At 63.4% G+C, this 114,838-nt stretch carries 101 protein-coding genes, 1 tRNA gene and 1 riboswitch (2 of these 103 only partly in view); of the genes, 60 read left to right on the top strand and 42 right to left on the bottom strand.

All coding sequences use genetic code 11. The features are described from left to right. A protein-coding gene (locus FQP90_RS01800) for an ABC-F family ATP-binding cassette domain-containing protein (RefSeq protein ID WP_144648025.1) crosses the window boundary here: on the top strand, positions 1 to 1,545 show its 3' portion. Its footprint begins 117 nt before the window's first position; 1,545 of the gene's 1,662 nt are visible here — the last part of the coding sequence; its start codon lies off the left edge, out of view; it ends in the stop codon at positions 1,543 to 1,545. A 3-nt stretch (positions 1,546 to 1,548) separates the two neighbouring features. Continuing rightward, complete coding sequence (locus FQP90_RS01795; RefSeq protein ID WP_144648024.1) at positions 1,549 to 3,462, top strand: ABC transporter ATP-binding protein; 1,914 nt, start codon at positions 1,549 to 1,551, stop codon at positions 3,460 to 3,462. A 2-nt stretch (positions 3,463 to 3,464) separates the two neighbouring features. On the opposite strand, the gene FQP90_RS01790 is transcribed toward FQP90_RS01795, so the two are convergent. The 3 genes from FQP90_RS01790 to FQP90_RS01780 form a co-directional block, all read right to left on the bottom strand. Next, positions 3,465 to 3,863 (bottom strand): NUDIX hydrolase, encoded by a 399-nt coding sequence (locus FQP90_RS01790; protein WP_144648023.1) that lies wholly within the window; start codon positions 3,861 to 3,863, stop codon positions 3,465 to 3,467. Beyond that, entirely contained in the window at positions 3,860 to 4,318 is a 459-nt protein-coding gene (locus FQP90_RS01785) for a DUF6314 family protein (protein ID WP_144648022.1), read from the bottom strand. Before FQP90_RS01785 ends, FQP90_RS01790 begins: the two co-directional genes overlap by 4 nt. A gap of 1 nt (position 4,319) precedes the next feature. After that, positions 4,320 to 4,392: transfer RNA gene (locus FQP90_RS01780), tRNA-Arg, on the bottom strand. A 108-nt stretch (positions 4,393 to 4,500) separates the two neighbouring features. Between FQP90_RS01780 and FQP90_RS01775 the strand changes: the two genes are divergently transcribed. Then, positions 4,501 to 5,286 (top strand): DUF998 domain-containing protein, encoded by a 786-nt coding sequence (locus tag FQP90_RS01775; protein WP_144648021.1) that lies wholly within the window; start codon positions 4,501 to 4,503, stop codon positions 5,284 to 5,286. On the opposite strand, the gene FQP90_RS01770 is transcribed toward FQP90_RS01775, so the two are convergent. The 4 genes from FQP90_RS01770 to FQP90_RS01755 form a co-directional block, all read right to left on the bottom strand. Continuing rightward, positions 5,273 to 5,563 carry a hypothetical protein gene (locus FQP90_RS01770; RefSeq protein ID WP_244296432.1) on the bottom strand — a complete coding sequence of 97 codons (291 nt, stop codon included), beginning with the start codon at positions 5,561 to 5,563 and terminating at the stop codon, positions 5,273 to 5,275. The genes FQP90_RS01775 and FQP90_RS01770 overlap by 14 nt on opposite strands. A 131-nt stretch (positions 5,564 to 5,694) precedes the next feature. Continuing rightward, complete coding sequence (locus tag FQP90_RS01765) at positions 5,695 to 7,161, bottom strand: PGAP1-like alpha/beta domain-containing protein (RefSeq protein WP_144648019.1); 1,467 nt, start codon at positions 7,159 to 7,161, stop codon at positions 5,695 to 5,697. After that, positions 7,158 to 7,937 (bottom strand): hypothetical protein, encoded by a 780-nt coding sequence (locus tag FQP90_RS01760; protein WP_144648018.1) that lies wholly within the window; start codon positions 7,935 to 7,937, stop codon positions 7,158 to 7,160. Before FQP90_RS01760 ends, FQP90_RS01765 begins: the two co-directional genes overlap by 4 nt. Positions 7,938 to 8,059: 122 nt before the next feature. Further along, positions 8,060 to 8,680 (bottom strand): hypothetical protein, encoded by a 621-nt coding sequence (locus tag FQP90_RS01755; RefSeq protein WP_144648017.1) that lies wholly within the window; start codon positions 8,678 to 8,680, stop codon positions 8,060 to 8,062. Between the two features lie 33 nt (positions 8,681 to 8,713). Here FQP90_RS01755 and FQP90_RS01750 point away from each other — a divergent pair, with 33 nt between their 5' ends. From FQP90_RS01750 to FQP90_RS01680, 15 genes are all read left to right on the top strand, one after another. Next, positions 8,714 to 9,559 carry an inositol monophosphatase family protein gene (locus FQP90_RS01750; protein WP_144648016.1) on the top strand — a complete coding sequence of 282 codons (846 nt, stop codon included), beginning with the start codon at positions 8,714 to 8,716 and terminating at the stop codon, positions 9,557 to 9,559. Positions 9,560 to 9,662: 103 nt separating this feature from the next. Then, the gene (pcrA, locus tag FQP90_RS01745; RefSeq protein WP_144648015.1) at positions 9,663 to 12,206 is read left to right on the top strand and encodes a DNA helicase PcrA; all 2,544 of its coding nucleotides are present in this window, start codon (positions 9,663 to 9,665) and stop codon (positions 12,204 to 12,206) included. Between the two features lie 203 nt (positions 12,207 to 12,409). Then, complete coding sequence (locus FQP90_RS01740) at positions 12,410 to 13,759, top strand: putative Ig domain-containing protein (protein WP_167510393.1); 1,350 nt, start codon at positions 12,410 to 12,412, stop codon at positions 13,757 to 13,759. Between the two features lie 22 nt (positions 13,760 to 13,781). Further along, a complete protein-coding gene (locus tag FQP90_RS01735; RefSeq protein WP_144648013.1) occupies positions 13,782 to 14,471 on the top strand; it encodes a hypothetical protein in 690 nt (229 codons plus the stop codon). A 265-nt stretch (positions 14,472 to 14,736) separates the two neighbouring features. Next, the gene (sucC, locus tag FQP90_RS01730; RefSeq protein WP_089593935.1) at positions 14,737 to 15,906 is read left to right on the top strand and encodes an ADP-forming succinate--CoA ligase subunit beta; all 1,170 of its coding nucleotides are present in this window, start codon (positions 14,737 to 14,739) and stop codon (positions 15,904 to 15,906) included. A gap of 12 nt (positions 15,907 to 15,918) precedes the next feature. Then, complete coding sequence (sucD, locus tag FQP90_RS01725) at positions 15,919 to 16,821, top strand: succinate--CoA ligase subunit alpha (protein ID WP_144648012.1); 903 nt, start codon at positions 15,919 to 15,921, stop codon at positions 16,819 to 16,821. Between the two features lie 631 nt (positions 16,822 to 17,452). Next, positions 17,453 to 17,857, top strand: a complete 405-nt coding sequence (locus tag FQP90_RS01720; protein ID WP_144648011.1) for a tautomerase family protein — start codon at positions 17,453 to 17,455, stop codon at positions 17,855 to 17,857. A 162-nt stretch (positions 17,858 to 18,019) separates the two neighbouring features. After that, positions 18,020 to 19,060 (top strand): 5-dehydro-2-deoxygluconokinase, encoded by a 1,041-nt coding sequence (gene iolC / locus FQP90_RS01715; RefSeq protein ID WP_144648010.1) that lies wholly within the window; start codon positions 18,020 to 18,022, stop codon positions 19,058 to 19,060. Then, the gene (locus FQP90_RS01710; RefSeq protein ID WP_144648009.1) at positions 19,057 to 20,031 is read left to right on the top strand and encodes a Cgl0159 family (beta/alpha)8-fold protein; all 975 of its coding nucleotides are present in this window, start codon (positions 19,057 to 19,059) and stop codon (positions 20,029 to 20,031) included. The genes iolC and FQP90_RS01710 overlap by 4 nt, the downstream gene beginning before the upstream one ends. An 8-nt stretch (positions 20,032 to 20,039) precedes the next feature. Then, on the top strand, positions 20,040 to 21,986 hold the full coding sequence (iolD, locus tag FQP90_RS01705) for a 3D-(3,5/4)-trihydroxycyclohexane-1,2-dione acylhydrolase (decyclizing) (RefSeq protein ID WP_208759907.1): 1,947 nt from the start codon (positions 20,040 to 20,042) through the stop codon (positions 21,984 to 21,986). A gap of 46 nt (positions 21,987 to 22,032) precedes the next feature. Next, the gene (locus FQP90_RS01700) at positions 22,033 to 23,544 is read left to right on the top strand and encodes a CoA-acylating methylmalonate-semialdehyde dehydrogenase (RefSeq protein WP_144648008.1); all 1,512 of its coding nucleotides are present in this window, start codon (positions 22,033 to 22,035) and stop codon (positions 23,542 to 23,544) included. 38 nt (positions 23,545 to 23,582) lie between these two features. Then, positions 23,583 to 24,500, top strand: coding sequence for a sugar phosphate isomerase/epimerase family protein (locus FQP90_RS01695; protein WP_144648007.1), 918 nt, complete (start codon positions 23,583 to 23,585; stop codon positions 24,498 to 24,500). 49 nt (positions 24,501 to 24,549) lie between these two features. Beyond that, positions 24,550 to 25,563 carry a Gfo/Idh/MocA family protein gene (locus FQP90_RS01690; protein ID WP_144648006.1) on the top strand — a complete coding sequence of 338 codons (1,014 nt, stop codon included), beginning with the start codon at positions 24,550 to 24,552 and terminating at the stop codon, positions 25,561 to 25,563. Between the two features lie 9 nt (positions 25,564 to 25,572). Continuing rightward, positions 25,573 to 26,445, top strand: a complete 873-nt coding sequence (locus tag FQP90_RS01685) for a sugar phosphate isomerase/epimerase family protein (RefSeq protein WP_144648005.1) — start codon at positions 25,573 to 25,575, stop codon at positions 26,443 to 26,445. 25 nt (positions 26,446 to 26,470) lie between these two features. After that, positions 26,471 to 27,919, top strand: coding sequence for a sugar porter family MFS transporter (locus tag FQP90_RS01680; protein ID WP_144648004.1), 1,449 nt, complete (start codon positions 26,471 to 26,473; stop codon positions 27,917 to 27,919). An 84-nt stretch (positions 27,920 to 28,003) separates the two neighbouring features. Here FQP90_RS01680 and iolB read toward each other — a convergent pair whose 3' ends face one another. After that, positions 28,004 to 28,897, bottom strand: coding sequence for a 5-deoxy-glucuronate isomerase (gene iolB, locus FQP90_RS01675; RefSeq protein WP_144648003.1), 894 nt, complete (start codon positions 28,895 to 28,897; stop codon positions 28,004 to 28,006). Positions 28,898 to 28,914: 17 nt separating this feature from the next. Further along, the gene (locus FQP90_RS01670) at positions 28,915 to 29,655 is read right to left on the bottom strand and encodes a GntR family transcriptional regulator (protein WP_144648002.1); all 741 of its coding nucleotides are present in this window, start codon (positions 29,653 to 29,655) and stop codon (positions 28,915 to 28,917) included. 318 nt (positions 29,656 to 29,973) lie between these two features. On the opposite strand from FQP90_RS01670, the gene FQP90_RS01665 reads away from it, so the two are divergent. The 3 genes from FQP90_RS01665 to FQP90_RS01655 are packed head-to-tail and all read left to right on the top strand — an operon-like array spanning position 29,974 to position 33,011. Further along, a complete protein-coding gene (locus FQP90_RS01665; protein WP_144648001.1) occupies positions 29,974 to 30,969 on the top strand; it encodes a substrate-binding domain-containing protein in 996 nt (331 codons plus the stop codon). 53 nt (positions 30,970 to 31,022) lie between these two features. Continuing rightward, positions 31,023 to 32,072 carry an ABC transporter permease gene (locus FQP90_RS01660; protein ID WP_144648000.1) on the top strand — a complete coding sequence of 350 codons (1,050 nt, stop codon included), beginning with the start codon at positions 31,023 to 31,025 and terminating at the stop codon, positions 32,070 to 32,072. 12 nt (positions 32,073 to 32,084) lie between these two features. Beyond that, the gene (locus FQP90_RS01655; protein WP_144647999.1) at positions 32,085 to 33,011 is read left to right on the top strand and encodes an ATP-binding cassette domain-containing protein; all 927 of its coding nucleotides are present in this window, start codon (positions 32,085 to 32,087) and stop codon (positions 33,009 to 33,011) included. A 55-nt stretch (positions 33,012 to 33,066) separates the two neighbouring features. Here FQP90_RS01655 and FQP90_RS01650 read toward each other — a convergent pair whose 3' ends face one another. Further along, the gene (locus tag FQP90_RS01650; RefSeq protein WP_244296430.1) at positions 33,067 to 34,086 is read right to left on the bottom strand and encodes a LacI family DNA-binding transcriptional regulator; all 1,020 of its coding nucleotides are present in this window, start codon (positions 34,084 to 34,086) and stop codon (positions 33,067 to 33,069) included. 160 nt (positions 34,087 to 34,246) lie between these two features. Here FQP90_RS01650 and FQP90_RS01645 point away from each other — a divergent pair, with 160 nt between their 5' ends. The 3 genes from FQP90_RS01645 to FQP90_RS01635 all read left to right on the top strand — a co-directional run bounded on the left by FQP90_RS01645 (position 34,247) and on the right by FQP90_RS01635 (position 37,681). Further along, complete coding sequence (locus tag FQP90_RS01645) at positions 34,247 to 35,434, top strand: Gfo/Idh/MocA family protein (protein WP_144647997.1); 1,188 nt, start codon at positions 34,247 to 34,249, stop codon at positions 35,432 to 35,434. Continuing rightward, entirely contained in the window at positions 35,431 to 36,453 is a 1,023-nt protein-coding gene (locus tag FQP90_RS01640; protein ID WP_144647996.1) for a sugar phosphate isomerase/epimerase family protein, read from the top strand. Before FQP90_RS01645 ends, FQP90_RS01640 begins: the two co-directional genes overlap by 4 nt. 202 nt (positions 36,454 to 36,655) lie before the next feature. After that, positions 36,656 to 37,681 (top strand): Gfo/Idh/MocA family protein, encoded by a 1,026-nt coding sequence (locus tag FQP90_RS01635; RefSeq protein ID WP_144647995.1) that lies wholly within the window; start codon positions 36,656 to 36,658, stop codon positions 37,679 to 37,681. A 76-nt stretch (positions 37,682 to 37,757) separates the two neighbouring features. On the opposite strand, the gene FQP90_RS01630 is transcribed toward FQP90_RS01635, so the two are convergent. Both FQP90_RS01630 and FQP90_RS01625 read right to left on the bottom strand, forming a co-directional pair. Next, complete coding sequence (locus FQP90_RS01630; protein ID WP_144647994.1) at positions 37,758 to 40,697, bottom strand: chitobiase/beta-hexosaminidase C-terminal domain-containing protein; 2,940 nt, start codon at positions 40,695 to 40,697, stop codon at positions 37,758 to 37,760. A gap of 119 nt (positions 40,698 to 40,816) precedes the next feature. Beyond that, the gene (locus FQP90_RS01625; protein ID WP_144647993.1) at positions 40,817 to 41,608 is read right to left on the bottom strand and encodes a gamma-glutamyl-gamma-aminobutyrate hydrolase family protein; all 792 of its coding nucleotides are present in this window, start codon (positions 41,606 to 41,608) and stop codon (positions 40,817 to 40,819) included. A 61-nt stretch (positions 41,609 to 41,669) separates the two neighbouring features. Here FQP90_RS01625 and FQP90_RS01620 point away from each other — a divergent pair, with 61 nt between their 5' ends. Beyond that, on the top strand, positions 41,670 to 42,803 hold the full coding sequence (locus FQP90_RS01620) for an LOG family protein (RefSeq protein ID WP_167510392.1): 1,134 nt from the start codon (positions 41,670 to 41,672) through the stop codon (positions 42,801 to 42,803). 11 nt (positions 42,804 to 42,814) lie between these two features. Here the strand turns inward: FQP90_RS01620 and FQP90_RS01615 are convergent, their stop codons facing one another. The 3 genes from FQP90_RS01615 to FQP90_RS01605 all read right to left on the bottom strand — a co-directional run bounded on the left by FQP90_RS01615 (position 42,815) and on the right by FQP90_RS01605 (position 46,020). Beyond that, positions 42,815 to 43,816, bottom strand: a complete 1,002-nt coding sequence (locus FQP90_RS01615) for a matrixin family metalloprotease (RefSeq protein ID WP_144647991.1) — start codon at positions 43,814 to 43,816, stop codon at positions 42,815 to 42,817. Positions 43,817 to 43,883: 67 nt separating this feature from the next. Further along, a complete protein-coding gene (locus tag FQP90_RS01610) occupies positions 43,884 to 44,777 on the bottom strand; it encodes a matrixin family metalloprotease (protein ID WP_208759906.1) in 894 nt (297 codons plus the stop codon). Between the two features lie 85 nt (positions 44,778 to 44,862). After that, a complete protein-coding gene (locus FQP90_RS01605; protein WP_144648082.1) occupies positions 44,863 to 46,020 on the bottom strand; it encodes a VIT1/CCC1 transporter family protein in 1,158 nt (385 codons plus the stop codon). Positions 46,021 to 46,258: 238 nt separating this feature from the next. On the opposite strand from FQP90_RS01605, the gene FQP90_RS01600 reads away from it, so the two are divergent. Next, positions 46,259 to 46,450, top strand: coding sequence for a hypothetical protein (locus FQP90_RS01600; protein ID WP_144647990.1), 192 nt, complete (start codon positions 46,259 to 46,261; stop codon positions 46,448 to 46,450). Here FQP90_RS01600 and FQP90_RS01595 read toward each other — a convergent pair. Both FQP90_RS01595 and FQP90_RS01590 read right to left on the bottom strand, forming a co-directional pair. Further along, complete coding sequence (locus tag FQP90_RS01595; protein ID WP_144647989.1) at positions 46,447 to 46,776, bottom strand: hypothetical protein; 330 nt, start codon at positions 46,774 to 46,776, stop codon at positions 46,447 to 46,449. The genes FQP90_RS01600 and FQP90_RS01595 overlap by 4 nt on opposite strands. A 16-nt stretch (positions 46,777 to 46,792) precedes the next feature. After that, positions 46,793 to 46,912, bottom strand: a riboswitch (SAM riboswitch). Between the two features lie 143 nt (positions 46,913 to 47,055). Further along, positions 47,056 to 48,573, bottom strand: coding sequence for a sodium:solute symporter (locus FQP90_RS01590; RefSeq protein ID WP_208759905.1), 1,518 nt, complete (start codon positions 48,571 to 48,573; stop codon positions 47,056 to 47,058). Positions 48,574 to 48,839: 266 nt separating this feature from the next. Between FQP90_RS01590 and FQP90_RS01585 the strand changes: the two genes are divergently transcribed. Further along, complete coding sequence (locus tag FQP90_RS01585) at positions 48,840 to 49,415, top strand: helix-turn-helix domain-containing protein (protein ID WP_024819844.1); 576 nt, start codon at positions 48,840 to 48,842, stop codon at positions 49,413 to 49,415. Between the two features lie 76 nt (positions 49,416 to 49,491). Here FQP90_RS01585 and FQP90_RS01580 read toward each other — a convergent pair whose 3' ends face one another. Then, positions 49,492 to 51,465, bottom strand: a complete 1,974-nt coding sequence (locus tag FQP90_RS01580) for an APC family permease (RefSeq protein ID WP_144647987.1) — start codon at positions 51,463 to 51,465, stop codon at positions 49,492 to 49,494. A 229-nt stretch (positions 51,466 to 51,694) separates the two neighbouring features. On the opposite strand from FQP90_RS01580, the gene speB reads away from it, so the two are divergent. Then, positions 51,695 to 52,756 (top strand): agmatinase, encoded by a 1,062-nt coding sequence (gene speB, locus FQP90_RS01575; RefSeq protein ID WP_144647986.1) that lies wholly within the window; start codon positions 51,695 to 51,697, stop codon positions 52,754 to 52,756. Beyond that, positions 52,753 to 54,453: a thiamine pyrophosphate-binding protein gene (locus FQP90_RS01570; protein WP_144647985.1), complete on the top strand. Its 1,701-nt coding sequence runs from the start codon at positions 52,753 to 52,755 to the stop codon at positions 54,451 to 54,453. The genes speB and FQP90_RS01570 overlap by 4 nt, the downstream gene beginning before the upstream one ends. A gap of 59 nt (positions 54,454 to 54,512) precedes the next feature. Here the strand turns inward: FQP90_RS01570 and FQP90_RS01565 are convergent, their stop codons facing one another. Continuing rightward, complete coding sequence (locus FQP90_RS01565) at positions 54,513 to 55,841, bottom strand: MFS transporter (RefSeq protein WP_144647984.1); 1,329 nt, start codon at positions 55,839 to 55,841, stop codon at positions 54,513 to 54,515. A gap of 27 nt (positions 55,842 to 55,868) precedes the next feature. Continuing rightward, positions 55,869 to 56,897 carry an MBL fold metallo-hydrolase gene (locus FQP90_RS01560; RefSeq protein ID WP_144647983.1) on the bottom strand — a complete coding sequence of 343 codons (1,029 nt, stop codon included), beginning with the start codon at positions 56,895 to 56,897 and terminating at the stop codon, positions 55,869 to 55,871. Between the two features lie 95 nt (positions 56,898 to 56,992). Here FQP90_RS01560 and FQP90_RS01555 point away from each other — a divergent pair, with 95 nt between their 5' ends. From FQP90_RS01555 to FQP90_RS01525, 7 genes are all read left to right on the top strand, one after another. Next, on the top strand, positions 56,993 to 57,898 hold the full coding sequence (locus FQP90_RS01555; RefSeq protein ID WP_144647982.1) for a LysR family transcriptional regulator: 906 nt from the start codon (positions 56,993 to 56,995) through the stop codon (positions 57,896 to 57,898). A 74-nt stretch (positions 57,899 to 57,972) separates the two neighbouring features. Continuing rightward, positions 57,973 to 58,455, top strand: coding sequence for a MarR family winged helix-turn-helix transcriptional regulator (locus tag FQP90_RS01550; RefSeq protein WP_144647981.1), 483 nt, complete (start codon positions 57,973 to 57,975; stop codon positions 58,453 to 58,455). 10 nt (positions 58,456 to 58,465) lie between these two features. Next, entirely contained in the window at positions 58,466 to 60,511 is a 2,046-nt protein-coding gene (locus tag FQP90_RS01545) for an MFS transporter (protein WP_144647980.1), read from the top strand. A 236-nt stretch (positions 60,512 to 60,747) separates the two neighbouring features. Continuing rightward, a complete protein-coding gene (locus FQP90_RS01540) occupies positions 60,748 to 62,481 on the top strand; it encodes an ABC transporter ATP-binding protein (RefSeq protein ID WP_144647979.1) in 1,734 nt (577 codons plus the stop codon). Then, positions 62,478 to 64,556, top strand: coding sequence for an ABC transporter ATP-binding protein (locus FQP90_RS01535; protein ID WP_144647978.1), 2,079 nt, complete (start codon positions 62,478 to 62,480; stop codon positions 64,554 to 64,556). The genes FQP90_RS01540 and FQP90_RS01535 overlap by 4 nt, the downstream gene beginning before the upstream one ends. 74 nt (positions 64,557 to 64,630) lie before the next feature. Continuing rightward, entirely contained in the window at positions 64,631 to 65,047 is a 417-nt protein-coding gene (locus tag FQP90_RS01530) for an acyl-CoA thioesterase (RefSeq protein WP_144648081.1), read from the top strand. A gap of 80 nt (positions 65,048 to 65,127) precedes the next feature. After that, positions 65,128 to 65,895: a copper homeostasis protein CutC gene (locus FQP90_RS01525; RefSeq protein ID WP_144647977.1), complete on the top strand. Its 768-nt coding sequence runs from the start codon at positions 65,128 to 65,130 to the stop codon at positions 65,893 to 65,895. Positions 65,896 to 65,979: 84 nt separating this feature from the next. On the opposite strand, the gene FQP90_RS01520 is transcribed toward FQP90_RS01525, so the two are convergent. The 4 genes from FQP90_RS01520 to FQP90_RS01505 form a co-directional block, all read right to left on the bottom strand. Beyond that, positions 65,980 to 66,402: a RidA family protein gene (locus FQP90_RS01520; protein WP_144647976.1), complete on the bottom strand. Its 423-nt coding sequence runs from the start codon at positions 66,400 to 66,402 to the stop codon at positions 65,980 to 65,982. 66 nt (positions 66,403 to 66,468) lie between these two features. Beyond that, the gene (locus tag FQP90_RS01515) at positions 66,469 to 67,860 is read right to left on the bottom strand and encodes an MFS transporter (RefSeq protein WP_208759904.1); all 1,392 of its coding nucleotides are present in this window, start codon (positions 67,858 to 67,860) and stop codon (positions 66,469 to 66,471) included. Positions 67,861 to 68,018: 158 nt separating this feature from the next. Next, on the bottom strand, positions 68,019 to 69,239 hold the full coding sequence (locus FQP90_RS01510) for a MalY/PatB family protein (RefSeq protein ID WP_144647975.1): 1,221 nt from the start codon (positions 69,237 to 69,239) through the stop codon (positions 68,019 to 68,021). Then, on the bottom strand, positions 69,236 to 69,736 hold the full coding sequence (locus FQP90_RS01505) for a DinB family protein (RefSeq protein ID WP_144647974.1): 501 nt from the start codon (positions 69,734 to 69,736) through the stop codon (positions 69,236 to 69,238). The genes FQP90_RS01510 and FQP90_RS01505 overlap by 4 nt, the downstream gene beginning before the upstream one ends. A 91-nt stretch (positions 69,737 to 69,827) precedes the next feature. Here FQP90_RS01505 and FQP90_RS01500 point away from each other — a divergent pair, with 91 nt between their 5' ends. From FQP90_RS01500 to FQP90_RS01470, 7 genes are all read left to right on the top strand, one after another. Beyond that, complete coding sequence (locus tag FQP90_RS01500) at positions 69,828 to 70,391, top strand: CGNR zinc finger domain-containing protein (protein WP_144647973.1); 564 nt, start codon at positions 69,828 to 69,830, stop codon at positions 70,389 to 70,391. A gap of 98 nt (positions 70,392 to 70,489) precedes the next feature. Next, entirely contained in the window at positions 70,490 to 73,633 is a 3,144-nt protein-coding gene (locus tag FQP90_RS01495) for a glycoside hydrolase domain-containing protein (protein WP_244296428.1), read from the top strand. A 1-nt stretch (position 73,634) separates the two neighbouring features. Beyond that, on the top strand, positions 73,635 to 75,572 hold the full coding sequence (locus FQP90_RS01490) for a DUF5107 domain-containing protein (RefSeq protein WP_244296427.1): 1,938 nt from the start codon (positions 73,635 to 73,637) through the stop codon (positions 75,570 to 75,572). An 88-nt stretch (positions 75,573 to 75,660) separates the two neighbouring features. Then, on the top strand, positions 75,661 to 76,263 hold the full coding sequence (locus tag FQP90_RS01485; RefSeq protein WP_144647972.1) for a DUF1349 domain-containing protein: 603 nt from the start codon (positions 75,661 to 75,663) through the stop codon (positions 76,261 to 76,263). Positions 76,264 to 76,338: 75 nt separating this feature from the next. Then, positions 76,339 to 78,573, top strand: a complete 2,235-nt coding sequence (locus FQP90_RS01480) for an McrB family protein (RefSeq protein WP_144647971.1) — start codon at positions 76,339 to 76,341, stop codon at positions 78,571 to 78,573. Between the two features lie 73 nt (positions 78,574 to 78,646). Then, entirely contained in the window at positions 78,647 to 79,855 is a 1,209-nt protein-coding gene (locus FQP90_RS01475; RefSeq protein ID WP_144648077.1) for a 5-methylcytosine restriction system specificity protein McrC, read from the top strand. A gap of 35 nt (positions 79,856 to 79,890) precedes the next feature. After that, complete coding sequence (locus tag FQP90_RS01470) at positions 79,891 to 80,145, top strand: PLD nuclease N-terminal domain-containing protein (protein ID WP_144647970.1); 255 nt, start codon at positions 79,891 to 79,893, stop codon at positions 80,143 to 80,145. 3 nt (positions 80,146 to 80,148) lie between these two features. Here FQP90_RS01470 and FQP90_RS01465 read toward each other — a convergent pair whose 3' ends face one another. After that, positions 80,149 to 81,819 (bottom strand): sensor histidine kinase, encoded by a 1,671-nt coding sequence (locus FQP90_RS01465; RefSeq protein WP_144647969.1) that lies wholly within the window; start codon positions 81,817 to 81,819, stop codon positions 80,149 to 80,151. 99 nt (positions 81,820 to 81,918) lie between these two features. Here FQP90_RS01465 and FQP90_RS01460 point away from each other — a divergent pair, with 99 nt between their 5' ends. After that, entirely contained in the window at positions 81,919 to 82,656 is a 738-nt protein-coding gene (locus tag FQP90_RS01460; RefSeq protein ID WP_144647968.1) for a response regulator transcription factor, read from the top strand. On the opposite strand, the gene fdxA is transcribed toward FQP90_RS01460, so the two are convergent. The 10 genes from fdxA to FQP90_RS01410 all read right to left on the bottom strand — a co-directional run bounded on the left by fdxA (position 82,653) and on the right by FQP90_RS01410 (position 92,249). Then, positions 82,653 to 82,937: a ferredoxin gene (fdxA, locus tag FQP90_RS01455; RefSeq protein WP_144647967.1), complete on the bottom strand. Its 285-nt coding sequence runs from the start codon at positions 82,935 to 82,937 to the stop codon at positions 82,653 to 82,655. The two genes, FQP90_RS01460 and fdxA, sit on opposite strands and share 4 nt — an antisense overlap. A 6-nt stretch (positions 82,938 to 82,943) precedes the next feature. After that, positions 82,944 to 84,428 carry an aldehyde dehydrogenase family protein gene (locus tag FQP90_RS01450; RefSeq protein ID WP_144647966.1) on the bottom strand — a complete coding sequence of 495 codons (1,485 nt, stop codon included), beginning with the start codon at positions 84,426 to 84,428 and terminating at the stop codon, positions 82,944 to 82,946. A 26-nt stretch (positions 84,429 to 84,454) separates the two neighbouring features. Further along, entirely contained in the window at positions 84,455 to 85,258 is an 804-nt protein-coding gene (locus tag FQP90_RS01445; protein ID WP_144647965.1) for an SDR family oxidoreductase, read from the bottom strand. Next, positions 85,258 to 86,226, bottom strand: coding sequence for a dihydrodipicolinate synthase family protein (locus FQP90_RS01440; RefSeq protein ID WP_208759903.1), 969 nt, complete (start codon positions 86,224 to 86,226; stop codon positions 85,258 to 85,260). Before FQP90_RS01440 ends, FQP90_RS01445 begins: the two co-directional genes overlap by 1 nt. Then, entirely contained in the window at positions 86,226 to 87,032 is an 807-nt protein-coding gene (locus tag FQP90_RS01435) for an enoyl-CoA hydratase-related protein (protein ID WP_144647963.1), read from the bottom strand. The genes FQP90_RS01440 and FQP90_RS01435 overlap by 1 nt, the downstream gene beginning before the upstream one ends. Then, positions 87,029 to 88,297 (bottom strand): CaiB/BaiF CoA transferase family protein, encoded by a 1,269-nt coding sequence (locus FQP90_RS01430; RefSeq protein ID WP_144647962.1) that lies wholly within the window; start codon positions 88,295 to 88,297, stop codon positions 87,029 to 87,031. The genes FQP90_RS01435 and FQP90_RS01430 overlap by 4 nt, the downstream gene beginning before the upstream one ends. Beyond that, on the bottom strand, positions 88,294 to 89,676 hold the full coding sequence (locus FQP90_RS01425) for an FAD-dependent oxidoreductase (protein ID WP_144647960.1): 1,383 nt from the start codon (positions 89,674 to 89,676) through the stop codon (positions 88,294 to 88,296). Before FQP90_RS01425 ends, FQP90_RS01430 begins: the two co-directional genes overlap by 4 nt. Before the next feature lie 9 nt (positions 89,677 to 89,685). Beyond that, positions 89,686 to 91,014 (bottom strand): MFS transporter, encoded by a 1,329-nt coding sequence (locus FQP90_RS01420; RefSeq protein ID WP_144647958.1) that lies wholly within the window; start codon positions 91,012 to 91,014, stop codon positions 89,686 to 89,688. A 164-nt stretch (positions 91,015 to 91,178) separates the two neighbouring features. After that, a complete protein-coding gene (locus tag FQP90_RS01415; RefSeq protein ID WP_018777107.1) occupies positions 91,179 to 91,778 on the bottom strand; it encodes a helix-turn-helix domain-containing protein in 600 nt (199 codons plus the stop codon). A gap of 90 nt (positions 91,779 to 91,868) precedes the next feature. Beyond that, positions 91,869 to 92,249 (bottom strand): Hpt domain-containing protein, encoded by a 381-nt coding sequence (locus FQP90_RS01410; protein WP_144647957.1) that lies wholly within the window; start codon positions 92,247 to 92,249, stop codon positions 91,869 to 91,871. Positions 92,250 to 92,454: 205 nt separating this feature from the next. Here FQP90_RS01410 and FQP90_RS23215 point away from each other — a divergent pair, with 205 nt between their 5' ends. Next, entirely contained in the window at positions 92,455 to 92,622 is a 168-nt protein-coding gene (locus FQP90_RS23215) for a hypothetical protein (protein WP_167510391.1), read from the top strand. On the opposite strand, the gene FQP90_RS01405 is transcribed toward FQP90_RS23215, so the two are convergent. The 3 genes from FQP90_RS01405 to bioB are packed head-to-tail and all read right to left on the bottom strand — an operon-like array spanning position 92,586 to position 94,374. Continuing rightward, positions 92,586 to 93,071: a very short patch repair endonuclease gene (locus FQP90_RS01405; RefSeq protein WP_144647955.1), complete on the bottom strand. Its 486-nt coding sequence runs from the start codon at positions 93,069 to 93,071 to the stop codon at positions 92,586 to 92,588. The two genes, FQP90_RS23215 and FQP90_RS01405, sit on opposite strands and share 37 nt — an antisense overlap. A gap of 41 nt (positions 93,072 to 93,112) precedes the next feature. After that, positions 93,113 to 93,337, bottom strand: a complete 225-nt coding sequence (gene bsaP, locus FQP90_RS23965) for a biotin synthase auxiliary protein BsaP (protein WP_144648076.1) — start codon at positions 93,335 to 93,337, stop codon at positions 93,113 to 93,115. 2 nt (positions 93,338 to 93,339) lie between these two features. Next, on the bottom strand, positions 93,340 to 94,374 hold the full coding sequence (gene bioB / locus FQP90_RS01395; RefSeq protein WP_144647953.1) for a biotin synthase BioB: 1,035 nt from the start codon (positions 94,372 to 94,374) through the stop codon (positions 93,340 to 93,342). Between the two features lie 195 nt (positions 94,375 to 94,569). Here bioB and FQP90_RS01390 point away from each other — a divergent pair, with 195 nt between their 5' ends. Further along, complete coding sequence (locus tag FQP90_RS01390) at positions 94,570 to 96,297, top strand: purine-cytosine permease family protein (protein WP_144647951.1); 1,728 nt, start codon at positions 94,570 to 94,572, stop codon at positions 96,295 to 96,297. Between the two features lie 82 nt (positions 96,298 to 96,379). Here FQP90_RS01390 and FQP90_RS01385 read toward each other — a convergent pair whose 3' ends face one another. Beyond that, entirely contained in the window at positions 96,380 to 96,565 is a 186-nt protein-coding gene (locus tag FQP90_RS01385) for a CsbD family protein (protein WP_018777112.1), read from the bottom strand. Between the two features lie 122 nt (positions 96,566 to 96,687). Here FQP90_RS01385 and FQP90_RS01380 point away from each other — a divergent pair, with 122 nt between their 5' ends. Continuing rightward, positions 96,688 to 97,632 carry an SDR family oxidoreductase gene (locus FQP90_RS01380; protein ID WP_144647949.1) on the top strand — a complete coding sequence of 315 codons (945 nt, stop codon included), beginning with the start codon at positions 96,688 to 96,690 and terminating at the stop codon, positions 97,630 to 97,632. Between the two features lie 15 nt (positions 97,633 to 97,647). On the opposite strand, the gene FQP90_RS01375 is transcribed toward FQP90_RS01380, so the two are convergent. Beyond that, the gene (locus tag FQP90_RS01375) at positions 97,648 to 98,823 is read right to left on the bottom strand and encodes a zinc-dependent alcohol dehydrogenase (protein WP_144647947.1); all 1,176 of its coding nucleotides are present in this window, start codon (positions 98,821 to 98,823) and stop codon (positions 97,648 to 97,650) included. A 347-nt stretch (positions 98,824 to 99,170) separates the two neighbouring features. On the opposite strand from FQP90_RS01375, the gene FQP90_RS01370 reads away from it, so the two are divergent. The 12 genes from FQP90_RS01370 to FQP90_RS01315 all read left to right on the top strand — a co-directional run bounded on the left by FQP90_RS01370 (position 99,171) and on the right by FQP90_RS01315 (position 110,377). After that, positions 99,171 to 99,503 carry a hypothetical protein gene (locus FQP90_RS01370; RefSeq protein WP_244296423.1) on the top strand — a complete coding sequence of 111 codons (333 nt, stop codon included), beginning with the start codon at positions 99,171 to 99,173 and terminating at the stop codon, positions 99,501 to 99,503. Between the two features lie 110 nt (positions 99,504 to 99,613). Continuing rightward, complete coding sequence (locus tag FQP90_RS01365; protein WP_144647943.1) at positions 99,614 to 100,120, top strand: hypothetical protein; 507 nt, start codon at positions 99,614 to 99,616, stop codon at positions 100,118 to 100,120. Between the two features lie 18 nt (positions 100,121 to 100,138). Continuing rightward, complete coding sequence (locus FQP90_RS01360) at positions 100,139 to 100,762, top strand: SIS domain-containing protein (protein ID WP_244296421.1); 624 nt, start codon at positions 100,139 to 100,141, stop codon at positions 100,760 to 100,762. A 176-nt stretch (positions 100,763 to 100,938) separates the two neighbouring features. Beyond that, positions 100,939 to 102,009, top strand: a complete 1,071-nt coding sequence (locus FQP90_RS01355; RefSeq protein WP_144647941.1) for an alkene reductase — start codon at positions 100,939 to 100,941, stop codon at positions 102,007 to 102,009. Positions 102,010 to 102,205: 196 nt separating this feature from the next. Further along, the gene (locus FQP90_RS01350) at positions 102,206 to 102,904 is read left to right on the top strand and encodes a GntR family transcriptional regulator (protein ID WP_144647940.1); all 699 of its coding nucleotides are present in this window, start codon (positions 102,206 to 102,208) and stop codon (positions 102,902 to 102,904) included. A gap of 180 nt (positions 102,905 to 103,084) precedes the next feature. Beyond that, positions 103,085 to 104,086 carry a sugar phosphate isomerase/epimerase family protein gene (locus tag FQP90_RS01345; RefSeq protein ID WP_144647937.1) on the top strand — a complete coding sequence of 334 codons (1,002 nt, stop codon included), beginning with the start codon at positions 103,085 to 103,087 and terminating at the stop codon, positions 104,084 to 104,086. Positions 104,087 to 104,089: 3 nt separating this feature from the next. Continuing rightward, positions 104,090 to 105,838, top strand: coding sequence for a dihydroxyacetone kinase subunit DhaL (gene dhaL / locus FQP90_RS01340; RefSeq protein ID WP_144647935.1), 1,749 nt, complete (start codon positions 104,090 to 104,092; stop codon positions 105,836 to 105,838). 2 nt (positions 105,839 to 105,840) lie between these two features. After that, a complete protein-coding gene (locus FQP90_RS01335; protein WP_144647933.1) occupies positions 105,841 to 106,323 on the top strand; it encodes a ribose-5-phosphate isomerase in 483 nt (160 codons plus the stop codon). Between the two features lie 2 nt (positions 106,324 to 106,325). Continuing rightward, positions 106,326 to 107,315, top strand: a complete 990-nt coding sequence (locus tag FQP90_RS01330; protein ID WP_144647931.1) for a 3-hydroxyacyl-CoA dehydrogenase family protein — start codon at positions 106,326 to 106,328, stop codon at positions 107,313 to 107,315. 20 nt (positions 107,316 to 107,335) lie between these two features. Further along, positions 107,336 to 108,100 carry an SDR family NAD(P)-dependent oxidoreductase gene (locus tag FQP90_RS01325; protein WP_144647929.1) on the top strand — a complete coding sequence of 255 codons (765 nt, stop codon included), beginning with the start codon at positions 107,336 to 107,338 and terminating at the stop codon, positions 108,098 to 108,100. A gap of 144 nt (positions 108,101 to 108,244) precedes the next feature. Next, positions 108,245 to 109,594 carry an MFS transporter gene (locus FQP90_RS01320; RefSeq protein WP_144647927.1) on the top strand — a complete coding sequence of 450 codons (1,350 nt, stop codon included), beginning with the start codon at positions 108,245 to 108,247 and terminating at the stop codon, positions 109,592 to 109,594. A gap of 6 nt (positions 109,595 to 109,600) precedes the next feature. Further along, positions 109,601 to 110,377, top strand: coding sequence for a triose-phosphate isomerase family protein (locus tag FQP90_RS01315; RefSeq protein ID WP_144647925.1), 777 nt, complete (start codon positions 109,601 to 109,603; stop codon positions 110,375 to 110,377). Here the strand turns inward: FQP90_RS01315 and FQP90_RS01310 are convergent. Beyond that, positions 110,374 to 113,949 carry a bifunctional RecB family nuclease/DEAD/DEAH box helicase gene (locus FQP90_RS01310; RefSeq protein WP_144648074.1) on the bottom strand — a complete coding sequence of 1,192 codons (3,576 nt, stop codon included), beginning with the start codon at positions 113,947 to 113,949 and terminating at the stop codon, positions 110,374 to 110,376. The genes FQP90_RS01315 and FQP90_RS01310 overlap by 4 nt on opposite strands. Before the next feature lie 114 nt (positions 113,950 to 114,063). Between FQP90_RS01310 and FQP90_RS01305 the strand changes: the two genes are divergently transcribed. Next, positions 114,064 to 114,516, top strand: coding sequence for a nucleoside deaminase (locus FQP90_RS01305; RefSeq protein WP_144647923.1), 453 nt, complete (start codon positions 114,064 to 114,066; stop codon positions 114,514 to 114,516). Between the two features lie 76 nt (positions 114,517 to 114,592). On the opposite strand, the gene FQP90_RS01300 is transcribed toward FQP90_RS01305, so the two are convergent. After that, positions 114,593 to 114,838 carry the final stretch of a hypothetical protein gene (locus FQP90_RS01300; protein WP_144647921.1) on the bottom strand. Its footprint extends 2,043 nt past the window's final position, so only the last 246 of its 2,289 coding nucleotides appear in the window; the start codon falls outside the window, past its right edge; its stop codon occupies positions 114,593 to 114,595.

Raw genomic sequence — 114,838 nt, 5'->3', positions numbered from 1 at the left:
GGCGCGGGCAAATCAACGCTGCTCCGCATCCTGGCCGGCGTCGACCAGCCGCAGGAGGGAACCGTCAGCCTGGCTCCATCGGATGCTTTTGTGGGCTGGTTGCCGCAGGAACACGAGCGCACGCCGGGCGAGACCATCGCAGCCTACATCGCACGCCGCACCGGCTGTGCTCAGGCAACATCGGAGATGGAGTCCACCGCCGAAGCCCTCGGCTCCGGGGCCCCGGGAGCGGATGACGCCTACTCCCTGGCTTTCGACCGCTGGATGGCGTCCGGCGCGGCGGACCTTGAGGACCGTGTTCCCGCTGTCCTGGCCGATCTCGGGTTGGACCTGGGCGCTGATGCGTTGATGACGGGACTCTCCGGCGGGCAGGCCGCGCGGGTGGCTTTGGCCGCGCTGCTGCTCAGCCGTTTCGACGTGGTTCTCCTTGACGAACCCACCAACGACCTTGACCTCGAGGGGCTGGCGCGCCTTGAGGCGTTTGTCCTGGGCCTGCGCGGCGGGGTGGTCCTGGTGTCCCACGACCGCGAGTTCCTGGCCCGCTGCGTCACCACAGTGGTGGAGTTGGACCTCGCCCAGAACTCCGTGGCCGTTTACGACGGCGGTTACGAGGCCTTCCTGGAAGAACGCGCCGTGGCCAAGCGGCATGCCCGGGAACGCTACGAAGAATTCGCCAACACCAAGGCCGACCTGGTGTCCCGTGCGCGCACCCAGCGGGAGTGGAGCTCCCAGGGTGTCCGGAACGCAATGAAGAAGAACCCGGACAACGACAAGATCCGTCGCGCTGCCAGCACCGAATCGTCCGAGAAACAGGCACAGAAAGTCCGCCAGATGGAGTCCCGCATTGCCCGGCTCACGGAGGTGGAGGAGCCCCGCAAGGAATGGCAGCTGCAGTTCAGCATCGGCCAGGCGCCGCGCTCAAGTGCCGTCGTCGCGACCTTGCGTGACGTCGTCGCGCGCCAGGGCGACTTCACACTGGGACCGGTCAACCTCCAACTCAACGGGGGCGAGCGCATCGGCATCACCGGACCCAACGGCGCCGGCAAGTCGACGCTCCTGCGTCTGTTGTTGGGGACGCAGGAACCGGACGACGGCGAGGCTTCCATGGGTGCCTCCGTTGCCATTGGCGAAATAGACCAGGCGCGCGGACTGCTCGACGGCGGGCGGCAGCTTGGTGACGCAGTGGAAGCTGTGCTGGTGGACTGGAACAGCGCGGATGTCCGCACCCTCTTGGCCAAGTTCGGACTCAAGGCAGACCACACGTCGCGCACCGTGGATTCCTTGTCCCCGGGGGAGCGGACCCGGGCCGCGCTCGCACTGCTGCAGGCCCGGGGCGTCAACCTGCTGGTGCTGGACGAGCCCACCAACCACTTGGACCTCCCGGCTATTGAACAACTGGAAGAAGCCCTGGAGAGCTACGAGGGCGCACTGTTGCTGGTCACCCACGACCGCCGGCTGCTTGAAAACGTTCGTCTCGATTCGCGCTGGCACCTGGAAAACGGCCAGGTCCAGGAACTGCATCACACCCCAAGCCAGGAGAAGTAACGCATGAGCATGGACCGCGTGGCCTGGAGCTCGCTGTACAACATCACCACCGCCAAGAGCGGGTCGAAGCCGTTCTCCAAGGAGACGCTGAAGCGCGTCATGGCCTTCGCGGCCCCGCACAAGGGCAAGTTGATTGCCTTCGTCATTGCTTCCATCGCGGGTGCATTCCTGGCTGTTGCCACGCCCGTGCTCGCAGGCCAGGTGGTTGACGCCATCATTGCCAACGCAGGTGTGGGCACGGTCATTTGGTTGGCCGTCCTGATCGCCATCGTGGCCGTAGGTGAAGCAGGCGTGGGCCTCGTGACGCGTTGGCTGTCCTCCATCATTGGTGAAGGCGTCATTGTGGACCTGCGGACCCGCGTGTTCGATCACGTGCAGCGCATGCCCATCGCCTTCTTCACCAGGACCCGGACGGGTGCCTTGGTCAGCCGCTTGAACAACGACGTCATCGGGGCACAGTCCGCGTTCGCCGGCACCTTGTCCGGTGTCGTCAGCAACGTGGTGGCCTTGGCCCTCACGCTGGTCGTCATGCTTAATACGTCCTGGCTGGTGACCGTCCTGGCCATGGTGCTGCTGCCGATCTTCCTGATACCAGCGAGGCGGATGGGCTCCAAGCTGGCGGACCTCCGCCGTGAAGCCGCGGCCCACAACGCCGCCATGGGCACGCAGATGACAGAGCGGTTCTCCGCTCCGGGTGCCACGCTGGTGAAGCTGTTCGGCCGCCCGGATGAGGAATCGCGTGAATTCGCGGCCCGCGCGGGCCGTGTCCGGGATATCGGAATCCGGACCGCCATGCTGCAGTTCACGTTCGTCACTGCCCTGACGCTGGTGTCGGCCCTGGCCCTCGCCTTGGTGTATGGATTGGGTGGTTGGCTGGCCATTGGCGGTCAACTTGCTCCGGGCGATGTGGTGGTACTGGCGCTCCTGCTGACCCGCCTCTACGCGCCATTGACTGCGTTGTCCAACGCCCGCGTGGAGATCATGAGCGCGCTGGTCAGCTTCGAGCGCGTGTTTGAGATCCTGGACCTCAAGCCCCTCATCACGGAGAAGCCTGATGCGGCAGTTGTTCCTTCCGGTCCCGTGGCCGTTGAGTTCGACGACGTCCGTTTCTCCTACCCCTCGGCGGAAAAGGTATCGCTGGCTTCCTTGGAGGACGTAGCCACCCTGGACACCCGCGGTGGGGAGGAAGTCCTCCACGGGGTCAGTTTCCGGGTGGAACCCGGACAGACGGTTGCCCTGGTGGGCTCTTCCGGTGCGGGCAAGTCCACCGTGGCACAGCTGCTTTCCCGTTTGTACGATGTTGATTCCGGAGCGGTGCGCCTTGGCGGCGACGGCCCTGGTACAGGTACTGATGTACGTGATGTCAGCTTCGACTCACTGCGGGAGACGTTGGGCATGGTGACCCAGGACGGCCACCTGTTCCACGAAACCATCGCCTCCAACCTGCGGCTTGCCCGGCCCGAAGCCACCGAAGAGGACATGTGGGATGTTCTCCGGCGGGCTCGCTTGGAGCCGATGATCCGGTCCTTGCCCGACGGCCTGGAAACTGTGGTGGGCGAGCGCGGTTACCGGCTTTCGGGTGGTGAACGCCAGCGGCTCACCATTGCCCGTTTGTTGATCAAGCAGCCGAAGGTGGTGATCCTCGACGAGGCGACGGCCGCGCTTGACTCCACCAACGAGGCCGCCGTCCAGGCGGCCTTGGGGGAGGCGCTCGAGGGGCGAACCGCCGTCGTGATTGCGCACCGGCTGTCAACCATCCGTGCCGCTGACGCCATTTTGGTGGTGGAGGACGGGCGGATCGTGGAGCGAGGCACGCATACCGAGCTGCTGGCCGCGGAGGGCCGCTACGCCGAGTTGTACCAAACCCAGTTCGCTGAAGCCACGGCTGTGGCGCAGGAAGCTGTCCCGGAGCTGTAGCGCTACTTGAGCGCTGGAAGGACGTGGTCCGTCAGTAGCGGCGCCAGGTCTGTGGGCAACGGCGCTTCAAGGTCCAGCCAGCGGATTTCCGCGATCTCGGCCGAAGGGTGCGCTTCCCAGGTTCCGGGCGCGGTGAAGACAGTTGCTTCGATGGTGGTGGCCGCTTCGTTGGCGGCCACGGCGAGCCAGACACCCAGTGGCTCCAGATGCTCCGGCGATACCTCGATGCCGACTTCCTCGGACAGCTCCCGTGCAGCAGCTTGGGCCGCGGTTTCGCCGGGTTCGGGTTTGCCGCCGGGGTGCATGAATTTGTCTGTGCCGCGCTTGCGGACGGTCAGGAGGTGCCCGTCGTTGTTGTAGACGCAGACGGCGCTGACCACAATAAGGTGCGTGGCTGTCACTCTTGCCTCCCGGCGTTGATTCGGACAAGGTGCGATTCAAGCAACAGATCCTTGGCGGGTCCACGGACATCCCAGGTGAAGCTGAATGAATCCGGGCCGTTGTACGTGTAGGTGACCCGGTAGTCGTCGGGATCGCACCAGTGCTTGTCCTCGTGGCCCTTTTCGGAGAAGGCCATGACGTGGAAAGGCCGGCCGTCGGGGAAAAACACCTCCAGGGAATCCGGCGCAGCACCCGGCGCGAGCACGTACTCGCGGAACGCCGGGCCTGTATGAGTAGGCCAATGCATGGTGCCGTCTTCGCGGTAGTCCAGGCCGCCGTCGGGGTTTTCGGTGTACAGCACGACGCCGGAAAAGCTTCCGCGGGTGCCTGAGGCCCGATCCAGGAGGGTTCGCTCCACAGCCCAGCTGCCGGCCAGATAGGCCCGCAAGTCCTGGATGGGCTGCTGGTGGTTCAAGTGCCCTCGATTGGAATCGAACCAACGACACCGGCTTTAGGAGAGCCGTGCTCTATCCACTGAGCTACGAGGGCCTGTGTGTCCATGGCTCAGAATCCCACTGCTGGAGCTCAAGGGCCCGGACACGACTACAAGCATACAAGCTGCCGGGGCGCTGCCCGAACACGGCTAGGCTGGCGATCATGAAAGGGCATTCAGCGGCGGCGGTTCAGGCCGGATCCTTCTTTCCCGATGTCCGCAGCGTCCGGGCAAACATTGGCGGCTGGGCGCAACTGAGCGTGGTCCAGTACTTCGTGGCGGAGGCCGCCGTCATCGAGGCATGGGCTGGGCCGGAACCCTATAGCAGGGCTACCGGATACATCAGCGACCTCGGAGCGGTGTCCTGCGGTGTGTACGAGGACAGGGCCGTTTGTTCGCCTTTGCATTGGCTGATGAACGCCTCGTTTGTGGTCCAGGGTCTGGGCATCCTCCTGGGCGCCGTATTCCTGACCGCGGGTCTCCTGTGCGTCGCGGCACGGCCGGGCGTGGCGGCCAGGCGTTTCCGCGCTGTAGCCCATGATTCGTTGCCCACCCGAGTGCTGACAGCGCCTTGGATGGTAGCGGTTGCCATCCGCATCCTTACCGCAGTGGCCGGCATTGGGACGGTCATTGTGGGGTTGGTGCCTGAAGACCTGGACTCACCCTGGCATTTTGCAGGAGCGCTGATGTTCTTCATCGGCGGAGGGTTTGCCCTGCTCCTGTTGGGCATCCTGTGGTTCCGTCAGACGCCCGTTAGCTGGTTCCTTTTTGCCTGCGGACTGAGCTGCCTCGTGGCGCTGGTGATCGGTGGCGCTACCGGAATGGACGTGCCCCAGCCGGGCACCTTGGAGCGGTTCATGGGATACCCGGTGACAATTGGGCTGGCAGCTGCGGGACTGGTGATTGCCCAGAGGCTCTACACAGAACGGAAGGGACTCAGGAACCGCTGAGGAAGTAATCGCGGAAGTTGCTCAGCGATTTTCCGCCGGTATAGCCAAGCGCGGATGCCCCTGCCGAGACTGAATCGTCCGGGGAGAAGATGCTGATGGCGAAGGACCCCGATTCCACGTCCTTGGTTTTCTCCAACATAGGTGGCAGGGCATTGCCCAGTACGTCCGCAAGGGCGGTTTGATCTGTGCTGTTCCCCACCAATTTGACGCTGATGAAGTTCCCGGACGTGTTCATATTGACGTTCACGCTGGCCGACTCCACACCAGGGACTGACATCGCTGCGTCCTTTATGTCCTTACCAAGACGTTCAGCTTTGGAAGCGCCTCCGGGTCCGCAAGCGCAAAGGCCAACAAGGAGCAGCCCCGCGAAAGCGGCAGACAGGACCGCCGTGAAGAGTGTGCGCACGTTTACTGCTTTCGGGAGATATTGGACACCGTGGAGGTGACCTGGCTGGCATTGCTGGTCAGAAATTGTTGTGTGGATTCTTGTTGACTGTACTGGGCAATCGGACCCCCGGCCTCCTGCTCCGCCACGGAGGCAACGTAACGATAGGAGTCGTGGTAGCTGATCCCGGCGATTCCCGGTTGGATGTCCGGATTAGGCAACGTCACGACCGTGGCGTTGTTGTCCCGGCTGGCAGTGACGCCTACGCCCGGCACCACGGTGGCATCTTCCAAATCCACCCGCGGAACAGGATCCCCACTGTGCTGGAGGGCCAGGACGTCGATGGACGGCGGAATCGGTGTGGAGTCAACGGGGGAGCCGAACGTGACCACGTTGGTGACATTAAACTGATCGGTGAACCCACTGTCCGCCGCCAGGGCTGTGGCGATCATGCCACCTTGGGAGTGCCCGGACAACATGACGGGAGCGTCCTGGGGGATGCCGGCTTTCTCCATGGCAAGTTGAACGGCCTCGGCGGCGGTGGATAAGTTGCCGCCCGCAAGTTCGAGGTTCCCGGTGAGGTCGGTGGGATTTGCCGCACCGTCCGGCAACCATCGAGTGGTCCCGGGAATGCTGACGATGTAGGCGGGTGGCTCGCCTGGTTTCTCGACGGTGGTGATCCGGATGCCGGTATCCGGCGTCCCCGCCATTCCGGGGTCGCTGTAGGCGGCGTCGGTGGCGGCAAGGATGGCGCTGATGCTGGAAGGGGCGGGTGTGACTGTTCGCCCGTTCTGGTCTGTTTCGTCCTGGTTTCCTACACCCACGGGGATTGGCTCCCCGGCGACCGGCCTGCCGTCATCGAACAGGTGGGGGTTGAGGAAACCGAAACTGCCGGCAGTGGCGGCGGTGTTCCAGGTAGCAGCCAGGAACAGGACGCCGTTGGAAAAGAGTTCGGTGACGGACGGCGGTTCGCCCGTTGCGAGCCAACCCCACCCCATATTCACAAAATCACCGAACCGGGAGGCATGGTTCTCTCCGGCATCCATCAGGTTCCCCAACGGACCGGGCATCGCATCCTGGACCACGTGCCACGCGTTCAGCGCTGGATCCTCGAGCACTGACGTGACCACTCCGGCGGAGTCCCACAGGTCCTCCGCCGCGTCCGCTGCGGAGTCGAAGAGCCGATCAAGCAGTGATGTGCCGCTGGACCGGCCGGCGCCAGCAGTCGTGCTGCTGCTGACAGTTGCCTGCTCCTCAACGTTCCGTTTCACAGCCTCGGACGCCGCAGCGAGGGCATGGGCCGCGGCGACCAGCTGGCGGCGGTACCCCATCCAGTCATTCGTGAAACGCTGACCGTCCTCGCCCCGCCATTCGACATTGCTGATGATGGGTGTCAGGTTGCCGCTCAGATCCAGGAGCCGATTGCTGCTGCGGGCAAACTCGTCGCTGAGGCGACGCCCACTTTCCACATCCATACCGTAGAGGCTCATGCGCGGGCCTTCCCGTCCGCAGCGCTGGCCAAGTACTCGCGGGCGCCCAGCAGGCGCCAAGCAAACTCGCGGCCGATGTCAGTGCCGGGAACGGCAGTCAAGGTGGGCGTGTTTCCGTCTGCTGGATCGGTTCCCACAGAATAGAGTCGGTCCGTCATTGACCACATGTGCCGGCTGGCAAAGGGGTGCCCGTTCCACCCTGGCCCTGCCTGGCTGGCCGAAACCTCAAGATGGATGGTGGTGCCGGTGGCAACGGCGTCGTGCGGCACCGTGCGATGTTCCGAGAGGTCGGGGAAATGGCGGCTGAGGGCCGCCCAGGCGTCTTCCTCCTGGAAGAAGGAAACCTCCACGGCGTTGCGGACTTCCGTCACCGCTGAACCGTCCGGCTGGTGCCGGATCCGGCGCCGATAGGTGACGCCGACACCCCGCCCTCCCGCCAGTCCTGTTTCCGTATGGATGGACTGGTCCGGCCACTGCACCACGGTGGCGGCCTTCACGGGAGCCGTGGCGGCGATGCCCACGGCCAGAATCCACTGGGGTACGAGGACCCCTTGGGAGTCTACGATTCCAGCCCGGCGCAGTTCGGCCCTGACGTCCCGGTGATCCACGCCATCCAGTTCCCGGCCGATCCGGACCTGCGCCGACGCCCAGAGCCTGGACACGTCGGCATCCGGTTCAAACGGCATCGACTCCATGGCTCGGCGGACCGTTTCGGCCCAAGCGAGTCCGCTGACCTCAAGGATGTTGAGCGCTGCATCCGCCCGTGGTGCCCCCATGATTTCCCCCAATGTCGATTCGCCGGCACGCGACGCCGACGAGCTTCACCCTACTCAGGGGGTCGACGCGGGAGGAATGGGGAGATGTGCCCTTGGCGGAACCACCCTGGGCAGTCGGCGGTTCAGCTGCGGTTTTTCCTCCCCAGGAACACAGCCACTACTCCGCAGACGAGGCTAAGCAGGAACAGCACCCACGACGCAACGGTGAGGCCGGAAGCCAAGGCCACCGAGCCGGCGTCGGGCGTTTCCGCTGCCAGCATCGAATCGATGGCGACGTTGGACCAGAGGTGGGCCACGGCGAACAGCAGGGGCGCCGCCCACATGGCCCAGCGCCAGGACTTCCGCGCTACGTTAGTGCCGATCAGCAACAGCCAGCTGAACCCGAAGATCAACGGGAACAGCGTGCCGGCGGTCTTATGGACATAGTTCAGTTGGCCGCGCGCCGACTCGTCCATCGCATCGCGAAGCTGGGCCACGTAATCCTGCGAGAATCCGCCGATCAGCGAGTCCGGCATGGCCAAGCCGCCGGAGAGCTGAGTCATCTGATTCAGGGTCAGCAGGTGCAGATACCAAAAAAGGAACAGGCTGGCCACAACGCCGGCGATCACGATGAGCTTGGAGTTGCTCTGCGCCTTCTCAGGTGTGCGCTGCGTGGTGTTGTTGATCACGGGAGGCAGCGAGTGGTCCGGAACCACTGCCTTGGATCCGTGCTTCTTGATGCGCTGGGCTGGTGTCTTGGCCATGTCATTCATTATCCCGCCACCTAAGCTGGAACCATGACCACCGGCAGGCACACCGCAACTGAACTCGATCCTTCCCTCGATGACTACCAATTGGCCAGTGCGCTGGTCCGTGAAGCAGGCCAGCTGGCGCTGCTCATGCGGATGGGCGGCCTCCAGGGCGAACGCAAGACGTCCATTTCCGACGTCGTCACGGCCGCGGACCACGCGGCAGAGGCTTACGTCCTGGACCAGTTGCGGCGCTGCCGCCCGGAAGACGGCATCCTCGGCGAAGAAGGCGCCTCGGTGGCGGGCACCAGCGGACGCACCTGGGTGATCGATCCTGTTGACGGCACCTATAACTTCCTGCACGGCTCCACATACTGGTGCTCGGCCATCGCCCTCAAACGTGACGATTCCGACCACGGCGGCAACCCGGTGGTGGACCCTTCGGTGCTGTTGGGGGCCATCTACCAGCCTGAACTGGACAAGCTTTGGCTGGGTGGTGAGGACCATCCGGCCACTCTCAACGGCGACCCCATTTCCGGCGCGGGCGATGCTGCTGTTGCCGAAATCTGCGCTGCCACCTACATCCACCCCACCTGGCTTGCGGACCCTCGCACTGCCATGCCGTGGCACGCAGCGGCAGTCTCCGCCGCATCCCTGCGGATGTTTGGTTCCGGTTCCTGCGACCTCGGCCGCGTCGCCGACGGCGAACTCGGTTGCTGGTTCCAGCACAGCTGCCCTGAATGGGACTGGCTCCCGGGTAAGGCGATCGTCCGAGCGGCAGGCGGGGACACCGCCGTCGTCAAGGTCAACGGGATGAACTGGTTCGTGGCAGGAGGCCCGACGGCGGTCCGCGAGTTGAGTGCGGCCCTAACCTCCGTGCCCCAATTTGCCTAGGAGCCGCCGCGGCTGACCACCGCGCCCCAATTTGCCTAGGAGCCGCCGCGGCTGACCACCGCGCCCTATAGTGTCGGGGGCACCGCCTAGACTGGTAGGCACCATGGATATGTTGTTTGACCCCTACGCAGACGGACCCTTCAAAGCTGGCACCAAAGCCGCAGTCAAGGCTGCCCCGGAGCTTTCCCACTCCGGCGGTGGCGCGTCCGGCGCCCGCCTCCAGGACGGAAACGGCGCGTCTCCGGACAGTCCGCAGAGCCCGGCGTCGGGAGGGTGGGGCAACCAAGGTGGCTCCGGCCTGCCAACTGCCGACGCCTTGCTTCAGGGGCTGAATCCACAGCAGGAAGAGGCAGTCAAGCACGCAGGCAGCCCCCTGCTGATCGTGGCCGGGGCCGGCTCCGGCAAGACCCGTGTGCTGAGTAACAGGATCGCCTACCTCATTGCTACCAAGCGGGCACACCACGGCGAAATCCTGGCCATTACCTTCACCAACAAGGCAGCGGCAGAAATGCGGGAACGCATCGAAGCCTTGGTGGGGGCCCGGGCCAAGGGTATGTGGATCTCCACCTTCCACTCCTCCTGCGTCCGGATTCTCCGCCGGGAAGCAGCCAACGTTGGACTCAACTCCAACTTCTCCATCTACGACTCCGCGGACTCGCTGCGCCTCATCACCCTGGTGGCCAAGAACCTGGACCTTGATCCCAAGAAGTTCGCGCCCAAGGCCATTCAGCACAAAATTTCGGCCCTCAAGAACGAACTGATCGACGCCGATTCCTACGCTTCTTCCGCCAACTACAACGACCCCTTTGAAACCGCCGTGGCCGAGGTCTTCAAGGGCTACACGCAGCGACTCCGCCAGGCGAACGCCATGGACTTCGACGACCTCATTGCGGAAACCGTGTACATGTTCAGGGCTTTCCCGGCGCTCGCAGAGTCCTACCGCCGGCGTTTCCGGCACGTCCTGGTGGACGAGTACCAGGACACCAACCACGCCCAGTACGCCTTGGTCAGGGAAATCGTGGGCCTGGGGACGGATACGGACGTCCAACCCAGCGAACTGACGGTGGTGGGCGACTCCGACCAGTCCATCTATGCCTTCCGCGGCGCGGACATCCGCAACATCGTGGAGTTCGAGGCCGACTACCCCAACGCCCGCACCATCAAACTGGAGCAGAACTACCGGTCCACGCAGAACATCCTCAGCGCGGCCAACTCGGTGATTTCCCGCAACCCCAACCGCCAGGAAAAGCGATTGTGGACCGCGGAGGGCGACGGCGAGAAGATCGTCGGCTACGTGGGTGAGAACGAGCACGACGAAGCCCAGTTCATTGCCAAGGAGATTGACCGCCTGCAGGACGAGGAAGGCCTGCGTCCCGGCGATGTCGCCATCTTCTACCGGACCAACGCACAATCCCGATCCATCGAAGATGTCCTGGTCCGGGTTGGCCTGCCGTACAAAGTTGTTGGCGGCACCCGCTTCTACGAACGCAAGGAAATCAAGGATGCGCTGGCGTACCTGCGCGTCTTGGTGAACCCGGACGACGACGTCAACCTCCGCCGCGTGTTGAACGAACCCAAGCGGGGGATCGGCGACCGCGCCGAGGGAGCAGTAGCTGCCCTCGCGGAGCGTGAGCGCACATCCTTCATGGCTGCTGCGCGCCGGGCGGACCAGGCGCCTGGCATGGCTACGCGCTCGGTCAACGCTGTTTTGGGCTTCGTGAAGCTGCTCGACGACCTCGCTGAGGTAGCGTCCGGCTCGGGAGCCGCAGCGGCGCTCGAAGCCGTGCTGGAGCAAACCGGGTACCTTGCAGGATTGCGAGCGAGCAATGATCCGCAGGATGAATCCCGTGTGGAGAACCTTGCCGAATTGGTGGCCGTAGTCCGTGAGTATGAGCGCGACAACCCGGACGGATCGTTGGGCGAGTTCCTGGAACAGGTTTCGTTGGTGGCAGACGCCGACCAGATCCCCGACGCTCCCGGCGCGGACATTGATGCCGCGGTGGCAGAAGCCAAGCGCATGGGAGTCGTCACGCTCATGACGCTTCACACCGCAAAGGGCCTGGAGTTCCCTGTGGTCTTCTTGACCGGCATGGAGCACGGAATCTTCCCGCACCAACGCTCGGCCACGGATCCCAAGGAACTCGCAGAGGAACGTCGGCTGGCTTACGTTGGCCTGACGCGTGCACGCAAGCGTCTGTACGTCACCCGCTCGGAGGTCCGCAGCATGTGGGGCCAAAGCCAGTACAACCCTGCCAGCCAGTTCCTCGAAGAAATACCCTCCGAACTGGTGGAGTGGAAGCGCGAAGGCATGAGTCGCCAGGCGGGAGGCTGGGGCAGCGCACCCATAGGTTCCAACCGCTATGGCGGTTCCTTCTGGGGTGCGGGCACCTCCCGCGGAGTTGCCGCCAGCCCCACAGCAGGGTTCGACGCCGACGTTCCTGCCGCCGTCGCACGCAACAGGGTCCAGCCGCAGAAGGAAGTCATTTCCGTGGTGGTGGGGGACAAAGTCAACCACACGAGCTTTGGCAATGGCGTAGTGCTGGGCGTCGAGGGCGCTGGCGACAAGACAGTTGCCAAGGTGAAGTTCGACGTCGGCGAGAAGCGTCTGCTGTTGCGGTATGCGCCCCTGACCAAACTGGATGCTTGATCTTCGCCGGCATCCGTAGCCATTGTCCTGCTTTCCCTCCCGGCTTAGACTGACCGGGCGTTGCACAGGGGACGACGATTGTTTGCTGTCCCACCCTGCAACGCCCAAAGGTTGTATTCCTGTGGGGGAGGACGCGCGTGGGCGCTTTTGTGGGGGAACGTCGATTATTTGGTAAGGCCGCGAGGCTGCTGTTGGTTGGGGTCGTGGCGAGCGCCCTTGCGCTCCAGTTCGCTCCGCCTGGGATCGCCGATGCGGAGCCGTCAGCGTCGTCCAGCGAGCCTGCAGCAACCGCAAGTCCGACGCCAACGGCCGGCGCCATCTCCGGGGCGCCCCAGCCGGCCGTCGTCGAACCAGTGGTGACCGAACCGCCCGCCACGAAACCCCCGACGAATCCGGCCGCCGAGACGCGGCACGAGGCCCGTGCACAAGCCGATGCGGACCTCTCTGATCCCTTGGCTGTGCGGTCTTACGTGGACAGGGGATACCTCACCAAGGCGTACGATGCACCGCTGGTGATCTCCGGCGGAACTGCTCCGTACACTGCTACTGTCAGTGACGTCCCGCCCGGTCTGACGTTTGACCCCGCGAGCTTCAGGTTCACCGGCATGCCCACTCAAGAGGGCTACTTCCGGATGAGCGTCACGGTGTCGGATTCGTCAGACCCCGCGCAAGCACTGGTCCAAGAGGTCACCGTGGACTTCTACGACTACGCACCTCCCCAATTCAGAACCGCGACAGGCACGGAGAAGTTCACTGACGGCGTCGTTGGAGCCTGGTACAGCGAGAGCATCCTGGTCTGGACAGTGGGTGCCCAGCCATACAGCACGGCTGTGGTTGCAGGTGCTCTTCCGCCGGGGATGTCGTGGGGGCAGAACGCCGCTTCCGGCACTCCGACTGCCGCGGGAACATACAAGTTCACCGTGCGGTTCTCCGATCTCCATGAATCCGTCGATGCGGAGTTTACGTTGACTGTTCGGGCCTCGAGGCCACAGCCGATGGGCTTCGCCGTTCCGCCGGCAGTCTTGGGTGAACCGTATTCGGCGAAGATCGCTTCCGTTACCGGGGGCGTGGCACCATATGATTTTTGGTGGGCGACGCCACGCCATATGGCTGGTAGTTTGTCGTGGCACGATCCGGGGCCGGACGGGCTCACCATTGATGACAACGGTGTGTTGCAGGGCATCCCTACCAGGGCTGGGTCTTTCCAGATCTTTGTGTACTTCAGTGACTCCGGTCTGTACAAACAGTGGGTCTTCTCTACAGTCGTGACCGTCCTCGAAAACCGGCCACCCGTCGTTGCACAGCCTCCGGCGGCGAACACAACCGCGGCCCTGGAAGTTCCGGACGCCCCAGCACCTCCAACGACGGTGACTCCGGCAGGAGCAGTGGTCCCGGCGTCGGGCGCTGAACTTACCAGCGCTGAACTTGCGGCGACCGGTTTGGAGTCCGGAAGGCTGCACACCATGCTGTGGGCTGCCGCGGGTCTGCTGACCGCCGGCGCCACACTGATGGTCTTGAACGGCCTCCGGCGCCGCCGAGGCAGTCCGGCGTAAGGGTACCGGCATAATTGGTGGCATGCGACGGACTGTTCTGGGGATTTTTGCTGCCGCGCTCTTGGTCTTGACCACAGGGTGCTCCTTCGCCACCGAGGACCCGGACTATGTTCCGCCGGCCCCCCTGGCGCCCCTGGAGCAGTTGCAACAGGTTCCCGTCACCGAGCAGACCACCTTGTCCGCCGGCGAGGATGTCACCGCCTTCGTCACCACGGACCGGACCATCGTGTGCGCCCTGACATCCTCCAAGGGTGGACACCTGAACCTGCCCTACGAGGCCAACTCCTACTCGGACGCCGCCAACAACAAGTTCGCCGTGGTCCCGGTGGCTCATTGCGAACTGGCGAAGTATGCCAAGCCGGAGTTGGCCGACATTGCCGATGATTGTGCCGGAACGGGCCTGGGCTATCTCGGCGGCACAGTTCTCCTCTCACCGGACAAGGCCGTCTACGGCTCATGTCGTTCCGGCGTAACACAAATGGAGTCGGAGTTTGGGCCCAAAGGCAGCCGCAACGGGCCCATCTCCAAGCTGCGGGAGTTGGCCGAGGGGCAGAATATTGAGCGGAACGGTTTGCGCTGCTCTGCGTATAACGGCGGTGTTGCCTGCGGAAACGTCTCCGGTGGGGTGGCCTTCTTCGTGACTCCCGAGGGGTACCAGCTGATTTCCGACGGCGGCAAAACGGTCCGCGGGAGCCTGAAACAAGCGTCCTGATCGCCTCCGGACAGCCGTCGAAGAGCCCAAAAACCGCGTCATTATGCGGTTTTTCTACATCCGATAGAAGTGTAAGGTTACTCACTTAACAGGTAGTGTGTAGCTGGCGGGACTCCTCAAAGGGCTAAAGTTCCGAGAGGACCTTACGCAATGTGACCGGCTTCAATCCCGGTTGTTTACCGCGTACTTTCCGCAGCTGGCTATCGCGGTCATCGCGGTTCCCGGCTGAACAGAAAACTACTTCGACGTAGAAGGACACTAAACCGTGGACCTGTTTGAATATCAGGCGCGCGATATGTTCGAAGCGCACGGTGTACCCGTGCTCGCCGGCATCGTGGCGCACACTCCTGAAGAAGCGAAGGCAGCTGCCGAGAAGATCGGTGGCGTAACTGTCGTAAAGGCACAGGTTAAGGTTGGTGGCCGCGGCAAGGCTGGCGGCGTCAAGGTTGCCAAGACTGCCGAAGAGGCGCTTGAGCACTCCACCAACATCCTGGGCATGGACATCAAGGGCCACACCGTCAACAAGGTGATGATCGCCCAGGGTGCAGACATCGCCGAGGAATTCTACTTCTCGGTCCTCCTGGACCGTGCAAACCGCAACTACCTGGCCATGTGCTCGGTTGAAGGCGGCATGGAGATCGAGCAGCTTGCCGTTGAGCGTCCCGAGGCCTTGGCCAAGATCGCCATCGATCCCGCTGTGGGCATCGACCAGGCCAAGGCTGACGAGATCGTCGCAGCTGCAGGTTTCGCTGAAGAACTGCGCGGCAAGGTGGCCGACGTCATTCTGAAGCTTTGGGACGTCTTCAAGAAGGAAGACGCAACCCTGGTTGAGGTCAACCCGCTGGTCCGCACCGGCGCAGGCGAGATCGTTGCCCTCGACGGCAAGGTTTCCCTGGACGAGAACGCTGACTTCCGCCACGTGCACCACGCAACGTTGGAAGACAAGGACGCAGCTGACCCGCTCGAGGCCAAGGCCAAGGCGCAGGACCTCAACTACGTCAAGCTGGACGGCGAAGTGGGCATCATCGGCAACGGCGCCGGTCTTGTGATGTCGACGCTCGACGTCGTTGCTTACGCTGGCGAGAACCACGGCAACGTCAAGCCCGCCAACTTCCTGGACATCGGCGGTGGAGCTTCCGCTGAGGTCATGGCCAATGGCCTTGACGTCATCCTGGGCGACTCCCAGGTCAAGAGCGTGTTCGTGAACGTCTTCGGCGGCATCACCGCATGTGACGCCGTTGCCAAGGGCATCGTCGGTGCACTGGCTGAGCTGGGTTCCTCCGCGAACAAGCCGCTGGTGGTTCGCCTCGACGGTAACAACGTTGAGGAAGGCCGCCGCATCCTGACCGAGGCCAACCACCCGCTGGTTACCCTGGCCGCCACCATGGACGAGGGCGCCGACAAGGCCGCCGAGCTCGCCAACGCAGCTAAGTAAAGGGACGCGACAATGTCTATCTACCTCAACAAGGACTCCAAAGTCATCGTTCAGGGCATTACCGGCGGCGAGGGCACCAAGCACACCGCCCTGATGCTCAAGGCAGGCACCAACATTGTTGGTGGCGTCAACGCCCGCAAGGCCGGCACCACGGTCCTTCACGGCGACAAGGAAATCAACGTCTTCGGCACCGTCAAGGAAGCCATCGCTGAAACCGGCGCAGACGTTTCCATCGTCTTCGTTCCGCCGGCATTCACCAAGGACGCCGTGGTTGAAGCCATCGAAGCCGGCATCGGCCTCGTTGTGGTCATCACTGAAGGCGTACCGGTGCAGGACTCCGCCGAATTCTGGGCCCTCGCCCAGTCCAAGGTGGACGCTGACGGCAAGCAGATCACCCGCATCATCGGCCCGAACTGCCCCGGCATCATCACTCCGGGCGAGGCCCTGGTTGGCATCACCCCGGCAAACATCACGGGCAAGGGCCCCATCGGCCTCGTGTCAAAGTCCGGTACCTTGACCTACCAGATGATGTACGAACTCCGCGACCTCGGCTTCTCCACCGCGATCGGCATCGGTGGCGACCCCATCATCGGCACCACGCACATCGACGCCCTGGCTGCGTTCGAAGCTGACCCCGAGACCAAGGCAATCGTCATGATCGGTGAAATCGGTGGCGACGCTGAAGAGCGCGCAGCCGACTTCATCAAGGCCAACGTCACCAAGCCGGTTGTCGGCTACGTTGCCGGCTTCACGGCTCCTGAGGGCAAGACCATGGGCCACGCAGGCGCCATTGTTTCCGGCTCCGCAGGTACGGCCCAGGCCAAGAAGGAAGCCCTCGAAGCCGCAGGCGTGAAGGTCGGCAAGACGCCGTCCGAGACCGCCACGCTGCTGCGCGAAGTTTTCGCAACGCTCTAGGGTTTACAAACAGTACGACGGCGGCCCGGTGCCTTCCCCACGGAAGGCGCCGGGCCGCCGTCGTTCTTTAAGCCAGTCCTCAGTGACGCGCATGTTCGCTGGTGACGCGCATATTCGTTGGTGACGCCCGGATGTGGGTGTCCTGTGTCGGGTTGGGTGTCGCGTACGTGTTTGTGTGTCATTTACGACGGCGGCACGGTGCCTTCCCGCGGAAGGTGCCGGGCCGCCGTCGTACTTTAAGCGTTCGTTGTGGGGCCGGCTGTGCGGGGTATTCGCGTGTTTTGGGGTGCAGCGCGGGGACGAGTGACGCGCAGGTTCGCTGGGGACGCGGATGTTCGCTGGTGACGCCCGGATGTGGGTGTCCTGTGTCGGGTTGGGTGTCGGGTAGGAGTTTGTGTGTCATTCTCGACGGCGGCACGGTGCCTTCCCGCGGAAGGTGCCGGGCCGCCGTCGTGCTTTGAGTGTTCGTTGTGGGGCCCGTTTTACGTGCTACTCGCGTGTTTTGGGGCGCAGAGTGGGCCTCGCAACGCTCGAGCAAAGTCCCGTTGGGTGTTTCCGATGGGACTTTGTTGTTTCGCCGAGCAAGTATATTTGTTAGTATGTCAGGACAAACTATTTCAGGAGGGTGACAATGCCACTTGTTCGAATCGACATCAACCAAGGCCGCTCGTCTGAGGGGCTGGCAGCCCTGAGTCGCGCCATCCACGACGCGATTCTTGCCGAGTACCAGATTCCCGAGCGGGACTACTTCCACATCCTCACCGAACATCCTCAGGGCCAGATTGTGGCGCAGGATGCAGGGCTCGGCTTTGAGCGCACGACCGGCGTTGTGATGATCCAGATCTTCACTCAGGGCGGTCGCAGCCAGATGGCCAAAAGCTCGCTGTTCGAGGCCATTGCGAGCAGCCTGGCAGAACTGGGGATCGCCGGGGAGGACGTCTTCGTGGGATACGTGGAGAACACTCCAGGGGATTGGTCGTTCGGCTTCGGGCGCAGCCAGTATGTCACCGGAGAACTGGCTGTGCCACGCAAGTAATTGCTGTCCGTGTCATGTTGTAAATATGTCAGTACAAACCTTTGACAGGACATGAAATCTGGTGCAAAGTAGTCATGTGGCCCCGCTCACTGAGGGGTGGCAAGGCATTGGGGCCCAGCGCTCAAAGGTTCAGAGTTCACAAGAGAAAGGTCAACGATCACCGTGACCCACGAACTACTCACGATCGGGCGCATCAGCGTTGATATCTACCCGAATGACATCGGAGTGGACCTGGAGGACGTCACGTCCTTCGGCAAATACCTGGGAGGCTCGCCCTCCAACGTGGCTGTTGCGGCAGCCCGCCACGGCCGCCGCACCGGTGTCATCACCCGCACCGGCGATGACGCCTTCGGAAAGTACCTGCACCGCGAACTTCACAAGTTCAACGTTGACGATTCGTTCGTTTCTCCGGTTACGGAATACCCCACGGCAGTGACGTTCTGTGCGATCAAGCCCGCAACGGACGAGTTCCCGCTGTACTTCTACGGCCGCTTCCCCACAGCGCCTGACCTGCAGATCAAAGCCGAAGAGCTTGATCTGGAAGCCGTCCGCGAAGCAGGAATCTTCTGGTCCACCGTCACCGGCCTGTGCCAGGAGCCCAGCCGCAGCGCACACATCGCCGCACACCAGGCCCGTCCCCGGACCGGCTTGAAGCCGGGCCAATTCACCATTTTGGACCTGGATTACCGCCCCATGTTCTGGGCCTCGGAAGCCGAAGCCCGCGCCGAGGTTGCCAAGATCCTCCCGCACGTCACCGTCGCGATCGGCAACGACAAAGAATGCGCTGTGGCCGTCGGTGAGGGAACGCCCGACGAGCAGGCAGACCGCCTACTGGCGGCCGGCGTCGAAATCGCCGTCGTGAAGCTTGGCGCTGAAGGCGTGATGGCTAAGACCCGCACGGAGCGCGTGGTCTCGGCGCCTGTCCCGGTGGAAACCGTCAACGGCCTGGGCGCCGGCGACTCCTTCGGCGGCGCTTTCTGTCACGGACTGCTGTCCGGCTGGCCGCTGTCGGAAGTCCTCGACTACGCCAACGCTTCGGGCGCGATTGTCGCCTCCCGTGTGTCGTGCGCGGATGCGATGCCGACGCCGGACGAGGTCACCTCGCTGCTCGCGGAACGCGGCCGGCCCGTCCCTGGTGCCACTCTCGCAGCCTCCTCGACTCTCGCAGCCTCCTCCACCCTCGCAGAAGGAGCAGTGCGTTGAGCCTCAACGATGACCCACGCCGTTATGAGCACCTGAGCCGGATCAGGCTCGAAGACCCCGAGGCTGTTGCCCGCGCTGCGGCCACCCGCCGCAAGCACCCGGGCTTGAAGCACGACACCCAGAACTTCATCGTCGCTGCCGACCACCCCGCCCGCGGCGCCCTTGCAGTTGGCACGGAGCCGATGGCCATGGCTGATCGCCGGGACCTCCTGGACCGCCTCCAGATTGCGTTGGCCAACCCCGCCGTGGACGGCATCCTTGCCTCGCCGGATATCATGGATGACCTTCTGCTCTTGGGGGCGTTGGACGGCAAACTCATCTTCGGCTCCATGAACCGCGGCGGCCTGGCCGGTTTGGTCAACGAGTTCGACGACCGCTTCACCGGGCACACCGCCGAAGCCCTGGAAGCACTCGGCGCTGATGGCGGCAAGATGCTGACCCGTATCTGCCTTGGCGATCCGGACACGGTGGCCACGCTTGAAGCCACAGCCAAGGCCATCGATTCGCTGGCCGCACGCAAGCTGATCGCCATGGTTGAACCCTTCCTGTCCGTTCGTGATGCGCACGGCAAGGTCCGCAACGACCTCCGCGCAGACGCTGTGATCAAGTCCGTTGGCATCGCCGAGGGCCTCGGCTCCACCAGCGCCTACACGTGGATGAAACTGCCGGTTGTAGCGGAGATGGAACGTGTCATGGCCTCCACCACGCTGCCCACGGTTTTGTTGGGCGGAGACCCCGATGGAACCCAGGACGAGGTGTTCGCCAGCTGGCAAGCGGCGCTGGCGCTTCCCGGTGTTCGCGGCCTGACTGTCGGCCGGACCCTTTTGTACCCGCACGACGGCGACGTTGCAGGCGCCGTTGCGACGGCCGCCTCGCTGCTGAACAACAGCGGGCCCGTCCCGGCAGTCGTCGAACCGGCCGCTGCAGAGCGCTCATCGTCCAACCGCATCCCCGTGAAAGTATCGGAGTAAAGAAAACCATGGGAACAGCAACCCGTCGGATGACCGTGGCGCAGGCCGTGGTCGAGTTCCTTTCCAAGCAGTACACCGTGGATTCCATTAATGGTGCGGAGTACCGTGAGCGCCTGATTCCGGGCACCTTCGGCATCTTCGGACACGGCAATGTTGCTGGTGTGGGACAGGCCTTGAAGCAGTATCAAGCCGCGGACCCCGCCATCATGCCGTACTACCAGGGTCGCAATGAGCAGGCCCAGGTGCACCAGGCTGTGGGCTACGCACGGCACACGCGTCGCCGCCAGACGTTCGCGATCAGCACTTCCATCGGCCCGGGTTCCTCGAACCTGCTGACCGGTGCTGCGTTGGCCACCACCAACCGCCTTCCCGTGCTGCTGCTGCCGAGTGACACCTTCGCCACCCGGGCTGCTGACCCTGTGCTCCAGCAGTTGGAACTCCCGTACGCCTACGACATCACGGTCAACGATGCTTTCCGTCCGTTGTCCAAGTTCTTCGACCGGGTCTCGCGTCCGGAACAGTTGTTCTCCGCGTTCCACCACGGGTTGCGTGTCCTGACGGATCCGGCCGAAACCGGCGCAGTCACCATTTCACTGCCGCAGGATGTCCAGGCAGAGGCCTTCGACGTCCCGGAAGAGTTCCTGGCCGAACGTGAATGGCGGATCCGCCGTCCCGAGGCCGAGGATGACGACATCCGCCGCGCCGTGGAGGCCATCCGCGCGGCCAAGCGCCCGCTGATCATCGCCGGCGGTGGAGTCCTCTACGCCTACGCCAACGAGGAACTCGCCACGTTCGCCGAACTAACCGGCATCCCGGTAGGCAACACTCAGGCTGGCGTCGGCGTCCTGCCGTGGGACCACAAGTTCTCCCTGGGTGCCATCGGTTCAACCGGCACGACGGCGGCCAACGCCATCGCTGCCGAAGCTGACCTCATCATCGGCATCGGGACCCGCTACGAGGACTTCACCACGGCGTCCCGCACGGCGTTCCAGAACCCTGACGTGAAGTTCGTGAACATCAACGTGGCTGCGATCGATGCCTACAAGCACGGCACCACACTGCCGATCGTCGCCGATGCGCGCAAGGCGCTGGTGAAACTCAACCAGGCCCTGGGTGGCTACCGCGTCGGTGCTGACCTCGAGGAGAAGGTCGCGGCGGAGAAGAAGCGCTGGAACGCGATCGTGGACGAGGCTTTCGAGACCCGTTACACACCGCTCCCGGCCCAGAACGAGATCATCGGCGCCACCAACAAGGCCATGGATGACCAGGACGTCGTCATCTGTGCCGCCGGTTCCCTGCCCGGTGACCTGCACAAGATGTGGCGTGTCCGTGACCCCTTCGGTTACCACGTGGAATACGCGTACTCCTGCATGGGCTACGAAATCCCCGGAGGGCTGGGCGTGAAGCGCGCAGCACTGGCCGAAGCCGCAGCAGGCGGCCCGGAACGGGATGTGGTGGTCATGGTGGGGGACGGCTCCTACCTGATGATGCACACCGAACTGGTCACCGCCGTCGCCGAACGCATCAAGCTGATCGTGGTCCTGATCCAGAACCACGGCTACGCCTCCATCGGTTCCCTGTCCGAATCCCTCGGCTCGCAGCGCTTCGGTACGCAGTACCGCGTCCTGGACAAGGAACAGCACAGCTTCGACGCCGGTGAAAACCTTCCCATCGACCTCGCCACCAACGCAGAATCCCTGGGCGCCAAGGTCATCCGGATCGAACCGGGGGAGAACGTCATCGAAGCCCTCGGCGCGGCCATCAAGGAAGCCAAGGCAGCCCCGGAGACCGGACCGATCGTGATTCATGTCGAGTCCGATCCTCTGTTGGACGCACCGAGTTCCGAGTCCTGGTGGGACGTTCCCGTCTCACAGGTCTCCGACCTCGAATCAACCCAGCAGGCCTACAAGACCTATACAGACCACAAGAACCGCCAGCGCAAGCTGCTCGGCTAGTCACAGCCCCGCCCTAAAAGCCACAGACCAAAAAGGAAGTCCGCACATGTCGACGACGACCACACTGACCACCATTCACCACTTCATTGACGGCGCTGAAACCACTGGTGAGGGCGACCGCACCCAGCCGGTGTACAACCCGGCCACCGGGCAGGTTTCGGCGGAGCTGCGCCTGGCAAGCGAAGCCGATTTGAACACCACGGTTGCTGCCGCGAAGAAGGCCGCCGAGTCCTGGGGCGATATTTCCCTGGCCAAGCGCACTGCGGTGTTGTTCAAGTTCCGTGAGCTCGTCGCCGCCCATGTCGATGACCTCGCCGAGCTGATCACCGCCGAGCACGGCAAGGTCCTCTCCGATGCGAAGGGCGAGATCGGCCGTGGCCTGGAGGTCATCGAGTTCGCCTGTGGCATCCCGCAGCTGCTCAAGGGCGACTACTCGGACCAGGTCTCCACCGGCATCGATGTGTTCTCCTTCCGCGAACCCCTGGGCGTCGTTGCCGGGATCACCCCGTTCAACTTCCCGGTCATGGTGCCGCTGTGGATGGCCCCGATGGCCATCGCCACCGGCAACGCGTTCATCCTCAAGCCCTCCGAGCGTGACCCGTCCGCGCCGATGCTGCTGGCCAAGCTCTGGAAGCAGGCCGGCCTGCCCGATGGCGTGTTCCAGGTCCTGCACGGCGGCAAGGAAACCGTGGACGGGCTGCTGACCCACCCGGACGTGGACGGGATCTCCTTCGTCGGCTCCACCCCGATCGCCCAGTACGTCCACGAGACCGCCACCAAGCACGGCAAAAGGGTCCAGGCCCTGGGCGGGGCGAAGAACCACGCCATCGTGATGCCCGACGCCGACCTGGACAACGCCGCCGATCACCTCGCCGCCGCCGCGTTCGGTTCCGCCGGTGAGCGCTGCATGGCCATCTCCGTCGCCGTTGCCGTCAGTGACGCTGCGGACCTGATCGTCAAAAAGGTCCAAGAACGCGCCCTGGCCGTGAAGGTCAAGAACGGCACCGAACCCGACGCCGAGATGGGCCCGGTCATCACCCCGGCGTCCAAGGAACGCATTGTCAAGATCGTCACCGAAGCCGAAACCGCGGGAGCTGCCATGGTGGTGGACGGCCGCGATCTGGTGGTCCCCGGCCACGAAGACGGTTTCTGGGTGGGCCCCACCGTGATCGACCACGTCACAGCCGAAATGACCGCCTACACCGAGGAAATCTTCGGACCCGTCCTGGTGGTAGTCCGCGTGGCCGACCTCGAAGAAGGCATCGCCCTGATCAACTCCAACCCGTACGGCAACGGAACCGCGATCTTCACCTCCTCCGGCGCGAACGCCAGGAAGTTCCAGCGCTCGGTGACCGTGGGCATGGTAGGCATCAACGTGCCCCTGCCCGTCCCGGTGGCCTACCACTCCTTCGGCGGCTGGAAGAACTCCCTCTTCGGCGACAAGCACATCTACGGCCCCGAAGGCGTCTCCTTCTACACCCGGGGCAAGGTCATCACCTCCCGCTGGCCCGAGCCCACCCACGCCTCCGGCGCCTCCTACAACTTCCCCTCCAACTAACCGCCCGCTACACCGTCGCAAAGGAAGACAACGCTGTCATGACTGATGTCGAGAACAAGCTGATCATCGGCACCGCCCCCGACTCCTGGGGCGTGTGGTTTGCCGACGACCCCCAGCAGACCCCGTGGGAACGGTTCCTGGACGAAGTTGCTGAATCCGGCTACAAGTGGATCGAACTGGGTCCGTACGGTTACCTGCCGAACGACCCCACGCGCTTGGCCGAGGAACTAAAGCAGCGCGACCTCAAGGTCACCGCGGGAACGGTGTTCACGGCTTTCCACCGCGGCGCCAAGCAGTACGACGAGGCGTGGGAACCGGCCCGCAAGGTAGCCGAGCTGACCGCAGCCATGGGCGGCGAACACATCGTGGTCATCCCGGCGATGTGGCGTGACGATGTCACTGGAGAAGCCGTCGAAAACGGTGAACTCAGCGACGAGCAGTGGGCCGACCTCTTCGCCGGCCACAATCGCATGGGCAAGGTCCTGCTGGAGGACTTCGGTCTGCACCAGCAGTTCCACTCGCACGCCGACTCGCATGTCGGGGCGCAGCAGGACATTGAAACCCTCCTGGCCGCCACGGATCCGCAGTACTTGAACCTTTGTTTGGACACAGGGCACGCAGAATACTGCGGCGCTTCCAGCTTGGAGCTCATCAAGAACTATCCGGACCGCATCGGCTACCTGCACCTGAAGCAGATCAACCCCGAGGTGCTGGCTGAGGTCAACGAGAAGAACATGACCTGGGCTGCGGCCAACCTGGCCGGCGTCATGACCGAGCCGCCGAACGGCCTCCCGGATCTGCGCGCTGTGATCGAAGCGGTGGAAGCCCTCAACCGACCCATCTTCGGCATCGTGGAACAGGACATGTACCCGGTAGCGTTCGATGTGCCGATGCCTATCGCCAAGCGAACCCGCAACTACTTGCTTTCCTGCGGCTCCCGTACGCGAATCCAGTAGCAGCTCCCCGACACAGCACCCCAGAAGAACCTCACGAAGGACAGATACAGTGACACAGACTCTCCGCGTTGCCGTCATCGGCGCAGGCCGCATGGGTGCGGACCACATCAAACGCCTCAGTACCCGCATTCACGGCGCTGAGGTGGCCGCCGTCGTAGACGTTGACCTGGCCCGCGCGCAAGCCGCCATCGAGGGCATCGACGGCGCCGTGGCGCTGGCCAGTGCTGATGAAGCACTCAACAACGGTGACGTGAACGCCGTCCTGATCGCCACTCCGGGTTTCCTCCACGAGGAAATCCTTTACAAGGCGCTGGAGAAGGACTTCCCGATCCTCTGCGAGAAGCCGCTGACGCCGGACGCCGACAGCGCCTGGAAGGTTGTCCAGGCTGAGCAGTCGCTGGGCCATAAGCGCATCCAGGTGGGCTTCATGCGTCGCTTCGATGCCGAGTACTCGGCGTTGGGGGCAATCATCCGCAACAGCGAATTGGGGGAGCTGTTGATGTTGCACCACCAGCACCGCAACCCGACCACGCCCGAGGGCTTCACCAACGAGATGCTGATCAACGACTCCGTGGTCCATGAGTTCGACGCGATCCGCTACTTCACCGGCGAGGAAATCACCTCCGTGCAGGTCCGCTTGGGCAAGCCCACGCGCAGTGCGCCCAACGGCCAGCACGATCCCCAGCACGTGTTGCTGGAGACCGAATCAGGTGTGCTGGCCGACGTCGAAATCTACGTCAATGCCAAGTTTGGCTATCAGGTGGCCACGCAGGCGTCCTTCGAGGACGGCATCGTGAGCATCGGCGGGGACAACGGCCCGTACGTCCAGTCCGCGGGCAAGTGGGGCGGCAACGTCACCCCCGGCTTTGAGGAGCGTTTCGGAGCGGCGTACGACGTCGAGGTGCAGGCTTGGGTGGACGCCGCCCTTCGCGGCGAAATTGGCGGTCCCACCGCGTGGGACGGTTACGCCACCGCAGCTTGTTGCGAGGCAGGCGTCGAGGCCCAGAAGTCCGGCGAGAAGGTCAAAGTCCAGCTGAACACCAAGCCGGATCTCTACAAGTAGGGGTTGACCATGAAGATCGCACTTGATCCCACACCGTTCCACCACAGCCACAGCCTGCTGGAGTTCCCGCGTGTTGCGGCAGATCTCGGCTACAAGTACCTGCAGATGACCCCGCACGCGGACCTCATTCCGTTCTTCAACCACCCCAAGGCCGACGACGAGCTGGTGGGGAAGTTGAAGGCCGCGTGCAAGGACGCCGGCGTTGAAATCGCGTCGGTCCTGCCGGTCCTTCGCTGGTCAGGTCCGGACGAGGATGCCCGCGAGGCCGCTGTCCGCTACTGGAAGCGTGCCATCCAGATCGCCGTGGACCTGGGTGTCCAGACCATGAACACGGAGTTCAGCGGCCGCCCCGAGAAGGCAGAAGAGTCGGAGCGGGCGTTCTACCGCTCCATGGAAGAACTCCTGCCCATCATCGAACGTGAAGACATGGACGTGCTGATCGACCCGCACCCGGACGATTTCGTGGAGGATGGCCTGGCTGCACTGCGCGTCATCAGGGGCATCAACTCGCCCAACATCGGCATGGTCTATGTCGCTTCGCACACGTTCCACATGGGCAACAAACCCTTGGAGATCATGCGGGCAGCGGGAGACAAGCTCCGGCTGGTGCACGTCTCGGACACCATGAACCACCATGCTTCGCACGGCCTGCGCTACATCACCAATCCGCCCGGCAACGCCGTCCGCGTCCACCAACACCTGAAGATCGGCGACGGCGACGTCAACTGGGACGAGTTCTTCGGCGGACTGAAGGAGATCGGCTTCCTGGACAAGGCGAACACCGTGATGGTGTCGTCCGTGTTCGCCGAAGACGACAACGCGGAAGAAGTCTCCCGGTACCAGCTCAAGACGATGACCGACTACGTCGCCCGGACAAAGTAAGGACAGGTAGCGAGAAAAGGTACCTATGACCAAGTCTCCTTCATTCGAGACCGAAACCGGCCGGCTCCCAGCTCCACCTGCACCTTCCGGGAAACCCAGCAAGCCGGTCAATCCCAAGAAATTCCTCCGCAAAGTCGCGTTGTTCTCCACGTTCGGTGGGCTGCTGTTCGGCTATGACACCGGCGTGATCAACGGTGCCTTGCCGTTCATGCAGAAGGACCTTGGCCTGACGCCATTGACCGAAGGCCTGGTGACCTCCACCCTGCTCTTCGGCGCGGCATTCGGCGCGATCAGCGCAGGGCGGCTGTCCGACCGTTTCGGTCGCCGCAAGACCATCATGGGCCTCGCCCTGATCTTCGCTTTTGCAACCATCGGCTGCTCCTTGGCGCCGACCACTGAGCTTCTGGTCCTTGCCCGCACGGTCCTGGGTCTCGCCGTCGGCGGTGCCTCGGTGATTGTTCCCGTGTACCTGGCGGAAATGTCTCCGGCGGCGCAGCGCGGCAGGATCGTCACGCAGAACGAACTCATGATCGTCACCGGGCAGTTCCTTGCCTTCACGTTCAACGCCGTGTTGGGCAACCTCTTCCCGGAAGAGCTGCACGTGTGGCGCTGGATGCTGGTGATTGCCACGCTTCCGGCCGTAATCCTATGGTTTGGCATGCTGATCCTCCCGGAGAGTCCGCGGTGGCTCGCGTCTTCAGGGCGATTCGGCGAAGTCATGGAGGTCCTGCGGCGCACCCGCGCTGCAGGCGAAGTTTCCGAGGAGTTCGACGACGTCCGGCGCGCCGCCCGCGAGGATTACCAATCCAAGATGGGGACGTTCAAGGACCTGACCGTTCCGTGGATTCGCAGGATCTTCGTGGTGGGACTGGGGCTTGCCGTGATCAACCAGATCAGCGGCGTGAACGCCATCATGTACTACGGCACATCCATCCTGTCTTCGTCCGGCTTCGGCGACCAAGGTGCATTGCTGGCCAATGTAGTCAATGGCGTGACGTCCGTGGTCGCCGTGATCGTGGGTATGTGGATGATGAGCAGGCTTCCCCGTAAGGCCATGCTGATCGGTGGCCTGTGTGGCACGGCCGTGTCCCTTACCGCCATATCGGTGATCTCGTTCGCCGTGCCGGAAGGGACGCTCAGGGCCTACCTTGTGCTGCTGTTCATGGTGACGTTCCTGGCGTCCATGCAGTCGTGCATCGGCACTGTCACCTGGTTGACGTTGTCCGAGATCTTCCCCATGCATGTCCGCGGCGTGGGCATGGGTATCTGCGTGTTCGTGCTGTGGATCTTCAACTTCATGGTGGGCTTCTTCTTCCCGCAGATGGTGGCCTGGATGGGTGTTTCCGCCACGTTCCTGGTGTTTGTCGCGCTGCAGTTGGTGGCCATCGCCTGGGTGAAGCGCTCCATGCCGGAAACCAAGGGCAAGAGCCTGGAGGAACTGGAAGCGTTCTTCAAAGCCCGCACCAAGGCGTAGTCGCCCCCAGTTCAAGAGCAGACAGCGAAGGCCCCCTGGAAACCGCCGAAATCCAGGGGGCCTTCGCTGTTGGGGCTGTTGGGCTTATGCGCCGAACGGGAGCCGCGGATCGATGTCCTGGTCCTCCCACGTCCGGCGGATCCAGCCGTGGTGGGGGTCGTCGCTGATCAGCCACTCGCGGACCCGGCCGGGGCCGGCCATCACGTTGAGGTAGTAGAGGTCGTAGCCGGGGGCTGCCATGGCCGGACCGTGCCAACCGTAGGGGACCAGGACGACGTCGCCCGTACGGACTTCGGCGGAGACGTCGATGGGCCGCTCGTCGGAGGCGTAGACGCGGGCGTAGCCGATGGCGTCGGAGTCTTCGGGGGCCGGGGATTCAGGCGTGACGCGGGTTTCGAAGTAGTAGATCTCCTCGAGACTGGTCTCGCCGTCTTTCTCCTCATCGTGCTTATGGGGAGGGTAGGAGGACCAGTTGCCGCCCGGCGTGATGACTTCGCACACGATAAAGCGGTCCGCTTCCAGCGCTGCAGGGGTGCCGAAGTTGTGCACTTGGCGTGAGCAGTTGCCTGCCCCGCGCAGTTCAACGGGAGTTTCCGCGGCCGTGACCAGCCTGGTGGGGTACCCGGCCTTTGCCGGTGCGGTAGCAACCGCAACCCTTCCGCCGTCGTTGGAGCTAATGGTGACGGCCTTATCGATTCCCGTGTACAGGACGTCGCTTGGCCCGTGGAAAACCGACTGCCGCCCCGCGAGGCTGTACTCGCCGTCGTCGACCGTTACGGTGAACGAGCCGCTCAGCGGCACCACGATCCGCTCTTCCGCAGCGGCGGGAAGCTCGACGGCGGCACCTGCGGCGAGCGTCGCGACCTTCAGGCCCGTATGGGCCCAGCCGTCGATGGCCAGGGTGGAATCGGAGGTCCCCAGCGAGATGTCCCATTTACCGTCATTGGCTGTTCCCAGTGGGTATACCCAGTTGGCCATAAGTGTTTGTCCTTGCGTTAGCGCTGTACGAGTGTCATTTCAAAGCTGTAGGAATCGGCGCGGTAGACGTGGTGGCCGGTTTCCACCATGCGTCCGGTGTCGTCCACCGCCGTGCGTTCCATTGTGACCAGTGCCGACCCCGCCTCGGTTTCCAAGAGGGGAGCCTGGTAGTCGTTGGCGATCATGGCGCCGATACGTTGGGATGCCAGCCTGAAGTTCACGCCACCCCGCCTAAGGATGGCGTAGAGGCCTTCGTTGGCAAGCTGGGCTTCATCCATGCTGGTGATGTCATCGCGGACCCAGTTCTCCATGAGCGCCAGCGGCTTGCCGCCCACTTTGCGCAGGCGCGTGAAGTGGTAGACCTTGGAGCCGGTGGGCAGTTGGAGGGCTGCGAGGGTGAGGGCGTCGGCCTCGACGTGGGAGAAGCTCAGGACCTCGGTGGTGGGCTTTTTGCCGTTGTTGCTGAGGTCGTCGTAGAGGCTGGACAGTTCCAGGGGGCGGCGGACCTGGCTGGAGACCACTTGGGTGCCCACGCCGCGTTTGCGGACCAGGAGTCCGGCACGGACAAGCTCGTCCATCGCCTTGCGCATGGTGGGACGGGACAGATTCAGCTGTGCTGCGAGGTCGATCTCGTTGTCCAAGCGGCTGCCGGGTTCAAGGATGCCGCTGTGAATCGCGGCCTCGATGCCTTGAACCACCTGGTGGTAAAGGGGCACAGGGGACGAACGATCGATGCTGAGGCTGAGTTGGTTCGCCACTGGATTCTCCTAGACGCCTGCTGAAGGCCGGCCGGGGAGCGGGTTGCGGCTCCTCTGCCGGATGGGATGGGTATGTCCGTTCATGTTCTCTTGATAGGACATACTGCCTATTTCCGATAATAGCAGCCGGGTTGCGACGGTCAAGGAAACCTCCTCGGGCCGAGTCGCCAAGCCCTCCACTCGAGGAGATTACGTTAAAACATCCTAATGTCAGGACAAACTATTGACAAAGTGTGAGGCGAGTCACCATGATCTGAGTAGTAGGTCATCCGGATACGAGTCTCCGGAGGCCCGAAGCTGAAATCAAAGGAGATAACGGTGGCAAAATTCTCATGGCGCACAGCGGCGGTCGTCGCAGCAGTGGTTCCCCTCGTGGCACTGAGCGCCTGTTCCAGCCAAGGTGGCAAGCCGGCAGATTCCGGCGGGGGAGCCGCTGCCGGCCAAGTGGCGAGCACCGACCGCATCAAGATCGCGCTGATCACCCACGCCCCTCCCGGTGACACCTTCTGGGACACCGTACGCAAGGGTGCGGAAGAAGCCGCGGCCAAGGACAACGTGGAGCTGCTGTACACCAGCGATGCCGAAGCGGGACGCCAGGCCCAGTTGATCCAGCAAGCGGTGGACCAAAAGGTTGATGGCATCGCGGTCACGCTGGCGACTCCCGACGCACTCAAGGATTCGCTCAAGAAGGCCACCGAAGCCGGAATCCCCATTGTCAGCCTGAATGCAGGCGAGTCCGTCTCCAAGCAGCTTGGCGCTTTCACGCACTTCGGTTCCAACGAGAAGCTTGCCGGCGAAGCTGTGGGTGAGCGGCTGGCCGCGGAAAACTTCAAGCACCCCATCTGCGTCATCCAGGCTCAAGGGCACGTAGGCCTGGAAGCCCGGTGCGCCGGTGTTAAGGCGAAGGTTCCTGGAACGGAAATCCTCTACGTCAACGGCGCGGACATGACCTCCGTGGAATCGACAGCAACCGCGAAGTTGCAGGCTTCCAAGGATGCCGACGTGATCATTGGCTTGGGTGCCCCGATCACCCTCACGCTCATCAAGTCCGTGTCCACCGCCGGAAGCTCCGCCAAGGTGGCCAGCTTCGACCTGAACAAGGAACTGGCGCAAAAGATCGCGGACGGCGGAGTGCTGTTCACCGTGGACCAGCAGCCGTGGCTGCAGGGCTACGGCGCCATCGATGCCATTTGGCAGAACAAGCGCGGTGGTTTCACCATCGGCGGCGGCCAGTCCGTCCTGACGGGCCCGGCCATCATCGACAAGGCCAATGCCACCGACGTCCTGAAGTTCGCTGAGCAGGGTATCCGCTAGCACTGACTCGCCGGGCCCGGTGGAAACCGGGCCCGGCAGCAAGGAACACCATCATGACTATGACCCCCACCGCCGCAAAACCAATCGCAGCTGACGAGCGCGTCGGACAACGCAACCCGCTCCAGAAGCTCCTTGGCCGTCCGGAAGTCGGCGCCCTCGTTGGTGCCGTCGTCCTCTTCATCTTCTTCGCATCCGTTTCGCAGACGTTCATCCAGCCGAACGCTTTCGCCACGGTCCTCTACGGAAGCTCCACCATCGGCATCATGGCTGTTGGCGTGTCCCTGCTGATGATCGGCGGTGAGTTCGACCTTTCCACGGGCGTTGCCGTCATCTCCTCGGCGCTCACGGCCTCGCTCTTCAGCTGGTACTTCACCACCAATGTCTGGGTGGGGGTCATCCTGGCCTTGGCCGTTTCGCTGGGGATCGGCCTGATCAACGGCTGGATCCTGGTCAAGACAAAACTGCCCAGTTTCATCGTCACCCTGGCGTCCTTCCTCATGCTCACCGGCCTCAACCTCGGCCTCACGCGACTCATCGGCGGATCCGTATCGTCGCCGTCGATCTCGAACATGGACGGCTTCGACTCGGCGCAGGCCGTGTTCGCCTCATCGGTGTCCATTGGCGGCGTGGACGTCAAGATCACGGTCTTCATTTGGATCGCCCTGGTGGCGGTAGCCTCTTGGATCCTGCTCCGCACTCGGGTAGGCAACTGGATCTTCGCAGTAGGCGGCGATGCCAACGCGGCCCGCGCAGTAGGCGTCCCGGTCACGAAGACCAAAATCGGCCTCTTCATGGCCGTTGGTTTCTGCGGCTGGATCCTGGGCATGCACAATCTCTTCGCCTTCGATTCGGTGCAGTCCGGTGAAGGCGTCGGCAACGAGTTCCTGTACATCATCGCTGCGGTCATCGGTGGCTGCCTCCTGACCGGCGGCTACGGCTCGGCAGTGGGTGGCGCGATCGGTGCCTTCATCTTCGGCATGGCCAACAAGGGCATCGTGTACGCACAATGGAATCCGGACTGGTTCAAGTTCTTCCTGGGCTTGATGCTCCTGCTGGCCACCATCGTGAACCTGATCGTCAAGCGCCGGGCAGAGCTCAAGTAAAGGACCCGAACCATGAATGCACAACAGATTGACCAACAGACCCTGCTAAAGGATGAGAAGGACCCGTTGACGCACACACCAGTGCACCTGCTCTCCCTGGAGAACGTGGGTAAGCACTACGGCAACATCATCGCCCTGCGCGATGTCACCATGGCTGTGGACAACGGCCGCGTCACCTGCGTCCTGGGCGACAACGGCGCCGGCAAGTCCACCCTGATCAAGATCATCGCCGGGCTCCACCAGCATGACGAAGGCACTTTGCATGTGATGGGCGATGCCAGGAAGTTCTCGTCGCCCAGGGAAGCCCTGGACGCCGGCATCGCCACGGTCTACCAGGACCTGGCCGTCGTCCCCTTGATGCCCATTTGGCGCAACTTCTTCCTTGGCTCTGAGCTGACCAGCGGGTTTGGCCCGTTCAAGAGCATGGATGTCCAGAAGATGAAGGACATCACCAAGAAGGAACTCGCGGACATGGGCATCGACCTCCGGGACGTAGAGCAGCCCATCGGCCAGCTCTCCGGTGGTGAACGCCAGTGTGTGGCGATTGCCCGTGCGGTGTACTTCGGCGCGAAGGTGCTGATCCTGGACGAGCCCACGGCTGCGCTGGGTGTCAAGCAGTCCGGCGTCGTGCTCCGCTACATCCTGCAGGCCCGAGACCGTGGACTCGGAGTCATTTTCATCACCCACAACCCGCACCATGCCTTCCCCGTGGGCGACCGGTTCCTGCTGCTCAAACGCGGCAAGTCAATCGGCTACTACGACAAGAAGGACATCACCCTGGATGAGCTGACGGCCCAGATGGCCGGCGGTGCCGAACTGGCTGAACTGGCCCACGAGCTGGAGCAGCTCGGTGGCCACTCCGACGCTCTTGAGGAAGTGAAGGCCGAAGTGGCGGGTGTGGCTGACGCTGCCCCCGAGAGCCCCAGCAAGAAACACTAGGCTTTCGCTGAAAGTACTCTGCCCGGAGCCCTGGCGGCTTCGGGCAGAGTCGTTTTTACCGGAGGGCGGACGTCGTGCCACGCAGGACCAGCGTCGGCTCAATCAGCTTCCGCTCCGGTTGCAGCGACGGGTCCTCGATCCGTGCCAACAGCCTGTGTGCTGCGTCGATCCCCACGACGTCGCTTCGGTTGTCCACGGACGTGAGGTCCAGGTAGCGAGACTTTGCCAAGGGGGAGTTGTCATAGCCGATCACCGAAACATCATGAGGCACTGAGAGCCCGCGGGCCTTGAGCGCGGCAAAGGCCCCCAGCGCCATGGTGTCGTTGGCCGCAAAGATCGCAGTAGTGTCCGGGTGGTGCTCCAGCAGCCAGCAGGCTGCCGTATAACCGTCTTCTTCCGAGGTTCCGTCGGACTCGCTGATGATGGACTCGACGCCGGCCGTCTCCACAGCGCGGCGGAAACCCGCCCGCCGGTGTGCGGAGGCGCCGTCGGCACCGGAGAGGTGGCCTACGCGGACGTGCCCCAACTCCAGCAAGTGGCTGGCGGCCATGGCGCCCCCGCCGTCGTCGTCGTTGGTGATCAGGTCGGCACCTGCCGGGACCCCCTTGCGCCAGCCGGCAACCACGGTAGGAACCCATGTTGTGGACAGCATGGCTTCGCTGGGCTCGGCTGCGAGTACCAGGGCGTCCACGTGCATGGCGAGCAGGCCGTCCGTGGCTTCCTTGATGCGGTTCTTGCCGGGCCGCGAGTCCGCGAGCATCACTTGGTAGCCGAGGTTTGAAAGGACAGATTCCATGCCGCGGAGGAGATCGACGAACCAGAGGTTCCGGTAGTCGTCGATGACCAGGCCGATGCTTTTGGTTCGGGTGCTGGCCAGTGTAGTGGCGGCGCGGCTGGGCCGGTAGCCCAACTCGGAGATGGCTTTTTGCACGGCTCCCCGCCGCTTTTCGCTGATCCTTTCCGGGTCCTTGAGAAACAGGGAAACCAGCGACGGCGAAACTCCGGCATGGGTGGCGACGTCGTACAGGGTGGGACGTCGGCCGAGGGGACTGTTCTGCGTTTCGGGGCTGTTCAAGGGGATCTTCGGTGCCTTTCGTATCTCTTCTTGAGGATAGTCGGTCTGCCATTGACAGGACATATAGACATAGTTACGATCAAACCCAGCGTAAAAATTGTAGCGCTACAAAATGCCGCACAGCGCCCCACGCGGCGGCGAAATTTCGAAGGAGAAATCAATGGCTGAAAGCCTCGGCGTCGCCGTCATCGGTGCAGGTATGGCCGGCAAGGCCCACGCTGCCGCATACCGCACGGCATCTGCCCTCTACAGCCCCGTGCTGCCCCCAGTCCGCCTGGTCTCCATTGGCGACGTCAATGCCGAATTCGGTTCGCTGGCCGCGCGCCGTTTCGGGTATGAGCGCAACGACACGTCCTGGCAGGCCATTGCCGAAGCTGACGACATTGACGTGGTCAGCGTGGTCATCGCCAACTCGCTGCACCGCGAAGTGGTTGAAGGATTGCTGGCGGCCGGCAAGCATGTCCTGTGCGAAAAGCCGCTCAGCGATACCCTGGACGATGCCCGCGCCATGGCCGACGCCGCCCGTGCGGCGGAGGCCCGGGGAACGCTCGCCCGCATCGGCTTCACGTTCCGCCGCACCCCGGGCATCGCCTACATCCGCGACCTGATCGGCAACGGCACGCTGGGCAACGTACTGCACTTCAGTGGCCGTTACTGGACCGACTATGGCTTCAGCCCCGCCGCACCCATGAGCTGGCGCTACAAGGGCGGGCCCGGCTCCGGTGCGCTGGCCGACGTCGGAAGCCATCTGACGTACGTCTCCGAATTCCTCTGCGGCGACATCAAGTCCATCAGCGGCGGCCGCCTGACCACCGCGATCGACAAGCGGCCCCTGCCGCTCAGCGCTGTCATGGGCCACGACCACGTGGCTGTCAGCGACACCTACGAGGCTGTGGAGAACGACGACTACGCGGCCTTCAACGCAGAATTCGCCAGCGGCGCGGGCAGCTTCGAAGTCTCCCGTGTTGCCGCTGGTCACGCCAACAGCCTCCAGTTCGAGGTCTTCTGCGAGAACGGTGCGGCCAAGTTCGACCAGCGCCGCCCGTCCGAGATCCAGTTGTTCCTGAACGACGGATCCGGGAACGACAACGGCTACCGCCAGGTCATCCTTGGCCCGGGCCACCCCTACATCGCCGGCGGACTCGCCATGGATGCCCCCGAAGTTGGGTTCGGCCAGAATGACGCGTTCGGCTACCAGGCGCGGGCATTCCTCGAAGAGGTCGCAGGCCTCGGCGCGGAGTCTTCCCTGCCTCGATGTGCCACGTTCGACGAAGGCGTCCGCAACATGGAGCTCCTCGGTGCCGTCACCGAGTCCGCCCTCAACAACGGAAAGAAGATCACGCTATGAAGCTCGGCGTCTACAACGCGATCCTGCACGACCGCCCGTTGCCCGAAGCGCTGAAGGTCATTGCCGACCTGGGGCTGACGGGCATTGAGATCAACACGGGCGGCTTCCTCCCGGCCGTGCACGTGCCCACCTTTGACCAGATCCTGGAAAGCGACGCGGCCCGCGATGACTACCTGGGAATCTTCGAGGGCACCGGCGTTTCCATCGCCGGGCTGAACTGCAACGGCAACCCGCTGCACCCCAAGCGTGAAATCGGTGAAAAGCATGCGGAGGACATTCGCCGCTCCATTCGCCTGGCCAGCCGCCTGGGCCAGAACCGTGTGGTCACCATGTCCGGCCTGCCCGGTGGTGAACCGGGCGCCACCACCGTCAACTGGGTGGTCAACGCCTGGAACTCGGCAGCATTGGACGTCCTGGATTACCAGTGGGGAGTGGCCGCGGAATTCTGGAAGGAAACCGACCGCCTCGCTGCTGATCACGGCGTCAAGGTGGCGCTGGAGCTGCACCCGCAGAACATCGTCTTCAACACGGCGGACGTCTACAAACTCATCGAGCTCACCGGCGCCACGCATGTGGGAGTGGAGCTGGACGCCTCCCACCTGTTCTGGCAGCAGATGGACCCGGTAGCCGTGGTCCGCGAACTGGGACCCCTGGTCTTCCAGGCGGCCGCCAAGGACGTGCGCGTCAACACGGAGAATGCCGCGCTCTACGGCGTGCTGGACAACAGTTTCCGCAGGCTCTCGGCCGACGAAAACCGCACCAATCTGGGCGGCGACGAATGGGCCAACGAGTGGCCCAGGAACTCAGCCTGGGACTTCGTTGCGCTCGGCCGAGGGCACGATACCGCCTTTTGGACCGAGTTCCTCCGGGCTCTCCACGAGGTGGATCCGAACATGTTGGTCAACATCGAGCATGAGGACGTGTCCCTGGGGCGCATCGAAGGGCTTGAGGTTGCCGCCCAGGTCCTGCGGGATGCCGACGCAGCATTGGAAGCGTCCCTGAACGTCACTGCTCGATAAAGGCGGCGTGAGGCAAGGCGGCGGCATTGGGCCGCCGCCTTGCTGTGTAGGAAGACCATTTGCGAAGGGGACCGTGGAACCCCCGGGCTGCCGGTATATGGCAAAGTTGACGGTGTTTGACAGGACAAACTAACAAGGTCTAGTCTCGCCTGAGGAATCCCTCCTATGAGACAACCTTCTGCTGCACTGACGGAGACAGAACATGACGAAGCACGTGACCCTCGGCCTGGTGGGTGTTGGCCGGATCGGCGTGATGCACGCGAACAACATCAGCGCGCTCAACAAAGCCTTGGACCAGGACGGTGTGCAGGTCCGGCTAAGGCTCACGGACGTGGCGGAGGAACACGCACGTTCGGTAGCCAGCGATCTCGGAGCTGAGTTCCTGGGCTCCGTGGACGAGCTGATCGCCTCCGGAGTGGACGGATTGGTGATCGCTACGGGCACGGCAACCCACCCGGACCTCATCCGGGCCGGCGTGGATGCGGGCATCCCTGTCTTCTGCGAAAAGCCAGTGGCCGTGAACGTGGCGGAGTCACTCCCTGTCCTTGAGTACATCCGCGAGAAAGCCGGTGTGGTGCAGATCGGCCATCAGCGCCGTTTTGATGCCGGCTACCTGGAGGCCAAGCGCGCCTATGAGGCCGGGGAACTTGGGTGGATTCACTCCTTGCGGGCAGTCACCTGCGACATGGCCCCGCCACCGGTACAGTTCCTCGCGACATCCGGTGGGTTGTTCCGTGACTGCTCCGTCCACGACTTCGATATCCTCCGCTGGCTCACCGGCAAGGAGATCGTGGAAGTCTACGCAAAGGGCTCCAATAACGGCGACCCCGCCATCGGCGAGGTGGGCGACGTCGATACCGCTTTGGCTTTGGTCACGTTCGACGACGGCACGGTGGGAACAGTGTCGGCCAGCCGATACAACGGGGCTGGGCACGATGTCCGGCTGGAACTCCAAGGCTCGGAGCGTTCTGTGCTGGTGGGAATGGACCAGCAGATGGCCTTGCGTTCGGCGGAGCCCGGAGTCGCCTTCCCCACCGGAACCGCGCACGCGACCTTTGCCGAGCGCTTCGTTCAGGCATACCGCTCCGAGATGGCCGCCTTCGTGGAACTCGTGCTGGGCCAGCGCAAGAACCCTTGCACTCCCGAAGACGCCGTGGCGGCATCCAAGGTGGCGGATGCGGCTCAGGAATCTCTGGAGACGGGCGTACCCGTAAGGGTTGCCAAGTAGAAGAGGGTGGACATAGCTGACGCGGGCCGAAGAGTCTGGGGGAAAACTCCGACCCGCGCCAGGTCCTTGGGGCTGGCTAGCCGATGACTTTCATGGCCTGCCAGCCGGTGCCGAGGCTGATCGGCGGCACGTTGGTGAGCGTTCCGCCTCCCGATCCGGGATACAGCCACAAAGTGTCTCCGATGCGGCCCACGACGTCGTTCTTACCGTCGCCGTCAAGGTCCCGTGGTCCGGCGAGCGCAGTCCGGGTTCCCCAGCCCGCCCCAATCTGCGTCCACTGCAGCCAGCCCCCGGTTCCATTGCCCGGATATAGCCATAATGCGCCTGTGTCGGTACGCCGCGCCAGTACATCTCCCTTGCCGTCACCGTTGAAATCGCCGGTGCTGAAGATGGCGTTCATGACGTCCCAACCCCAACCCACCGTGTACGGCGTACGCTGCCCTCCGGTGCCGTTGCCTTCATACAATCGGAGCTCGCCATTGCTTCGGCGGCCGATGAAGTCAGGGATGCCGTCACCGCTGAAGTCGCCCGGGGAGAAGAGCTGTGTCATGGTGCTCCAGCCGGTGCTGACCTGTGTCCGCGCACCGAAGCTGCCGGCACCGTCACCAGGGTAGAACCACAGGATGTCGCCCGCCCGGGCCAACAGATCAGGCTTGCCGTCCCTGTTGAAGTCCCCGGGAGTAACTGTGTCCGTGATGGTTGACCAGGCCGGAGCGGCCAGGGCTACTTGGCGTGGAAGGAGCCCGCCCGTGCCGTTGCCGGGGTACAAGTACAGGTTGCCGGCCGTATCGGCCGCCAAGACATCAGCGCGGCCGTCCCCGTTGAAGTCATGGGCCGACGGCGGTCCGGCTGCGGGCACGGTATAGGTCTGGGTGCCTACGGCCGATGTGTTGCCGGCAGTATCCACGCCGATGTACTTGAGCACCAAGGTGGAGCTGCCCATGGTGATGGGTGCGGCAGCGTTGTACCTGAAGTTGGTGGCCGACTCCGTGGCCGTCGGTGCACTGCCGTTAGTGGTGTAGTAAATGGCGGCAGGTTCGTTGGCGGACAATGCAATGGTGGCGCCGCTGGCCAAGGCACGGCCAGTGGGGTTGGCCGTGACCGTGGGAGCAGCCGTATCCGGCGGGACGGTATAGGTCTGCGTCGCAACCTCGGAAACGTTTCCTGCAGTGTCCCGGGCAAAGTACTTCAACGTCATGGGTCCGGGACCGTTGAACGGTATGGCCGTGCTGTAAAGAAGGCCGGCGGTCAACGGGTCGGTGCCATCCGTGGTGTAGCGGATTTCCGCCGGTTCGTTGGCAGTCAACGTGACAGTGGTGCCGGGTGCATAGGCGCCGCTGACTGGATTGGCTGTGACCACGGGCTTGGTGACGTCCGGACCCGTGGAATAGGTCTGGGTGACCACGGAGGACGAGTTGTTCGCGGCGTCCACGGCGAAGTACTTCAGGGTCAGCGGACCGCTTAGGGTCAGCGGAGCGGTGTACTTGCTGCTGGCCGTGGTTGGAGTGCTGCCGTTGGTGGTGTAGTAGATCGTCGCGGTCTCGTTGGCTGTGAGGGTGACGGTCTGACCCACGGCGTAGGTTCCGCCTGGAGGAGCGGGCGTGACCACCGGTGCCACGTTATCCGTTCCGAGGTAGGCCTCGAACTCGGCCAAGCCCGCATTGGTGGTCCCGGAACTCACCGACGTGATGTTGAGCCTGACGGAGCTGACTGTCTTGGCAGGGAAGTTGATAGTGAGGCCGGAGCCGTTGTTGGGCAGGGCGGGCACGGGCACCGTGCTGCCATCGGAGAACTGCAGGTTGCCACCGGTGATCTGATCGGTGAGGAGCGGGCGATCGGACAGCGTGACGGCGTTGATGGTCCGTGTGGGGGAGAAGGTGTACTGGATCCAGCTTCCTGCTTTCTCGCCGGCTGAAACCCACTCACGGGTGGCGTCCATGGGAGCGCCCCAGTGGTAACCGTCCCGGACCTTCTCCGGACTCTGGGCTGTTGCCTTCTGCGATGATGCCGTGACGGTAGTGCCTGCCGATTTGGCGGCATTTCCCACCCATTCGATGGCTGTGATGTATTGCCGTTTCAGCCATTCGTCGTAGGGCGAATCAGGGCACCCTTCGCCCGGGCTGCTGCAAACGTACATGTCGAAATCGGCGAACCGGACAAACGTGTCCACTTTGGCCGTGAGTTCGGCCCCGGTCACGTTCTGGGCATACTCGTCAATGACGTAGGCGTCGTAGGCCAGGGACGTGTGGGGACCGGTGTAGCTGCGCGTCGCAAGCTGGGCGAACTTGGCGGTGGCCCAGTGGTCGCTGTGGTCGTAGGGGGTGTTGAAGTTGCCGGTCCAATCCTGGGTGCGGAACGTCGTTGGCTGGAAGTTGGCCACCAGACGGTTGAGCGCGGACTGGAACTGGGATTTGGTGAACGTTGCTGCGTTATCCACCGGGCGGATGGAGGACAGGCGTCCGTCCCACAGCTTGAGGATGCTCTGGCTGTTGTAGGCGGCGCTGCCCAAGCCGTTGGGGAAGCCGTCCGGCAGGCGCATGTACACCACCGAAACGTTGGGGGCGCCCGTCAGTGTGCGCATGGTCAAGGGACGGCCCGGGACCCCGGCATCGGACGTCGTCCACGTATTGGCGACACCGGCCATTTTGGCGTAGCTGGCCTGGATTCCGGATTCAAGGCTCCGCCAGTAGGTGGCTCCCTCACCGGCCTCGCCCGCCGTAGCGAACACCGTTTGGACGCAGCGCTTGGCTTGGATGTCCCTCATGAAGTCCGGACTGAGGAAGAGCAGGTCATCATCCGTGTGGGCCACGATCTGCATGGCCCCGCCGGTTCCGGCGCAGGGCGGAACTGCGGCCGCTGCAGGGATTGCCGTAGAAGTGATGAGTCCGCCGGAAACCAAAGCTGTCCCAAGGAGAATGCCAAGGACGCGTTTGGAGAAGGATCGGATGCTGAAGAGCGGGGATCGGGTCTTATGACGAGGATGACGACGAACGTATTTTGGACGGTCCACAACCATGCTCCTTGAGCAGATGTTGGGCCCCCCAGCCGGCAAACTTACGACGCCCCCCGGACGTCATTTTGGAAAGAGTGATGCCCTGCAGTACTCCCAGACGGCTGAAAGCGATGCAGTGAGCGCTACTGTACTCCTCGGCCCACATCCTGGGTAGGGGGCTGGCACGCCTTCACGAAATTCTTGAACGGCATCAACCGCTCGAAATCAGGAAGCTGGGCCGCCTCCGGATGCCACTGCACGGACACCACCCACCGCGAGGGGTCTTCCAGCGCCTCCACGGTCCCATCATCGGCAAGTGCAGTGACCCTGAGTCCTTCGCCCACCCTGGCCACTGCCTGATGGTGTCCCGAAGCGATCTTGATGGTGGTCCCGGCCGGCGAGTCGTACAGCGCGGCGGTCTTGGAACCGGCAGAGAGGAGCACGTCATGCCAGGCCCATTCGCTGGCGTTGGGGCGGTGCGGATCCAAGCCGTTGTGGTTCACCACGGACGGTTGCATATCCTGGATCAGCGTTCCGCCGTACAGCACATTCAACAGTTGGTGGCCACGGCAGACGCCCAATAGCGGCAACCCGGCATCGATGGTTGCGCGGGCAACGTCCATGTCCAGGTGATCCTGCTCCGGGTTCACGTCGTACAGTGATTCGTCCGGGTCCTGCCCGTAGAGGCGGGGATCGAGGTCGCCTCCTCCCGGAAGCAGCACGCCGTCGAGCGTTTTCATCTCCGTGGCCAGCCGCCCGGCACTGTCCGCAGAAACCGGGGTCAGCAGCACTGGCCGCGCACCCGCTTCGCGGAGCAGGTCCACGATGAAGGTGAAGAGCTCGTTGGCTTCACCCACCCGGGCGTCCGGGGTATCCGAACTGCTCAGGCGGACCGGGACACCGATGCGCGGGCGTACATCATCTGAACTCTTCATGCTTCATGATGCACCGCTCCGATGCCCCGCACACAAACGGCCGCGCTACTACGCTGAAACCATGAATCGCACCGGAGCCTTGAACCCGAGTCCGCGGACGCTCGACGTCGAAACCGTGGTCCACTTTGACCAGCTGGTCACCGCCGGCGCCGATTCCATGAACGGGTGGCGTGCCCAGTCCCTGGACCTTCGCGGCCACTCAAGGGAACTGAAGGCCTTGGACGCCCAGGGTGCCATCTTCCTGGGGTGCACGTTCGACGACGGCGTGGAAGAGAGCCTGCGCCGCCGTGGTGCGCTCCTCTTTCCCACGCTGCACGGAATTCCCTTCAACCCGTACCGGGGCAGCCTGTACACCGCCGCCGAACTCTACCCGGACATCTCTTCCACGGAGTACGAATCCACCCTCGACGCACAGGTCTACCAGTGGAGCATCCTGCCCGGCCAACGGGGCAACCTGGACGCCACCCTCGCAGCTGCGCTGCACGATCACGCAATCGGCGATGCCCTGGACGAACTGCTGGACCACGGCGCGCTCGCCGGGACAAAGATAGTGGGCGTCATGGGCGGACATGCCGCCCAGCGCGGTACACGAGAGTTCGCGGACGCCGCGCGCCTGGGCCGGTTGTTGGCGCGGTCCGGCTTCGCCGTAGCCACGGGCGGCGGACCAGGAGCCATGGAAGCGGCCAACATGGGCGCCTACTTGAGCGGACTGCCCGACGCCGGCTCCGCAGCCGCGCTGGAAGCGCTCGCCGCAGTGCCGGGGTTCAGGCCTTCGGTGACGGCCTGGGCGCGCCAGGCGGCTGCCGTCGTCGAAAGCCATCCGGAGGGTACCCCGACGCTCGGCATTCCCACGTGGTTCTACGGACACGAACCGCCCAACCTGTTCGCCACCCACATCGCCAAGTACTTCGCCAACGCCACCAGGGAAGCCATCCTGCTGGAGCTCTGCAAGGGCGGGATCGTCTTCCTGCCGGGTGCCGCCGGTACGGTGCAGGAGATCTTCCAGGACGCCTGCGAGAACTACTACGGGGCGCCTGAGACGATCACTCCCATGGTGTTGGTGGGGAGGGAACATTGGGAGCGGACGTTCCCGGCCTGGCCCATGCTGCAAAGCCTCGCCGCAGGAAAGCCCATGGCGGACAGGATTTTCCTGGTGGACAGTGTGGAGGAAGCGCTCGCTGTAGTGTCAGGGTAGTCCGGCGGCCGTCAGAAGTCCTTGCTGCAGGGACCCATGCCCAGCTGGGCCAGGCCGGTTCTGTCGCCGGCTGCGTATTCGCGGACCCATGAGGCTTCGCCGAACATCAGCTGCCGCGGATCATCCACATGGTCCAGGCCCAAGAGATGCCCCAACTCATGCATGATGACAGCCACGCCTACCTCTTCGCCGCTGGAGGTATCCACAATCCCGGCGAACTGGGGAGCATCCAAGGACACGGTGCCGGTCACGTAGGCCTTGTAGCCATTGCTCAGGCCAATCGAGGAGCTTCCACCCAGGCCCACGGTCTGGCCGGTCAAGCGGGGCACTTGTTCGGGGGTGCTCCAGGCTATGAGGACTGGAGCCCATCGATCCCCGTATCTGTCGGGTTGGTAGCCGGACCTGTTGGTGGAGGGCACCTCGGACGTGGGTCCGTCATAGATGAACCTCAACCCCGTGGCCACGCTGGCCCGCCTGATGGCTTCGTCCACCAGGGGCTGCCATGACGGGGGAGCCAGATCCGAATTCACGACGTAGTGGATGGGCCTGCAAGGCGAGTACGCCAGCGGTGTTCCATCTTCCTTGACGGCAAGGAACTTGTACGAGCCACTGGTCCGGTTCAAAGGTGCCGGGGTGCCCAGTGGCGCGTCAGCTTCTTCAAGTCCGGGCAAGGGGTCCTGGCGCTGGCCGAACGGCACCAGCCCAGGCCGGGCCGGTTGGCTCTGTGTGGCCGATGATCCGGACAGAAATTGTTGCAGTTCACCGCTGAAGTAGGCTCCGGCGCAGACCAGGCCAAGGATTCCCAGCAGGAACACGATGGCTGCGATGCTGCTGTGCTTGATGGGCTCCCGGGTGGGCGGAGGATCCGGTGGACGGGGGACGGCAGGCAGGTAATGAGGCCGAGGGGGATCAGGGTCTGGCCACTTGGACGACCCATAAGGTTCCATGGAACCCCCTGACGTGGCGGCTGCGACGGGAGGTGGGGCGCCGCCGTCGGCCGTATTCGCCAGCATAGGTCCGTCGCCGCTGCGAGTCCATGGCGCAACTGCTGGAAGGTGGGACTACCGGAAAGGGACGCGCCTAGATGTCTTTGCGGCAGGGCGCCGCGGAGAGGAGGTGCAGGCCGTTCAGGTCTCCCGCAGCGAGTCCGTCCGGCGCGCCAATTTCCGGATACATGAGTTGGACGGGGTCATCCACATGGTCCAATCCCATGACGTGTCCCAGCTCGTGCTGGATGACTGCCAGGACGTAGTCGGCGCCTTCCTCGTTGGCGAGCAACTCGGCCACCTGCGGGGTGTCGAGTTCCAGGCTGCCGCTGATGTAGCTTTTGGGCCCGTTGTTGAGGGAGTACATGGTGCTGCCGCCGGTACCGATCACCGAGTCGGCCAGCGCCGGGACTGCTTCCGGCGTGGTCCAGGAAATCAGCAACGGAGCCCAGCGGTCGCCGTACTTGGACGGTTGGTACGGCTCGCGCCTGTCCACGGGCAGCTCGTCCGTGGTGCCGTCGTCAACAAACTGGATTCCCGAAGCGGCGGAGACGTTGGCGATCGCCGTGGCCAGCAGGGCATCTGAACCTTCGGGCGCGGACGCTTTGTTCACCACGTAGTGAAGCGGCCGGCAAGGGGAGTACCCCACGGGAGTGCCGTCGTCGTTCGTGGCCAGGAACTTGTACGAATCGTTGGTTACCGCGGGAGCGGGCGGTGAGGCCAGCGGGGCATCGGCTTCCTCCAGGCCCGGGGGTGGGGCGTCAGTGGCGCGCGCAGGTACCGGTTGGGGCTGCCCGCCCTGCGGGAGGCCCGGCGCGCTGACGCCCGGGAAGAGTGCGGTGATGCGAGGGTCGCCGTGCAGGAAACCGCTCACCAGGACGGCGATCACCGCAGCGATGCCGGCCATGAGGACGCCGCGGAGGACGCGCCAAGCGAATCCTGTGCGCCGGTGCTTTGGCGCACGCGTTGCTTCCCGCTCCGAGTCCACGGTTCTCCATTCCTCATGCCCCGGTCACGCGGGGCAGCGCGGAGGACGAACCAACATTACGGTCTGCGGACTGAGCCGACCAAACTCAGACGATTGCTGCGCCGAACGCCAGCCCAAGCCCATACGTGGCAGCGGCGGCTCCCAGCCCAATGGCCAGCTGCCGCAACCCGCGGCTCAGCGGTGAAGTTCCGGACAACAAGCCAACGACGGCGCCGGTCGCCAGCAGCGCTATTCCCACCAGAACGCCTGCCACCAGCAAGGCGGCCACACCCGTCATGCCGAAAATGAAGGGAAGGATGGGCACAATGGCGCCCGAGGCAAAGAAGCAGAAGCTGGACAGCGCAGCGCCCCACGCCGAGCCCACGGATTCGTGCTCATCGGCAGGCGGCTTCTCGGGCTGCAGGGAGAGGCTCGGGTCGCAGTCGCAGCTGAACAAGCCCATGCGCTCCGCGGCTCGGTGTTCGGCGGCTTCCCGGGTCATGCCGCGGGCCAGGTACACCAGGACCAGTTCGTTGTGTTCGATGTCCAGGGACGGCGCAGCCGTAAGAGTGGCCTGCGTGGGCAACGTGGCGTTCAGCAATTCCCTCTGCGAGCGGACGGAAACGTACTCGCCGGCGCCCATGGACAATGCACCCGCCAGGAGTCCCGCCACGCCACTCATGAGGACTACGGGGCTGGGTACGCCGGTTGCGGCCATGCCCATGACCAGCGACAGGTTGCTCACCAGGCCGTCGTTGGCACCGAAGACAGCTGCCCGGAAGGTGCCGGACAATCTGTTGCGTCCACGCGTGGCCAGGCCCCGGACTACTTCCTCATGGATTTGCTCATCGGCCACCATGGCCGGGGTTGCGGCAGGCTCGGTGCCGTAAGGGGAGCGGCCTTCGGCGCGCTGGGCCAACGCGAGGACAAAGACGGAGCCGAAGTTCCGGGCCAGGAACCCCAGGAATTGGCTGCGCGCAGAAGCTGCCTTGGGCATCCCGGCGTGTTCCCCCAGGAGCTTGAGCCAGTGGGCCTCGTGCCTGCCTTCGGCCTCGGCCAAGGCAAGCAGGATCTGGCGTTCTTCGCCGTCACGTCGCTGGGCGAGTTCGCGGTACACGGCGGCCTCGGCGCGCTCATCGGCAAGGTACTGCCGCCAGCGCCTGATGTCCGATGCCGTTGGTGAAGCTGCGGTGTTTTCGGGGGCTGCCGATTCAGGGGTGGGGTCCGGAGCGGGGCTCGACGAGTTATGGGATTCCTGGTGCATCTGCACTTTGTCTCCTGTGCTGGGTGGGGTAGTTACGGCCCCATTGCACGCCCCACACTACCGCTTATTGACGGGGATTTTCGGCTGGTATTCCTTAGCTGGAATGTTCGGTGCACCGTAATTTCAACCCCTCCTTGACCCTCGCGTGGGCCGGTGCTCAGATGGAAGGACAGGGGCGGGGACCCTCCCCGCAATCGGTTATCGGGCTTTCACCGGCCCACGAGACGGAGGTTGCACCATGGACACCACCGAATCACACGCCAAGCACCCGGAACGGACAACCATCGAGTCAGACCCGGCCTACGACTACGCCGAAGACCAGGAAGTAGATGAAGCCTGGGTGGAGGAAGTGGACGCCCCCGAAGACGACGAACGTGTGGTCCCGCTCGATGAAACCGAGGAATTCCGTGAGGAGGACGAGGAAATCTAGGCCTGACCGTCCTGGCGGAAGATGAAGTGCCGTTGCCGGCCTTCGCGTTTACCGACCGCGGCCACGGTCACCGTCAGCGTCCCTGACGCCTCACACCATTGTGTTGGTCGTACTGCCTTGGCAAGCGCCCGGGCGATGAGTCGTGCCTCCGGATGCCGGAACCGTGCCGTGCCCAGCTTGGACAGGATCGTCACCGTGCCGAGGTAAAGGTCGACGGCGGGAATCACCGTGACGGAGCGGGCGGCAGTTTGGGGTTGGGTGCCGTGGGCTTGGGCGTTGTGGGTTTGGGCGTTGTGGGTTTGGGCGGGACCGCCTTGGTACGGCAAGGGACTGCTCCTTGGGAGAGTGCTCTTGCCCGCTCGGTTGTCTCTGGTCCGGGGCGGGCCGCTTCCTCATCCGAACCACCCGTGAACATGGGGTTGGTGTGTGGCCAGTCGGAGCTTGGCACCACATCTCTTGAAGCTGGCACCACCCTACCCGACATTGCGTTACCCGACACATCCTTGCCGGATACATCGTTTCGTTGCCTGAAACAGCGCAACGGCGGCGCTGCCCCGGAAAGGGGGAGCGCCGCCGTCGACCATTGCTCGGTTCTTGGTTCCCGACTACGAAGCGGGTGTGGTGAGCTCTTCCTCAGCCACGCGGGTGCCGGCCACGCGGTCGGTCCAAGCCTTCATCACTGCCGGATCGGTGGGCTTGCTCGCCAGCGAGACCACAATGTACACCAACGCCGAAGCGATCAAACCGAAGTAGATGGGCTCGTTGGCGTAGATGCCGTCGAGGGGAACCTCGGCATTGATCTCGAGGATGATCATGGTGCCGAGGGTTACCACTGAACCGGCCGCCATGGACCATGCTGCGGCGATGCCTGTTCCGCGCTTCCACACCAGGCCGCCGATGATGGCTACCAGCAGGCCGCCCACCAGGATGTCGTAGGCGATGGTCAACGCGGCCACAACGTCCTTGGTGGAGATGGCGATGATGATGGCCACGATCCCCAGTCCCAGGACCCAGTAGCGGTTGGCCTTGACGTCGTGCTCCGGGTTGTCGGAATCGGACGTGTCCACCTTCTTGCCGAACCAGCTGGCAACGAAGGGCATGACGTCTGCACGGGCCACCGTGGCGGCAGCAATGAGCGCGCCGGAAGCCGTGGACATCATGGCGGCGACCGCAGCTGCGAGCACCAGGCCGCCGATGCCGATGGGCAGGAGGCGGGTAGCAACCTCTGCGTACACGTCGTCCTTCGCAGCGATCTCGACACCGGAGAGGGCAACGCTGGCGGCCATACCGATCAGCGCACCGGCGAAACCGTAGAGGATGCAGTAGACGCCTGCAGTAGCGCCACCCCAACGGGCAACGGTGGGGGTCTTGGCGGTGAAGACACGCTGCCAAATGTCCTGGCCGATCAGGAGGCCAAGCGTGTACACCACGAAGTAGGTGATGATCGTCTGGAGGCCGATGCCGCCAATGTCAAAGAAGCTTTCGTCGACGCGGGCGCGGATACCGTCCAGGCCACCGGCAGCGTTCAGGGCGAACGGGAGCATCAGGAAGAAGATACCAACGGTCTTGATGACGAACTGGACCTGGTCGGCCAGGGTGATGGACCACATGCCGCCAATGGTGGAGTAGACCAGGACGATCGCGCCGCCGATCGCGATGGCGAGCCAGCGCTCCCAGCCGAAGAGGACCACGAAGATGGTGGCGTAGGCGCCCGTGGAGGTGGCGCACAGCATCAGCGTGTAGGCCAGCATGACGATGCCCGAGGTCTGCGTTGCCGTGCTTCCATAGCGAAGGGTCAGCATCTGCGAGACGGTGTAGATCTTGAGTTTCTGAATGGTCCCGGCAAACAGGAGGCTAAGGAGCAGCACACCGGATCCGATGGCCACAACCAGCCACATGCCTGAAATGCCGAACTTATAACCGAGGCCTACGCCGCCCACGGTGGATGCTCCACCGAGGACCACTGCAGCCATGGTTCCGGTGTAGAGGAACGGTCCCAGGCGGCGGCCGGCCACCAGGAAGTCGCTGTTGTTCTTGGTGCGGGACTTGCCCCACCAGCCGAATGCCAGCATGGCGAGCAGGTACACCACCACGATTGCGATGTTAATAGCCGAAGATTCCATGAACGGTCCTTGGAGCTGATGCACGGAGGTTGGGGGTTTCGACGATACTCCTGCGAAGCGTCGAAGTCTCTGTGCTGATGATTGGAGATTGGGGATGTGTTGTGTGCCTCACAGACAACACTTGTTGCCTATGAGGATATGTTGTGATCGGAGTAACAGTCAAGGCGCTTTGGTCATGGTTCGGCGGATTCTGGCCCTGTTGGCCTGTCTCCCGGCTACTATTGCTCCAATGACAGGGCCACATGACAGGCCTGAAAGGTTCGTGAATGAAGGCTCTCCCCGTTGAACCGAGCAATGTTCCCGTTGCCATCGGTTCCAGAATCCGCGCGGCCCGGCAGGCGCAGCGCCTCACCATCGAGCAAGTGGCGGACGCTACCGGGCTGACCAAAGGGTTCCTTAGCCGTGTCGAGAGGGACCTGACATCGCCGTCGGTCGCCTCGTTGGTCACTCTGTGCCAGGTCCTGTCCGTTTCGGTGGGCGACTTGTTTGCTGCACCTGAGACTCACCTGACCAAGCGTGACGACGGCCCCCGCATTTCCTTGGGTGGCCAAGGCATTGTGGAGCGATTGTTGACCGCGCGCTCGGAGCGTCGCCTGCAGATCCTCCAGGCCACCATCGAGCCCCGGGGTCGTGGTGAGAACGAGCTCTACGCCGTGGATTGCGATGTAGACGTCCTGCACGTCGTGAAGGGCCGCATCAAGCTCATCTTGACCAACGAGGAGTATGACCTTGAGGAGGGGGACACCCTTTCCTTCCCGGGACGCGAACCCCATACCTGGATCAACCCCACGGATGAAACCGTAGAGGTGCTCTGGGTGCTGGTGCCCGCAGCGAGCCGGTAATTTGCCCCGCCGAAGTGACAGATAATGCCGATGTTTCCTCGAAACATCGGCATTATCTGTCACTTCGCGGAGGGTATCAGCCCACGTGGACCCAAGGGCGCCGGGTGATGTCGGGTTCGGCTTCCCGGAGCACTTCGCGGGTGACGGGCGCGATCTCCCCTTCGCCGAAGAACAGGAAGCGGCTCAGGTTCGAAATCGGGTTGCCTTCGGTCCAACGGAAGTAGATGTGCGGCATGAAGCCAGTGACGTCGCGGATGTGGAGGAGAACTGCGGCCAAGGTGTTCGGCACGTTATTGCTGTGCACTTCCAGGATCTTGAAACCATGCCTGAGCTTGCCCACTACGTGGAGTTCCTGCTCAAAGTCCGAGCTGTCGTCCACGATGATCTCGATGAACACGGCATCGCAGTCCACGGGCAAGTGGTTGGCCTGCTGGGCGTGCTGCAGCTTCTCCCGGTAGCGGCTGGCACTGAGGTGTTTAGGCTCATGGGCGATGATCCGGACCGGACCGTCCGTGTTGTCCGCCGTGAATTCCAAGGCTTTCTGGTCCATCTTGATGTGCGTGGCCCTCAGTTCGAAGGCTCTTCCCATGCGCGAGATGAAGCTGACCACCATGATCCCGAGGATGAAGAGCCCAGCGATCTTGAGGCCGTCCGGTCGCTCGATGGAATTGACCACAGTGGTGAAGATGAACACGACCGAGACAAGGCCGAAGGCAAGGACCTGCTTCCTTTGCTTCTTCCGGCGTGCTGAAAGGGTTACGGCGACCGATGCCGAAGTGATCAGGACAAGCACGCCTGTGGCATAGGCGCCGCTCTGGGCGGTGACATCGGCCTGGAAGATGATGGTGATGGCAAAGGCTATGACTGTGAAGACGAGGACCAAGGGGCGCAAGGCGCGGGCCCACGCGGGTGCCATACCGTAACGGGGCAGATACCTCGGGACGAGGTTCAGGAGGCCAGCCATGGCAGAAGCGCCGGCGAACCACAGGATGGCAATGGTGCTGATGTCATAGACCGTGCCGAATCCATCGCCCAGGAACTGGTGCGCCAGGTAGGCGAGCGCGCGGCCCTCTGCTTTACCGCCTGATTGGAATTCTGCGGCGGGGATCAGCATCACCGTGGCGAAGCTTGAAGTGATGAGGAAGGAACTCATGATGATGGCTGCGGTGGTCAGGAGCTTGTGGGCGCCCTTGATGCGTCCCGCAGGGTTGGCGTCCGTATCTGAGGGGTGGCCTTTGATTTGGGGCATGACCGCCACGCCCGTCTCGAAGCCAGAAAGGCCAAGGGCCAGTCGCGGGAAGACGATGAGTGCCACAGCGACCATGAGGAAAGGGTCGCCGTAGGAGGTGGTGAGTGCGGTCCACCAGTCGGAGATGACGCGGGCTTCAGTGAACAGGTGGCTGACGGATACCACCACCACCACGAGGTTCAATGCAAGGAAGGCACCCACCAGCACAACGGCCACATTGATGGCCTCCTTGAAGCCGCGAAGGAACACGATGCCCAGGCCTGCGATCAGGGCCAGGGTGATGACTACCTGTTGGCCTTCCAGGAAGTGGGGAGCGAAGGGGTTTTCAATGACGTGGGCGGTGGCGTCGGCTGCGGAGAGCGTCATGGTGATCATGAAGTCGGTGGCAGCGAATCCCAGGAGGGCAAGAACAAAGAGTTTGCCGCCCCAGCGCGGAAGCAGTCGTTCCAGCATGGCGATGGAGCCTTCGCCGCGAGGGCTCTCCTTGGCCACCCGACGGTAGACCGGCAAGGCGCCGGCGAGCGTGACGATCACCAGCAGCAGCGTGGCCAGGGGAGACAACAGGCCTGCTGCTAGCGCTGCGATGGCGGGTTGGTATCCGAGTGTGGAGAAGTAGTCCAGCCCGGTCAAGCACATAACTTTCCACCACGCCTGCGGTCTGTGGGAGTCCGAGGGGCGTCCGTGGGGACCTTGCCTCTTGCCTGAAGTGTCCGGCATTCCTTCCAGCAACCAAGGTTTGAGCTTGAAGGAATTCTTTGGCCGGTTGGCCGGGTCGGCCGGAGGCCTCGACAGGGTGGTCACGGTGTCCTTTCGCGCAGCACGGTACTGCTTCCGCAAGGAGCGTATGGCGGCTTTCGACGCCGGGACCCCGGTTTTTATGGAATCTTTACGCCTGCTGTGACCGGCATCTCATGCGCGGAACCTCAAACCATACTTGTAAACAGGTGATGCATATTAGACAACTTCGAGTGTATGATGGGTGTCACAGCTAGTGATCCAATCCCCCAATGATGTTAAGGAGTGGCACATTTTGGAAGAGCTCCGTATTGAAGCCAACGGGAACCTCGGCCCCATCGACTCGTCCCGCATCCCGCGCTACGCCGGTGCCGCCACGTACGCCCGACTGCCCCGTCTGGACCAGGTCTCCAAGGCCGACGTCACGGTAGTGGGCGTCCCCTTCGACTCCGGCGTTTCGTACCGTCCCGGTGCCCGCTTCGGCGCAAACCACGTGCGTGAGGCCAGCCGTCTGCTGCGCCCGTACAACCCGGCCTGGGATGTCAGCCCGTTCGAGAACATCCAGGTGGCCGACGCTGGCGACATGGCCGTGAACCCGTTCAACATCAATGAGGCCATTGAGACCATTCAGCAGAACGCGCTGGATCTTACGGCCAACGGCAGCAAGCTGGTCACCCTCGGTGGCGACCACACCATTGCCCTTCCGCTGCTCCGCGCTGCAGCTGAGCGCGCCGGTGAACCCATCGCCATGCTCCACTTTGACGCCCACCTGGACACCTGGGACACCTACTTCGGCGCCGAGTACACGCACGGCACCCCGTTCCGCCGGGCAGTCGAAGAGGGCATCCTGGATACGGAAGCCATCAGCCACGTAGGTACTCGCGGTCCGCTGTACGGCAAGAAAGACCTCGACGACGACCACCGCTTCGGCTTCGGAATCGTCACCTCCGCTGACGTCTACTACCAGGGCGTCCTGGAGACGGTGGCGAAGATTCGTGACCGCATCGGCAACCGCCCGCTGTACATCTCGGTGGACATCGACGTCCTGGATCCGGCCCACGCGCCCGGCACCGGCACCCCCGAAGCCGGCGGCATCACCAGCCGTGAACTCCTGGAGATCATCCGTGGCTTCCGCGGCATGAACCTCGTGGGCGCGGACGTGGTGGAAGTCGCCCCGGCCTACGACCACGCCGAAATCACCGGAGTCGCCGGCAGCCACGTGGCCTACGAACTGGTGACCCTCATGGCAGACAACGCCGTGGAAGGCGACCGTCTCGGCGCCCCGAACGGCTACGCTCAGCAGGCCCTCGGCGCCCGCATCCAGGAAGTCGCACAGGCAATCGGAGACCGGCGATGATCGATTTCGATCCCGGCACAGCAGCCCCCACCAAAGGGACCAACCAGCGCAACGGCGGGGACCTCGTCGTCGAGACCCTTGAAGCGCTGGGCGCGAAGACCGTCTTCGGTATCCCGGGCCAGCACGCCCTGGGTCTCTTCGATGCCATGGGTCGCGGCAACCTGCACTTCGTTTCCTCCCGTGTGGAGAACAACTCGGCCTTCGCAGCCGACGGCTACTCGCGCGCCACCGGCGAGGTGGGGGTTCTGTTCCTGTCCACCGGTCCCGGTGCGCTGACCTCCCTTGCAGGCCTCCAGGAGGCCTATGCCACGGGTGTTCCGATGGTGGTTGTCGCCAGCCAGATCCCGCTCGACGGTTTGGGCGCACGCCGCAAGGGCATGTTGCACCAGCTTGATGACCAGAAGGCTTCGGCCGCGAACGTCACCAAGAGCCAGCGCCTGATCCAGCACGCCTCCGGTATCCCGTCGGCCATCCAGGACGCCTGGACCGAAGCTATCTCCTCGCCGCAAGGCCCGGTGTGGATCGAAATCCCGCAGAACGTCCTCCTGGATCCCATCATGGTCCCGCCGGTTGAAGACGCCCTCGCCGAAGCATTCGACAACCCCCCGCGTGTCGAGCTGATCCGCGAAGCCGTGAAATGGCTCTCGACGGCGGAACGTCCGGCGATCATCGCAGGCGGCGGTACCCGCCGTGGCCGGGCCGAGAAGTCGCTGCTCTCGATCGCCGAGCAACTGCGCGCGCCGGTCATTTGCACCCCCGGCGGAAATGGTGCGTTCCCCTGGACGCACGAGCTTTCCCTGCAGTCCTGGATCGAGGACCGGTATATGACCGACGTCCTCGAAGACGCGGACGTCCTGATCGTGGTCGGATCGTCCCTGGGTGAAGTGACGTCCAACTACTTCACCTTCGAACCCCGTGGCCGGATCATCCAGATCGATGCCGAACCCCGGGTCCTGGAATCCAACCGGCCGGGTCTGGGCATCCGTGCCGACGCCGGCCAGGCCCTCGCAGCCCTGGACGAAGCCCTCGCAGCAGCCGGTGCCGCGGACACAGTGACACGGTCTTGGCACGGCACCACTCCGGAGGACCTGGTCAAGGACTCCCTGGCCAAGGTCAAGGACCGCCTGGAGTCACAGGACCTCGCCAAGGAACTGAAGTTCATGGCCGACATCCGCGAGGCCGTCCCGGCCGACATGCAGACGTTCTGGGACATGACCATCTCCGCGTACTGGGGCTGGAGCTGTTGGGACGCCCGCCAGGGCCAGTTCCACTCAGCCCAGGGAGCCGGCGGCCTCGGCTACGGCTTCCCGGCGGCGATCGGCGGCGCCGTGGGACTGGAAACCACCGGAAAGCCCGGCAGAGTGCTCGCAGTTTCCGGTGACGGTTCCTCCATGTACTCCATCTCCGAACTCGCCACCGCAAAGCAGCACAACGTCCCGGTCACCTGGCTGATCGTGGACGACGGCGGCTACGGCATCCTGCGAGAATACATGGTGGGTGCTTTCGGCAAGGCCACGGCCACCGAACTCGCCCGCCCGGACTTCGTGAAGCTCGCTGAATCCTTTGGTGTCCCGGCCCGCCGGGTCGCCCCCGAGGAAGTGGGGGACGCACTCAAGGCGTCCTTCGAAGCGGACGGACCCAACGTCGTCGTGGTTGAAACGCTGCTCAAGATGTTCGGCCCAACGCACCTGGACTAGATCAAAAGCAGTCAGCCCCCGCACGGAAGACCGTGCGGGGGCTGACTGCTTTCAGCGCCTTAGTCGAGCTCTCGCTGGGTACCTTCCGGTGTGAGCCTCACGGCGACGGTCGAGGCCAAGAGCGCAACAATCCAGAAGATGGCGATCAACCACAATCCTCCGCCGGCGGCGAGGCTCAGTCCGGCGACGATCATGGGCGTGAAGCCGGCACCGATCATGGAAGCTCCCTGGTACGCCAAGGATGCGCCGGTGTAGCGGTTGCGGGTAGGGAACTGCTCGGCAACATACGCGGCAATGGGTCCATACAGGAATCCCTGGACCAGGCCATTGCCCAGGATGATGGCCATGGCAAAGCCCCACAGTTCCCCGTTGGTCATCAGCACCAAAATCGGGTAAACCAGCACGGCCCCCATGAGTGATGCGCCCATAAGGACACGACGGCGACCGATCCGGTCGCTGAGGCGGGCGGAGTAGAAGCAGATCACCAAGGTCAACAGTGCAGCGAGGGCCTTGATGTTCAGTACGCCGTTCTTGTCCGCGCCGCTTTCAACAGCTACGGAAACACCCCACACCGTGGTCATCGACTGACAGACGTAGAACGAAGTAGTGGCCAGCAAGCCCAGGACCACAGCTTTGGGGTTGTTCTTCAGGACATCCAGCAAGGGCACCCGGCGCTTTTCGCCCGCAGCCTCAAGGCGCTGGAACGAAGGAGTCTCGGCCACCTTCAAACGGATCACCATGCCAACCACAATGAGCAAGGCGCTCAGCAGGAAGGGTACCCGCCAGCCCCACACCAGGAAGTCATCGCCGGAAACGGCGGCGAACAAGGACAAGGCGAGCGTGCCAAGGATGGCGCCCGCCGGTCCGCCGGCGTTGGCGAAGGCGGCTGCGAAGCCGCGGTGCTTCTTGGGAGCATGCTCGATGGCCATGAGTGCGGCGCCGCCCCACTCTCCGCCGACCGCAACGCCTTGGACCAGCCGGAGTACCACCAGCGCAATCGGTGCGGCCATGCCAATCTGGGCCGTGGGAGGAAGCAGCCCGATCGCGGTGGTACCGAGTCCCATGATCAACATGGACAGGACCAACATCTTCTTGCGGCCCAGGCGATCGCCGAAGTGCCCGAAGATGAGCCCGCCCAAGGGCCTGGCAAGGTAACCCACGGCGAGGGTGACAAACGAGGCGAACAGATCGAATCCGGGGCCAAGATTGGCGAAAAAGACCTTGTTGAAGACCAGGCTCGCCGCTGTGGCGTACAGGACAAAATCGTAATACTCGATGGCGCTGCCCACGAAGCTGGAGGCAAGAATGCGCCGCATGTCCTTGGTGTTCAGGGATGGTTCCGCAGTGGCCACGGCGCCTTTGTCCGCGGCTGTTGGTGCTGAGCTCATATGCTTCCTCGGTTGTTTCGGGCCTCGTCAGCGCTGACGGGCGAAGTTGATGGTGTCCAGATCGTTCGGGACGGTGAACTTTCCTGTGAAGTGTTCTCCGGCTTCCTCCCACACGGCTGCGGAGGCGGAACCGGGGACAAGGTGGTGCAGGGCGAGGTGGCCGACGCCTGCCGCTTCCGCCAATTTGGCAGCATCCCGGACACTCGTGTGGGACTTGTAATGGTGGTCCCGGGAGGCCCGGCTGGATTCATCCGTCTTGTCTGCGTACAGCGACTCCACCCAGCCGAAATCGATCGCTTCATGCAGGAGGAGGTCGGTGTCCTGCGCCAACGTGATCATGTTCTGCGTGTAGGCGGTGTCGCCGGAGATCGTCACTGAACCCTCGGCGGTGTCAAAACGGAAGGCGAAAGCCGGGGCCACGGGAGGGTGCTCCACCAGGATGGCCGTTACGGTCACCAGTTCGTCACGGTAAACCTCGAACGGCTCCATGTCCGGCGTCGGGTTGTTGTTGGGGTGGTAGCCGGTTTCGTCGGGAATCCGGATGTCCTCAGCCTTGAAGATGTCCAGCGGGTTGGGCCGGAGGCTGTCAAGGATGCGGTCGTTGAGGTCGGTCGCGTGCGCCTTCATGAGCTGTTCGAACATTTGGCGCGTGCCCGGCGTCGGATTCTCCGGCGCCAGCGGTTGGGGCTCGACGACGGCGCGGGGCGAGACCGCGGGCAGCTCGCCACGGTTACCCGGGCCAAGGATGCGGACGGGATTCTCTGTGCGGTCACTGAGGGCGTAAAGCCCGAAGATCCCCAGTCCAGCGAGGTCGTACACGTGGTCCGAATGCAGATGGGTGATGAAGAGCGCTCGCAGGTCCTTGAGTTGCAGCCCGGACTGGCTCAGGCGGCGTCCGGCACCTTGGCCGAAATCAACCAGGTAGAAGGCATCCCCGACCACTACGGCGGTTGCGATGCCGGTACGCTCGCCGCTGTCTGCCGCCGCCCACCATCGAGGTCCACCGGCTGTGCCCAGGGTGACGATGTGGGGTGTGAGGGATGACGTCGGCGTCATGGTGCTCCTTGGTCGGGATTGGCTTTCTTCCAGTGTGGTCCGCAGCACTTCACTTGTATAATCAATCAATTCAAAGAAGTTCATAAGGAGAACTGATGGGTGAGTTCACGCTGCGGCAACTGGAGTACTTTGTGGCCGTCCTGGATCACGGATCACTGACCAAAGCGGCCAGCGAGAGCAATATCTCCCAGGCTGCTGCCTCCATGGCCGTCGCCCAATTGGAAAAAAGCCTCGGCCTCGATTTGCTGATCCGAACGCGGGCCAAGCGCGTGGAGCCCACCCCGGCAGGCGTGGAATTGGGTGTTCGAGCCCGCCGGATCCTGAGGGAAACAGCCGAGCTGCAGGGCGCACTCCATGGGTCCCATGATGAGATGCGCGGCCGGGTATCGATCGGGTGCATGATCGCGATCTCGCCCCGGCTGATCCCCGAACTGATACGGCTCTTCGCCGCGATGTGGCCCGAGGTGGAGCTCGACTTCGTGGAAGGAAATGCGGAGCAACTGCAGCGGGCCGTGGGGGAGGGGGAGCTGGACATCGCGTTCATCTATTCCCTCCAGGCACTGCCCGGCGTCGAAGTTGTCACGGTGGCCGCATCCCGGCCGCAGTTCATGCTCTCCGCGGACCACCCGCTGGCAGGCAGGGCGTCGCTGAGATTTGCCGACCTCGCCGAAGAGGACGTTGTTTTGTTTGACGTTCCTCCCAGTGCGGAGCGGGTCATTGCGATGTTCCACTCCGCGGGGATAGAGCCGAAAGTGCGGTGGCGGAGCGTGGTGGCCCAGACGATTCGCGGCATTGTGGCCAGTGGTCGGGCTTACTCGGTGACAAACGTGTGGCCCGGGATCGAATCGCTGTACACGGGGGCAAACGTGGCGCTGGTTCCCATCGAGGACAAATTGCCGGAGAACAAGCTGGTGGCAGTGGTTCCGCCCGGAGTGAGGAGGCCTCGACGCGTTGAGGAGGTTATTGCGGCTGCCCGGGAACTGACTCGGGAGACATCCTGACCCTTCTTTAGTTTCCCAAAGCAATCAATCTGCGTTATAGTTGCTTTAGGCAAACAAAAAGAGGGGTGTTTTCCATGTCCGTCGGTTCTGCCACGGCAACTGATCTTGTGCATCAAATCTTCGACCTCCAGCGCACCCTGCGCTGCGTGGTGACCGCCCACATGGCCCGCGTTCCCGACGTCGGAATGGCTGTGCAGGGAGTGATGCGATTCATCGGCGAGGGGGAGACCCGCGCCACACATTTGGCCACACGGCTGGGTGTCAGCGCTCCGGTCCTCAGCAGGCACATCACTGAACTCGAAGAGCTTGGCTTTGTGGTCAGGCGGCCGGACCCCGCGGACGGGAGGGCTCAACTCCTGGCCTTGACGGATGAAGGGGCAGCGAAACTGCGCGAATTCGAAGAACAACGCAGCGTGAGACTGCGGGATTACCTGGCGGATTGGAGCGAGGCCGACGCCCTCGAGGCCTCCCAGGTCATCAACAAACTCACTGTGTCCCTCAAGGACTCAATCCGGGCAACGGCGGCCGGCTCCATCACAACAAACCAGACAGCTTAGGAGCCCACGCATGGCTACACCAGCAGTACAACACCCGAAGGCGGTGGACGCCTCAGTTAACAGGGCCGCCGCGCCCATGACCCACCGGCAGATCATGGAAGCCCTCACAGGCCTCCTTGCGGCGTTCTTCACGGCGATCCTCAGCAGCACGATCGTGGCCAATGCGCTGCCCACCATCATGTCCGAACTCAAGGGCACGCAAACCGACTTCGCCTGGGTCATCACGGCAGCCTTGTTGGCGAACGCTGCCACCACGCCCATCTGGGGCAAGCTCGCGGACCTCTTCGACAAGAAGCTCCTGGTCCAGCTGAGCATCATCATCTTCGTGGCCGGCTCCGTTATGGCAGGCTTGTCCGAAACCATTCCGCTGCTGCTGACCGCACGCGTCATCCAAGGTATTGCCATGGGTGGCCTCACAGCCTTGGCGCAGGCGATTATCGGGTCCATGATTCCGCCGCGCGACCGCGGCAAGTATTCCGGTTACATGGGTGCCGTGATGGCCGTTGGTACAGCCGGTGGCCCGCTGCTCGGCGGTTTCATCGTTGACAGCCCGCTCGGCTGGCGCTGGACCTTCTTCGTCTGCGTGCCGCTGGCCGTCGTTGCGCTCATCCTTCTCCAAGTGACCCTGAAGATCCAGCACATCAAGCGCCCGGCCAAGATCGACTGGCTCGGTTCCATCCTGCTGACCTCCGGTGTGAGCCTGCTCTTGATCTGGGTTTCCTTCGCCGGCAACCCGGATTACTATGACTGGTTCTCATGGCAGTCGGCCCTTATGGTGGGTGGCGGCGTCGCGCTGCTGGCCCTCCTGGTCTTCGTGGAAACCAAGGTGGCCCAGCCCATCATCCCGCTGAAGATCATCTCCGAGCGCACCACAGCACTGGCCATCGTTGCGTCGGTAGCTGTTGGTATCGCCATGTTCGGTTCGTCCACCTTCCTGGGCCAGTACTTCCAGGTGGCCCGGGGGGCCACCCCCACCGAGGCCGGCCTGCTGACGCTGCCGATGATCGCGGGCAACCTCATCGGTTCCGTGGCGTCGGGCATCCTGATCAGCCGCTTCGGTAAGTGGAAGAGGTTCCTGATCGCAGGCTCAGTCCTCCTCATTGGTGGGCTCGCGTTCGCCGGAACCATGGACCACACCACTGAACTGTGGATCGTTGCCATCTACACCGGCGTGTTCGGCCTCGGCCTCGGCATGCTGATGCAGAACCTGGTGCTGGCCGTGCAGAACACGGTCCAGGCAAAGGACATCGGAACCGCGAGTGCTTCCGTGGCGTTCTTCCGCTCGGTGGGTGGAGCGATCGGTGTCTCCGTGCTCGGTGCCATCATGTCCAACCACGTGAAGGACCTCGCGGTTGAAGGAATGGCTGCAGCTGGTATCCCGGTTCAAGGCGGCGCCTCCGGAGCCAGCATGGATCTCGCTGACATGCCCGCACCCATTGCCGACATCATGCGCGCCGCCTACGGTGACGCCACCGCGCAGATCTTCCTGATCTCGGCGATCATCAGCGTGGTTGCACTACTGGCCGTGCTTTTCATCAAGGAACGTCCCCTGCGCCGTACCGTGGATGCCGCTCCTGAGAAGGAACTGATGGCCACGGCCTCGGGAGATGCCGGAATGCCTCTGGACACCGCGTCCCTGGACGCAGTGAAAGTGGACGACGGCGGCAGCCGCCTGGGTGCCGAACGCAGCGTCGCCGGGGCAGAACGTCAGGTTCCGAACCAGGACTCCGGATCCGACCTGGATCTTGAGTTTGCCCGGATCCTTACCCAGGAGCGCCCGCACGCCACCGCTGACGTGAAGGAAGTGCAGGAGCAGTTGTCCCGTACCCAATACGTCCTGGCCGAACAGCAGTTGCAGCTCAGCCGGGCCAACGTGGAACTGCAAGCGCGGTTGCGGGAGCAGCAGACCATCGCGGAGCAGCAGGCCAGCACGGCTGAGGAACTTGCGGCGATCCGCAAGGAACTCAAGCGCGAACGTCGGCAGCAGGAACGGATGGCGTTGCTGCTTCTCCAAGGAGTTGAAGCCCGCCCGGACCACGGCAAGCACGCCGGCTAAGTCCGTGGACGGTGAAGCGCCGGTTGGGATTCCAACCGGCGCTTTGCTGTGTGTCGGCGTGTTCCTGCACCAGGGAAAGCAGCCGCGACACGGGAAATACTCCGCTGGGATGATCTTTTCCTTAAGTTGTTTCGCCAGGGCAACGGATTTCGTAGAGTAGGGAGGCTAATACTGTCAGCCCCTGCTGCGAAACTTCTCTTAACTCATTCACGCACTCTTTCTAAGGACCCGTGGGCATGCTTGTCACCCTTATACGGCGCTATTCCAAGCCGTATTTGCCGCAGATTGTGGCCGTGCTGATTTTTCAGTTGGCGTCCACCATCGCCACGCTCTACCTCCCCAGCCTGAACGCCAAAATCATTGATGAAGGAGTGTCCCGCGGAGACACCGACTTCATTTGGCAGACCGGTGCACTCATGCTCGCTGTCGCCCTTGGACAGGTGCTCACCGCCATCATCGCCGTGTACTTCGGCTCCCGCGTTGCCATGGCCATCGGACGGGACCTGCGCCGCAGTGTCTACCGGCAGGTCAGCAGCTTCTCCGCGCAGGACGTCAACCGCTTTGGCGCCCCCACCCTGATCACCCGCGGCACCAACGATGTCCAGCAGGTGCAGATGCTGGTACTCATGGGCCTTAACTTCATGGTTTCAACGCCCATCATGTGCGTGGGCGGCATCATCATGGCCCTCCGTGAAGACCTGAATCTTTCCTGGCTTGTCTGGGTCTCCGTGCCTGTCCTCGTGGCCGTGGTTGGCTACCTCGTAGTCCGTCTCATGCCGCTCTTCCGCTCCATGCAGACCAAGATCGACGCCATCAACGGCGTGCTGCGCGAGCAGATCATTGGTATCCGCGTGGTCCGCGCCTTTGTGCGTGAGCCCCACGAAGCCAAGCGCTTCGGCGACGCCAACGAAGACCTCACCGCCGTCTCCGTGAAGATCGGCAACCTGTTTGTCCTGATGTTCCCGGCCATCGGAATGATCCTGCACCTGTCCACGGCTGCCGTGCTGTGGTTCGGCGGGCAGCGCGTGGACTCCGGCGACATGCAGGTGGGTGCCCTCACGGCCTTCCTGCAGTACCTGCTCCAGATCCTGATGGCCGTCATGATGGGCACCTTCATGGCCATGATGATTCCCCGCGCCTCCGTCTGTGCCGACCGCATCGGCGAGGTACTCGACGTCGAGCCTTCCATTCACAACCCCACCTCACCGGTGGTGCCGGCGGAGAAGAAGGGACGCGTCGAATTCCGCGACGTCACCTTCAAATACCCAGGTGCTGAGGCACCGGTGCTGAGCAACATCTCCTTCACCGCCGAGCCCGGCAAGACCCTTGCCATCATCGGTTCCACCGGTGCCGGCAAGACCACCCTGGTGTCCCTGCTGCCGCGACTTTACGATGTCGCCTCCGGTGACGTCCTGCTCGACGGCGTGCCTGTCACCGAGATGGACGCATCGGAAATCACCAGCCGGGTCTCCGCTGTTCCGCAGAAGCCGTACCTGTTCTCCGGGACCATCGAACACAACCTGCGCTTCGGCAAGCCCGACGCCACGGACGAAGAACTGTGGGATGCGCTGGAGACCGCGCAGGCCAAGGGGTTCGTGGAAGAGAAGTCGTCCGGCCTGAACCGGCGGATCGCCCAGGGCGGCACCAACGTCTCCGGTGGACAGCGCCAGCGACTGTCCATCGCCAGGGCGTTGGTCACCAAACCGAACGTGTACTTGTTTGACGATTCGTTCTCCGCTTTGGACGTCGCCACCGACGCCCGGCTCCGGAAGGCCCTGAAGGGGAAGACCAAGGATGCCACGGTCATCATCGTGGCCCAGCGTGTCTCCACCATTGCCGATGCTGACGAAATCCTTGTCCTGGACAACGGCCGCATCGTTGACCGGGGAACGCATGACGAACTGCTGGAGACGTCACCCACGTACCAGGAAATCGTTGAATCCCAGCTGAGCGTGGAGGAAGTGGCATGAGCGAGCAGAACCAGCAAAAGAAACGCGGCTGGGCTGCCAAGGCAGAAGCCGCCAAGGATACCAAGGCAACGGTCGAGGCCGAGGTGGCAACCGAAGCGCTCGATGACGACGAATTCGTCGAGGAGGAGTACGTCCCCTCTGAAGCCGACGGCGGCATGTTCGGAGACGTCCCTGCCAAGAAAGCCAAGGCTTTCTGGCCTTCGGCCAAGCGCCTGATGGGCCTGCTGAAGCCCGAGAGCGTTGGCGTGTACATCGTGATCGGCCTCGTCGTGGTCTCGGTGGTCCTCAACGTCATCGCGCCCAAGGTCCTGGGCAGTGCCATGGACGTCATCTTCGGTGGTGTCGTGGGCAGGCAGATCCCGCCCGGTGTTTCCCAGGAACAGTTCGTGGAGCTCATGCGCCAGCAGGGCCAGGGCAACTTCGCGGACATGGTGTCCAAGATGGAACTCACCAACGGAATCGACTTCCCCAAGCTGACGTTCCTGATTTCGATCGTGCTCCTGATGTACTTTGTGGCGAACATCTTCCTGTGGGCCCAAGGTTGGTTGCTCAACAGGATCGTCATGCGCGTCATCAAAAAGCTTCGTGATGATGTCCAGGCGAAGCTCAACCGGCTTCCGTTGAACTACTTCGACACCCGCCAGCGCGGCGACATTCTGTCCCGAGTAACCAACGATGTCGATAACGTCCAGCAAGGCCTCCAGCAGGCTTTCTCGCAGTTGGTCAGCTCCGTGCTCACTGTCCTGGGTATTACGGTCATGATGTTCATCGTGTCCTGGGAATTGGCACTGATCGCTTTGATCGCCCTGCCGTTGTCCGGGATCGTGGCAGGCGTCATCGGTGCCCGCAGCCAGAAGCTCTTCGCGGCGCAGTGGAAGAACACCGGCGCACTCAACGGCCAGATCGAGGAATCGTTCTCCGGCCACGATCTTGTGAAGGTGTTCGGCCGCGACGCCGACATGCTGGAACGGTTCGACGAGAAGAACGACGAACTGTACAAAGCATCGTTCGGCGCACAGTTCGTTTCCGGCGTGATCTTCCCGGCCATGAACTTTGTGTCGTACCTGTCCTACGTGGGCATCGCCGTTGTGGGTGGTCTGCGCGTTGCTTCGGGTTCCATGAGCCTGGGCGATGCCACGGCCTTCATCCAGTACTCGCGTGAGTTCACCCAGCCGCTGGGCCAGATCGCGGGTATGGCGAACATGCTTCAGTCCGGTGTGGCCTCCGCTGAGCGCGTCTTCGAGTTCCTTGATGCTGATGAAGAGGTGGAAGAGACCGGTACGCGCCACCTGCCCTCAAAGACCGATGGCCACGTTGAGTTCGAGCACGTCTCGTTCAGCTACGTAGAGGACAAACCGCTTATCGAGGACCTGTCCTTCAGCGCGGAACCGGGCCACACGGTGGCCATCGTCGGGCCCACGGGCGCCGGCAAGACCACCTTGGTGAACCTCGTGATGCGCTTCTACGAACTCAATGCCGGACGGATCACGCTTGACGGCGTGGACATCAAGGACCTCAGCCGTTCAGAGCTGCGATCCAAGGTGGGCATGGTGTTGCAGGATGCCTGGCTCTTCGGCGGGACCATCTACGACAACATCAAGTACGGCAAGCTGGACGCCACCGAAGAGCAGATCATGGAGGCGGCCAAGGCCACCTACGTGGACCGCTTCGTACGTGCCCTTCCTGACGGTTACCAGACGATCATTGACGAAGAAGGCAACAACGTCAGCGCAGGTGAGAAGCAGCTCATCACCATCGCCCGTGCCTTCGTTTCCGATCCGTCGCTGTTGATCCTGGACGAGGCCACGAGCTCCGTGGACACCCGTACCGAACTGTTGCTGCAGAAGGCCATGGCTGCCCTCCGCACGGACCGGACGAGCTTTGTGATCGCCCACCGCCTCTCCACCATCCGGGACGCCGACACCATCCTGGTAATGGAAAACGGCAAGATCGTGGAACAGGGCAACCACGCCCACTTGCTCACGCTTCAGGGCGCGTACTACCGGTTGTACATGTCCCAGTTCGCTGGTGAGGAAGAGACTGCTGTGGACGATTCGACGGCGGTGCACAGCTGAGCACGGATTCACTGGGTGCCGGTGTGAATGCCCAGGATTCCATGACACCCCAGCGCATAGAGGTCCTCGTACCCATGCGCTGGGGTGACATGGACGCCTACGGACACATCAACAATGTTCAGATTGTGCGCATGCTCGAGGAAGCCCGCATCGCAGCCTTCGGGCCACCCCGCGGTGCAGGCCTTCCCGGCGTGGAGCCACCGGCGGCCCTTTTCAACGACGTTGAAGAGGGCACCATGACCCTGGTGGTGGAGCATAAGGTCCGGTATGTCCGGACACTGGAATACCGGAACGTTCCGGCCGTCGTAGAGATCTGGGTGGGCGCTGTCAAAGGCGCAAGCTTCGATCTCCACTACGTCATCAAGGACCCCGTCACGCGGGAGGACTGCGTCAAAGCCACCACTCACTTGGCTTTCGTCGCCGAGGCCAGCGGGCGGGTGCTGAGACTGACCTCCGAGCAGAAGGAAAAGCTCGGGCGCTACCAAGCCTGACGAGTTTTTGTACAGGTGATGCCCTCAAGGAGCCATCTTAGGGGCATTACCTGTACAAAAACTCCGCGTAGAGTTCCAGCATGAAACTTGAAATCGCCGTGGTCAGCGCTGCCGGTGCCGGTACGGCCGCCGCTGAGGGAGCCAACCGTATTGAATTGTGCAGCAGCCTTGAGCTGGGCGGAATCACGCCCAGCCAAGGGTTGATGGAAGCCAGCAATGAGCACGTTGACGGCCGACTGGAAATCCATCCGCTGATTCGTTCCAGGCCCGGTGATTTCCGGTACTCGGCCTCCGACGTGGACACCATGGTCCACGAAATCCGCCACCTGCTGGCCCAAGGGGCGCACGGCGTGGTGATCGGAGCCCTCACTGCGTCCGGCGACGTGGATGTGCGGGCCGTGAGGCGCCTTGTGGATTCAGCCCGGGAGACCAATGCGGACGCCCAGTTGACGTTTCATCGAGCGATCGACCAGTCCCGTGATCCGTTCGCGGCATTGGATGAACTACTGGACCTCGGCTTTACAAGGGTCCTCACTTCGGGTCACCAAGCCACCGCGGGCGCTGGACTGGAAACCCTGTCCGAGATGGTGGAAAGGGCCGGCGGCGCCCTGGAAATCATGGCAGGCGGGGGACTGTCCCTTGACGACATCCCGGCGATGCATGCAGCAGGCCTGTCCGCCGTTCACCTTTCTGCCAAGAAGACAATCTCCACGCTGGGCAACGGGGCCATTTCGCTCGGCGCCCAGGATGGTGCCGACCCCTCGGCGTACACCGTGACAGATCGCGAAGTTGTGCGTGCCGCCAGGGCGGAGATCAATGCGCTGGAGTTGGGTGCACCGCCCGCGTAAACCGGGACACCAACCGGACCGGTTCCAGAGTGGGGAAGGCTGTGTCGGACCGCTTCATAGGACAGACACAGCCCCCCCGACCTCCTAGAGCGCTACTTCAACAGGAGAAGGGAGCGTCGCTGTGACTTCGATTTCCACCACGGCATCCGGATGGGGCAGCGCGGAAACTGCAATGCACGACCTGGCGGGGAAGTCCTCACCGAGCACCTGCTCATATATCCGGTTCACGTCCGCGAAGTCCTCGATTCTCGTCAGGAAGATGGTGACCTTAAGAACGCTCTGGAGGCTTCCCCCCGCATGGTTCAGGATGCTGGCTACATTGTCGAGGACCTGTCTCGTCTGGGCAGATGCGTCGGTTGGGCTCTCTATTCGGAGTGTCAGGGGATTGATCGGTAGCTGTCCGCTGACATAGAGGAGGTCACCGTGCCTGACGGCTTGGGCGTATGGTCCGGCCGCCGGCGGGGCAGTGTCTGTCGCGATCCTGCTGATGATGTTCGTTGCTCTCATCTTGTTTCATGGGCTCCTGGTCCGGGTGTGCTTGGGAAGATTCTTAGGCCTCCCAAGCACTTGGGGTTAGTGGGAAATGTCTTCGAGGACGGCGTGTTTTGTCTCCGGTAGTGCGATCAGGACTATGACAGCGGCCAGTACGAACAAGGCAGCGCTCGCGCTGAAGACCAAGCTCGTGCCCCCTGCTGCCAGCAGCAGGGGGACCACAATCGGTCCCAGCAGCGCGCCGAGACGACCCGCAGCCGTCGCCGTTCCGACGCCGATGCCGCGGGCTCTGGTCGGAAACAGTTCGGGGGTGAAGGCGTAGATGGAGGACCACATCCCGAAGAAGAAGAACTGCAGAAGTGAACCGTAGATCATGAGTTGGGTTTCGCCGGCTGCTTGACCGTAGAAGAACGCAGCGGCGGCGGACAGGACTGTGTAAAGGGCCAGGCAGTACTTGCGGCCAATGACTTCGATGAGGAAGGCTGCCGAGATGAACCCCGGGATACCCCACAGGGCCATCAGGAGAATGAAACCTATGCTCTTGACGACGTCGAACCCGCTGTCGGTAAGAAGCTTGCCGATCCACGTGGTGAGTCCGTAGTAGCCGAAGAGGATGCAGAACCAGACGAGCCACAGCATGATGGTGCGGCGACGGTACTCCGGGACAAAGAGAGCGCGAATACCGCGTGGTTCTTCGGAAGTTTTGGCCGCAACGCTCACAACGTCATAATCGGGGAGCGGTGAGCCCGACGCTTTGGCGACGGCTGTCTCTATGCCGGTCATCACACGGTCGGCTTCGATCGTAAGGCCGCGTGAGGCCAGCCAGCGCGGTGACTCCGGAACGCTGCGTCGGATGACCAATGCCCAGAGGGCGAGCACAGCCTGGAGGGCAAAGAAGCCGCGCCAGCCCCAGGCCGGAACCATGAAGTATGCAATGGCTCCCGCAGCGATGAATCCAACTGGCCAGGCACCCTCAAGAAGTGCCGCGTACCTGCCGCGTTTCTTGGCGGGCATGAACTCGGCGATAAGGGCTGCAGCGACAGGGAACTCGGCGCCCATGCCTACTCCCAGGAGGAAACGGAAGCTCGCGACGCTGTTGAAGTCCCAGGCGAAGACGAGCGCGAGGCTCGCCACACCCCAGATGAGGATGCTGTACTGGAAGACTTTCTGCCTGCCGATGCGGTCGGCAAGGGAACCGGCGGCAATGGCACCCGTCAGCATTCCGGCGAAGCTGGCGCTTCCCAGCAGGCCTGCCTGCGCAGCCGAGAGGTGGAATTCGGTACTTATAGGTGAGAGCAGGAATGTGATGGCGCCGAGGTCGATGGAGTCGAAGAGCCAAGCGGTGGCTACGACGAGGAAAATGCTTCTTTGGAACCGGCTCCATGGCAGCCGCTCCAGCCGTGCGGACACGGAGGACGGGGACCCGGGTGCTTGTTGCTTGGAACCAATGTTGGTTGTTGAGGGTTCTAACAAGATTTTCTCCCTATGAGTGAATGCGATCCTCGTTGATCGCAGAGACAAGCAACGTCACCCCCTTGGTAGGTGACGAACGCGTCATCAGTTTGATGTAATGTTCGTCACCGGTCAAGACGGTGACGCATAGTTATTGCAGGGCTGAGAAGGCTGGGGTTTCAGAAAATGCAGTTGTTCTCGGTCCAATTCCTCGCCGCGGCTCGCGTCGTGGCACAGCGAATGCGACCGAGAATGTCGAGGAGATTTGAGGTGCTGGTGGCAAAGTTGATGCGCGCGAACGTTGTGGTGTCCAGGCTCGTGTGTTGTGAGAATTCGGCCCCCTGGCTCAACCTCACGCGGGCTCTGCGTTCCAGATCGGCTGCGGGATCGTGCAGATCCAGGCCGGCATCGGAGAAATCGAGCCAGCTGAGGTAGGTCGCATCGGGCTCATGGCTCCGGACTTCGTAGGGCAGGTCCTGAGTCCACAGCTTGATGATCCGGCGATTGGCTGAGAGTGTGGCCTTGAGTTCGACAAGCCATGGCTCACTTTGAGTCCATGCGGCAACTGTTGCCACTCTGCTGAGAATGCTTGGTTGCCCAAAGTAGTCCAGCGGTTCACTCTCCAGCGCGTCCCACACGGCTTGTGGCCCGATATGGGCAACCGCACAACGCATACCCGCAATGTTGAAGGCTTTTGTGGCCGAGGTTGCAGTGATGGTCCGGTCCGCGGCGTCCTTCCCCAGTGACGCGAAGGGTATATGGCGGTGGTCGTCGTACGTTAGGTCCGCATGGATTTCGTCCGAGAACACCACAAGATCGAGTTCTTCGGATGTGTGCGCCAGGCTGGCCAATTCTTCCCCGTTGAAGACTCTGCCCGTGGGATTTTGGGGGTTCACCAACACCAGCATTCTGCAGTTCTCTCGCCGCAACTGATCTGTGAGCCCCTCGGTGTCGAATCTCCACTTTCCGCCGGTTTCGATCATGGGGATGGGAATTATTCGACGACCGGATCGCTCGATGGCGGCCAAAAACGGAGGGTACGTGGGCACGTGGATTGCGATGCCATCCCCAGGAGACGTCGAGTGTTCGATCATGACCTGGAGTACCTGGATCAGGTCTGTGTAGATCCGCGTCCTGCCAGGGGTGGGAGTCCAGTGGTGGTGGCTGCTCATTCGCGCTTCGAACGCTTCAATGACGGGATCCTCACCCGGCCAGAACGGATACCCAAGGTCGTGTCGTTCGACGACCTCTTGAATGGCCTCGCGGACCGCCGGGGGCGTTCCGAAATCCATGTCTGCCACCCAGGAGGCCAGGACGTCGGACTGAAGCGCGCCCCATTTCACTCCATAGCCGCCACGCAATCGTTCCCGGTTGATGGTGTCGAACTGTCCGGTGCTCATGACCGGACCGCGTTGTTCACGGTGATCAGGTGGCCGGCGTGTTCCGCGACGATGACGTCCCGCATCAGCTCCATCTGGCCGTGATGCTGTGCCAGTTCCTCGAAAACGTGTTGGAGCGCTCCGCCTTGAGTAAGCGTCCGGTCCGGGCCTTGGAAGTCGGCTGGTGGCACGCTGCGAAGGGGTGCTTCGGGTTCGGCGTTCAGTACGTCCTCGATGAGCTGCGCCTTCGTGGACCGCACCTCCAAAAGGAGTGGCTGGATGGGGCCTGAAGCGAGGAATTCCGCTTCGCGATCCCGATCGGTGTGCCGGCCGGCGATCAGGTATCCCACCCAGTAGTCGATCACGCCGACGCAATGGGTGAGGAGGGCGAAGGGTGAATTGGCCCCCTCGAGCGACGGTTTGCGGTTGGCCAGGTCATCTCCCAACCCGCGGACAATCGAAGTCATGCCGTCAAGGGCGCGCTCCGTGAAATACAAGTAATCCTGACGATCAAGCATTGCTGTTCCTTTAGTCGTAAACCGATATCGTCACCGGCTTAGGTGGTGACTCAAGCTTGCTGCGAGGTTCGTCACCTGTCAAGATGGTTACATGAGCTTTGTTTTCGTCAGCGGCAATGCCGCATTGGACTTCGCCGGCACCTTGAAGTGGCGTCGCTCGGACCTGGAAGAGTTGCTCAATTCGCCGCGTGACCTTGAGGTCTGGGCTGCTGAGGCGGGCATCATCACCACGCCCCTGGCCATATCCGACGTCGAATTTGCTGAGCTAATTGGATTACGTGAGGCCATCTATCGGATGGTGACCACCGAAATGGCGGGTTCGGCGCCCCTTGATGTCGACGTAGACGTAGTGAACAAGAAGCTCGAAGGCAGAACCCCGCGTCTCCGGCTTGAGGGCGCCGATTTGATTCGGGCGGGTGACTCGAGCAGTCTCGCTACCAGCATTGCAACGGCAGCCGCCGAGCTGCTGGCTGGGGACGAGAAGTCGAAGCTCAAGGAGTGCGGGCGGGAGAACTGCACGCGCATCTTTATTGATCGATCCCGTAGCGGTACCAGGACTTGGTGCGGCATGGAGGAGTGCGGCAATCGCATCAAGGCCGCAAATTACCGTTCGCGTCGAAAAGCAAAGTCAGGGCAACTCACTGCAGTCTCCTAACTGGAGCTTCCGGCGTTGACGCGGCCGCTCCTGAAGTATGTATAAGGCGCGGTTTGTCGATCCAATTTCCGTCGAAATGCCAGTGAGTACGCATCGTAATGACCCTTTACGATTCCAAGGAACGCCGGGATGATGTAAGGATTCACCAACTCGGTGAAAAGCCCCGGAAGCTACCTTCAGGAGTCACAGCGATGCCGCTGCCCTCGCCGGTTTCATCGGCCACCATTTCCCCGCCAGTAACCACCTCCCATGGCAAACCCGGCATTGGCCACCCGGAGGTGGAAGGCGGAACCGGGACGTGGGACAAACTGCTGTTGGGAAATCACCGGTTCGTCATGGAAGTCCATGCTGGAAGCACCGGTGCTGCCCCGGCCCACAGGGTGGTCCTGCCATGGCGTCGGCAGGACAAAGACCCGTCAGCGGTGGAGGTCATCGTTGTTTCGGAAAAAACGGCATTGAGGGTCCGGAACGTCGTGGTGGAACAGGCAACCCGGGAGTCTGGAACCTTGGTGTTCGAAGCCATCGACGGTGCGGGCATCTATTTCGCCTACTACCTGCCCTACGCGATGCTGGGTAAACCCCACTATCCCCAAGCCCAGTACCTCCCGCGTCGTCTGGCCGCGGAGCCGGCCTGGGCGGCCGCCGTCGTGCGCTCTGCCTGGGCGCCCGAAGAGCAACCCGAGTTGCCCCACGCCAGCGTCCTCCGCTACGAGGCCGCCAGTGAGCGTGACTCCTTCGCGCCGATGAACTTCACGGCCCGCACGGACGAGTTGGAGCGGCTCCGCAGCGGTCATGCGGGCGAAGCCTTCCTGGTGTTCCCGGAGGACCGGCTCAATCCCATCTCCATGCGTGGGGACCTGCCGGCGCACTGGGTGATCAACGGACCGGCCGGTACCTTCCAAGCGCAGGGTCACGCCGGGGAAGACTACGTGGTCCAACTGGGGCTCTACGCACAGGAGGACCTGGAGGGCGTCACCGTGGAGGTGAGATCCCCGGCCGGCGGGCACTGCATCAATACCCACGGCGTGGACCGTCATGGCGCGCCTTGGCACAGGACGCTGGCTGTACCGGCGGGGGAGGTACAAGCCCTGTACGTGATCCTTCCCGTTCCCAAGGATGCAGCGGGAACCACTCTTTCCGCGGTCCTGACCATCGAAGCGGCCGGGTGCCACGCCCAAAACGTCGCGGTCACGCTGGACGTGGCCCCGGAATCAGATTCGACGATCCTGTCGGGTGATTTCGGCGACCCACGTCTGCTGCGGCGCCTCGCATGGCTGGATTCGCCGATGGCCCAGGACACGGAGCTCGTAGCACCCTTCACGGCCGTCACGGTGGATGTACCAAACCGGTCTTTGGCGATTCTCGGCAGGTCCCTCCGGCTCTCGGAATCGGGACTTCCGGCTCAGGTGACGTCCACGTTCACTGCCGCTGTGACGTCAACGGATGGTCCCGCCGTCGAGCTGCTTGACGCTCCAGTGAGCCTGGAAATAGACGGGGTCGGCTGGGAGTTTTCGCCGATCGAGTTCACCGTGGACGGTCCGGGCCGGGTTACTTGGCGCTGCCATTGGGCAGGTCGGACGGATGGCAAGACTCCGGTAGCGCTGGAACTGAACGGCGTTCTCGACGCCGAGGGCGCAGTCACGTACGCCCTGCGCCTGACGCCGGAGGACACTTTGGACGTGAACGACGTCGGCCTGCAGCTTGGTTTCCACGAGGCTGCGGTTCCGCTCGCCATGGGATTGGGTGTCCCGGGCGGCAGGCGGCCGGAAAGCCTGGACTGGACCTGGGAGGTGTCGTCGAAGAACCAGGACGCGCTGTGGCTGGGAGGCGTCAATGCCGGGGTTCAGTTGGCCCTGAGGGACGGCAGCTACGAACGCCCCCTCAACACCAACTTCTACAGGGAGAAACCGCTGGTGGAGCCGGTGTCGTGGGCCAACCGGCAGGAGGACGGCAGCGAAAACACGGTCCGCGGCGGCGTCACCCTTCGGACTGCCGAGGGGAGCGTGGCTGTCCGCGCGTTCAGCGGTGCCCGCACCCTCAAGGAAGGTGAGCCGCTCGACTTCAATTTCCGTCTGCTGCTGACGCCGTTCAAACCGATCGAACCCGGAAAGCATCTGTCCAAGCGTTACTTCCACGAGCCCGCCAACCCGGCACATATCAAAGCCGCCGGAGCCACTGTGGTCAACGTCCACCACGCCACGGCTCCCGCGCCCTACATCAATGACCCCCTGCTGACCCACGAATCGCTGAGGGAGTACGTTGCGGGGTGCCATCGAAACGGACTCAAAGCCAAGATTTACAACACGGTCCGCGAGCTCACGTTCCACAGCCCGGAGTTGCTGCCGCTGTTGCACTTGGACCACGAGATCTTCAGCGATGGTCCCGGAGCAGGCCACATCTGGCTGCAGGAGCACGCCGGACGTGGTTACGTCTCCGCATGGTTCGCCCCGAACGTGGAGGACATCGCCGTGGTGACCACTGGCGAGTCACGGTGGGAGAACTTCTATGTGCGGAGCCTGGCGGAACTGGCCAAGGGCGAGGATGGCATTGACGGCATCTACCTGGACGACATCGCCTATGACCGGCACGCCATGGCGCGCGTCCGCAAGGTCCTGGAAAGGGCCTGCAGGGAGAGGGGAGTGGAGGGCCCGGAGATTGACCTCCACTCCGCGAACCAGTTCACGGCCCACGACGGATACGCGTCATCGGCCAATCTGTACATGGAGCAGTTGCCGTATGTGGACAGGCTATGGCTGGGGGAATACTTCGACTACGACACCACCGATCCCGACTATTGGCTGGTGGAATTGTCCGGCATTCCCTTCGGCCTCATGGGCGAGATGCTGGAGGGCGGTGGCAACCCGTGGCGCGGAATGGTGTTCGGTATGACCGGCAGGGCGCCTGCAGTGGATAACCGTCCGCTCTGGGAGTTCTGGGCCCGGCATGGCTTGGAACAGGCCCACATGCGTGGGTTCTGGGACCCCCACGGGCCAGTCACGGCAAGCCACCCGGACGTCCGGGCCACCACGTGGCTGACGGACCAGGGAATGGTTGTAGCACTGGCTTCATGGGCCGAGCAAACTGAGCATGTGACCCTGGATTTCGACGCCGGTGCTGCCGCCACGGGTGCCGTAACCAAAGCTCCGGCGATCCACGGCTTCCAGTCAGCCCGCAGCTACGCGCCGGGCGAAGCCATCACCATTGAGCCGCAGCGCGGCCTCCTTCTCACGATCGGATACTGACGTGGCAGACACAGCAACCTCCACCCTCACCGTCACCACTATCTCCCTGACCATGGCTGACCTCGGTCCGTTGAACCCCTTGCCGGTGGTCGCGGCGGAACTCGACCAGCCCTACACCGTGGGCGAGGGCGTGCCTGAAGACCTCCAGGCCTCAGCACGGTACGGTGTGGTGCCCAACGTGTACCCGTACCTGATGCAGGACGGTTACAGCCGCGAGACGGCACCCAGGGAACTGCCCGCCGTCGTGCTTGAAAACAGCAAAATCAAGGTGACGGTCATTCCATCGCTGGGCGGCCGCATCTGGGAGCTGCTCGACAAAGCGACAGGTAAGCAGCTCCTCCACACCCACGATGCCCCGCAATTGGCGAACATCGCGCTGCGAAAGGCTTGGTTCGCGGGCGGCTTGGAATGGAACATCGGTACCCGCGGCCATTCGCCCACCAGTTGCGATCCCCTGCACAGCGCGATCGTCCATACCCCCGATGGCAAGCACATCCTGCGGGTGTGGGAGTTCGAACGGCTCCGCGAAGTGGTGTTCCAAGTGGACATCTGGCTCCCAGCGGACTCGCCCGTGGTGTTCGCTGCGGTGCGGATCCGGAACCCCAATGACCACGACGTTCCGATGTACTGGTGGAGCAACGCGGCCATCCCGGAGACCGACCGCACCCGCGTCATCGCCCCGGCGGACGAGGCCTACGGCAGCGATTACACCACCGATATCACCCGCGTCAGGCCCACCGCCCACGAAGGCTATGACGGCACCTGGCCGGTCAACAGCCCGCACGCGGCGGACTTCTTCTTCGACATCGACCCTTCCGAGCGCCGCTGGGTCGTGGCAGCAGACGACGACGGCGACGGGTTGGCGATGCTGTCCACGGGACTCCTGCGGGGAAAGAAGCTCTTCGTGTGGGGCCAAGGTCAGGGCGGCAAACGATGGCAGGAATGGCTGAGCCCCGGCGCCGGTCCTTACGCTGAAATCCAGGCAGGCCTCGCCCAAACCCAGTTCGAACACCTCGCCATGCCCGCCGGAGCGGAATGGGCGTGGGTGGAGGCGTACGGCAACGGACACCTGGATCCCGCAACCTCGCACAGCACCGATTGGGAGGCCGCAGTGGCCCATGCCAGTGAGCGTTTGGAAGCGCTCCTGCCCCACGAGGATCTTGAGGCGATGCTGCCGGAAGCCATCACCAACGCCGACGTACCGCCGTCGAAGATGCTGCTGCGCGGAAGCGGCTGGGGCGTTGTTGAGCGCGCGCGGCGGCAGAAAAGCGGCCATGGCTGGGTGGATGAAAGTGGAACTCCCTTCGTGGACGAAAGCCTCACGGGGGAGCAGGAGCCGTGGCTTGGCCTGCTGCAGGGAAAAGCGTTCGACGGCGCGCCCAGCTTCGTCATGGGGGCGGATTGGGAGGAGTTGCTGGCGGGGCAGGACAGCCCGGGGGCCAAGTTCCAGCTGGCCACCATGAAGCATGCCCGGCAGGACCTGGATGGTGCCAAGGAGTTGTACCGCCAGGTCCTTGCTGCCGCCGAGGCAGTTCCCGGCGTCAAGGCTCTTGCGCACCGCGGGCTGGCGCTGGCCTTGCTCGCCGCCGCGAAGGACGCAGAAGGACTGGCTGAACTCCGCAGGGGCGTCGAGGCCGACTCCTCCAACACAGCACTGCTCACGGAGGCCGTGACGCTCAGCATCCGCCACGGTGACCCCGCCATGGCTCTGGAACTGGCGGAGTCGGCACCCACGGATGGTGCCGCCGTCGGACGTTTGCGTTTCCTGAAGGCGCTGGCGCTGGCACGAACCGGAAACCCCGGTGAAGCAGCCACGATCCTGAAGGCCGGTGTGGAGGTTCCGGACCTTCGAGAGGGCGAGGACGCCATAGCGGCGCTGTGGCAAGAGGTGTGTCCTGACGAGCCGGTGCCGGCCGCGTACCAGTTCGGAATGCATTGACGGGTGCCCCGGTGTGGCCTCCCGCACATCCGGGGCAACCTCTGAAAGCGTGTTCTGGACGAGTAAGCGACGACGAACGGAGCACGGATTGATTCCCGACATAGCAGGACTCCCGCCTTTGGAGTGGACGGCGTCCCCCGGTCACGCGAGCTATGACAACGCCGAGGGAACCCTGACGCTCACGGCAGCGCCCGGCGTCGATTGGACCAATGACTCCCTCGGTGGAGAACCGCAGCACGGGGCCACGGCGCTGGGCTTCCGCGCTCCAGCGGCTTTCTCGCTCTCGGCCCGGGTTCTGGTGGCCTCACCACGGACAACGTTCGACGCCGGTGTGTTGACTTTGTGGGCGGACAGCGAGCACTGGGCCAAACTGTGCTTTGAGTACTCGCCGCAGGGGGAGGCCATGGTGGTCAGCGTGGTGACCAACCAGTATTCCGACGATGCGAACGGACCCGTGTGGACTGCGCCCTGGGTCTACCTGCGCGTGAGCAGGGTGGGTTCCGCGTGGGCGTTCCACTCGTCCGCCGACGGCCGGGAATGGTCCTTCGTCCGCTTGTTCAGGTTGGCTACGGAGAAGCCGGTGCACGTAGGTTTCATGTCGCAGGCGCCCATGGGGCAGAGCTGCGAAGCCCGGTTCGACACCATCGAATTGAAGGACGAACCTCCGGCCGACTTGCGCGATGGCAGCTAGGCCGGGACGGTCTCCGCAGAGCAGCGGAGCTGTGGATATTCAGATGCTTAGGTAAGCCAAACAAGGTAAGTTGGCATGGTGACCCCCTCCGTGAAGCCTGCCATTGACCGCGCCCCCGGAATTTCCAAGGAGATCGAGGACGCGGCCTGGTATGTGCTCGGTCCGGCGTTGCAGGGGAGACCTTCGGTGCTGGACGGCAGGACACTGACGTGGACCGCGGATGCCGCCGGTGAGCTGCTCGAGAGGCTCGACCGCGGGGTGGAAGACTCCAAGGCTCCCATGATGACCAACCTGCGGCAGAACCTGGACGGAGCGTCCCGGGAAGCCAAGCTGCTTGCTGTGGAGTTGCTGTTCCTGCAGTCGCTGCCGCTCGCACATGAGGTCAAGTCCCTTAGGGTGAAGCGCGCCCGTGTGGCCGAGGCGGCGTCCTGGGTTGAGCCATCCATTGAGCTCCCGGAAGAACTCTACGAGGGCATGACGGACCATGGAGTGATCCGCGACCGAACCGCCGAATTCAACTGGACCATCTGGGACCACTTGAAGTGGCTGTGCCGCTTTGTGGTCCATGTGGACAGCCAAAGCACCGCCACCATCAGCCACGCGCTCGCGGACCCCCTGATGTTCCACGAACTCGCCGCAGGTACTCCCGAGGACCAGCCCGCCCTGCGCCGCAGCATCGAATACTTGGTGTGGCCCAGCTACTTCGAGCCCGTAGTGGCAGACGTTGAACGCCAAGAGATCCGGGATGCTTTTGCTTCGCTCGTGGGCGGAGCCAAGGGCGACTCGGACGAGGACATCACCGCGGACATCCACCGCATCCGCCTCCATTTGGATGAGCAAGCCGGGCAGCGCATCGACTGGTACGCCCGGCAGTTGGTGAGCCAATGGCGCAAGGTGGGTGATCCTGGTCGCCGCTCATGGCTGCTGCGCACTCATCACGACAATGCGGACCTCCTGGCGGCCTGGGTCGCCGAAGAGAAAGCCACGCTTGATGTGGAGCACCTGCGCACGCTCACCGCCGGCGTCACTGCGGGCGTCGTCCAGCATGCGGTGGACGAGGATTACAAGCACCTTGGCTATGTGGAACGCGAAGACACCAAGACAGCCGTCTTTGCCTTCCTCACCGTGATGAAGCCCGGGGACCTCACGCTGTACCAGCACGCCGGGCGCGTCCGGGTGGGCGTGGTCCTCGGCGAGCCCGAACACCACGAGGACAACCGCCGCATCCGCCGCAAGGTCCGTTGGTTCGATGACAGCTACGCCATCCCCGAGCTTCCCCGCCACGCCCAGCGCCAGTTGTCCACGCCCGGCATCCTCGTGGATGTCACCAGGGTCATCCAGGCCTTGCAGGAACTGCTCCCGGTGGAAGCCGAAACCGACGGCGACGACGAAGCGCCGCCCACCGCCGTCGTCGAGGTTGTCCAGCAGGGCTTCCGCCCGCTAACGGAGGAGTTCGCAGCATCCCTCCACATGGACCTTGAGCCACTCAAGGAGATCGCGGAACTGCTCGAAGAGAACCGGCAGCTGGTCCTTTACGGCCCGCCAGGAACCGGTAAGACGTACCTCGCCAAGCACCTCGCCGCAGAGCTCGCCGGTGACCACACCGACGAACGCGTGAAGCTGGTGCAGTTCCACCCGTCCTACGCCTATGAGGACTTCTTTGAAGGCTACCGGCCGGACAAGACCGACGACGGACAGGTCTCCTTCAAGCTCGTCGCCGGACCGTTGCGCCGGCTCGCCGAGGAAGCGGCAAAGCCCGAAAACTCGCACAAGCCGTACTTCCTGATCATCGACGAAATGAACCGCGCCAACCTGGCCAAGGTCTTCGGTGAGCTGTACTTCCTGCTGGAATACCGCGACGACCGCATCTACCTGCAGTACAGCCCCAACGAGCCGTTCAGCCTGCCGGACAACCTCTACATCATCGGGACCATGAACACGGCAGACCGTTCCATCGCCATGATGGACGCCGCCATCCGGCGCCGTTTCGCGTTCATCGAACTGCACCCCAACGTGGAGCCGGTCCGTGGTTCACTGCGCCGCTTCCTCGAAGCACGCGGGCTGGACACGCTCAATGCCGATCTCCTGGATGCGCTCAACGCCGCAATCGACGATTGGGACCGGGACCTCATGATCGGGCCGTCCTACTTCATGAAGAACGCAGCCCAGAACCCCACCGGGTTGCGCCGGATCTGGAAGTACGAGCTCATGCCGTTGCTGGAGGAGCACTACCACGGGCAGCTGAACCGCGCCCAGTTGGAGGAACGCTTCGGCCTGGACCAGTTGCTGGGACGTCTTGCGGCCCGCTAACGCCATCCCGCCGAAGCCTGGCAGGGCGCCTGCCAGCGCCGGCCGGGCCACCGCGGGTCCCCGGCACATCGTCATGGACGAGCTCTCCGGCGGTGTGGTGGACAAGCTCGATCCCGAGTCGGCGGCGTTCATCAACTCCAGCGGCCTGGCCAAGGCGTCGCCCATGGGCATGGGCCTTTACCGGATTGAACCCGTAGGCAAAGTGGGCTCGGTGCGCACTGCCTCAGTGCAACTGGAGGTCCGGCCCAAGGACAGGCTTGGGCTCAGCCGCCTTCTCTTCCTGCTGAGCTACGCCGGGGATCAGGGCTTCCGGGACCATTCCGTGGAGGCCGTGGAGCATCCGGATCTGTGGAGCGCACTGGCGGAGTCGCTGGCCCAGTTGGCGGACAGGGCCCTCAGCCGAGGCGTCCTGCAGGGCTACCTCACGGTGGAGGAGTCGTTGCGCACCGTCAAAGGCCGCATCCGCATCTCGGACCAGATCTCACGCCGTCCCGGCATGATGGTGCCGTTGGAGGTGTCCTACGACGAATTCACGGAGGACATTGCCGAGAACCGAATCCTTCGGGCTGCCCTGGAACGGATGGGGCAGGTGCCAGGTGTTCGGCCGGACGTGCTGAGCCGCTTGCGGCAGCTGAAGGGAAAGCTCGACGCCGTCACCCGCCTTCAGTCCGGAGCGCCGCTGCCGCCGTGGCGGGCCAGCCGGATGAACCTCAGGTACCACGCCGTGTTGCGGCTGGCCGAAGTCATCCTCCGCAACGCTTCCGCGGAAGCCGGAATGGGGAAACAGCAGACCGCTTCCTTCGTGGTGGACATGGGGCAGGTTTTCGAAGAATTCGTGGGCACCGCGTTGCGCAGCGCCATGGCTGCCCACCCCGGGGAGATGCGGCTCCAGTATGGCGCGCTGCTCAATGAGGCCGTCCATGACTCGGACCGCCTCACCGTCCGTCCCGACGCCGTCCACTTCCTGGGCGGTCGGCCCGTGGTGGTCTATGACTCCAAGTACAAAGCAGCTTCCGACGCCGGCGCCTCGCTGAGTGCCGACCACTACCAGTTGCTGGCGTACTGCACGGCGCTCCGGGTCCCCACCGCTTGGTTGGTGTACGCCGGTTCGGGGGACGTGAAGTTGCGGCGCATCCTCAACACAGACATAGACATCGTGGAGTATCCGCTGGACCTGTCCCTGCCGCCGTCGGAAATCCTCGCAGCAGTGGCGGACCTTGCAGAGCAATCGTGGGGTGAAGTAGTTCGCCAAGCTGTGGCGGGTCGCGCGGCGTCGGACTAGCCTGAGACATACACCATTCGCTGATTGGAGGCATCATGGCCCGCAAGAAGACATGGCGCGATATGGGGAAAGGCCAGCGCATCTCAGTCATGGTCAGCGGCGTGATGAACCTGGCGTTGCTGGTGGCTGCCCAGCGCAGCATCGCCAAGACCCCGGACTCGAACATCAGGGGCAAGAAAGCAGTGTGGCGCGCGGTCTCGTTCATCAACTTCTTCGGCCCCGTCAGCTATTTCCTGTTCGGCCGCCGTCGGGACGCCGTCACGCCCACACCGGCAAGCCAACAACGCTGAACTTCAAGCGGGCATCTTCACCGTAAAGGTGGTGCCTCGCCCGGGTTCGCTCTCCAGCGTGATGGTGCCACCGTGGGCTTCGACGATTGCCTTGCTGATGGGCAGCCCCAGGCCCACACCGGGAATGGTGCTGTTGCGCACTCCGCCGGCGCGGAAGAACTTGGTGAAGGCCTCTGCCTGTTCTTCCTCGTTCATGCCCATGCCCGTGTCCGTGACCCGGCAGAACACAAAGTCCTGGTCCTCCCAGGCAGCTACTTCCACGTCCCCGCCGTCCGGGGAGTACTTGATCGCGTTGGACACCAGGTTGTCCAGGACCTGCGCAATGCGGGATGAGTCCACGTGCGCTTCCAGAGCATCGGGAAGGTCCATGGAGAGCCGGATGCCGGCTTTGGCTGCGCGGGGTTCGGCGGAGGTAACGCTGCCGCGTACCAGCTCTGCCACGTCCACGGCATGCGGCTGGATGGCGATCTGTCCCGAACGCACGGCCAGGAGGTCGGAGACCAGGGTGAGCAGGCGTTCGGCATTGCGCCTGACGATGTCCAGCTGCTCGCGTGACCGGCCGTCAAGGACGTCGGGATCGTCGAGGATGAGCTCGACGTAGCCCAGGATGGACGTCAACGGCGTGCGGAACTCGTGGGAGACGTTGGCTACGAAATCATCCTTGGCAGCCAACGCGTTCACCAGGTCCGTGACGTCACTGAACACCACCACGGAGCCGGCGAACTTTCCGGCATCGTCCACCATGGGCCTGGCGCTGGTGGTGAAGGCGCGCTGCTCCGGTCCTGCGCCGAGCCACACGAGCTGGTCGGTGAACCGTTCTCCCAAGACGGCACGCCGCACGGGCCGACGGTCCGCAGGCAAGGGGGTGGTCCTGTCCGTGTCGAAAACCAGCAGCTGGGATTCGTTGGGGTCGTCGTTGTCCGGGGGAGTGGCCAAAGTATGGGTCTGGCGCTGGCGCCGGTTCATGAGGATGTCATGCCCCTCGCCGTCGACGGCCACTACACCCAGCGGCAGGGCCTCCATGACAGTGTTCAGGAGTCGCTCCTGTTTGGTGCTGACGTCCAGTGCTTCCTTGAGGGCCTCGTCCTTTTGCTCCAAGGCTCGCTGCTGGCGGACCATGCTTAGGGTCAGGACGCTGACGGAAACGCCGATGCCCAGAATAAGTATGGGGAAGAGCAGGGGCTTGGTGAGGGCCTGTTCCGTGACGGCGCCCCCGAGGAAGAGCGGAACCCAGACGATGCCCAGCGGGCCCAGGAAGGACATGGCGATGGCCAGCCTCGGATACAGCCCCGACGCGCACAACCAGATGACAGGCAGGACCACCAGGACACTGAGGCCCGTGAGTGCCTCCTGACCTCCTTCCCGTCCGAAACCGATCGAGACCATGTCCAGTATGGGAATGACCAGGAAGCTGGCGAAGGGCAGCCGGTGCCACGGCACAACAATGCACACCGCCAACAAAAAAGCCTGACTCAGAAGGAAGATCAGGAACAAAGGATTTTCGAGCGTGGCCGGGAAAAACAGCCACACCAGAATGGCCGAAAGACAAACACACACGGACAACGGCAGTTGGCTGAGGACAACACGCATTCTCAAGGTATGTTCGTGGAACGAGCGCTGAAAGACCAACAGTTTCTTCTTGTCACCAATATCCCAAGTGGAGGGGTGGGTCATGGCAAAACCACCACGGATGCAGAAGAAAGTCGGTTCATGAGATCAGCCTAACCATAATGGATATACTTCTGAGGTTATCGAAGGGGCTGAGGGGCAGCGATGAGTGAAGTACGTGTGGGGCTGGTCATTGAAGATGACCAGGATATTCGCGAGCTGGTAAGGGTGGTTCTTTCCCAAGCGGGGTTCGACGTCCATACTGCGTCCACGGGATCCGCAGGCGTAACGTCGGCGCGCGAACTGAATCCGGACGTTATTACTTTGGACCTCGGCCTTCCGGACATCGACGGTTTTGAAGTAGCCCGCCAAATCCGTAAATCCTCGGACGCCTACATCATCATGTTGACGGCACGCGCCGAAGAGCTCGACACCCTCATGGGCCTTGAAGCCGGTGGTGACGATTACCTCACCAAGCCGTTCAGGCCGCGCGAGCTGCGCGCCCGTGTTGAGGCCATGATGCGGAGGCCCCGCACGTCGTCGGACTCCAAGAGCGTCGCGGAAGAAGTGGATCCTGAGGTGAGCCACAACGGCCTTGCCGTCTCTGCGGGTTCACGTACTGCTGTCCTGAACGGAACCGAACTGAAGCTCACCCGGACCGAATTCGACCTCCTGTTGGCCCTGCTGGAAACCGGGCGGATCGTCCGGACCAAGGCCGACCTCGCCCGCCGCCTCCGCAATGAACCGTACGACGTCGGCAGTTACGTCAGTGACGCGGACGAGCGTGCCGTTGAGGTACACATGGGGAACCTGCGCAAGAAGCTCGGCGACAGCATCCAGGCACCACGATGGCTGGAGACAGTTCGCGGCGTGGGATACCGGCTGGCCCCCTCCAACAACTAGCCAACCCGCAAGGGTTCGGCCGCGACCACAGGATGGTCGCGGGCCGAATCCTCGAAGAACTCCGCGTTCGCCCGCACGTAGTCTGCCCACTCGTCCGGGACGTCGTCCGCGTAGTAGATCGCCTCGACAGGACACACGGGATCGCACGCGCCGCAGTCCACGCACTCCGATGGGTGGATATAGAGCGAGCGTTCGCCCTCGTAGATGCAATCCACCGGGCATTCGTCAATGCACGCCTTGTCTTTGACATCCACGCAGGGCTGGGCGATCACGTAGCTCATGGCGTGCTAAATACCCGTGTATACGGTTTTGCCCCACGTGAAGAAGTCCAAGGCGGACCGTCCTTGTTCGCGGAACGTGTTGGTGGAGGAGTCCTTCACGCCGCCGAACGGGACGTTAAGGTCCAGACCCGCCGTGGGACGGTTGACCTTCACCACGCCGGCCTGTGCTCGGGCGGCAAAGTCCGTTGCGAGGGCCAGCGAGTCCGTGCAGATGCCGGCGGTGAGGCCGTAGCGGGAATCGTTGATGGCAGCGAGGCCTGCTTCATAGTCGGGCACCTCAAGCACGGCGACTACCGGCCCGAAGATCTCCTCCGTCACGGCCGCGTCATCAAACGGCAGGTCGGTGAGAATCGCCGCCGGGAAGAACAGCGGGCCGCTGGGATCGCCGTCGACATTACCGTGCAGCAGCGTCGCACCGCGTTCGACGGCGGTCCGCACCGCAGCCTGGTCCTGCTCGAACTGCTGCCTGCTCACCACGGCGCCCATACGGACAGCGGGATCAAGGCCATACCCGGTGGTGTAGGCCGCAGCCTCTTCGGTGAGCGCCTGAAGGAACGCTGCACGAATGCCCGGGGTGACGTACACACGGGAGGTCGCCGTGCAGGCTTGGCCGGTCAGTCCGAAAGCACCCGCAGCGACTACCTGCGCGGCGTTGCGGGCGTCGGCGTCATCGAGGACCAGGACGCCGTTCTTGCCACCCATTTCCAGTTGGACGCGGGCACGGCGGGCATTGAGGATGTCCTGCAGCCCAAGGCCCACGTTGGTGGAACCGGTGAAGGACAGCCCTGCGATGCGGGCGTCGCGGGCCAGGGCGTCGCCCACCACGCGGCCCTTGCCGTGCACGACGTTGAATACGCCCGCGGGCAACCCGGCATCCTGGAGGGCGCGCGCCAAGTGTGTCGCGGACAACGGGGTCAGCTCGGCAGGTTTGATGACTACCGCGTTCCCGCTGATCAGGGCCGGAGCGGTCTTCCATGCCGGGATGGCGATGGGGAAGTTCCACGGCGTAATCAGGCCCACCACGCCCAATGCCTCACGGCGAGTGGTGATGGTGGTGTCCGGCAGGCCGCTGGGCAGTACCTCACCGGTAGCAGCCCAGCCGAGGGAGCCGAAGAAGCGCAGCACGTCCGAGGCACGCTTGACCTCGCCCTTGGCCTCAGCCAGGGTTTTGCCTTCTTCGCGGACCAAGTCCTCGGCGATGGCAGTCTGGCGTTCCATGAGCAGGTTGCCGGCCGCTATGAGGATGGCGCCGCGGGACGGTGCGGGGAGGGTCGCCCACGCTGGCTGTGCTGCTGCCGCGGCGGTAATGGCCGCGTCAACGTCATCGGCTGTGCCGCTGGGGGAGAGGGCCGCGGCTTCGCCTGGCCGCGCCGGGTTCATCCGCTGGGTGTCCGGTTCACCGAGCCATTCGCCGTTGATGAGGTGTTGGGCAGTGATGTCCTGCTGGGAGGTGAGGCTCTTCGCTTCGGGGGCAAGGGCTGTGAACGTCATCGTTTTCCTTTGAAGAATAGTGGGGGCTAGAGGCTGCGGATCAGGCCGCCGTCGCACCTGAGTGCGACGCCAGTGATGTACGACGCCGGGGCACTGCACAGGAAGGCGGCAGCGGCACCGAACTCGGCGGGTTCACCATAGCGGCGGGCAGGGATGGTCTTGCGCGATTCGAGCCGGATCTCTTCGGCCGTGGTGCCGCGCCGCTTGGCGGCGGCGTGATCCAGCTGGGCAACGCGGTCCGTCGCGATCCGGCCGGGGAGGAGCAGGTTCACGGTCACTTCGTCCAAGGCCACCTCGGCGGCGAGTGTCTTGAGGTAACCGGCCAAGGCGGCGCGACCGGTATTGGACACGGCCAGGTTGGGCAGTGGGGCTGTGACGCCGCTGGATCCGATGGCGAGGATGCGGCCCCAGCGCCTTTCCCTCATCCCGGGCAAGGTGTGGGAGACCAGCGCATGGTGGGGCTTGACCAGAAGGTCAAAGGCCGCAGCGATGTCGTCGGCGCTCAGTGTCGCGGCCGCACCCGGTTTGGGCCCGGGACCGTTGAGGACGAGGATGTCAATGGGTCCAAGGTCCGCTACGGTCTGGTCGACGGCGGATTCGATGCCCTCGTCCGTGGTGAGGTCGGCTTCGATGGCGATGGCGTCGAAACCTGTAGCGCTGGTTCCATAAGCAGCCTGCAATTCAGCCACGATTTCCTTGGCACGGTCCCGACGTCGGCCGACGATGGCCACCCGTACGCCTTCGGCCGCCAAAGCGCGGGCCACGGCCAAGCCCAGCCCACCCGTGGAAGCGGCTACCAAGGCTGTCTTTCCGGAGATTCCCAGATCCATCAGAAGCTCCCCACTGTGGTCTTCGCGGCATCGAGTGCCGCGGCGGCTTCGCGAAGGTGCGTGCCCATGCTGTTGCGGAGGCCTTCAGGGAAGCCTGCCGCGGGTGCCCGGACCCCGGAGTCCTTGATGAGGCCACGTTCGCGAAGGCATTCCTTGCGGATGGCCAACGCCACCTTGGCCTGCTGCTCGAAATTGATCAACGGCAGGTACGGAAGCAACTCGCGGTGGGCGGCCTCGTAGCCGTCCTCCTGCCACGCCTGAACACAGGCGATGAGTGCCTCCGGATAGGAGAAACCGGTCATGGCTCCCGCCGCGCCGGCCATGAGTTCGTCCAGCAGCCCCTGCCCGCCCAGGCCGCCGAAGATCGAAACCTCGACGGCGGCACTCAGTTCCGCGATCGCCACGCTGGTGGGCGGTGCTTCGGCCTTGACGGCAATAACGTACTCGCAGGCGTTCACCACTGAGATCAGGGCCTTGGTGGGGATGCTGACGCCACTGGCCAGCGGGTAGTCCTGCAAGACGACCTTGGCTCCGGTGGCGCGGTGGATGGCGTCCAGATGGGCGATCACCGTCTCTTGCTTGGCCGAGTTGGCCTGCACCATCACAGCTGCGAGCCTGGTTTCGGCCACGTCCTGTGCTGCGAGGACTTCTTCGATGGCCGGCCGGGTGGCCAGGGCGGTCACACCCACCACCAGCGGAAGGGAGGTGCACTCGACGACGGTTTCCAAGACCTGGCGGCGTTCCTCCACCGTCAAGGCGGCTGCTTCCCCGAAGACGCCCAAGACCGTGAGCCCGGTGGCCCCGATGGCTTGGTAATGTTCCACGAGCTCCGACAAGCTGTCCAGGTCCACATCCAATGTGCTGCCCTGGAACGGCGTGGCAACAACGCCCCACACGCCGGGGGCCAGGGATTCGCGCGCAGCAGTCTGCGTCACCGGTATCTCCTTCTGATCGTTCGTGTCTTGCATCAGCGGCCAGGCCAGACCGGCGGACGCTTTTCCTGGAAAGCCCGGACGCCTTCGGCTGAGTCCTCGCTGTCCAGGGCCGCCATCAGGGCGGGGAGGCGCAGCCCGCGAGCTTCCTTGGCCGTGAGATGGGTGGTCTGGGTGACCATCTGCTTCACGGCCCGGACTGACGTGGGGGCGCAGGCGAGGATCTGGTCCACCCAGCGCTGCACCGCGGCGTCGAGCTCTTCAGCGGGAACTACCTCGTTGACCAAGCCCATGGACCGCATCTCGGCAGCGTCCGCTTTTCGGCCGGTCAGCAACATGCCCATGGCCTGTGTGTAGGGGATCCGCCGCACCAACTGGTGGATGCCGCCGTCGAGCGCCAATCGCCCAACCCGGGGCTCGGTCAGGCCGAACTTCGCGGTATCGGCCGCCACCACGATGTCTGCGCCGAGCACCATCTCCATGCCGCCGCCCAGGGCGTAGCCGTTGACACGGGCGATCACGGGGACATCCAGTGTGGTGCGAAGGCTCAGGCCGCCAAAGCCGTTGGGATCCAGGCCCGCCCAGTATTCCAACCCGGTCTTGTCCACGGCTGCCGCGGACATGTCCGCGCCCACCGAGAAAGCACGTGAACCGGCACCGGTAATAACCACGGCACGGACTGAAGAATCGCCCTCCAGCTGGTCCCAGGTCTCATTGAGCTTGGCCTGGGCGGTGGCGTCCACGGCGTTGAGCACGTGCTGGCGGTCGATGACCACCGTTGCCACGTGGTTCTCGATAGTGAGGGTGACGGCGTCAACGCGCTCCTCAACCGAGGCGGTCATCGGAGGACTCCCAATTGCTGCAGGCGTTCGATGGTGTCCGCATCGAAGCCGTTCTCCAACAGGACCTCCACGTTATGCTCGCCAAGGCGGGGCGCGGCACGGCGGATCGTCGGAGGGGTCGCCGAGAGCCGGATGGGGGCGTTCAGCATGCGGACCGTACCCACGGAGGGGTGTTCCGCTTCCACGATCATGCCGTTGGCCTCCGTCTGTGCATCAGCAAGTGCCTGCTCCAGGGTGTGCACGGGAGCATTGAGCAGCCCCTGCTCCTCGAGCTGGTGAGTCCAGTATTCGGTGGAGTTGGTGGCGATGCGCTCGCGGAAGATCGCCTGCAAGGCGGGCTTGTTCTTGAACTGCTGCTCGAGGCTTGAGAACTCGGGACGCCGTGTCAGGTCTTCGTCCAGTCCCAGCGCGTCGGAGATCCTGGCCAGCGGGTCCGGGGTGAAACCGCCCACCATGCACACGGCGCCGTCGGTGGTTTCGAAGACGCCGCTCAGGGGCATGGCGCCCCAGTTGACCTCGTAGCCCCGGTTGAGCTGCATGCAGGCCTCCTGCATTTGCAGGTGCAGCATGGAGTCGTACATGGTCACTTCCACCTTTTGGCCGGTGCCTGACGTCTCCCGGGTTCGCAGCGCCAGCAGGATGCCCTGCATGAGGTGCATGCCGGTGATGTAGTCGCACAGTGTGGTGGGGTAGATGGCCGGTTTGGTGTCCTCGGACTCGCGGCGCCACATCACCCCTGAGTAGGCCTGGGCGATCGCGTCCTGGCCGCCCTTGTGCGAGTACGGTCCAGCGGGTCCGAAGCCGGTACCGGAGGCCCAGATGATGCCGGGGTTGGTGGCCTTGAGTTCCTCGTAGCCGAAGCCCATGCGTTCCATGACGCCGGAGCGGAAGTTGCTGACAACCACATCCGCGCCAGCCATGAGCCGGTGCAGCACCCCGCGGCCTTCTTCGGTGCGGGTATCCACGGAGACGCTGCGTTTGTTCCGGTTGATGGACAGGAAGATCGGGTTGTCCTGGCCGTCCTGGTCCGGGAACGAGTTGCGAGAAATGTCTCCGGCGCCTGGGCGTTCCACCTTGATGATGTCCGCGCCGTAATCGCCCAGCAGTTGCGTGCAGGACGGGCCCATGAACACCTGTGTGAAGTCCACGATCTTGATCCCGTCCAGAGGGAGCGGGGTAGTTGCCGGGGCAGCCGCGGCGAGTGCCGCCGTCGTGTTTTCCGTTGCCTGTTCCAGGGCCTCGGTATCCAAAGTCACGGTGCTCATGCCGGCACCGCTGCGGTCGCGTCGACGGTGGCGTTCGACGACGGGACGTCGCCCGGGTCTGCACTGTGGCGGCGCATGCCTAGCTGGATGTCCGCTGCCGCGACGTCGCGGACCAGGACGTTGTTCTCGACGGCGAGTGCTGCCGCCACGCCGACGGCTTGGCCCATGGCCATGCAAGGCGGAATTTCACGGGACATCTTCTGCGCCTCCGGTGTTGCGGAGTAGTGGCGGCCGGCCACCAGGAGCTGGTCCACTTCCTTGGGCAGCAGCGAGCGGTACGGGTAGTAGTAATCGCGGCCGCGGGCCACGGTGTCCTCGAAGTGGCGGCGCTGCGTGACATCGTCCTTGGTCATGACGTACTCGCCCTGCAGGAGGCGGGTCTGGCGGACACCCATCTGGGAGGCGACGTCCAGCATGTAGCAGTTTTCGAAACCGGGGAGGTTGGCGCGGACGTAGTCCACGGCCTCGGAGATGCGGTCCCGGGCGGCGAATTCCGCAGCCGTCATGTCGGCGGGGTCGACGCCGTCGAAGCCTGACATGTGCGGGGCGTTGCACCAGACCACGCCGTCGATGGGGGTCTTGAGCCACCACAGTTCCCAGGCACCGCCGAGGAGACGCTTGATCTTGCGGTTGATGGCCCGGGCTTCCTTGGGGTTGGCCTGCTCGAAGGCTTCTGCGGCTTTGGTGTCTACGTTGCCCAGGCGGAAGACCAGCGTGGTGAGGTAGTTGTCCTTGGCGTAGCTGGCGCCGGCACGGGAAGCGACGTCGATGTCGCCGGTGGTGTCGATGACGACGTCGGCCATGAAAGCCTGCGGGCCAAGTTTTGTTTCGCAGATGACGCCCTTGATCACGCCGTTGTCCACGATGGGACGGGAGAACCAGGAGTGCAGGCGCAGGTCCACGCCGGCTTCGCGGACGAGGTCGTTGGACACTCGCTTCCAGCCGTCGGGATCGAACGCTGCGGCGTAGCAGATGGGCTTGGGGTTGGTGTGGGAGTGGAAGTCGAAGGTGCCGTAGCGGCCCCACTTGTTCCAGAGTTCCTCGGAGGTCCTCCGGTCATCGGCGGGCGGAACGATGGCCAGGCCCAGCTTCTGCAGGCGTTCCACATACTCGGAGACGATGCCGGTGACGGTGATTTCCTGGCCGTTGATCATGTCGTCGAGCACCAGGACCATGCCGCCGGAGGCAAGGCCACCCAAGGAGGAGTAGCGCTCCAGGAGCGTGACCTTGGCGCCTGAGCGGGCTGCGGTGACGGCGGCGGCGACGCCTGCGGGGCCACCACCAACCACCAGGACATCGGAACGGGAGATGACCGGGGCAGTGAGGTCCGCCGTCGAAGTGCTGAGTTCAATGGATGTGCTGTGTTCAAGCGTGTTCATGGGGAGTCCTTACTTTCCGACGAAGATGCCGTTGGAGCGGCGTGCGGCGAGGTAGAAAACGATGCTGAGGATGGAGAGGACGGCCACGTAGACCGGGAAGACCCAGGTGAGGTTCAAGGATTGGAACCAGACCAGTAGGTAGGAGGCCGTGCCGCCGAAGAGGGCGACGCCGATTCCGTAGCCAAGGGCCACTCCGGTGCCGCGGATGTTCTTGGGCATCAGGGATGAGCTGACCACGTTGTAGAGGGTCATGTTCAGGACCAGGACAATGGAGCCACCCAAGAGGACTGCGGCGAAGCCACCGATGCCTGGCTGGACGTACATCAGCATGAGGAACACGGACGGGATGGCCAGGATGCGGGTGACCAAGAACCATTTGGACATCGCCTTGCCGTCGGCCAGCTTGCCGATGATCCAGCTGCCCACCACCAGGATGACGCCCAGGATGGTGGTAAGCGCGAAGACGGCGGTGGGATCTTCCTTGAAACCGCTGCGGGCTGCGCTGGGGAGGCCAACGTTCCAGGCGTAGTTGTAGGCCTGTGCTGCTCCCACCACGAAGATGATGGCGAGGACGGACAGCCAGTGCTTTCCGACCCCCTTCCAGACTGCGCGGGGAGTGTTGCTGGCCATTTCCTCTTGTTTGAGGGTTTCGGGCAGGGAACGCCTGAGGTAGAGCACCACGAAGCCGAACAGGGCGCCGATGATGAACGGAACACGCCAGCCCCACTCGGCCATCGCTGCACCGCCAAGGACCAGGCTGCACAGGAAACTGATCAGCGAGGCGAGCAGGATGCCGATGTTCACATAGAAGGACATGATGCCTGCCACGTAGCCTTCGCGGCCTTCCGGTGCCAGTTCCACGGCGTGGGAGGTGGAGAGCGGAGCTTCGATGCCCGTTGAAATTCCCTGCAGGACGCGGCACACCAGGAGGATGATGCCAGCCGCAGGGCCGATGGTGGCGTAACTCGGGGTGATGGCAATGATGAGGGTGGTGCCGGCCATCAGCATGATGGAGAGGAGCATGACCCGCCGCCGACCGATCCGGTCGGCCAGGGTTCCCAGGAGGATGCCGCCCAAGGGACGGAATGCGAATCCGACGGCGAACACCGCCAGGGCGTTCAGCGTGGCTGAGAGGGGATCGGTGTTGGGGAAGAAGTTGGGCCCGATGAAGGCGGACAGGAGGCCGAAGACCATCCAGTCGTACCATTCCAGGGCGTTGCCGAGGCCCAGGCCTAGGAGGCCTTTCCGGACTTCGGGAGTGAATTTTGCGTTCTTTTGGGGCGATGCTTGGGTTTTGGGTGACGGGACTACGCTGTCCGTCGTTTGTGTGTCGAGCATGGAAGTGTCCTTACGCTGACGCCCCGGAGGGCGTGGGAGGGTATGACGCAGCAACGCCTGGTTGAGGAGGCGTTTGATGCGAAAGTGGCAAGGAGTGTCGGCGGCCACGGTGTCGTGTCCGGACAGTTAAGGGAAAACGCTGGCGCCGTACGGGGGCGGCAGGATTACCACGCGTGTGGTGCGTTGACCCAGATGGCTACGCATACCTCTTCGTAGCTGTTCTTGTACCAGTGCGGGATCTCTGAGGAGTAGGTGATGGAGTCGCCCTCTTCGAGGCTGTAGCAGACGCCGTTCAAGTAGACGTCTTTACGGCCGGAGATGATGTAGCAGAACTCTTCACCGCTGTGCGTAAAAGGGGTGTCGCTGGTGTCATGCCCTGGGGGCGTGCTGATCCATTGTGCTTCGATGCTGCCATCGCGGTTGGGGGTCAGCAGTTCATGTACTGCCTCGCCCACGGACTCGCGGGTGACGTTCTTCAGGTTGCGTCGATCGGATCTGCGGACCACGGGGGACTTTGATTCATCCTGGCCAATGAAGAATCGCCCTACGGGGATGTCCAGGCCGTGGGCCAGCTGGGCCAACGTGGTGAAGGAAGGGTTGGCCATGCCGCGTTCGATCTGGCTGACGATCGCCTGGCTGAGGCCGGTGATGTCCGAGAGCTGGGCAAGGGTCATGCCCTTTGCCTTGCGCATGGTGCGCACCTTGTTTCCGACAGTCGCCAGCAGTTCGCTGGTGGCTGGTGGAGCAGGAGTCTCGGTGGTCATTGCCGCATCCTTCGTTGGTGAGCTAACTCACACAACTATAGTGAAGATCTTTAGCGAGTCAATGGTTTCTCTTCAATAAGGTGAAGAAATTTAGAGGATCGGTGTTTCCAGTTCCGAAATCGTGCCGAACACAAACTGGTCGATCTCCACCACCTGGGGCCTGAGCTCATCCAGATGGTCCGCGTTGGGAAGGAGCCGGATGCTGATCTCCAGCTCCGTAGCGCGGCGGTTCATGCAGACAGCCCCTACCATTTGGCTCGATGTCTTCAGGCTCAACACTGCGTCCATGGCGTCTTCCATGTCCAAGTTTTCCAAGGCCCGATGCAGCCGGGACACTCGCCACGGCAGCAAGGCTACATAGTTTCGGACGAAGGCACAGATAATGGCTTGGTCGCCCCCAAGCTCGGCCTGGAGTTCGGTGAGGACGGTGCGATCCACCAGGGCATCGGTGCATTCGTCATACTCAGACACCAAACCCCTCCCGCCTCCAAACAATAGATTCACGATTCAACATTAGGACCCGTGGAACTACGCAAGCACCAGAAACCCAAAGCTTGATCCAATCTTGAGCGGACTCAGAGGGAGTCTTGATGGCCCGCCCTGAAAGTAGTGAAGAGCAGGTTGGGGATCACTGATCTGGGGGATGTCAGGCTTGAACCAAGGAGCGGAAAACAGTATGAACAGTGGTGCTCGCCCATCACCGGGCCTTATGGTCATCATCGTCGTCTGCATGGCAGTGCTGCTGGGAATCGGTGGGACAGCTGCCGTCGCGCTGTGGGAACAGGGCAGCCACAGCGCCGGCGTCGATCAGCCCGTCGAGTCTGCCGCAACGTCCGCGCCGTAACCGGCGCTCGCCCCAATACCCGCCTCAAGAAACGCCGTTAGTCTTTCTTCGAGCATCGACCGGTCCTTGAGTTCGCACTCCCATACCGTCAGCACCTCCCAGCCCGCAGCGCGCAGTTGCTCCCGCTGGAGCGCGTCCCGCTCGCGGGTGCGGCTTCTCTTGGCCTCCCAGAACTCCGCGTTGGCTGATGGAGCATTCCTGCCGACTCTGCAGTCGTGGAAGTGCCAGAAACAGCCGTTGACGAAGATGACCTTCTGCCTGCCGGCAAACACCAGGTCCGGCCGGCCGGGCAGCTTGGTACCGCCTGACTGTCCGTGCAGGCGGTACCTGTAACCCTTGGCATGGAGGAGCTTACGGACCAGCAGTTCAGGCTTGGTGTTTTTGCCGCGGATTTTGGACATGTTGCGGCTGCGTTGCTCCTGCGTCAGCAGATCCCGGCTCTCGCCCATAAGACCACCCTACCCAGAGAGTTTTTGTACAGATGATGGCCTTATGGAGCGCTTTTAGGAGCATTATCTGTACAAAAACTCGTGAGGGGGTGGCGGGAACACTCGGCCGTCCACCCCAACGGCGTGACCTGGACTTTCATCCGCCTCCGGCACAGCGCGCAGTAGCGGGGCGGTTCCATCGCCAACTGCTGCCGACAGCTGTGGTGGGCGTCCGACGTCGGGCTGTCACCTCCGCAGTGTCCGCAATAGGCCGCCCCGGCTGCCATGGTCACAGCGATTTCTGGAATTCCTTGATGGGCATGTTCAGCTCCACCAGGAGGTTGAGGTCGGCATTGGCAGGGCGGCCGAGGGTGGTGAGGTAATTGCCAACGATGACGGCGTTGATTCCGCCCAGAAGGCCGTCGCGGGTGCCGAGATCGCCAAGTGTCAGTTCGCGACCGCCTGCGTAGCGGAGTACGGTGCGCGGCATGGCCAAGCGGAACGCGGCGATGGCGCGGAGGGCATCCTTGCCGTCCATGATTCCCTGGTTTTCCAGGGGCGTTCCCGGGCGTGGGTTGAGGAAGTTCAGTGGGACTTCGTGCGGTTCAAGGGTGGCGAGCTGAGCGGCCAGTTCTGCCCGTTGCGCCAACGACTCACCCATGCCGATCAGGGCGCCGCAGCACAGTTCCATCCCAGCAGCCTTGACCATGGCGCAGGTCTCGAGGCGTTCCTCATAGCTGTGCGTAGTGACGACCTCGGGGAAGTAGCTCCGGGCCGTTTCAAGGTTGTGGTTGTAGCGGTGAACGCCCCACTCAGCCAGCTGGTCCACCTGGCGCTGCGTGAGCATGCCCAGGGAACAGGCGATATTGATGTCCACTTCTTCGTTGATGCGGTCGATCGCGAACTTGATCTGGTTCATGAGCTTGATGTCGGGGCCACGGACTGCCGCGACGATGCAAAATTCCGTGGCACCCGTGGCTGCTGTTTCCTTGGCTGCCTTCACCAGTTCTGGGATATCGAGCCAGACACCGCGGACGGGGGAGTCGAACAGGCCGGATTGGCTGCAGAAGTGGCAGTCCTCAGGGCATCCGCCGGTCTTGATGGAGATGATGCCTTCCACCTCCACGTCCTCGCCGCAGTGCTTGAGGCGAACCTCGTGGGCGAGTTGCAGGGCCGCGGGGATGGCGTCGTCCGGGAGTTCCAGGATCTCGAGGAGCTGGCCTTCGTCCAGGCCCTCGCCGTGTTCCAGAACCTGCTCCCGGGCGGTGTCGAGGATGGCGTAGGCAGTACTTTCCCGGGTTGCCCGGGGTGCTTGGGTGGTCATGTCCTTGACGGTATCCGTGCTGGTGGCGGGCAATTTTGTGGGGTGCGCACAAACGGGGGCGCTGGATTTTGGTGGCGCGTGGGTGGGGGCGGCTGGTGCAGAAGTTACAGCTGTGAAACACGGACGTGACGGAATTGACGCGCTGCGTGACTAGCGTCGTGGGCGAGGCAAAGACCGCGACGAAAGCGACAACGAATGAGTGACGTAGAGACGAGTACCGCAACGCTGGAGCCGACGACGGCGGCCGGCACCGCCGTCGGAATCGGTGCCTCCGGTGTACCACCGGAAGGCAACGCCGACGCCATGAGTGCCGCGAAGGAGAGCCTGGAGGACTACACCCTCCGGTTCGCGCCGCGCTCGTACCGGAAGTGGAGCGCCGGCGTGGTGGCCACCAGCGCCTTGGGAGGCATCGCCTACCTGGCCGACTTCTCCATCGGCGCGAACATCGGCATTGCCTATGGAACTGTGAATGCGATTTTCGGCATCATCGTGGCAGCGGTGATCATCTTCGCGACGGGCTTTCCACTGGCGTACTACGCCGCCCGGTACAACATCGACCTCGACCTGATCACCCGAGGCTCGGGGTTTGGCTACTACGGCTCGGTGGTCACCAACATTATTTTCGCCACCTTCACGTTCATCTTCTTCGCCCTGGAGGGCTCCATCATGGCCCAGGGCCTGCAGCTGGGCCTCGGCATTCCGCAGTGGATTGGCTATGCCGTATCCACCATCATCATCATTCCGCTGGTGATCTACGGGATGAAGACGCTTGCCACGTTGCAGGTGTGGACCACACCCCTGTGGTTGCTGCTCATGGTGGTACCGGTGGGTTACCTGCTCCTGTCCCACCCCGAGAGCATCGACGCCTTCTTCGCGTTCACCGGTGCTTCCGGTGAGGGAGGCCCCAACCTGGCCTCGGTGATGCTGGCCGCAGGCGTGTGTTTGTCCCTGATGGCCCAGATCGCCGAGCAGATCGACTACCTGCGCTTCATGCCGCCCAAGACCGCCGACAACAAGGGCGCCTGGTGGCGTGCAGTGATCCTCGCCGGGCCGGGCTGGGTGATCTTCGGCGCCATCAAGCAGATCATCGGCCTGTTCATCGCGATCTACCTCATCGCCAAGCTTGATCCCGCAGCTGCTTCTTCAGCCAATGAGCCGGTCCACCAGTTCCTGGGCGTCTACGAAGAGATGATGCCCGCCTGGCTCGCCATGACGCTCGCGGTGGTGCTGGTGGTCATTTCGCAAATCAAGATCAACGTCACCAACGCCTACTCCGGATCGCTGGCCTGGACCAACTCCTTCACCCGCATCACCAAGACCTACCCGGGCCGCATGGTGTTCGTGGTGGTCAATCTGGTCATCGCGCTGATCCTCATGGAGTCGAACATGTTCGAGTTCCTCAACACCATCCTGGGCTTCTATGCCAACTGCGCCATGGCCTGGGTGGTCACGGTGGCTTCCGACATCGCGATCAACAAGTACCTGCTGAAAATCTCACCCAAGGTTCCAGAGTTTCGCCGCGGCATGCTGTACGCCGTGAACCCGGTGGGCTTCGTGTCCATGCTGGTTTCCGCGGGTGTTTCCATCGCCGTGTTCTTCGGAGCTTTCGGTAGCTCTGTCCAGCCGTTTTCGCCGATCTTCGCCGTGGGCCTGGCGCTGGTCCTGCCGCCCGTGTTGGCTCTGGCGACCAAGGGCCGTTACTACCTGCGGCGCACCGACGACGGCATCGACCTGCCAATGTTCGACGCCGACGGCAATCCCAGCGACGCTAAACTCCTCTGCCACGTCACCGGCCTGGAGTTCGAACGACCGGACATGCTCAGGTCAGGTCAGGACGGGCCCGACGGCGAACCTCAGTTCATCTCGTCCCTCGCCTTGTCAACGGACAAGTCGGGCGAGTTGGTCCTCCCGGCCCAGAAGTAGCCATTCGGTCGTATTGACGCAAACGCCCCGGCCTCCCTTGGGGGAGCCGGGGCATTGTGCTGTGTGGTTAGTGCTGTAGGGCTTACTTGTCGAAGGCGTCCTTGGCGGCATCCTTGACGTTCTCGCCGGCCTGCTTGGTCTTGGCGGCCGCTTGGTCAGCGACACCTTCGGCCTGCAGCTTCTCGTTATTGGTGGCGTCTCCCAAAGCTTCTTTCGCCTTGCCGGTGACTTCCTGGGCCTTGTTGCTGATCTTGTCTCCGAGTCCCATGGGATCTCCTTCGATGTAGTCCAACACTGACAATCGCTAGGCTATCGAGCAATTCTGGGTACTTCCTGAACGTCGGCAGTGCACTCGTTCCCGGCGATAATCAGGATGCTTAGACTGGGCCCATGGCCGAGGACGATCGCAACGAAGAAGCCGGGTTGACTACGGATCTTGACGAGGACATCGCCATGGCCCTGGCCACCAACGTGATCGTCGGCAGGGAAGAGCCGGAAGAACCAGACTCGGATCCGCCGGCAAACCCGCCGTCAGGGGAAATAGCTCCCCAGAGGCAGGGGGACCCAGGCTGGGCTGAGGCCGGGACACCCCATCCGGACCACGGTGAGCAAAGCTACGTGGGGCACCATCGGATGGTGGGGATGCGGACCCTGATCACCGGCGGGAACGGCGGAATCGGCAAGGCCGTAGCCATAGCCTTCGCCCGCGAGGGTGCGGATGTCGCCTTCACCTATCTGCCCGATGCGGAGCAGGATGCGGAGAACACGGTCCAACTGATCGAGGCCGCCGGCAGCAGGGCGCTGGCACTTCCGGGGGACGTGCAGGATGAAGAGTTCTGCCAGGAGGCAGTTGCCCAGACAGCGGAGGAATTCGGCGGCCTTAACGTCCTGGTGAATGCCGAAGGCCGGATGAACACCAGTACAGGATTCGAAGACCTCAGCACGGAACAATTCGACCAGACGGTCAAGACGAACCTTTACGCCCTGTTCTGGATCGTCAGGGCAGCCCTTCCGCATCTGAACCCCGGAGCGGCGATCATCAACACTTCATCCATCCAGGGCTACCATCCGAGTCCGGCGATGATCGACTACGCCGCCACCCAGGCCGCCATCAACAGCATGACGTTCTCCTTGGCAGAGTCGCTCGGGCCGAGGGGAATCCGGGTTAACGCCGTAGCCCCGGGCGCCGACCAGGGCGCCGCCCAGGACATCCCGCTGGGCCGGACTGGGCAGCCTGCGGACGTTGCGGCAGTGTTCGTGCTGCTGGCCAGCGAGGACGCCAGTTACATCTCCGGTTCCGTTGTGGGCGTCACCGGCGGCAAGCACCTTGCTTAGCCTGGCATGAGGGCATCAGGGCTTCAGGACCACCTTGATGCAGCCGTCCTGCTTCTTCTGGAATTTCTCGTAGAGCTCCGGGGCCTCGTCAAGGGATCCGGTGTGGGTGACCAACTGCATGACTCCCAGTGGATCGGCGTCGTCCTCTACCAAGGGCAGTAGCTGGTCAGTCCAGCTGCGCACGTTGCACTGGCCCATCCGCAACTGGATCTGCTTGTCGAACATGGTCATCAGGGGCATCGGGTCTGCTTGGCCGCCATAGACGCCACTGAGCGAGATCGTCCCACCGCGTCGCACCAGGTCAATGGCTGTGTGAAGCGCAGCGAGCCGATCGACGCTCATCGTCTCCATGGCCACCTGGGCCGGCTTATCGGGCAAGAGCGACACGGCTTTATGCAGGAAGGAAGCGACGGGCGAGCCGTGGGCTTCCATGCCCACCGCGTCCACCACGGAGTCCGGGCCCCGGCCCAAAGTTTCCTCGCGGATCTGGCCAGCCACGTCCGAGCTGTAGTCCAGGGTCTCAACTCCGTGCTTCTCGGCCATGGCCCTGCGCTCGGGAACAGGGTCAACGCCAATCACCCGGAAACCCTTGTGAACGCCAATCCTTGCGGCGAACTGGCCAACAGGTCCCAGTCCGAGCACAGCAAGGGTGCCGCCGTTCGGCACGTTCGCGTACTCCACGGCTTGCCAGGCCGTAGGAAGGATGTCCGAGAGGAACAGGTACCGCTCATCGGGTGCATCGGAATCGATCTTGATGGGGCCGTAGTCTCCGAACGGAACCCGCAAGTACTGGGCCTGGCCACCGGGAACTGAACCGTAGAGTTCCGAATAGCCAAAGAGCGCCGCCCCCGACCTCTTTGCCGTGACCTGGGTGGTTTCGCACTGCGACTGCAGGCCTTGGTTGCACATGTAGCAATGCCCACACGAAATGTTGAACGGAACCACCACGCGGTCGCCCTTCTTGAGCCGGTGGACTTCCGCGCCGATTTCCTCCACGATTCCCATGGGTTCGTGGCCAATGACATCGCCCTTATGCATGTAGGGGCCGAGTACTTCATAGAGATGCAGGTCCGACCCGCAAATAGCCGACGATGTGATCCTGACGATCACATCGGTTGGATCCTGGATGGTGGGATCGGGGACGTTTTCGACGCTTACCGAGCGCCGGCCTTGCCATGTCACGGCTTTCATACTGGTTCTCCCTGCGTTACGGCTGGGTTGTCCCGCGCTGCAGGAGACCCTCCCAGCGAAGCAGAGATGCCACCCCGGCACAAGGGCCACCGAGCCTCGACACTGCAGGCGCCCAAGCCTGGATTATGCCTCTGAGCGAAGAGCCGAACGAAGCCGACAACCAAAACCAGTAAGTAATCTGACCATTGGTGTTAATATGATGGGCAAGGGAGAGAGTTTCGGCCAGAGTTGACCGAGGAGTGTCCGCGTTGTCGTCCATGAAAAACCCTCTGGTGCCAGGCGATGCTACCCGTCCCCACGCCGAACCCCTCCAATGCCCCCGATGCCGGTCCAACGAGCATCTGGACTTGGACACGATCGAATCCATCGAGCCGCACGCAGGCGAACTTTTGGTGTTCGTGTCCTACACCTGCTCGCGATGCGAAGTGTCCCGCGCGCACACCGCCGCGTTCCATGACGTGGCAGGGGTCCTCAACCGCAACGGGACGGTGTCAGGGCTCTTGCAATTCGGCGGACAGTACTTCCACTGCGGAGAACCCATGCAGTTCGCCCAGTCCTCGGTGCGAAGCGTGTATGCCCCCATGTCCACAGAGGACGTGGACGACGGCCTGCTGGACGTCTATGTGAAAACCCGGGTGATCCAGTGCCGTTGCGGCTTCAGGATGGAGCTGCCGGCATGAGGGTCCAGCGTCGTTTGGGGGTGCCCTGATCGGGGTACACCCCCAGTAGTAACCACAGCGTGGGCAACGAGCGGCGCCCACAGAAGCCGCTCACCAGGGAGGTAATCCACATGGATACAGGACAACTGGTTTTGATCATCGTGTTGGCCGTAGTCGTCATCGCCGCTGTGATTGTTGCGGTAGTGATAGGGCGCAGGAAGAAAGCTGAAGTCAATCGCCACCGAGCCGGCGAATTGCGGGAGAAAGCCGCCGAAGAAGCCATCGACGCCCACCGGGCGAAAGCCGAATCTGCCCAGGCGGAAGCAAACGCGCTGCAGGCCGAAGTCGAAGCGAACCGGCTCCGCCAGGAAGCCGAACGCCACGCCGAGAAGGCTAACGAAGCCCATGGACGTGTCGAAGAGCACCTCCGTCATGCGGACAAACTGGACCCGAATGTTGCGGACCGCTCGAATGGCGACCGCTCGAGCGTCCCGGATCGCGCCGGTGATGCCGATCGAGTCGGCACCACCGGTCGTTCGAATGCCTCTGACGGCTCCAATGCCGCCGAGGGCGAGCGTATGACGCGGGACCGTACTGGACGCGATGGATCCTCTCGCGAGGGTGACAGGAACTTGTAGGTTCAGAGGAGGTAGGAAGTGAGCATCGTGGTGAGGCGAACAGGTGAGGCAGTGCGGTCGAACGAGTCGAAGGCCACACGGCATGCGGTGGATGTAGTCCTGGGGCACTTGGGCGAGATCGGTCCGGCCGTTGCGGCCCTGCGCCGTGAATCTTCCAGGCTTGCCGAATGGGGCGAAGAACTGGCGCTCGTCAGGCTTCGCGGGGGAACTGTCTTCGCCGCGGGCAGTGACGGGTCTTCGCACGAAGCGCAGAGATTCACGTCGGAGCTCGCCGCCCACGATCCCGGAGACGGGTCCGGCTTCAAAGCGATCTACATTCCCAAAGGCGCCAGCGGATCGGACGGCGCCACGGCCAGCATCAGCACCCAGCTGACGGATCAGGTTCGCCGCGGCGACATTGTGGTCCTGCTGGCCGCGAAAGGCATCACCGACGAACTCAGGGATGCTGCCGCCGCTGCCAAAGCGGGTGGTGCTCGGGTGTGGGCTTTGACCGGCAAGGAGTCCAAAGAGCTGGCCGACTCGGTGAACGAGGCCATCTGCATCAACACTGATCCACCGCATGCAGAGGAAGCGCATCTGGTGGCAGTACTGGCGCTCTGTGAGTGCTTTGACGACGCACTGAAGAACCGTAAACGGGAGTAATCCGCCCAACTGACTGGCAGTAGTGGTTGTTTTGACGGCCCAGAACAACCACTACTGCCAGCTACATGCGCTTCCTCCCACTGCAGCTGCCATGTGATCCGCACCTCTTCCGGAATAGTTGCAGACGCCATGCAGTTGGGCAGAATGAACCCGTTTCATTCTGAAAGGAACTGCGCATGCTGTTTTCCCCCTTGGCCCTCGGCGAGCTTGAACTTTCCAACCGACTAGTGATGGCACCCCTGACGCGTCTCCGTGCGGGTGACCAGGGCGTTCCGGGTTCGTTGATCGCCGAGCATTACCGCCAGCGGGCTTCGCTTGGGCTGATTGTCAGCGAGGGAACCTACCCGACCCCGGCAGGCCAGTCATACCCGGGCCAGCCGGGCCTCGTTACCGAGGAGCAGATCGCCGGCTGGAAGCAGGTGACGGACGCCGTTCACGCTGAGGGTGGCCGCATGTTCGCTCAGATCATGCACGGTGGCCGTGTTTCGCACGCCGACATCACGGGAGGCCACGAGATCGTAGGCCCCAGCGCGGTCGCCATCGAAGGCGAGGTCCGCACCCCTAACGGCAAGCAGGCCTACCCCGTGCCGCGTGAACTCCGCACCGACGAACTGCCGGGCGTTATCCAGGAAATCGTCACCGCCTCCAAGAACGCCATTGAGGCTGGATTCGACGGCGTCGAACTTCACTCCGCCAACGGTTACCTGCTGCACGAGTTCCTTGCCCCGAACAGCAACGTCCGCACCGACAGCTACGGTGGTTCCCCGGAAAACCGCGCGCGCTTCGTGATCGAAACCGTTAACGCCGTGGTGGAAGCCCTCGGCGCCAACCGCGTGGGCATCAGGATTTCCCCGGAGCACAATGTACAGGGCATCGCCGAGGTTGATGCCGCGGATGTCCGGGCAACGTACGAGGTCTTGGTGGACACCATTGCCCCGCTCAACCTGGCGTACCTGAGCATCCTGCATCACGAGCCCAAGAGCTCACTGGTTCAGGACCTCCGCGAGCGCTTCAATGGAACGTTCCTGGTGAACACCGGCTTCAGCGAGATCACCACGCGTGACGAAGCGTTCGCCATCATCGAAGACGGCCTCGCAGACGCCGTGGTGGTTGGCCGCCCGGCCATCGCCAACCCGGACCTCGCCCGCCGCTGGCGCGACAGCCTGCCGCTCAACGAGCCGAACGCTGCCACGTTCTACGCCGACGGTGCCGAGGGGTACACGGACTACCCGTTCTACGCGAACTAAAGCGCAGCACCCCAAGATAGACCACGACGTCGGCACCCGCCTGGGGGCCGACGTCGTGGTTTAACACGTGGCCGCTCAAGTGACTGGCAGTAGTGGTTGTTCTGAGCCTCGATAACAACCACTACTGCGAGCGGGTTGGGGAATGTGACAGGGCGCTTACCTGGTCACGGGCCCGCGTTCCTATAGGATTTGGGGCATGGCTGAACCTTCCCCGACCGCTGGCCGTGCTGGCTTTCCCGTCAGCCGCCAGGTGCTGGCCGACCACGTCTACGAGGCCCTTTTGGAGTGGCTCATGGACGGACGGCTGGAACCCGGGGCGGCAGTGAGCATTGACGGGATGGCGCGGGAACTGGACGTTTCTCCAACTCCTGTTAGGGAAGCGTTGGCCCGACTGGAGCATACGGGGATGGTCCGCCGCGTTGCGCTCAAGGGCTATCGCGTGGCTCCTGTCTTCACTCGGGAGGACTTTGCCGAACTGATGGAGGCACGGCTGTCCATCGAGCCGGTCAATGCCCGTTTGGCCTGTTCGCGCATGACGCCCGACGGCTTGGAGGCGCTGAAGCAAGCGGTCGATGACCTCAAGACCGCGCCGCGCGGAGGCACGTTTGCCGAGTACCGCAACTACCTCGAGGCCGACGAGCGGTTCCATCAACTCATCGCCGCGCAGGCGAACAACCAATTCCTCCTCGCCGCATACAACACCCTCGGCGGCCAGATCCAACGGTTCCGGCTGTTCGGGGGAGTGGGCATCACCGACGCAGAGCAGGCTATTGCCGAGCATCAGGCCGTGCTTGACGCCATGGCCGGTGGTGACCCGGAGAAGGCCGCAGAAATGATGATCGACCACGTCCAAAAGGTGCGTGGCCGGGCGATGGCTGACGCTCCGGAGGATTAGGCCTGCGCTCATCCTTGGGCTCGCTGGCAGTGCTGGCGGGCCCTTTTTACTGAGATCCGTGACCCTCTTCACAGGCATATGTAAGACATATAGGATCTAGGAAGTTTCGCAAAAGGGTTGACAGCTTTGCTTGGTTCGTAAATCCTATAGGAAACAGGATTCCACGAAGGAGTGATCATCATGGCGTACACCGCCGAGAATTGGCCCATCACCGCGGCCCTCCTGCAGTTCCCCGGCACCGACGCTGCGGGGCAGCACGTCAACGACGCCGACGCTTCCGTTTGGGCTTCTGTCCTCCAGGAAGTGAAGGACGCAGGTTTCGCGAACGCGGACCTCACCGATAGCTGGGTTCGTCCCGGTGACCTCAGCAAGGACCGCCTCGCCGAGTTCAAGAAGACGGCGGACCAGGTAGGCATCGGTATTCCGGTCATCTCCGCCATTCGCCGCAGCGTCATCCACACCGCGGATTGGGCCGACAACTTGGCGTACAGCCACCGCACCATTGACGCCGCTGCGGAGCTCGGCTGCGAAGTGGTGTCGTTCGGGCTCCATCAGGCCATCACCCCGGAGCAGCAAAAGCAGCTGTGGTTCTGGACAGTCGAGGGCTACAAAGATCCGGTGGGGGACAAGGAAGCGTGGGGCAACGCCGTCTCCCGGATCCGAGAACTCGGCAAGCACGCAGCAGAGGCGGGCATCCTGCTCTCCCTGGAAATGTACGAGGATACGTACCTCGGCACGGCGGACTCATCGGTTCAACTGGTCCAGGACATCGGCCTGGACAATGTGGGCCTCAACCCCGACCTCGGCAACCTCATCCGCCTCCACCGACCCATCGAGGACTGGCGCGAGATGGTGGCCAAGACGCTGCCGTACTCCAACTACTGGCACATGAAGAACTACATCCGCGACGAAGACGTGGCCCGTGACAGCTACATCACCATGCCGGCCCCGATGGAAAGCGGACTGATCAACTACCGCGAGGCTTTCAAGCTCGCGCTGTCCGTGGGATTCCAGGGCATCCTTTGCACCGAGCACTACGGCGGCGACGGCCTGAGTGTTACGGCCAGCAACCAGGACTACCTCCGCAGGCACGTCCTGCCGAAGACGGACGGCTATGCCCTCGGACAGAGCCAGGTTGCCCAAGGACGCCAAAAGCCCGCGGCCGAATTCGCAGGAGTCTAGGAAATGACCCAAATTTTCGATAACCCGGCAGACTTTGCCGATGAAGCGCTGGACGGGTTCGTGGCCGCCAATCGCGGATACGTGGCACGCGTCGATGGTGGCGTGGTCCGGTCCACCGAGGTCCCCCACGGCCAGGTAGCGCTGGTGGTTGGCGGCGGCTCCGGGCACTACCCGGCCTTCGCGGGGCTGGTAGGCCCAGGCCTTGCAGCGGGATCGGCGTGCGGCAACATGTTCGCCTCGCCGGCGGCCGGCCAGGTCTACCGCGTAGCCAAGGCAGCCAACGCCGGTGGCGGTGTCCTGCTCAGCTACGGTAACTACGCCGGCGACGTCCTGCACTTCGGCCAGGCACAGCTCCGGCTGAACGCCGAGGGCATTGAGACCCGTACGGTCACCGTCACGGACGACATCGCCAGTGCACCCATCGAACAACTCGAAAAGCGCCGCGGCATCGCGGGCGACCTCACCGTTTTCAAGATCGCCGGCGCCGCCGCTGAAGCGGGACTGGACCTTGACGGCGTCGAGCGTTTGGCCATCAAGACCAATTACAGGACGCGTTCGCTGGGTGTGGCCTTTGACGGGTGCACGCTCCCCGGCGCAACCGACCCGCTGTTCCACGTACCGGCCGGGCAAATGTCGCTGGGCCTGGGGATCCACGGCGAACCCGGTATCTCCGAACACCCCATGCCCACCGCTTCCGAGCTGGCCGAACTCCTGGTGTCCAAGCTGCTCGCGGACAAGCCCGAAGACGCCGGGGACCGCGTGGTCGCCATCGTCAACGGCTTGGGCACTGTGAAATACGACGAACTGTTCCTGCTGTTCGGCAAAGTTGAGAAGCTGCTCACTGCCGCCGGACTCACTGTTGTTGAGCCCGAATGCGGCGAGCTGGTGACCAGCCTGGACATGTCGGGGTTGTCCCTGACCTTGCTGTGGTTGGACGAGGAACTCGAGCAGTACTGGGCTGCCCCCGCTGACACGCCTGCGTTCCGCAAGGGCAGCATGGCGCCCCGAGCACCTCGCGCCGAGGCAGCATTCGACGACGCCGAAACCGCCGACGTCGAACTTCCCACCCCGGCTGCCGCTGAACTTGGGCGGCAGGCCGTGGCGATTCTCGCCCAAGTGCGGGACGTCGTCGTCGAGCATGAAGCGGAGCTCGGCAAACTGGATGCGATCGCCGGCGATGGCGACCACGGTATCGGCATGCGCCGCGGCGTCGATGCTGCAGCGGCCGCCGGTGAGGCTGCGAGTGGTTCTTCAGTGGCACGTGTCCTGGCGACGGCTGGCGAAGCGTGGAGCGAGCGAGCCGGTGGGACGTCGGGAGCGTTGTGGGGTTCGGCAGTCATCGCGGCCGGGCAGTCGCTTGGAAACCGCGAAACATACAGCGCCGATGACGCAGCTGCCGCCGTGAAGGCCTTCGTTCGCGCCATCACGGAACTGGGCAAGGCCGATCCCGGGGACAAGACCATGGTGGACGCGCTCCTCCCCTTCCGGGACGCCTTCCTGGCGGAGCTCGACGGCGGTGCTCCCGTTGACCGGGCCCTGGCAGTTGCCGCTGCGGCCGCCGAGTCCGCTGCCGCCAGGACAGCGGAGCTGCGTCCGCTCAAGGGTCGTGCCCGTCCACTCGCCGAAAAGAGCCTCGGCCACCCCGATCCCGGTGCAGTCTCCTTTGGGCTGATCACCGCCAGGATTTCTCAATTCATCGATGCACAACTGGCCCCCGCTTCTTCAGCGGCACCGGCCGGAAACGGAGCCTGAGCATGAGCAACACCCAAGGCTGGCGCATTATCGTCGGCAACGACGAAGCCGGCGTTGAATACAAACAGGCACTCGTTGCCCTGTTGGAAGCCGACCCGCGCGTGGCGTCCGTAACGGACGTGGGCGTTGGGCCCAACGATTCCACCGCCTATCCGCACGTCGCCGTCGATGCCGCCCGCAAGGTGGCCCAGGGCGAAGCCGACCGGGCACTCCTGATCTGCGGAACCGGCCTAGGTGTGGCGATCGCAGCCAACAAGGTCCCCGGGATCCGCGCCGTCACCGCCCACGACAGCTACTCCGTGGAGCGGTCCGTCCTCAGCAACAACGCCCAGGTCCTCACGCTCGGCCAGCGGGTGATTGGCTTGGAACTGGCCAAAAAGCTCGTAGGCGAGTGGCTCGACCACCGCTTCGACCAAAACTCATCCTCCGCCGCCAAGGTGGACGCCATCTGCTCCTACGAGCCCGACTACACAAAGGCAGTCTGATCATGACCATTTCTGAAGCAACCGAAGGTTCCGCGAACAACGCAGCCCGGAAGATCGCCGTCGTGGGTTCCGGCTACATGGGTGGCGGCATCGCGCAGGTACTGGCGCTCGGCGGCGCCCGCGTCGCGCTGGCCGATGTGTCGGCCGAAGTGGCGCAGAAGAACTACGACCGCCTGCTGGTGGAATCGGAGCAGTTCATCGCGGACGGACTTTTCCCGGAAGGCTCCACCGAGATCCTCAACCAAAACCTGTGGGCTGCCAAGGACATCGAAGAGGCTGTTTCGGATGCGGACTTCATCGAGGAGTGCGTTCCCGAAGTTTTGGAGATCAAGCACCAGACCCTCGACCGGATCAGCGCTGCGGCCCGCCCGGACGCCCTCATCGGATCCAACACGTCCACCATTTCCATTGCTTCCCTGGCCGAAGCCGTGACCAACCCGGAGCGGTTCCTGGGCGTGCACTTCTCCAACCCCTCGCCGTTCATTCCGGGCGTCGAGGTCATCCCGCACGCCGGAACCTCCGCGGCAACGGTTGCAGCCTCCCGCGAGCTGGTCCACGCCGCCGGCAAGCAGACAGCCGTCGTCAAGGACGTCACCGGTTTCGTGCTCAACCGCCTGCAGTACGCGCTGTTCCACGAAGCGGCGCAGCTGGTGGAGCAGGGCATCGCAACAGCGGACGACGTCGACACCCTGGTGCGTACGACGTTCGGCTTCCGCTTGCCATTCTTTGGTCCGTTCGCCATTGCGGACATGGCCGGTTTGGACGTCTACAACTTCTGCTACAAGTCGCTGCAAACGGGCTTCCCGGAACGATTCGCTACGCCGAAGATCCTGTCGGACCTCGTCGAAGCAGGCAAGCTCGGCACCAAGACAGGCGCCGGCTTCCTCAATGTCCCCGCCGAGCGCACTCCCGAACTCATCGCCTACCGCAACAAGGCCTACGTCGCCATGCAGAAGCTCATTGAAGAGCTCGGCCCGGCACCCATCAACTGACTCTTACCAGGAGAACACACATGACTTTCCCTAGTGAACGTACCGCAATCGTCACCGGCGCCGTCTCTGAACGCGGCATTGGCCGCGCCACCGTCAACTACCTGGCCGCCCAAGGGTGGAACATCGGCATCATCGACCTCGACGACGCCGCCTGCAAGATCGCAGCCAAGGAAATCGCCGCGGAATACGGCGTCCAGGCCCACGGTGTTGGTGCCAACGTTGCCAGCGAAGCCGAGGTCCGTGCCGCGATCGACGAACTCGAAAACGAACTGCCTCAGATCGTCGCCCTGGCCAACGTGGCCGGAGTCAGCTCACCCGTCGGGTACCTCGAACTCGAACCCGCCGAGTGGGACCGCGTGCTCAACATCAACCTCAACGGCGTCCACTACGCCACCCGCCGTGTGGCCGAGTCCATGGTCAAGCACCGCATCGGCCGCATCGTGAACATCTCCTCCGTGTCCGCGCAGCGCGGTGGCGGCACGTTCTCCAAGACCCCGTACTCGGTAGCCAAGGCCGGCGTCATTGGCTTGACCCGCGCCACGGCCCGGGAACTCGGCGAATACGACATCACCGTCAACGCCATCTCACCTGGTCCCATCGACACAGACATCATGGGCGGCACCCTGAGCCAGGAACGCAAGGACGAACTCACCAAGGACCTCGTGGTGAACCGTGTGGGCTCCACCCGTGACATCGCCGCCGCTATCGCCTTCCTCATCAGCGAGGACTCCGGATACATCTCCGGCCAGACGCTGAATGTGGATGGCGGACTGTACATGCACTAGGCCGTCATGCGGACCTGGACACGAGAACGCAAGATCTACCTTGCCGTGGGCATCCTTGCCTGCGCAGTGGGCATGGTGCTCATTTTCTTCCCGCGCTGATCGCGGCTGCATTAGTCATTTCCTGTCACTCAAAGAGGAGTTTCAATGTCTGTTGCCACCAATTCCACTCGGGAGTTGCTGGACACGCCGGTCCTCAAATCGGCGATCTCCAAAGCGTCGCGGCGGCTCATGCCAATGCTCGTCATCCTGTACGTGGTGGCCTTCCTGGACCGCACCAACGTTGGCTTCGCCGAAGCCGCGCTGGAAGTGGACAGGGGTATCACCGCAGGCGCCTACGCCCTGGGCGCCGGCATCTTCTTCATCGGCTACGCACTGTTCGAGATCCCCAGCAACCTGCTGCTCACCAAGTTCGGCGCCAAGGTGTGGCTTGCCCGCATTGCGATCACGTGGGGCATTGTGTCCGCGTGCTTCGCCTTCGTACAGGGTGAGACGTCCTTCATCATCCTTCGCTTCCTGCTGGGTGTTACCGAAGCCGGCCTGTTCCCCGGCGTCATCATGTTCCTCGCAGCCTGGTTCCCCAACAAGGTCCGCGTGAAGATGTTCGCCATCTTCTACCTGGCCCAGCCGTTCTCGCAGATGATGGGTGCGCCGTTGTCCGGTTGGCTCATCAACATCGGCGATCAGGTTCCGGGCGTCGCAGGCTGGCAGGTCATGTTCTTCGTTGAGGGCATGCTCGCCGTCCTGGCCGGTATCGCGGCGTACTTCTTCCTCATCAACAGCCCCCAGGATGCCAAGTTCCTGACCAAGGAAGAGAAGACGGCGCTGTCCGACGTCATGGCGTTGGAGGACACCGTCAAGGAAGAGACCGGTCCCCGCGGAGTCCTGGCGTCCATGCGGAACGGCCGTGTCTGGTACTTCACCGTCATCTACTTCTGCCTTCAGGTAGCGGTGTACGGCGTGACGTTCTACCTGCCACAGCAGGTGGCGCAACTGACCGGTCAAAAGGTGGGCATCGCCGTCGGACTTCTGGCTGCGATCCCATGGTTCTTCGGCATCTTCGCCTGCTACTTCATTGGCAAGGCCGCCAACACGGTGGCTCGTCGTCGCCGCTGGGGTACGGCGCTGTTCATTTCCACCGGCCTCTGCATCTTCGGGTCCGCTTGGGCCGGGGCCAACCAGCTCCCGGCGCTCGGGATTATCTTCATCACCCTGGCGGTGTGCAGCTTCCTGTCCACAGGTCCCATTTGCTGGTCGTACCCGACGGCGTTCCTCACCGGAACTGCCGCCGCTGCGGGCATCGGATTGATCAACTCGCTGGGCAACCTGGGTGGGTTCGTGGCTCCGATCCTGCGCACCACGGTCAACCAGGTCACGGCCTCTGACACCGGCACCATGGGTGTCTACGCACTGGGTGTGTTGCCGTTCGTCGCGGCGCTGCTGATGTTCGGTACCAAGCGGTTCAGCAACAAGGCCGACGAACTGCTGGGAAAGTAAACCGTGATGCTGCCAGCTCCTGACGCAGGCCTGAACACTATGTTCATCGGTGTCAGCACCAAAATGTACATGGGCTACGCACAGTCCTTGGCGTGGTTGGAGCACTTGGTGGCGGAAGTGGACGCCCGTCCGGCCCTGGCGGCCGGGCGGGTGTTCCCGTTTGTGATTCCGTCGTTTCCCGTGTTGCCCGAAGCCGCGCAGTTGGTGAGCGGCACGCCCTTGGTGCTCGGCGCGCAGAACTGCAGCTGGGCCGATGGGCCGTGGACCGGGGAGGTTTCACCGGGGATGCTTGCTGAGCTCGGCGTTGGGCTCGTGGAGATCGGTCACGCGGAACGGCGTCGCTACTTTGCCGAAGACGAGGCGATGATCGCGCTGAAGGTGGGTGCCGCCGTTGATGCTGGATTGACCCCGTTGCTGTGTGTGGGGGAACTGGAAGTCAGTGAGCCAGCGACGGCGGCCGATACTGTGTTCCGGCAGATTAAGGCAGCGGTATCGGGTGATTGGTCCGTTGCCTCGCATCTGGTGGTTGCTTATGAACCGGTGTGGGCGATCGGTGCTCCGGAACCTGCCTCGGCCACGTATGTTTCGCGGGTCACGGCGGCGTTGCGGGACTCGTTGGGTCAGCACGGACTGGGCGGCCTGCCCATCATTTACGGGGGCTCCGCGAAGCCTGGCCTGTTGCCGCAGTTGGACGGGGTTTCGGGACTCTTCCTGGGCCGCTTCGCGCATGACCCGACCAACTTCGGCCGGGTCCTCGACGAAGCCCTCGCCGGCCGACGCTAACTCCCTGCGCGCTGGCACAGGGCCACGAAGCCGCCCAGGTTTTCCAGGCCTTCTGGATGGGTAGGCAGGTAGTTGGTCAGCTCCGGTGAACGTACGACGACGGCACGCCACTGCCCGCGCGAGACCGCCACGTTGATGCGGTTGCGTGAGAGCAGGAACTCCATGCCGCGGGGGACCTCCCCTGCTGCGGAGGCGGCCATGGACACAATAACCACGGGCGCTTCCTGGCCTTGGAACTTGTCCACGGTACCTACGCGAACCCCGCCCAGTCCGGCGGCCCGAAGCTGGTGCTTGATCAGCTGGACCTGCGCGTTGTAGGCGGCGACCACCAGGATGTCGGTCTCCTCCAGAGGGCGTGGTTCGGAGAACTTTGATTCAGCGGACTGGGAGGGGTCGAGCCAGAGCAGGCCGAGGTGGGCCTGGACCTGCCGCACCACCTCTGCCGCTTCCTCGGGTGAGTTGGTGGAGTTTCCCGTGTGGGGGACATAGACACAGGAAATTCCCGGACCGGCCCCTTCCAGATGGCGCTCCTTGGCTGCCGGTGCTGCCTCCAACCGGTTGTCGTAGGAGAGCCCTGAGACTGCGCTGCAGAGATCGGGATGCATGCGCCACGACAACGCCAGGAAATAGCCCAGTTCAGGTGGCAAGGTGTTGTAGCCATCGGACAGCCAGCCGAGTGCTGACTCATCCACGGGCTCCGGGTGCTTGCCCTGCGTGACCTGCGGCAGCTGCTGCGGATCACCGAGGAGGAGGAGGCGCTTGGCAGCGCGGCTCACGGCCATGGTGTTGGCCAGGGAGAACTGCCCGGCCTCGTCGATGACCAGCAGGTCCAGCGAGCCGGCGGGAACCGAACTGCCCACCATTGTCCAGGCGGTTCCACCAATAAGTGCGCCGCCGGGCTTGGACAACAGCTCTTCGACATCACCCTTTCCGCATTGTTTCCACGGCACGGGGTCGCCATGTTTGACCTCCTTTGCCACCCGCTGCGGATCAACGCCGGCCTTTTGCACTGCTGCGCAGAGCATGTTCTCCACCACAGCATGGGACTGGGCCACCACCCCCACTTTCCATCCCTCAGCGACAAGCCGGGCAATGACGTGCGAACCCACGAACGTCTTACCGCTGCCTGGAGGCCCCTGGACGGCAAGGTAGGAGTTGTCCAAATCCTTCACTGCGCCGGCGATGGCATCGATGTAGCCATCCGGCCCGGCCCCCACGGGAGGCAATGAGGCCAGGGTGCGAAGCTGCGGAGGCTGCCGACGCACCAAGTCCAATGAACAGTCCCGGGGCCAGGACGGCAACGAGGCACAGAGCTTTGTGGCCAAAGCTGCCAGTGCCGCCCGCTGGCCGTCCGTGGAAATGGGACTGTCCGGGGTCAGGGCCATGGGGAGTTCGCTGTACTCGGCTGCGCCGCGGGGGAGCCGTTCCGAGATGGTGACAGTCTCGGCGTCGTCCATTTCACCGACTTCCAGGACCTCCGTACCGCCCCAACCGGCGCGGCCGAGCACGGACGACTCCTTGGCGGCCAGGGCATCGGGCAGGGGAGAGTCGAACATCCGGAAGTATGTCTTGCCCGGTTCCAGTCCTGAGCCGTCGCCGGAGCGGCCCACCAGCCGGGTGACGCGCACCGGATTCTTGCGGGGAGTCGGTTTCGCCCAGTCCTGCAGTACCACGCCACGTTCCACGGTGAAGATGTCACGGCCGTCCTCCCATTGGGACACGGGCTTCTCCAATCGGTCGAAATGCCCCCACCAATGCTGCTTGTCCTCGCGTCGGTGGTACCCGACACCAGCGGCGACAATCCCCACGGCACGGGCATCGGGCGTGGACCGTTCCGTCTCCGGCAGGCCGGCCAAATAATCCGTCAGGGCAGTCTCTTCGGGCGCGGCCTCGTACTTGGGCTGCGGCTCCCCGGAGGGCGGGACATCTTCAACCAATCCACCGGGCACGATGGATCGCTCTGCGGCCCGGGCGAGCAACCAGTTGCGCAGTTCCAGCGTGGACAAGCAGTCGTACTGGTTGTAGTCCCTGATGCCTTCCAAGATCGCAGCGGCTTCCTTGGGATGCCCGGTATCCCTGGCCGTGCAATAGTCCGCATAGGCAACTACGGAAGCGCCGGCGTCGGTCACATCACCGGAACGAAGATGCTGTCCCATGTAGAGGGGCTCGAGTTTCTTGATGCTGTAAGAATTCTCGGAGACCCGGATGCTGTGCCGGACGGTGTCGTAAAGGTCCACCAGGACTCCTTGGCGCAGGAGGTCGTCCACCGCGGTTTCGCCCACCACATGCGCCAAGGAAAGGTTTCTCAGCGCCGTCTTTTCGTAGGCAGCGTAGTGGTAAATGTGCATGCGGGGATAGGTGGCACGGCGTTTGGCCACGTAGTCCAGGAAGTCAACAAACGCTTGGCCTTCTTCGGCTCGGGAATGTGCCCAGAAGGGGCGGAAAACAGGTTCAGCCCCGGTTTCCACGGGGTTCTCGATGACGCCGAAGAGGTACTCAAGCCCCCACTTTCCTGTGGCCGGATCCTGCCACAGGGGATCGCCTTCGAAGTCGAAGAAGATATCGCCCGGGTCCGGCGCCGGGAGCCGGCCGAGGGTGTTGTCCGGGAGGACGTTGTAGCTGACGGCCTTGGCCTCGCCAGCTTTGTCCGTATACCTGACCGTGCCGTCAGGGGTACCGGTGCCGGTTTGAAGCCGGGCTTGCTCGCGGAGTCGCAGCATCATCGAATCGCCTGAAGCGGGCTGTGCCGCCAGTTGGTCGATGGTGGTGATGCCGGCCTCGATCAGCTTCTTGCGCCGGCTGATGCGCATACCAGCCACCATCAGGAGGTCCCGATGCAGCCGGACCTGTTCAGCGCAGTAGTCACAGCGGCCGCACGCAGAGTATCGGGCGTCGCCCCATTGAACCGGGCCATCCTCGGAAATATGGGTGGCCGTCATGCGGAGGAAGCGTTCGCGGCGTTCCTTGAACACCGGGAGGATTTGCGCGAGGGGATGGTGGCTGTGGACTCTGTTGCCGAGGACCAGCGTGACGGTGGGATCAGGCGTGATGCCGGCCTGCAGGAGCTGATCTCCATAGGCGGCCAATTGCAGAAGGGCTGTGACCTTGGCGTGCCTTGCGAGCTTGGTGTCGAAGACGGCGTACTGGCCGCCGGGGCGTTTCACCAGGAAGTCGGAGCGTCCGTGGAACTGGCCGTCGAAGAAAGCTGCCTGGAACACGATATCCGCCCCGGATCCCAAGGCTCTGATGGATTCCGCGTGCTTGGCCGAAAGGGCGGCGCGGTCCATCGCTGTGGCGGGGACGACGTCGTAAACGCCTTTTCCTGTCGCCGGATCCCACGGCCCGAACTCGGCCACGAACTCATCCAGCACGCGGTGCTCGTGGACGTCGCCCAGCTTGGCTGTGCGGTCCAGCATGGCGTCCGGTGCGAAATCCGGCTTGGTGGTGCGGTCGAGTTTTTCGTCGAGCTTCCGGAGAAGTTGGTATTCGCAGGTAGCAGCGATGACGAGGTCGCTGGCCGAGAAGACCAGGTCCTTGGGTGCGCCTGCAGTCTCCGGATCGAGAAAGAACACCGCGACCCACCTACCTTCCATGCTGTGGTTAAACCCTTGCAGCCAAGCTATCAGCGGGCTCTGACAATAGAGAGAGCAGGCAGCTTTGAGCGCCGTGCACTTTAGACTGCACCCATGACTGAAACAGCCCGCATCGCAGACCCCGCTTTCGAAGCCGCCTATCAAGCCGCGCAGAAGAGCCTCAGCGAGGGCGGGATTCCCATCGGGGCCGCACTCGCCCGCGGCGGCGTGGTCATCGCGAGTGGCCACAACGAGCGCGTGCAGCACGGTGACCCGATTGCCCACGGCGAGATGTCCGCACTGCGGGCCGCCGGGCGGCAGAAGAGCTACCGTGACACCACGCTGTACACCACCCTGGCACCGTGTGCGATGTGCACGGGGACCATCATCCAGTTCAAGATTCCGCGGGTAGTGGTTGGAGAGGCAGAGACCTTCCCGGGCGAATTCGAGCTGCTGCGTTCACGCGGGGTGGACGTGGTGGTCCTGGACGATTCCCGGTGCGTGGACATGATGCGCGCCTTCCAGGAGGAGCATCCGGAGCTGTGGGCCGAGGACATCGCGGAATAGCCGCCGGGAGAGGAGCGACGGCGGCACCCAAGGGCAAGGTGCCGCCGTCGCCGGCTACGGAGGAGCCATAGACCAACTAGCCATCCGACGGCTTTTTGGCAGGCTTCCTCGGAGCCGACCGGCGGGAACGGGCCGCCGGAGTTGAGGGGATCAGTTCTTTGACCTGGGCCAGCACCGAAGCGTTGGCGCCGCGTGCGCCCAGATCCTTGGCGAGGGTTTCCACCTCGGACTTTGCGGCCGCAGCGTCGTCCGCCTTGGCATGCAATTCAGTGCGCAGCTCCACGAGGCCGCGATAGGCCAAGTTGCTCGCCGCGCCCGCTCC

It is taken from the genome of Paenarthrobacter nitroguajacolicus, from assembly GCF_007786235.1.
Classification (GTDB): Bacteria; Actinomycetota; Actinomycetes; order Actinomycetales; family Micrococcaceae; genus Arthrobacter; species Arthrobacter nitroguajacolicus_A.
Note: the sequence above shows the minus strand (reverse complement) of the source record. Positions and strands in the feature narration are given on the sequence as shown.

What these genes read in the sequence shown, in the direction of transcription:
- FQP90_RS01405 (WP_144647955.1), bottom strand. Translation starts at nt 93,071, where the DNA reads ATGGGCGAGAGCCGGGATCTGCTGACGCAGGAGCAACGCAGCCGCAAC.
- FQP90_RS01590 (WP_208759905.1), bottom strand. Translation starts at nt 48,573, where the DNA reads ATGGAATCTTCGGCTATTAACATCGCAATCGTGGTGGTGTACCTGCTC.
- dhaL (WP_144647935.1), top strand. Translation starts at nt 104,090, where the DNA reads ATGACCCAAATTTTCGATAACCCGGCAGACTTTGCCGATGAAGCGCTG.
- FQP90_RS01470 (WP_144647970.1), top strand. Translation starts at nt 79,891, where the DNA reads ATGGCCCGCAAGAAGACATGGCGCGATATGGGGAAAGGCCAGCGCATC.
- FQP90_RS01305 (WP_144647923.1), top strand. Translation starts at nt 114,064, where the DNA reads ATGACTGAAACAGCCCGCATCGCAGACCCCGCTTTCGAAGCCGCCTAT.
- FQP90_RS01495 (WP_244296428.1), top strand. Translation starts at nt 70,490, where the DNA reads ATGACCCTTTACGATTCCAAGGAACGCCGGGATGATGTAAGGATTCAC.
- FQP90_RS01375 (WP_144647947.1), bottom strand. Translation starts at nt 98,823, where the DNA reads ATGAAAGCCGTGACATGGCAAGGCCGGCGCTCGGTAAGCGTCGAAAAC.
- FQP90_RS01385 (WP_018777112.1), bottom strand. Translation starts at nt 96,565, where the DNA reads ATGGGACTCGGAGACAAGATCAGCAACAAGGCCCAGGAAGTCACCGGC.
- FQP90_RS01480 (WP_144647971.1), top strand. Translation starts at nt 76,339, where the DNA reads ATGGTGACCCCCTCCGTGAAGCCTGCCATTGACCGCGCCCCCGGAATT.
- FQP90_RS01350 (WP_144647940.1), top strand. Translation starts at nt 102,206, where the DNA reads ATGGCTGAACCTTCCCCGACCGCTGGCCGTGCTGGCTTTCCCGTCAGC.
- FQP90_RS01315 (WP_144647925.1), top strand. Translation starts at nt 109,601, where the DNA reads ATGCTGCCAGCTCCTGACGCAGGCCTGAACACTATGTTCATCGGTGTC.
- FQP90_RS01500 (WP_144647973.1), top strand. Translation starts at nt 69,828, where the DNA reads ATGAGCTTTGTTTTCGTCAGCGGCAATGCCGCATTGGACTTCGCCGGC.
- FQP90_RS01320 (WP_144647927.1), top strand. Translation starts at nt 108,245, where the DNA reads ATGTCTGTTGCCACCAATTCCACTCGGGAGTTGCTGGACACGCCGGTC.
- FQP90_RS01450 (WP_144647966.1), bottom strand. Translation starts at nt 84,428, where the DNA reads ATGACGTTCACAGCCCTTGCCCCCGAAGCGAAGAGCCTCACCTCCCAG.
- FQP90_RS01720 (WP_144648011.1), top strand. Translation starts at nt 17,453, where the DNA reads ATGCCACTTGTTCGAATCGACATCAACCAAGGCCGCTCGTCTGAGGGG.
- FQP90_RS01645 (WP_144647997.1), top strand. Translation starts at nt 34,247, where the DNA reads ATGGCTGAAAGCCTCGGCGTCGCCGTCATCGGTGCAGGTATGGCCGGC.
- FQP90_RS01355 (WP_144647941.1), top strand. Translation starts at nt 100,939, where the DNA reads ATGCTGTTTTCCCCCTTGGCCCTCGGCGAGCTTGAACTTTCCAACCGA.
- sucD (WP_144648012.1), top strand. Translation starts at nt 15,919, where the DNA reads ATGTCTATCTACCTCAACAAGGACTCCAAAGTCATCGTTCAGGGCATT.
- FQP90_RS01430 (WP_144647962.1), bottom strand. Translation starts at nt 88,297, where the DNA reads ATGAGCACCGTGACTTTGGATACCGAGGCCCTGGAACAGGCAACGGAA.
- FQP90_RS01570 (WP_144647985.1), top strand. Translation starts at nt 52,753, where the DNA reads ATGATCGATTTCGATCCCGGCACAGCAGCCCCCACCAAAGGGACCAAC.
- FQP90_RS01510 (WP_144647975.1), bottom strand. Translation starts at nt 69,239, where the DNA reads ATGAGCACCGGACAGTTCGACACCATCAACCGGGAACGATTGCGTGGC.
- FQP90_RS01555 (WP_144647982.1), top strand. Translation starts at nt 56,993, where the DNA reads ATGGGTGAGTTCACGCTGCGGCAACTGGAGTACTTTGTGGCCGTCCTG.
- FQP90_RS01465 (WP_144647969.1), bottom strand. Translation starts at nt 81,819, where the DNA reads ATGACCCACCCCTCCACTTGGGATATTGGTGACAAGAAGAAACTGTTG.
- FQP90_RS01655 (WP_144647999.1), top strand. Translation starts at nt 32,085, where the DNA reads ATGAATGCACAACAGATTGACCAACAGACCCTGCTAAAGGATGAGAAG.
- FQP90_RS01440 (WP_208759903.1), bottom strand. Translation starts at nt 86,226, where the DNA reads ATGCAAGACACGAACGATCAGAAGGAGATACCGGTGACGCAGACTGCT.
- FQP90_RS01635 (WP_144647995.1), top strand. Translation starts at nt 36,656, where the DNA reads ATGACGAAGCACGTGACCCTCGGCCTGGTGGGTGTTGGCCGGATCGGC.
- bioB (WP_144647953.1), bottom strand. Translation starts at nt 94,374, where the DNA reads ATGACCACCCAAGCACCCCGGGCAACCCGGGAAAGTACTGCCTACGCC.
- FQP90_RS01335 (WP_144647933.1), top strand. Translation starts at nt 105,841, where the DNA reads ATGAGCAACACCCAAGGCTGGCGCATTATCGTCGGCAACGACGAAGCC.
- FQP90_RS01560 (WP_144647983.1), bottom strand. Translation starts at nt 56,897, where the DNA reads ATGACGCCGACGTCATCCCTCACACCCCACATCGTCACCCTGGGCACA.
- FQP90_RS01695 (WP_144648007.1), top strand. Translation starts at nt 23,583, where the DNA reads ATGACTGATGTCGAGAACAAGCTGATCATCGGCACCGCCCCCGACTCC.
- FQP90_RS01775 (WP_144648021.1), top strand. Translation starts at nt 4,501, where the DNA reads ATGAAAGGGCATTCAGCGGCGGCGGTTCAGGCCGGATCCTTCTTTCCC.
- FQP90_RS01765 (WP_144648019.1), bottom strand. Translation starts at nt 7,161, where the DNA reads ATGAGCCTCTACGGTATGGATGTGGAAAGTGGGCGTCGCCTCAGCGAC.
- FQP90_RS01750 (WP_144648016.1), top strand. Translation starts at nt 8,714, where the DNA reads ATGACCACCGGCAGGCACACCGCAACTGAACTCGATCCTTCCCTCGAT.
- FQP90_RS01380 (WP_144647949.1), top strand. Translation starts at nt 96,688, where the DNA reads ATGGCCGAGGACGATCGCAACGAAGAAGCCGGGTTGACTACGGATCTT.
- FQP90_RS01425 (WP_144647960.1), bottom strand. Translation starts at nt 89,676, where the DNA reads ATGAACACGCTTGAACACAGCACATCCATTGAACTCAGCACTTCGACG.
- FQP90_RS01390 (WP_144647951.1), top strand. Translation starts at nt 94,570, where the DNA reads ATGAGTGACGTAGAGACGAGTACCGCAACGCTGGAGCCGACGACGGCG.
- FQP90_RS01540 (WP_144647979.1), top strand. Translation starts at nt 60,748, where the DNA reads ATGCTTGTCACCCTTATACGGCGCTATTCCAAGCCGTATTTGCCGCAG.
- FQP90_RS01625 (WP_144647993.1), bottom strand. Translation starts at nt 41,608, where the DNA reads ATGAAGAGTTCAGATGATGTACGCCCGCGCATCGGTGTCCCGGTCCGC.
- FQP90_RS01435 (WP_144647963.1), bottom strand. Translation starts at nt 87,032, where the DNA reads ATGACCGCCTCGGTTGAGGAGCGCGTTGACGCCGTCACCCTCACTATC.
- FQP90_RS01700 (WP_144648008.1), top strand. Translation starts at nt 22,033, where the DNA reads ATGTCGACGACGACCACACTGACCACCATTCACCACTTCATTGACGGC.
- FQP90_RS01460 (WP_144647968.1), top strand. Translation starts at nt 81,919, where the DNA reads ATGAGTGAAGTACGTGTGGGGCTGGTCATTGAAGATGACCAGGATATT.
- FQP90_RS01620 (WP_167510392.1), top strand. Translation starts at nt 41,670, where the DNA reads ATGAATCGCACCGGAGCCTTGAACCCGAGTCCGCGGACGCTCGACGTC.
- FQP90_RS01325 (WP_144647929.1), top strand. Translation starts at nt 107,336, where the DNA reads ATGACTTTCCCTAGTGAACGTACCGCAATCGTCACCGGCGCCGTCTCT.
- FQP90_RS01770 (WP_244296432.1), bottom strand. Translation starts at nt 5,563, where the DNA reads ATGTCAGTCCCTGGTGTGGAGTCGGCCAGCGTGAACGTCAATATGAAC.
- FQP90_RS01530 (WP_144648081.1), top strand. Translation starts at nt 64,631, where the DNA reads ATGCGCTGGGGTGACATGGACGCCTACGGACACATCAACAATGTTCAG.
- FQP90_RS01535 (WP_144647978.1), top strand. Translation starts at nt 62,478, where the DNA reads ATGAGCGAGCAGAACCAGCAAAAGAAACGCGGCTGGGCTGCCAAGGCA.
- FQP90_RS01585 (WP_024819844.1), top strand. Translation starts at nt 48,840, where the DNA reads ATGAAGGCTCTCCCCGTTGAACCGAGCAATGTTCCCGTTGCCATCGGT.
- iolD (WP_208759907.1), top strand. Translation starts at nt 20,040, where the DNA reads ATGGGAACAGCAACCCGTCGGATGACCGTGGCGCAGGCCGTGGTCGAG.
- FQP90_RS01760 (WP_144648018.1), bottom strand. Translation starts at nt 7,937, where the DNA reads ATGGGGGCACCACGGGCGGATGCAGCGCTCAACATCCTTGAGGTCAGC.
- FQP90_RS01545 (WP_144647980.1), top strand. Translation starts at nt 58,466, where the DNA reads ATGGCTACACCAGCAGTACAACACCCGAAGGCGGTGGACGCCTCAGTT.
- FQP90_RS01630 (WP_144647994.1), bottom strand. Translation starts at nt 40,697, where the DNA reads ATGGTTGTGGACCGTCCAAAATACGTTCGTCGTCATCCTCGTCATAAG.
- FQP90_RS01685 (WP_144648005.1), top strand. Translation starts at nt 25,573, where the DNA reads ATGAAGATCGCACTTGATCCCACACCGTTCCACCACAGCCACAGCCTG.
- FQP90_RS01605 (WP_144648082.1), bottom strand. Translation starts at nt 46,020, where the DNA reads ATGCACCAGGAATCCCATAACTCGTCGAGCCCCGCTCCGGACCCCACC.
- FQP90_RS01345 (WP_144647937.1), top strand. Translation starts at nt 103,085, where the DNA reads ATGGCGTACACCGCCGAGAATTGGCCCATCACCGCGGCCCTCCTGCAG.
- FQP90_RS01505 (WP_144647974.1), bottom strand. Translation starts at nt 69,736, where the DNA reads ATGCTTGATCGTCAGGATTACTTGTATTTCACGGAGCGCGCCCTTGAC.
- FQP90_RS01475 (WP_144648077.1), top strand. Translation starts at nt 78,647, where the DNA reads ATGGACGAGCTCTCCGGCGGTGTGGTGGACAAGCTCGATCCCGAGTCG.
- FQP90_RS01525 (WP_144647977.1), top strand. Translation starts at nt 65,128, where the DNA reads ATGAAACTTGAAATCGCCGTGGTCAGCGCTGCCGGTGCCGGTACGGCC.
- FQP90_RS01795 (WP_144648024.1), top strand. Translation starts at nt 1,549, where the DNA reads ATGAGCATGGACCGCGTGGCCTGGAGCTCGCTGTACAACATCACCACC.
- FQP90_RS01660 (WP_144648000.1), top strand. Translation starts at nt 31,023, where the DNA reads ATGACTATGACCCCCACCGCCGCAAAACCAATCGCAGCTGACGAGCGC.
- FQP90_RS01415 (WP_018777107.1), bottom strand. Translation starts at nt 91,778, where the DNA reads ATGACCACCGAGACTCCTGCTCCACCAGCCACCAGCGAACTGCTGGCG.
- FQP90_RS01520 (WP_144647976.1), bottom strand. Translation starts at nt 66,402, where the DNA reads ATGAGAGCAACGAACATCATCAGCAGGATCGCGACAGACACTGCCCCG.
- FQP90_RS01445 (WP_144647965.1), bottom strand. Translation starts at nt 85,258, where the DNA reads ATGGATCTGGGAATCTCCGGAAAGACAGCCTTGGTAGCCGCTTCCACG.
- FQP90_RS01420 (WP_144647958.1), bottom strand. Translation starts at nt 91,014, where the DNA reads ATGCTCGACACACAAACGACGGACAGCGTAGTCCCGTCACCCAAAACC.
- FQP90_RS01330 (WP_144647931.1), top strand. Translation starts at nt 106,326, where the DNA reads ATGACCATTTCTGAAGCAACCGAAGGTTCCGCGAACAACGCAGCCCGG.
- FQP90_RS01615 (WP_144647991.1), bottom strand. Translation starts at nt 43,816, where the DNA reads ATGCTGGCGAATACGGCCGACGGCGGCGCCCCACCTCCCGTCGCAGCC.
- pcrA (WP_144648015.1), top strand. Translation starts at nt 9,663, where the DNA reads ATGGATATGTTGTTTGACCCCTACGCAGACGGACCCTTCAAAGCTGGC.
- FQP90_RS01565 (WP_144647984.1), bottom strand. Translation starts at nt 55,841, where the DNA reads ATGAGCTCAGCACCAACAGCCGCGGACAAAGGCGCCGTGGCCACTGCG.
- iolB (WP_144648003.1), bottom strand. Translation starts at nt 28,897, where the DNA reads ATGGCCAACTGGGTATACCCACTGGGAACAGCCAATGACGGTAAATGG.
- FQP90_RS01735 (WP_144648013.1), top strand. Translation starts at nt 13,782, where the DNA reads ATGCGACGGACTGTTCTGGGGATTTTTGCTGCCGCGCTCTTGGTCTTG.
- FQP90_RS01365 (WP_144647943.1), top strand. Translation starts at nt 99,614, where the DNA reads ATGGATACAGGACAACTGGTTTTGATCATCGTGTTGGCCGTAGTCGTC.
- FQP90_RS01640 (WP_144647996.1), top strand. Translation starts at nt 35,431, where the DNA reads ATGAAGCTCGGCGTCTACAACGCGATCCTGCACGACCGCCCGTTGCCC.
- FQP90_RS01680 (WP_144648004.1), top strand. Translation starts at nt 26,471, where the DNA reads ATGACCAAGTCTCCTTCATTCGAGACCGAAACCGGCCGGCTCCCAGCT.
- FQP90_RS01600 (WP_144647990.1), top strand. Translation starts at nt 46,259, where the DNA reads ATGGACACCACCGAATCACACGCCAAGCACCCGGAACGGACAACCATC.
- FQP90_RS23215 (WP_167510391.1), top strand. Translation starts at nt 92,455, where the DNA reads ATGAACAGTGGTGCTCGCCCATCACCGGGCCTTATGGTCATCATCGTC.
- FQP90_RS01755 (WP_144648017.1), bottom strand. Translation starts at nt 8,680, where the DNA reads ATGGCCAAGACACCAGCCCAGCGCATCAAGAAGCACGGATCCAAGGCA.
- bsaP (WP_144648076.1), bottom strand. Translation starts at nt 93,337, where the DNA reads ATGGCAGCCGGGGCGGCCTATTGCGGACACTGCGGAGGTGACAGCCCG.
- FQP90_RS01550 (WP_144647981.1), top strand. Translation starts at nt 57,973, where the DNA reads ATGTCCGTCGGTTCTGCCACGGCAACTGATCTTGTGCATCAAATCTTC.
- fdxA (WP_144647967.1), bottom strand. Translation starts at nt 82,937, where the DNA reads ATGAGCTACGTGATCGCCCAGCCCTGCGTGGATGTCAAAGACAAGGCG.